The following is a 115,343-nucleotide window of genomic DNA, read 5'->3' on the forward strand; positions in this document are numbered from 1 at the left end:
ATAAATATTATTAATAAATTTAAAGAAAATTTGAATAAAAAATGTACTTTGAATTCTTCTAAAAATTATATTAGAGATATTGAAGACGCTTTGGAAGAGAAATTATCGAAGATTATACCAATAATTATTTCAATTAAAGGAAAAGATCAAAAAAGACAAGATTATCTTATGGAAGAGTACATAAAAAGTGATTTGATTCAATTAAGATTGAAAAAAGAAGGATATATACAGAAAGATTCAACTTTAGTAAAAAAATATATAGATAATTGTTCAGGAGAGTTAGAAAATAATAGCGAGAATGCAAGTGAAAAAATATTATCATACAATAAGATTATTCTAAAAATTATTTTAACTACTAACTTTGGAAGTGAATTTTATAAATTTTTAAGTGAACGTGGACAAGTAGTGATTTTAAATAATGAAGAGAAGTTAATAGGGGAAGAATTAGAATATGAAAATATAAATAATTATTTAATCAAGAATGAATATAAAAATCTTGATTTTTTAAACCTGTTATTATTTCTAGAAACTTGGCAGAAAAAATATTTTGAATGGGATGGAAATTATACAAGCTTAATGTTTTCAATAAATAGGAACGGGAAAAGATATCATGGTCCTAAGTCTGAAATAAAAGACTATGTAATAGCTTTTTTGAAAGAAAAGCGATATCTATATTTTCCTTTTGGAAGATATGATATAAATAATATGTTTATTACATTGAATGATGAAAGATATTGCAATAGTAAAGAAAGTGAGAGTAGTAAAAGAAATTGCGTAGTTTTAGAAAAAAAAGAATCTAAGCTGTATCAAATCACTGTTTCTGATTTTAAGCGAATTGATTTAGAAAAAGATATGGAGTTAGGATATTTGCTATCATATAAAAATGATGAGGTATATATATCTTTAGTAATGTATGATAAAAAAAATGGACAAGTATTAAATATAAGTGATTTTGAAAATTTTAGAGAGGAAATGATTTGCGCGTTAGAAAAACATTTCATAGTAGAAGGGTGAAATTTCAATAGACAATTGCCAATCATCAATGCTCAATCATTTCATGAACATTGATAATTGGCAATTATTAATTACTATCTTTTTTTCTTTTTCTTCTTTACTGAATATCCAAAAGTACCCAAAGGTTTTGCATTTAAACCATAATATTCTCCATGGCTATAGCAGATAAGATTTGCTCTATTAAAGCATATCTTACCATTTGGATCTAGTAAATCTTCATCTACTTTAATGTTTAATACTTCAAATAAGAATAAATCATGAGTCCCTAAAGGGGTAATTGATTTTAATTTACATTCTAAAGCTATTGGAGATTTTTGTAGTGAAGGTGTAGAAATGGAATCTCCTTTATTAAGCTGTAGACCAAAATGTTTGATTTTATCTTCTTTTTTACCAGAACGCACACCACAGTAATCAACTATTTTAACCATTTCTCTGGTTGGTAAATTAATAACACATTCGCCACTTTCTTTGATATATTCATGTGATAATCTTTCAGGCCTTATTCCCATAGCAATAATAGGTTCTTTAGTACAGACTGTGCTAACCCATCCTACTGTAAATACATTAACTTTATCAGCATTGTTTTTAGAGGTAACTAATACTACAGGGGTAGGATTAAGCATTACACTTCCTTTAAAATTGATTTTATTCATATGTAATTACTCCTTCAAAAAAGGCATCCTCAAAATAGCTAGGAGCTTAAATATCAACCTATATATTAAGAGATGCCTAAATAAATTCTATAAATAATTTTAATATCTTCTTCTACGTGATCTATTTGAATAACTTCTTTTTCTACGTTTTGCATTTGAAGCCATAGCTTTAATAAGAAGAATTAAGGTAATAATAATAATTAATACTACTAGTGATGCAATATATATTATAAGGTTATCCTTAAGTATTGCACTAAGTGTAATATCGACTGAGCCAGTAACTTCTTCAGAATAGTGTCTTGTACTATAAGTTAACTTTATGTTTTTATTAGAAAGTAAACTCCATGCACTAGAATTAGTTCCATCAAAAGTTATTTTAGATTCAGCATCATTAATTGCATTTTTATAGTAATTTACATCTTGAGTTAATTTAACAGGTACAGAAATAGTTTTTGTAGGTCCAAATAAAATAAATGGTTTATAACTTACATCAGCTGTTCCAACATCATCACCTTTAGTTTTATAAACTGATTTAGTAGCTGCGTAGCTATAATTCATTATAGCATCCATATCATTAAATTTTGTCATATCAGCATTGTCAATTTGTCTACTCTTTAATACAACACCTACGATTTTTCTGCCATCTCTTTCATAAACTGTAGCTAAACATCCGCCAGCGGGAACAGTAGTACCAGTTTTTCCGGCAAGATTACCATTTTTTCCAAGAGTTAGATTTCTGTTTTCTAAAATAATTTTAGAATTTTTTAAAGTAATAGGAGCTTTATCAAGTTCCATTGTACTTTTTACCCAGTCATTTTCAAAGGCTGCCTTTAATATTAATGATAAGTCATAAGCAGTTGTATAGTGATTATCATTGTGTAAGCCATTAGGTGTAATAAAATTACTGTTATTAGCTCCAAGATCCTTTGCCTTTTTATTCATCATATCAGCAAAAGCAGTAGAATCACCTGCAACATTATCTGCAATTACATAAGCTGTGTCATTACCTGAAAACAGTAATAGCCCTTTCATGATATCATCAGCAGTTACTGTATCACCAGGTTGCATGGTGTTGTGCATATAATTAAGATTTAAAGAATATTCAGGCTGCTTTTTTGCCGATTCAGTATATTCAAGCTGATCAGTAGGTTTTTTATTTTCAGATAGTAATAAAGCTGTTAAAAGTTTTGTAGTACTAGCTGGATATCTTTTACTGTCAGCATCTTTACAATAAATTATTTCACCTGTGTCATAGTCAAAGGTTAAAGCTGCTTCTCCTTTTATTTCAGGTAAGCCATCTGCGTTAGTTTCAGTTTTTGCTTCTGAAGTAGTATTAGTTGAAGCCTCGGTTTTTGCTTTTGGGGCAGTTTTTGAGGTGGCTTCAGTTTTCTGTTTTGAATTGTTGTTCACAGCATAACTTGCTATAGCAAAGGGACTAAACAAAGAAAGTGAAACAGTCAATATAAGTGTTTTTAAAATTAAATTTTTTTTCAAGTATAATCTCTCCAATTCCATTTAGGCACAATTAAAGATAATCTCTTTAAACATGCCATTGTTTATTAAAACATTTTTAGTATAACATTTATGTAATGTTATAACAATGAAAGTAACACTAAATATTAAGTGTAAAATTTAACTATATAGTATAAAATTTGATTTATTTTAATTTTTCTATAATGGATTTTTTTGCCATAATCTCAAATTCGTCATTCAAGGAATCTAATTGTATATCTTGACCATACTTATTTTTTAAAGCTAACATTAATAGCCTGTCAGCAAATTCTGGATTTTTAGATAAGAAAGAGCCGTGAAAATATGATCCAAAAGTGTTTTTATAGATGCAGCCTTCCTGTCCATCTTCTCCATTATTACCATAACCATGGATGCATTTCCCAAGTGGTGTATGGTTATTTATATAAGTCCGCCCTGAATGATTTTCAAAACCTACATAGGTTTCATTGAAGTTTTCATTATATATTTCAGTATTTCCAATGAATCTAGTATCTCCACCTTCAGTATAAAGATCTAAAATTCCAAGTCCATCTATCTTTTCACCATTTGGAGCCGTGTAGTATTTACCTAATAATTGATATCCACCGCAGATAGCAAGAAGAACCTTTCCTTCTTCAATATAATCTATCATAGCTTCCTTTTTTACTTCATTTAAATCTTTTGATACGATAGATTGTTCATAATCTTGGCCTCCACCAAAGAAAATAATATCTACAGTTTCTTTATCAATATTTTCACCTAGCGAGGAGTTTATTATATTCACATCAATTCCTCTAAGAGCCGCTCTATGCTTTAAAATGAGTACATTACCCAAATCACCATATACGTTCAATAAATCAGGATATAAATGACAAATAGTCAATTCCATATTTTTAACCTCCGTAGTTTACCATAACTTATTAATATAACCTTTTGAATGAAGGTATTTTCTATAATTAATCATCGCAGTATAAGTTGCAAGAATATATATTTTTTTAGAAGCCGATTCTTTTATTTTTTCAGTTAGTTCTTCATAATCTTCCTTTAAAATAAACTTATCAACATTTAAACCTGCAACTTTTAGTCTTACAGCCATGTCGTACATTCTAAGGCCAGAAACAAAAATATCTTCTAGTTTTAATGTGGAAATTTTTTCGAAGTCCACATCCCATATCCAAGATACATCTCGTCCATCAGCATAATTATCATTTAGCATAAATACTGCAGAAAATTCACTTTGATTAAGTGCAAGTGTATCCAATGCCTGATTATATCCAGCAGGATTTTTTACTAATATAATTTGAATATCTTTATTGTCAATTTTTATTTGTTCTTGTCTTCCAAAACTTGAGCTTTGTTTTTGAAGAGAATTTTTAATTATTGAATCATCAATACCAAGCTCTTTAGAAATTGAATAAGCACATAAGGCATTATAAATATTATAAGCTCCTGATTGACTTATAAAAATTTCTGTATCATTTATTAAGACTGATGAATTCTCAGTAGTTAAATCAAAAATTTTATTTACAGCATAGCTAAGTTCAGGACGCTTATATCCACATTCAGGACAATAAAAATCGCCTAGATGGTTATATGTAACTAAATTATAGGAATAGGGTGTTTTGCAAAATTTGCAAAATTTAGCATCCGCATTAATATCTAAAGAAGTATCTTCTTTAATTGGAGTATTAAATCCATAATATACAGATGGATTTTTAACATCTAATTTGCCAAGCAAAGATTCATCACCGTTTAAAACAAGCTTAGTTTCTGGAATATTAGTTATACCTTCTAAAATTTTAACTAGAGTTGTGTACACTTCACCATATCTATCTAATTGATCTCTAAATAAATTGGTTACAGTTATTATTTCAGGAGTTAAATGCTTTGTAATAAACTTTACATTGGCTTCATCAACTTCTATTATAGCGTAAGGATTACTTTTCTTTTTAAAAAATGAATAATTTGAAACAAAACATGCTACAATACCAGGATATAAGTTAGCACCAGTATTATTAGTAATAACATTAAAGTTGTTTTCCTTTAAGATATTATAAATCATACTAGTAGTTGTTGTTTTACCATTTGTTCCAGTTACCAAAATAACCTTATATCCTTTACTAACAGTCTTCAAAATCGATTTATCAATTTTTAATGCAATTTTTCCAGGAAAGTTACTTCCACCTTTTACAATATGCTTTGCAGCAAAAGCAGTAATTTTAGATAATAATATGCTTAAAATAGATTTAATATTTATCGTACTCACCGTCCAATTCTAGTCATATAGTAAAAATGATTAACATAATATGAAAAAGTTAATCATTTTTATATCATTAAACAATAAAATAATCACAATAAGTATAGCACAAAATTTGATAACTACGAGAGTTTTTTTAAAATTCAATAAATAATACTTGGATATAATTGGAATTTATCCAGGAAATTATAACAATTGGCTTACAGTTAGGTCTAGACAATTGTTTTATTAGTAATTATGCCATATAATTAAGGTAATAAAGAATTTTACGAGGTGTTATTATGATCAAGGTAACAGTTAACATAAATGGCATGAATTATATTTTAACAGGGGAAAAAGATGAAAAATATTTGCTAGGGGTAGCAAATTATGTTGATACAAGAATTAAAGAAATAATTTCTAAAAAGGCTGGCTTTAGTTCGACAGCAGCAGCAGTCTTGGCTGCTGTAAATATTGCAGATGAGCTTTATGATTGTGATTTAGAATTAGATAATTCAGTAAAAGTTAAAGAAAATTTAGAAGCAGAAATTAAAGAAATTAAGCAAGAACTTGAACAAGTAAGGCTCAATATAGAGACAATTGATAAAGAAAAGTCGAGTATTCAAAGTGAGTTTGACAAGAAAGAGCAAGAATTAAACACTAGATATAAAGACCAAGAGGCAACTTATAAGTCATTAAAGGATATAATAGATAATTTAAAAGTAGAAAATGACAAACTTAAAAATCAAAATAAATTGGTAAATGAGGAATTAAAAAAGAACAGAAATATAAATGAAGCATTAAGTAAAGAACTTGCTGAAATCAAAGAAAAAAATAAGTTTATTTATAAAAAAGCAGATGATGCAAAGAATAAAGAACATAGATTAGAGAAACAACTACAGCAAGCAAATGAACAAGTGAGAAATTTAACAAATCAAATTGCCAATGTAAATGCTGAAAAAGAGAAAATCAATAAAGAGTTAATAGAAACAAGTGATAATAACTTACACTTAACTAAAGAAATAGAAAGATTCACTTCAATTAATAGTAATTTAGATAGTGAAGTTTTAGAATTAAAGAAAAGTAAGGAAACTCTTGAAGTTGATTATAACAATACTTATGAAGAGTTGAAAAAAGTTAAAGCAAATTTACAAGCAGAAATTGCTAGTAAGGAATTAGTAAATAAGGATTATGGTTTATGTAAAATAAACTTAGATAAACTAAATGGAGAGTATACTAAATGTATCAATGAATTAACTGAATGTAAGAAAAATTTAGATAATAAAATTAATGAATACACTATGTTAAAGAATAGGGCTAGGGAAGAACGAGAAATATTAAATAATAAGGTGGCAGAATTATTATTAAGTGAAGAAGAATTGAAGAATGATTTAAAAAGCGAAAAAGAAAATATTATTGAATTAAATAATAAAATAGAAATAAGTAAAATTGAAAATGATAAAATTAAAAAAGAATTAAATGATTTGATTGAAGAATCAGATAGGGAAATAAAAGAAGGTAAAAATAAAATAAATAATATTACAAAAGAAAATGAAGATTTAGTTAACCAAATTAATTTATTAAGTGAAGAAAAGGATGTATTGGCAACAGAAATTAATAAATTAAAAGTAGAGCAAGAAGACTTACATATTGAGATAAAAAACATGAGAGATGTTAATGATGGATTATCACAAGAAATAGAAAAAACTGACAAACAAAAACAAATTTTAGAGGAAGAACTTGAAGTTACAAGAAGCAATAATGAAAAATTAAAATATGAATTAAAAGTAACTCAAGAAGAAAGTGAAAAGCAGCTTAATACAAAAATTCAAGAAATAGAAGACTTGCGAAAAGTGATAGAGGCTGCAGAGCATGAATTAAGAAGAATTAAAGAAGAATTAGGAGGAAAGGAAAGATTAGTAGAGCGTTTAGAAAAAGAGCTTGAAGATAAAGAATGGATTTTCTTAAAATTAAAGAGAGAAATAGAAGCTAAGCAAAAGGAATTAGATAATAGTAAGAACAATATTGAAGAGTTACAAGAAAAAGTTTCAAATTTGGCTAGTGAAAAAGAAACGTTAGCTAATGAAAATGAAAAATTTACACAAGAGTCTAGAGGTTTTCAACATAGACTATTTGAATTACAATCTGAAATAATAAATAAAGATATAGAAATTGCTAAAATTAAAAAAATGCAAGTAGGACCTGTTGTTAACAAGAAAAGATAGTGCAAAGGAGAAATATGAACAAGATTGAATTATTAGCTCCAGCGGGAAGTATGGAGAGTTTAATTGCAGCCATTAACAATGGTGCTGATGCAATATATTTAGGGGGGAATAAGTTCTCTGCGAGAGCTTATGCCTCTAATTTTGATAATGAAACTATGCAAAAAGCAGTGGATTATGCGCATAGTTATAATGTTAAAGTGTATGTTACTATGAACACGCTTTTAAAACAAAATGAATTAAGGGAAGCTCTAAAATATGTAGGATACCTATATGAAATTGGAGTAGATGCATTAATAATTCAGGATGTAGGCTTAATTAGTTTAATTAGAGATGTGTATCCTGAATTTGAACTTCACGCGTCAACTCAAATGACAATTCACAATGCTGAAGGTGCCTTATATTTTATAGAAAAAGGCATGCAGAGAATTGTTTTATCTAGAGAATTAACTTTAGATGAAATTAAGTACATATCGAAGGATTTAAATATTGAAACTGAAATATTTGTGCATGGCGCTTTATGCGTATGTTATTCAGGTCAGTGCTTAATGAGTTCTATGATAGGTGGCAGAAGCGGAAATAGAGGAAGATGTGCTCAGCCATGTAGAATGCAATATACACTTCAAGGTGAAACTTTAGGAGAAAGAAAGGGCTATCTCTTAAGTCCTAAAGATACATGTTTAGTTGAAGATATAGATTCAATTATTAAAAGTGGTACTGCATCTTTAAAGGTTGAAGGAAGAATGAAAAAACCAGAATATGTAGCTGGTGTAACTAGAAATTATAGAAGAGCAATTGATAAGGTAATAGTAAATACAAAATTTGATTTACATAAAGGCAGAAATGAATTAGCTCAATTATTTAATAGAGAAGGATTTGCTAAAGCATATTTATATAAAAATGTAGGTAAGGATATGATGAGCTATAATTATCCTAAAAATACTGGAGTTTTTATAGGACAGGTTACAAATAGTGGAGAAGTAATATTGGAAGAAAATGTTGGATTAGGCGATGGAATTCGTTTTTTAGATGATGGGTTTACCTTAAGTAAAATCTTAAAAAATAATCAAGAAGTAAAAGAAGCTTTTATAGGCGATAAGGTTAAGTTGTTTCCGACTGGCGGCTACAAAAAAGGCTATAAATTATATAAAATGTCTGATAAAAGATTATATGATGAGTTAAAAGAAGATTTAAAGCCTTACAAGAAAAAAATAAATCTAGTAGGAGAAATTGAATTTAAGGTTAATGCACCACTTTGCATTAAAACAAAATTTAATAATAAGGAATACAAGGTTTATGGAGAGATAGTAGAACCCGCTGAAAATAAGCCTTTAACAAGAGAAAGAGTTGAGGAAGCTTTAAAGAAATCTGGAGATATTCCTTACAAGTTTGATAAAGTGTTCTTTGATGTTTTCGATGATGGATTTATAAGAATTGCTTCAATTAATAATTTAAGAAGAGATTTATTTGATAAAATCTTAAAAGAAGTTAGTGGATATAGGAGAAGAAGAAATGAAGAAGTTCCTAAAGCTAAGAATATAAAATCTGCTGAGGAATTAGGATATATTTATAGCTGCATTACAAAAGAGCAGTTGAGGGCGTTAGTAGAAGAAGAAACAGTTAAAAATATAGCCTTAAATGTATTTTTTAGTAGAAAAAATACAGCTTTGAATAAAGAAGATTTAAAGAATTTATATGAGCAAGGAATCGAAAATAAAAACATATATTTAAATGTACCTAATATAATCAAAGGTGAGTTTAATTATATTGTTAAGATAATTGATGAATTAACACCTTATATAAAAGGAATAATAACTTCTAATGCAGGAATAATTAAACTTTTTAAAGATAAACTATTTATAATAGGCGATTATAAACTAAATATATTCAATAAGGAAGCAGCTGAATTTTATGCTGAAGATGTAGATATTTCTTCTGTAAGCTTAGAATTAAATAGAAAAGAAATAAAAGAACTAATGAAAGATATTAATTGTAAGGTTGCTGTGAATATTTATGGGAAAACAGAGCTTATGGTTAGTGAATATTGCCCAATAGGCAGTACTTTTGGTAATAAATCTGCTAAAAAGGAATGCAGTAAATCATGTATGAAAGATACCTTTACATTAATAGATAGAATGAACGAAAGTTTTAGTGTTTTAGCAGATAATAGCTGTAGAAGTTATATTTTAAATTCATTAGCTACAAATTTAATTGAAGAAGTAGAAGAACTTAAATCTTTTAATATTTCAAGTTTTAGAGTAGATTTTAAGGATGAATGTTATGAAGAAGTTAAGGAAATTTTAAATCAAATTTCTAATAAGAAGAAAAATGAAAATGTAAAATATACAAAAGGCCACTATAGAAGAGGCGTTGAATAACAGTTTACAATTTACAGTGTACAGTTTGCAGTTGGGGAGTAAAATATTTTGAATAACTGTGAACTGTAAACTGACAACTGTAAACTGACATAAGGGTGTGTTGTAAATGAATGAAAGATCTCTAAGAGTATTAGAGTTTAATAAAATAAAAGAAAAAATAAAAAAATATGCAAGAACAAATGCTGGAAAAGACTTGGTAGACAAACTTGAACCGTATAATAATTTGTATGAAATAAATAATAAGTTAGAAGATACAAATGAAGCTTTGGAAATTTTGATTTCTAAAGGGAATCCACCTTTAGAAGGACTTGCTGATACTCATGAAGGAATTGAAAGAGCTAAAAAAGGTGGAACTTTAAGCCCAGAGCAATTATTAAGAATTGGTGGAATGCTTAGAGCTTCTAGAACTATGAAGGAATTCTTTAAGAGAGATGAAGTAGAAAGGTCATATCCAAGACTTGAAGATTTAGCATATATTTTAGTGCCAGTAAAAACGTTGGAAGAAGAGATTGAAAGAGCTATAGTTTCAGAAGATGAGATTAGTGATAAGGCAAGTCAAACTTTATACAACATAAGAAGAAGTCTTAAAGAAAAGAATTCTTCTGTGAGGGAGAAAATAAGCTCTATAGTAAAAAGTAATTCAAAATATTTGCAGGATGACTTATACACTATGAGAGGTGACAGGTATGTAATACCTGTAAAATCGGAATATAAAAGCCAAGTTCCCGGACTTGTTCATGATCAGAGTTCAACAGGGGCGACTTTTTTTATTGAACCTATGAGCTTAGTAAATTTGAATAATGAAATAAGAGAATTAGTTCTTAAAGAAAAAGCTGAAATTGAAAGAATACTTTCAGAACTTTCTTCAAAGGTCAAACTTAATGGGGAACAATGTTTAAGCAATTTAAAGGTATTAATTGAATTTGACTTCATATTTGCAAAAGCAAAATATGCATCGGCGTTAAATGCTATAAAGCCAATAGTTACTGAGGATGGAACTTTTAGCATCTTATCAGGAAGACATCCATTAATTGCTGGGGATAAAGTGGTACCATCGGATGTTTATCTAGGAAAAGAATTTACAACTTTAATGATAACAGGACCAAACACGGGTGGTAAAACTGTTACTATAAAGACTGTTGGATTACTTCATATAATGGGATTAAGTGGACTTTTAATTCCAGCTAGAGATAATTCATCAATAGCATTTTTTACAGAGGTTTTTGCTGATATAGGAGATGAACAAAGTATTGAGCAAAGTTTATCTACATTCTCATCTCATATGACTAATATAGTTGAAATTATGAAGCATGTTGATGATAAATCGTTAGTATTATTCGATGAACTTGGTGCTGGTACAGATCCAACTGAAGGGGCTGCATTAGCTGTATCAATATTGGAGACCTTGAAAAATAGAGGGGCAAAACTGATAGCAACTACTCACTATAGCGAACTTAAGGCATATGCAATAAAAACTGAAGGTGTAGAAAATGCTTCAGTGGAATTTGATATAGAAACCTTAAGACCAACCTATAGACTTTTAATTGGAGTGCCTGGAAAGTCTAATGCTTTTGAAATATCCAAGAGATTAGGTCTTGTTGAAGGTGTAATAAAAAGAGCAAAAGAATATATTTCAGAAGAAAATCTTCAATTTGAAAATTTGATTAGAGAACTTCAGGAAAAAAGTATTGTTGCTAAACAAGAAGCAAGAGAAGCAAAGATAATTAAAAAAGAAGCAGAAGAACTTAAGAAAAAGTATGAGGAAAAGCTTGAAAAACTTGATAATACAAGAGAAAAAGCTTATATGGATGCAAGACGTGAAGCAAAAGAAATAATTTCAGAAGCTAAAGATGAAGCTGATGAAATTTTAAAAGCCATGAGAGAGCTTGAAAAGCTTGGAATATCAGGTGGTGGAAGACATAGACTTGAAGAAGAACGTAAAAAACTTAAGGCGAATTTAGAAGAAAGAGAAAAAGGCATTCACAATACAAAGGAAAATGAAGGTGAAGCTATAACTAAGGTTACTTTGGGAATGGAAGCTTTGCTGCCATCATTAAATCAAAAAGTAATTATTATTTCTATGCCAGATAATAAGGGTGAAGTTCAAGTTGAAGCTGGAATTATGAAAATTAATGTTAAACTTAGTGATTTAAGAAAAACAAAAGCTACTAAAGAAGAAAAAGTCAGAAGGAAAAGAGAAGTAAAATTAAATTTAAGTAGTGTTGAGTCAAGAGTAGATTTAAGAGGACTAGATGCAGAAGAAGCTTGTTATAAGGCAGATAAATATTTAGACGATGCCTACATGGCTAATTTAGGAGAAGTAACAATAGTTCATGGTAAAGGTACAGGAATTTTGAGAAAAGCCATAAATGATATGCTAAAAAGACATCCTCATGTGAAAGCTTATAGACTTGGTGCATATGGTGAAGGCGGAGATGGAGTAACAATGGTAGAGCTAAAAGCCTAATCCAATTAACAGTTAATAGTATGCAATTAGAAACATAAACGTTTATGTGAAATTTTGTTTTTAACTGCAAACTGTAAACTGTAAACTGTAAACTGAATTAGAGGTGGTTTTATGTATATAATAAGTGCATGCTTATGCGGTGTGAATTGTAGATATAATGGAAAAAGTGGATCAAATGAAAGATGCTTAAAGTTATTTAGAGAAGGTAAAGCTGTTCTAGTATGCCCAGAGCAGTTAGGTGGATTACCTACGCCTAGAAATCCTGTTGAATTAGATAATACAGCAAGTCAAATAATAGAAGGCAACGGAAAAGCTATTAGTAATAAGGGTGAAGATGTAACTGAAAAGTTTCTAAATGGAGCATATGAAACCTTAAAAATAGCAAAAGAACTTGGAGCTACTAAGGCTATATTGAAGGAAGGAAGTCCTTCTTGTGGAGCTAATTTTGTACATGATGGTACATTTACTGGAAATAGAATTAATGGCAAAGGTATAACTGCTAAAATACTTGAAAATGAAGGTATAACAGTATTTTCAGACGAAGATTTAGAGATTAATAATAGTAAATTGGTATATCTTAATGAATTTGATAGAGAAAAGGCTAAGAAAAGACGTCTTTTTGAATTAGAGGAAGAAGATGATGAGGAGGAAGAATATTTTGATTTAACTGAAAACCTAACAGATATGTCAGAATTACCTCCAAAGGTTGAAGAAAATGTGAAGAAGCTTATGATTTCATTGGCCCGTGATTTAATGGGCTTTGAAGAACTGGATGAAATTGCTGAAGCAACAGGATTGAGTATCGAAGAAGTAGAAGAAATACTTAATGAAGAAGAATAATACAATAGACTTAGAATAGTATTTGCATAATAAAAGAGAAATATAAAAGTGAAAGCTTGTAAATTATAATGAGTTAATAATCTACAAGCTTTCATTTTGTTTGAAGAATAACTAACTAATCATCGTCATCATCATCATTAACGTCAATAGTTTCTGGAGATATTGACGACCTTGAAATATTTGAATTATTAGTTTCAAGCATGTCTTCAGTGTCAGAAGCAGGTGATTTTGAAGAAGAAATATCAATTAAGAGTTCTTCACTATTATTCCCAGTATTTGCATTATTACGGTTCTTTTCATTGTGCATATAATCACTCCTTAGATAATTTCTAGAAATATTAAAGCAGTTAAGTAATTAATTATTAGTATTTGAAGTTAAAGCCATATTAATGCATGGAATATAAGGTTAATTTTCAAATAAGCATTCTCCATTTGATTTAATTACATTTTTATACCAGTAAAATGATTTTTTAGGTATACGCTTGAAAGTTCCATTTCCATAATCATCACAATCAACATAAATAAAACCATAGCGCTTAGACATTTGTTTAGTTGATTCTGAGACAATATCTATGCATCCCCAAGAGGTATAACCTAAACATTCAACCCCATCATATTCAATGGCATCTAGCATGCTTTTAAAGTGAGAATTAAAATAATCAATACGGTATTGATCATCAATAGTTCCATCTGTGTTAACCTCGTCTCTGGCACCAAGTCCGTTTTCTACAATAAATAAAGGCTTACGGTAACGATCATATAAATCTACCATAGAGATCCTAAGTCCAATTGGGTCTATCTGCCATCCCCAGGCGCTAGATGGTAAATAAGGATTTTTTATTGCCGTAATTGTATTTCCAGCAGATATATCTAAACCTTCTGTTGATGCAGCTGTGCAAGAAGACATATAGTATGAAAATGAAACAAAATCTACAGGATAATTCCTCATAATTTCATCATCACCAGGTTCTTTTTTTATTATAATCCCATTATTTTTAAATCTCGCAAGCAGATATGAAGGGTATTCTCCAAATACTTGAGTATCACTATAGCAATAAGTAGCACGCATATCCTGTTGTGCCTTTAAAACATCTTCAGGTTTGCAGGTATATGGATAATAAGTTAATTTTGTAAGCATACAACCCACTTTTGCTTCTGGAATTATTTCATGACATATTTTTGTTGCTAATGCACTAGCTATAAATTGATGATGCATTGCTTGAAAGATTACCTGTTCCCAGTTCATTCCTGGAAACCTATCTTCAATTAATCCCCCAGTAGTATAAGGATGTCTTATCATTGAATCAATTTCATTAAAAGTTAGCCAATATTTAACTTTATCTTTATATCTCGTGCAAATAGTTGTTACATATTTTTCGAAAAACCCTACCAATTCTCTTGAATACCATCCATTATAGTTCAAAACTAAATTTATTGGTGGTTCATAATGGGACATAGTAACTAGTGGCTCTATTCCATACTTTAAACATTCATCAAAGACATTATCATAGAATTGAAGTCCTTCCTCATTTGGTTCTATATCGTCACCATTTGGGAAAATTCTAGACCAAGCAATGGACATTCGATATACTTTAAAGCCCATTTCTGCAAAAAGCTTAATATCTTCTTTATAGTGATGATAGAAATCTGAGCCATGGCGCTTAGGGTATAAAGATTCATCATCTGTTTTTAAAGCTTCTTCTATATCTTTACTTGTAACAGTATTATGTTTTTTGTAATTGGTTACATCAACATCTAAATGGTGACGTGCGCAATCTGAAACACTGATACCTTTTCCACCATCTTTCCAGCCACCTTCAACTTGATTGGCAGCAGTAGCACCACCCCATAAAAATCCTTCGGGAAATCTTCTTATCGTCATAGTTATGCCTCCGTTGTTTTAATATATTATTAGATTTTTTTATATTTTGCTTATTTGTTTAATGTAAAGTTTTACCTATGTATATATTAATTATATACAGTCTTTAGTTTCATAAGCAATAAATATTTCTATTAGGTTGTATAAATAGTTTATTAAATATATAATAATAAAATCTAAATAATAGATTTGACTAAAGCATTAAAAGGACGTGAGATGAGGAATGGATTCTAGAAAAATAAACATAATGATAGCATTATTGGTTGCAATGTTTTTAGGAGCAATTGAGGGAACTGTTGTTACAACAGCTATTCCAACAATCGTGAAGGAATTACAAGGGTTTGAAATTATTAGTTCAGTTTTCTCAGTATACTTATTAACTTCTGCAATTTCAACGCCTATATATGGAAAATTATCAGATTTATATGGAAGAAAGAATATACTTTCAATTGGAATAATAATATTTTTAATAGGTAGTTTTCTATGTGGATTATCACAAAATATGTATATGCTAATCATATGTCGTGCAATTCAAGGAATTGGTGCAGGGGCAATATTCACAGTAACCTATACAATTATTGGAGATGTGTTTACAATAGAAGAAAGGCCTAAAATTCAGGGGATAATAAGTGCTGTTTGGGGAATAGCGAGTCTTGCAGGTCCATTTATAGGTGGAATTCTAATAGACATACTATCTTGGCATTGGATATTCTTTATCAACATTCCCTTTGGAATAGTATCGGTGATATTAATTCAAAGAAATTTAAATGAATCTTTTGAAAAGAAAAAACACAAAATAGATTTTGCAGGAATAATAACTTTATCAGCTGCAATGCTTGTTTTTCTTAATATTTTTATGTCAACTGAAAACACAAATACTACTTCAAACAAATTTATAGTAATATCATTGGTAATAACAATAGTTTTATTAATGTTATTTTATAAAATAGAAGAAAAAGCAGAGGAACCAATTGTTCCTTTTGATATTTTTACAAAATCGAGTACAATTGTTAATTTAGTAAGCCTTTTAGATTCAACTATTTTAATAGGCGCTAATGTATATATGCCGATATATATACAAAATGTACTTGGATTTAGTCCTGAGATATCGGGATTAGCTCTTGCTCCAATGTCAGCATCATGGCTTATTGCTTCAGTATTTTTAGGAAAAATGATAATGAAGCATGGCGGGAAAGCTGTAATAGTAATGTCAAATATAATTCTATTTATTAGTACCGTTTTACTTATTACATTGGATATAAAATCTTCATTAGTAATAGTGTTAGTATATGTATTTATAATGGGCTTTGGATTTGGAGGTGCCTTCACTACGTTAACTATAATAGTACAAGAGTCTGTAGAGTTTAATCAAAGAGGAGTAGCAATGTCTACTAATTCACTACTTAGAACATTGGGGCAAACAATAGGCGTAAGTATTTTTGGAAGTATATTTAATTTATATATAGTTAAATACTTTGTTAAATTGGGAATAAATGGAGTAGAACCAAGTGATTTATATAAAGCTTCTTCAGGAAATGCTATTTTAACAAGTGAACAGATTAGTCTTTCTTTGAATAGTTCACTTCATGTACTTTTTATAATATTTGTAGTTATATGTATAGTAGCTTCAGCTTTATCAGTATTAATGCCTAAAATGATAGAAAGTTATGAAAAAAGGTAAATTTAATTTATTAGTAAATAATATAAAATGAAATCATAATAAATTACATAAAAGAAAAGCTTAACTAAAAAAATAGTTGAGCTTTTCTTTTTGATTAAAGTTGATATTAGTATTTGTAATTAAAATGACATCTGATTTTTAAAATTCATAGCAAAGATAACTTAAATTTCCTAATTGATAGTCCCTATAAATAATTTTAGGAGACAGATTAGGACTGCTACCTAAAGTTATAAATAATGGTACAAGATGGTCTTGAGTTGGAGCTGCTAAATTGGCGTGAGGTGCTGAATTTCTGTAATCATAAAGAGCTTTAAAATCGTTAGTTTCAATTTTATTAATTAACCAATCATCAAATTCTTGTGCCCATGGGTCAGTATCTGAACTATCCCAGTTTACAAGTCTTAAATTGTGTACAGTATTTCCACTGCCAATAATTAAAATATCTTCTTGACTAAGGTCTTTGAGAGCAGCACCAATTCTAATTTGCTCCTCAACAGATAACGTACAGTTTATTGAAACTTGGATAACAGGTATATCAGCATTAGGATAAAGGTGTTGCAAAACTGTCCAAGTACCGTGATCTAATCCTCTTGCTGAATCTAGTTTTGTTTGAATTCCGGAAGCTATTAACTTATTCTGAATAGTCAAGGCAAGTGAACTAGAACCTTTAGCAGGATATTTAATTTGATATAACTCTTTTGGAAATCCGTAAAAATCATACATAGTGTCATATATAGAATCAATGGAAGAAATAGTGATTTTTTCGGTAGTCCAATGAGAAGTAAAGACAACTATAGCTTTTGGATTAATAGAATGTCCAAGATTATTTAGAAACTTTGTATATACACTTTTTTCAATTGCCATCATAGGTGATCCATGAGCTAAGAATAAAGGTTTAATCATATAAACTCCTCCTTTTATTGTATGTTAATAAATAATTTTTTGAATCAATAATACTTATCAAAGGATAACTATTATTTGTATGATAACATAAAATATTTATAAATGTAATACCTTTAAAGTAAAAAAATAATAATATTAATAGAAAATATTTTTATAAAAAATTATATTATATGGTTGACAAAACAATTAATTTTAAATATAATTAATTTGACTCAATTAAATTTGTAAAAATTAAAAGGGGGAGTGAGTATGGATAAATATAATAGCATAAAATTAGAAAATCAATTATGTTTCCCAATTTACGCACTATCAAGGGAAATAATAAAATTATATAAACCGTTTCTTGATAAATTTAATCTTACCTATACGCAATATGTTACTATGCTTGTTATGTGGGAAGATGAAAAAATAACATTTAAGAATCTAGGGAAAAAGCTTCATTTAGACTCAGGAACACTTACTCCAGTTTTAAAAAAGTTAGAGTCTGCTAATTTAATAATAAAGTATAGAACAAAAGAAGATGATAGAGTTGTTGTAGTTGAACTGACTGAGGAAGGAAGAAAACTTAAAGATGATATACTTGAAGTTCCTCAAAATATGTTTTGTAAGTTACAAATGAGTGGAGCAGATGCATTAGAACTTAAAAATAGATTAAATGATGTTCTTAAAATATTTGATAATTAAATGATTTTAAGAACATTTAATTAAAATAAATGATTGAGTAAAATTTAATTTTGCAAAACTGTAGACTGATAAATTAAAATAGAAGAGAGGAATAAGGTATGAATTTTTATGATTTTGCTGCTAATAAGATGAATGGAAAAGAAATAAAGATGGAGGAGTACAAAGGGAAAGTTATTTTAATAGTAAATACAGCAAGTAAATGTGGCCTAACCCCACAATTAGAAGGACTTGAAAATCTATATAAAGAGTATAAAGATAAAAATTTTGAAATACTTGGATTCCCATGCAATCAATTTGCTAATCAAGACCCAGGAACAAACAAAGAAATTAGTGAATTTTGCTTAATAAATTATGGTGTAACTTTTATGATGTTTGAGAAAATAGATGTAAATGGCCAAAAAGCACATCCAATATATAAGTTTTTAAAGGAAAATGCAAAAGGAACTTTTGGAAGTGAAATTAAATGGAATTTTACTAAATTCTTAATAGATAAAGAAGGAAATGTTATAAAAAGATATGCACCTATAACTACACCAGAGAAGATAAAAAGTGATATAGAAAAATTATTATAGATTTAATTTAATAAAATAATTGAATTTGTTGGAGGGATATTTTGTGAGTGAAAGATATGATTTGGCGATAATTGGAAGCGGACCAGCAGGTTTGTCAGCTGCGTTAAATGCAAAAATTAGAAAGAAAAAGTTTATTATTTTTGGAACTAATGAATTAAGTGCTAAATTGACTAAAGCAGAGAAAATAAATAATTATCTAGGTTTCTATGGTAAAAGTGGAGCAGAAATAAGGGATGAATTTGTTAAGCATTTAGATTTCATGGATATAAGTATAAAAGAAGAAAAGATAAACAATATTTATGCCATGGGTGATTATTTTGCACTAATGGTAAATGAAAAAATGTATGAAGCAACTTCTATAATATTAGCTACTGGAGTTAATTTCGGAAAACCATTTAAAGGTGAAGAAGAATTTTTAGGTAAAGGAGTAGGATATTGTGCAACTTGTGATGCTCCATTATATAAAGATAAAGTTGTTACAATAATAGCTTATAACAAACATGAAGAAGCAGAAGTGAATTTCTTATCAACAATTGCTTCAAAAGTATACTATCTTCCAATGTATAAAGAAAAGGTTGATGTTAATGAGTCAGTTGAAATAATTAAAGATATACCTTTAGAAATAATTGGTGATAAAAAAGTTAATAAACTTATACTAAAAAACTCAGAAATTGAGACAGATGGAATTTTTATTTTAAGAGATAGTGTGGCACCTGGGCAATTGGTTCCAGGATTAAAAATGGATGGAAGCCATATTGAAGTTGATAAAAAGATGAAAACTAATTTGAAAGGATGTTTTGCAGCTGGAGATATAGTTGGAGTACCATATCAATACATAAAAGCTGCAGGAGAAGGAAATATAGCAGCACTTTCAGCTGTTTCATATATAGACGAAGTTAGTAAAAAATAGAGAGAAGGAAATTAATATGGTAAAAGTAATTGAAGAAAATGTATTCAAAAGTGAAATAAGTGAAGGAATTGTGGTAGTTGACTTTTTTGCCACATGGTGTGGACCATGCAAGATGCTATCACCTATATTGGATGATTTATCTGCAGAAATGGAAGGGAAAGTTAAATTTATAAAAGTAGATGTAGATAGTTGTACAGAAATTGTTAATGAATATGATGTTTCTAATATACCTGCTGTTTTCATATTTAAGAATGGTGAAAAAAAGGATGTATTAGTTGGATTTTCCCCAAAGGAAAATATTAAAGAAAAAATAGATCTTTATTTATAAGGCAAAAGGTATATATTGCAATGATAGATGGTTGTAGATTTCTTTTAGAAATCGTTAAGTTTTGAACAATTATTTTTTGCAACATATATAATTAGCCTCAAAATTAAAATATAGATAATAAGTAAAAAATAAAAATTTATATATAAAGGAGAAATGAAAAATGATTTATGATTTTAATGTAAAAGCAGTTAGAGGAAGAGAAGTTTCAATGGAGGATTATAAGGGAAAAGTATTACTAATTGTTAATACTGCTACTGGATGTGGATTTACACCACAATATGAAGGTTTGCAAAAATTATATGACAAATATAAACACAATGGATTTGAAATTTTAGATTTCCCATGTAATCAATTCTTAGAACAAGCACCAGGAAGTGATGAAGAAATAGTTAGTTTCTGTCAATTGAAGTATAGAACAACTTTTAAGACATTTTCAAAAATTGATGTAAATGGAGAAAATGCAAGTGATTTATATAAATATTTGAGAGAACAAGCTCCAAAGGCTGCAGAAGATGAAGCATCAGAAGGTCTTTATGATAAGTTGAAAGGATATGGTTTTTCTACAGATGGAGATGAAATAAAGTGGAATTTCACTAAATTCCTTATTGATAAAGAAGGAAACGTAATTGAAAGATTTGCACCAACATATGAACCAGAAAAAATTGCAGAAAAGATTGAAGAATTACTTAAAAAGTAGCTCACCTTATTTTCTGAGATTATCATAATTATAGAAAAGAAGAAGCTCTTTGTAGGAAGCTTCTTCTTTTTTTTATAGTTATTTGTAATAAGAATGTAATAAAAATAGGACTGAAATATTTAATACCTTATTGTATTAAATATAAGAGAGGAATTTATTTGGTAATTAAATATAAAATTAATATATATATTCAGATTATTATTTATTCTATTGATAATGAGAATTAATAATTGAAATATATTAAAAAGGTACCAAAAACAATAAAAATATTTGTATTATATATCGAGAGGGTAGGAAATATGATGAAAAAAATGTTATTTTATCATATTTTACAATAATAAGGAAGTTTGATCAAACGGATTTTAGATTTAAGGCACATACACAATATTTTGATAATAATTTTAGTTAATATAATTAAAAAATGGAGGGATAATTATGATAAGAAGAGCAAATAAAATAACATCTTTAGTATTAGCAGCGGCGGCAGTGGTATCAATGGTGCCAGCATATGCAGCTGATGTAAAAAAAGTTGAATCAAAGGATGGCACGATATATGGTGCAGTAGCATATAAAAATGGAACAGCTGTAATTGATGCAGAAGTAAATGATAATGATGGAGTTTACTTATATAAAGATGGAAAATACAATAAATTAAATGATATAGATTCTGGTTCAGATTTAGCTGCATATGGAACAAAATATGCAAAAGTTGACGATGGTTCAGATTATAACGTAGATTTAGAAACTGGTAAAGTTTTAGATGATAATATAGTCTCAGATGATGAAGATGATGCAGCATCAGCATTAAGAAAGAGAATTAAAAACGAAGATAGATATAGTGATACTAAAATAGGTAGTGCTTATGGAGATAATGACATTGCAGATTTAACTTTAATCGATGGAAATAAATTTGGTGGTAATTGGTATGAAACAGCGTATGCAGTAGATTCATCTCATAAGACAAGCAATCCAGTTGGAGTACCTCTAAATGCTTATACTATATTTACTGATGCAAAAGGAAATTATATTGATGCAGATTACAATATAGGAAAAATAAAGGTATCAACAACTAGTGCTGGAATAGTAGGTGTAAATCAAGTGACAACATCAGCAGCTGTAACAATTGAAAATACAAAAGATGGTTATAAATTGAGAAATAGCAATGATACCTATGCAGCAATTACTCAATCAAGAGTATTAGGTCAGGATAAAGATAATATTTATAGATATGCTAAAATAAATGTATATTCAGTAGCTGATTCAAATGGATACTTCAATATAAATGGTAAGCCAATGGCTAAAACTGGTGTAGCTACATTTGGAACTAGTACTGTTGATTATATAACATTAGATGTTATACAAAAAATATCTAAGAAGCAAGATTCAAGTGATATTAATGGCGGGAAATATGCTAACAGTGTAACTAATTATATACTAACAAATGATGATGGTGGAGCAGCAACAAGTGACAATCTAAGCTTCAGAAACTTTGTATTGAATTTTGATAATTATTCAAAACAATCTAATACTGTTGTAGGAGCAAGGGTTATTAGTGGTAAATTAGTTCTATTTAAAGTTGATAATTCTTCAAATTTAAGTGGCGATAATGTTATGATTCAAGCTGCTACTTTGAAAAATAAGAATGGATATTACTATGCTGATTCTGAAAACCAAAATACAATTCAAGCAGAATATAGTAAATATTTAGATAAGGTAGCGTTTGATACAGATGTAGATGGAAATATCTATATAATAGATGGTGGATATATTAAAAAGTTTGATGGAACTGATGATTGGAATAAACTTTATAAGGTAGATGGATCTCTAGATGCATTATCTGTTTATGATAAAGATGACATGGTTGCTTGGAGCCAAAATGATGAAGTGTATTCAATAATAGGTGAAAAGAAATCAGATGATAATAAACCAGATGTGGATACTCCGGTAGTAACTGTTGGATGGGTACAAGCTAGTGATGGGTCTTGGTCATACAATAATGCTGATGGAAGTAAGGCTATTGGATGGGTTCAAGATGGTTCAAACTGGTATTACACTAATGGCGCAGGTGTAATGCAAACTGGCTGGTTGAATTTATATGGTACATGGTACTATTTAAATCCAACATCAGATGGTACTAGAGGTGCAATGAAAACTGGATGGCAATATATTGGAGGTACATGGTACTACTTAAATCCAATATCAGATGGTACTAAAGGTGCAATGAAGACAGGATGGCAATATATTGGTGGAGCATGGTACTATTTCAATTGGTCAGGTGCTATGTTAGCTAATACAACAGTTGATGGATATGTATTAGGAAGCAGCGGAGCGTGGATTAGATAACTAATACATTGTAGATATATTATTTGCACAAAAAACTAATACAAATATATTTAATTTATGCCTGCTCTTAGCAAAAATTAAATAAGTTATTTATTAATATTACGTTCCTATAATTTTAATAATTCAGAATATTGCTGGAAACTTCGGTTTCCAGCATTTTTTTTGATTTATAATAATATTGGAAAGAATACATTTAACTAGGCTATAATATAGATAAATAAATTTTGCAATGAAATAACTTAAGTAAGGAAGGATGTTTATTTTGAGGATATTGCATACAGGAGATTGGCATTTGGGTAAAAATTTAGAAGGTATAAGCAGAATGGATGAGCAGGAAGAATTTTTAAATGATTTTGTCGAGATTGTAGAAGAAAATAATATAGATTTAATAATGATTGCAGGGGACGTTTACGATAGTTCTAATCCTCCAGCAAGAGCTGAAAAAATGTTTTATGATACCTTAAAGAGATTATCTAAAAATGGAGAGAGACTTACTTTAGTTATAGCAGGTAATCATGATAACCCTGACAGATTAGTTGCAGCAGGACCTCTAGCAAGAGAACATGGAATAATTATGGTTGGAACGCCTAAAACGGTAGTTCCCTGTGGTGACTATGGAAAACATAAAATATTGGACTCGGGAGAAGGGTTTATTGAAATTGAGATAAATAATGAAAAGACTGTTATATTAACAGTTCCTTATCCAAGTGAAAAGAGATTAAATGAGGTAATTTATAATTATATGGAAGACGAAGAGGAAAAGGCCCAATCATATAGTGAAAAAATATTCTCTTTATTTGATTCATTAAAAAGTCATTATAGAGAAGATACTATTAATTTAGTGATATCACATTTATTTGCTATGGGGAGTGAGGAAAGTGGTTCAGAAAGAAGTATTCAATTAGGAGGAACTTATATTGTTGATGGAAATTGTTTTCCGAAGGAAGCTCAGTATATAGCTTTAGGCCATGTACATAAGCCCCAAGTAGTTCCAGGGACAAATAAAAGAGCTAGATATTGTGGTTCACCAATTCATTACAATAAGAAAGAAATTAATTTTGAGAAAAAATGCTATATTGTCGAGGTTAAGGCCAAGGAAGAAGGTAAAATAGAAGAATTAAATTTAAAAGTATATAAGCCTATAGAAATTTGGAAATGTGCAGATATAGACGATGCCATAGCCAAATGTGAGGAAAATAAGGCTCGCAAGTGTTTTGTTTATTTAGAAATAGAAACTGATAGATATATTAGAGAAGATGAAATAAAACAAATGAAAGAATTAAAAAAGGATATTTTAGAAATAATGCCTAAGATTAAAGGAACAACTGAAGAAGAAGTTGATTTCAATTTAAATGAAAAATCGTTCGAAGAAATATTTATAGATTTCTATACAAAAGAAAGAGGAACAGCACCAGAGGAAGATGTGGTAAGTTTGCTTTTATCAATTATTAATGAAGAAGAAGGGGAAATAAATGAGACCAGTAAGATTGAAGATTAGAGGATTAAACAGTTTTATAGATGAGCAGACTATAGACTTTGATAAATTAACTGATAGAGGTTTTTTTGGCATTTTTGGACCAACAGGTAGTGGGAAATCAACAATTTTAGATGGAATAACTTTAGCGTTATATGGAAACTTGGCTAGAAAAAGTTCTAACTTTATAAATACAAATTGTGATAGGTTAAATGTTAATTTTGAATTTCAAATATCAGGGAGTGAAACTAGAAAATATATTATTGATAGAGAATTTAGAAGGAAAAAAGATGGAAGTATAAATTCTGGAAAATGTAAAATTGTTGATATAACAGATTCAGAAGAAGTTTTGGCAGATAGCGTTAAGAATATGAATAAGAAAGTTGAAGAAATAATAGGTCTTAATTTAGAGGATTTTACAAGAACGGTTGTATTGCCACAAGGTAAATTTAGTGAGTTTTTAAAACTTGAAGGTAAAGACAGACGGGATATGTTAGAAAGGCTATTTAATTTAGAACAATTTGGAGATAATTTAACAAGAAAATTAAACACTAAAATAAGTAAAGAAAGAACAGAAAACAGTGTTTTAATTGGTCAGCTAAGTGTTTATAGTGACATAAGTGATGAAAAGTTAAAGGAAAAACAAGCTGAGTTACAGTTGACTATACTTAATTTAGAAAATTTAAAAAAGGAATTAGATAACATTGAGAAGAATTACAAAGAAAATGAAGAATTATGGAAATTACAATTAGAATTGTTGGAATATAAGAATAAGGAAAAACTTCTAAAGGAAAAAGAAGAAGAAATAAATAAGGATATAGAAAAAATAAGACTAGGAGAAGCTGGAGAAAAAGTTATACCCTATATAAAAGCCTACGAAAATACTAAAAAGGAATTTACCAAAAATGAAGTAGAATTTCAGGACCTAAAGGTAAAGATTGAAAAGATTAAAGAAGAACAAGAAAATATAGAAAAATCATGGAATGAAATAAAAGATAAGAAGGAAAATAAACTCCCACAACTAATGATACAAGAAGAAAAAATTAAAAATGCAATTGAAGAAAAAAAGTTATTAGAAAAAATATTAGCTGAAATAAATATGTTAATGACACATATTGAAGAAGTTAAAATCAAATTGGAAAAAGGACAGAAAGATCTTATTGAAATAGAAAATGAAATTAAAATAAAGGATAAGGAAATCAAAGAGGATGAAAAGAGATATGATGAAATAAAAATTGATGAACTTATCAAGGAAAAGGTACAAGAAGGAATACTTTGTGAAGAAAAAATCAGCAGTTTAAAAAATAATATTAGTAAGGATACAGAAAAGAAAGCTAAAATTGAGAAAGAAAATGATGATATTATAGCAAGTGGTAAAGCCTTAAAAGAAACAATTGAGGAAGCTACAAAAGAATTAGAAGAAAAATTAAATCAACATGAATATTTACTTAATAATCCGCCAGGAGAACAAAAAGATTTATTAAATTTAAAACAGGTCATACTTGAAAATGAACAAAATTGGTCAAATTTTAATAAATTCACTAATGAAATAGCTGCGTCAAAGAAAGAAATAGTAAAATTAAATACTGAAATTGAAAAGATTCAAATGGAAGAGGCAAAGAATAATCAAGAATTAGAAGAGTTAAAAGCAAAAGAAAAGGAGATTATGACAGAAAATATTGCTCATACTCTTAGAATGGAACTGAAAGATGGAGAAGCATGCCCAGTATGTGGAGCTATTCATCATATTAAAGAAAACATAAAAGTTTTGTCAGCAACAGATATCAGTTTAATTGAAAATAAAATTAAAGAAAAAGAAGAGTTTATTAAAGTTGTTAATAATAATATTATCGAAAATCAAACAAAGGTTATTACTTTAAATGAGAAAATTTCTAATAATGAAAGTGAAATAATTAATATTGGAAGTGAATTTAAAGAAAAAACTTTAGAAAAGCTTCAAGAAGAATTTATAAATCTGGAAAAAGCTTTGGAGAATTATAATAAGGATAAAGAAGGTTTAGATAAAATTATTAATGAACTTAAAAATAATATTAATATTAAGAATGGAGAAATAAATGAACTTAGAGCTGTGGTAAGAACTAATATGAAACAGCTTAAGGAATTAGAGGAAAATATTAAAGTTAATACTCAAGAGTTTAACGAATTAAATAATAATGTGAATTTGTTAAAGTCTGAAACTTTAATAACGAATTTTATTGAAAAAAATGAAGAAATTAAGGCGGTTGAGAAAGAAAGAGAAAGATTAGCAAAAAAGATTAAGGAAAATAGAGTAGCAATTGAAAATTTAGAAAATAGAAAAGAAAAATTAAATAATGAGGTTATTTCTATAAAAGAACTATTGGTTAAATATAATGCTGACTTAGCAGCATACGAAAAAAATAGAGATGAAAAACTTTTGGCTATAAGAAGTAAAGTCAGTGAAGAAAGTAACTTAGATAACATGCTTAGTGAAGTACAAGAAAATATAAAAAATATAAATGAAGAATTTTTTAGTGCTCAAAAAAACAAAGATAGAATACAGAAGGAATTTACGGATAATAATGAAAAGCTTATTGATGTAGGCAGCAAATATAAAGAATTAATCAAGAGAAAGAAAGATGAAGAAGCACAATTGGAAGTTTCAATAGATAGTGAGGGTTTTAAGTCTTTAGAAGAGGTAAAAGCAAATCTGATAGAAAAGGAAGAAATTAATAAGTATAAAGAAAAAATAGATGATTATAGAGAAAATTTATCAAAGGTAAAGGGAACAATTGAAAGTTTACTTAATAAGATTGATGGTAAGACGTTGAATGAAGAAGACTATACAAAAGTTAAATTATTAAAAGAACAAAAGGAAATAGAGTTTAGTTCAGTTAATGAAAATAAGATAAAAGTTGACGAAGAACTAAAAAAAATAAAAATTAAACTTAATGAGCAAAGGGAACTTTTTGAAAAAAAGAATAAGTTGGAACACAAATTAGCTTTACTCGGAGATTTAGAAAAGTTATTTAAAGGAAAGAAATTTGTTGAATTTGTAGCTATCAATAAGTTGAAATATATTTCAATTGAAGCTTCTAAAAGGTTGAGAGAAATTACCCATGGAAATTATGGATTAGAAGTAGATGAGAATGGTAAGTTTATGATTAGGGATTATAAGAATGGTGGAGCAGAAAGGGATTCATCTACTTTATCAGGTGGAGAAACTTTCATAGCATCACTATCTTTAGCACTTGCTTTGTCGGCACAGATCCAATTAAAGGGAACAGCACCATTAGAATTGTTTTTCCTTGATGAAGGCTTTGGAACTTTGGATGATGAATTGCTTGAAGTTGTTATGGGTTCATTAGAAAGGATTCATAATGAAAAATTAAAGGTTGGAATAATAAGTCATGTAGAAGCTATAAAAAATAGAGTACCAATTAAGCTTATGATTACACCGGCAGAATGTGGAATGGGTGGAAGTAAAGTTAGAATTGAAAGAAGTTAGAAATGGAAAATGAGCATTAGAATATTTGAAAATCTAATGCTCATTTTATATGGATTTAAATAAATTTATGTTTTAACCTAATATTTGTTTTAAATCTTCATCAGGAGTACTGATTGGTTTTATATCAAAATTATCAATTAAGAATTGTAGTACATTTGGTGTTAAGAATGCAGGGAGGCTTGGCCCAAGATACATTCCTTTGACACCTAATGAAAGTAATGCTAAAAGATCAGCAACAGCTTTTTGTTCATACCAAGAAAGTATTATTGATAAAGGTAAATCATTAACTCCGCAATTAAATGCATCAGCCAAAGCTAAAGCAATTCTAACTGCTGAGTAGGCATCGTTACATTGTCCAACATCTAGTAAACGAGGAAGTCCAGCAACTTCACCAAATTCTAATTTGTTGAAACGATATTTTCCACATGCCAATGTAAGAATAATAGAATCCTTTGGAACTTTTTCAGCAAATTCAGTATAATAATTTCTGCCTGGCTTAGCTCCATCACAACCTCCGATTAAGAAGAAATGCTTAACCTTTCCATCTTTAACTGCATTTATTATTGTTTCAGCATGGCTTAAGGTTGCTTTGTGGCCAAAACCAACAAGAATTTCTTTAACTTCTTCGTCCTCTTTGAATCCACCTAATTCTAAAGCCTTATTTATAACTTCTGAAAAATCCTTATGTCCATTTTCATCTTTTTCTATATGTTTAATTCTATCCCAGCCAACTACACTTGTTGAGAAAAGTCTGTCTTGGTATGAATCTTTTGGTTTCATCAAGCAATTAGTAGTCATTAAAATGCATCCAGGAATGTTATCAAATTCTTTTTGTTGATTTTGCCATGCACTTCCAAAATTACCTACTAAGTGCGGATATTTGTTTAATTCAGGATATCCATGAGAAGGTAACATTTCACCATGAGTATAAATGTTTATACCTTTACCTTCAGTTTGCTGTAATAACATCTCTAAATCCTTTAAATCGTGTCCGGAAACTATTATAAATGGTCCTTTCTTTATGTTTACATTAACCTTTGTAGGTGTTGGTGAACTATAAAGACCATTATTAGCAGTGTCCAGAGTTTCCATGATTTTAACGCTCTTTTCTCCAGTTTCAACTAATAACTTAATTAAATCATCAAGAGTTAAATCGTTATCAGTTAAAGCAGCTAAAGCTTTGAAATAAAAATTATCTACTTCATCACTACTATGTTTTATAAATCTTGCTTGATGTGAATATGCTGAAATTCCTTTTAAACCATATTTGATAGTTTCTCTAACTGAACGGATATCAGGATTTAAATTCTCATCATACATGATTCCAGCTTTTTTAGCATCTTCAAGCATAGCTTCAGTGGAAGCAGCTAGATCATATAAAGCTTCAGGAGCTTTTATGCCGTCAGTACTTACTTTTTTTCTTAGAGCTTCTTTAATTTCTTGAGATTTTTTTAGTTTAGTCAAATGAGCAGCAGGGTCAAAATTAACATTAGTTAATGTCATAAATAATGAATCCTCGACAAAAGAAACTATTGTTTTATCAATTACTTCACCCTTTTTTATAAGTTCATTAGCGTAAATACTAATTCCCTTTAATTGATAAATTAATAGATCTTGCATAGCTGCAATTTCAGGCGTTTTTCCACATACTCCTACTTTTGTACATCCTTTACCGCCAGCAGTTTGTTCACATTGAAAACAAAACATTTCTTGAACCATAATATCAATCCCCTCACTTATGATTTTTTTGAATATTCTCACTATTATTTTACACTAAAGATGTTAATAAATACAATAAGATATCAAAAAAAAGGAATAATTTTGTATGTTGAGGGAATTTTATAGTATTATTGCTTGAAAAAACTATTAAACATTAAGGTTTTCTAATTAATAATACTTTAATTAAAGTTATAAACTAAAAAGCTTCTTTATTTCTTCATATTTTTCATGAGTAAGTAAAGCATCTTTTTCTGTATTTTTTAGTTTAACTATATAGGTCCATCTGCCGTAAGGATAGATTTTTGTTATTAAAGATAAATTTATGATGTATGATTTGTGACTCCTAAAGAATTGAGAATGATCCAATTTTTCTTCTATTTCTGATAAAGAAATAGAAGTAGTGAAACTATCACTTTGTGTATATATAACGGTAGAACTATCCTCTCTTTGAATTAAGACTATTTCCTTTGTATCTACAAAGCTTATACCTTCCTTATTTTTTATCATAAGCTTATCGAGACCTTTTTCATGTTTTATTATTTTATCTATACCATCTTCATAGTTTGGTTTATTTAATGTTTTAATTCTATCTAAAGTATGAAGCACTCTTTCTATTTTAAAGGGCTTTACCAAATAATCGAAAGCATATAGCTGGAAAGCATCTGACATATATTCTTGATGAGCCGTTGCAAAGATGATTATAGTTTTTGGATCTATATCTGTTAGTATTTTAGCACAATCAATTCCGTTACAACCAGGCATTTCAATATCAAAGAACACCACTTCAGGGCGATGCTCTTTGAATATTTTTATAGCCTCTTCACCGTTATCTGTATCACCAACAACCTCGAAGCCACTAGATTTATCTAATATTTTTTTTATTATGGTTCTCATTCCTTGTTCGTCATCAACTATAAGCACTTTTATATTCATATAAAATTCTCCTAATATTTAAAATCTTCGTCTTTGCCTTCTGGTTTTACTTCTTGGTTTACCAACTATTTCAGAAAGGATAATAGCTTGTTGAAGCTTAACCGATGTAAGTTCTTGAGTAATAGAATCAATAACACCTTGTGGATTTGAAGAAGCAGATTGCTGTTTATTATAGCTAGAGTTAGCTTCAGTATAGTCTTTATTATCACCTACTGGAATACTAACATCTGATGCTCCGTTATCATCTTCAGGCCTTAAGGAAGTGCTAATGGTAAATTCGTTTTTTGGAAGAGTGCCAAAAGGGTATTGAAAATTAACGCGTAGTCCTATTTTATCATTTGTAATAAAAGAATCTTTAAGGGCAGTTAAGGTACTCTTGAATATTTCATTAGATTTCATCTTTTTAACCTCCTAGGAGAAGAGTTTTTATTTCATTTTTTTATTATCATTATTAGAAATCTGAGTTTTATTGCCAGCGCTGGATATTGAACTTCTCATACTTGTATCTGCAATAACATTTTGCATGTCATAATAATCCATTATTCCAAGCTTTCCTTCTCTAAGAGCATAAGCCATTGCCTTAGGTACTTCAGATTCAGCTTCTACAACAGCAGCTCTCATTTCATGTTCTTTAGCTACTGCCATTGCTCTTCTTTCTTCAGCTTTAGCTTGTGCTATATTCTTATCAGCTTCTGCTTGTAAGGTTTGAAGCTGTGCACCTATATTTCTTCCTACATCCACATCAGCAATATCTATAGATAGAATTTCGAAGGCAGTACCAGCATCTAAGCCTTTACTTAATACAGTTTTTGAAATTGCATCTGGATTTTCTAATACTATTTTATGACTAGTAGAAGATCCCACTGTAGTTACTATACCTTCACCAACCCTTGCTAAAATAGTTGCTTCACCAGCACCACCAACTAGTCTTTCAAGGTTAGCTCTAACAGTAACTCTTGCTTTAACTAATAGTTCAATACCATCTTTTGCAACTGCTGAAACATTTGGAGTTTCAATTACTTTAGGATTAACACTCATTTTAACAGCTTCTAAAACATCTCTACCAGCTAAATCAATTGCAGCTGCTTTTTCAAATTGCAAGTCTATATCGGCTCTATGGGCTGCAATTAATGCATTTACAACATTATCAACATTACCACCTGCTAGATAGTGAGCTTCTAATTGATTAACAGTTAATCCCATGCCAGCTTTTGTAGATTTAATAAGTGGGATTACAATTTTTGAAGGTACAACTCTCCTTAACCTCATACCGATTAAGTTAAAGATACTTACTTGGACATTTGCTGCTAAAGACGATATCCATAATCCTATTGGTATAAATGTTATAAATAAAAATACTAAACATACGACTGCTATTGCTACAATAATTAAATTAATCATTAATAATCTCTCCTTTAAATTAATATTTTTTAACTAGTAATTGGTCAATTTTGATTAAAATTGACAAGTTAATTAATCTTTAGTTTTTTTCACCAATAGCTTTACACCACTAACTTTAAATATTTCAACCTTAGTGCCAGAAGAAATATACTCTCCATCAGAAATTACATCAAATTTTACTCCATCTATATCGATCGAACCAGATGGTCTTAAATCAGTAAGTGCAATTCCTTTTTTACCAAGTAAATAGTCTAAATCAGAAGAGCTAATATATCCATGTTCCTTTCTTTGTACATCTGGTAATATTAACGGTTTGAAAAATTTACCTTTAGTGAAAAAAGTCAGAACTACACCGAGCATAATTCCGAGGATGGCTAAGATTCCTAATGTCATAACTAAACCTTCTGCGAAATTTTGAGCTGTTAGTGCGACTGCTAAGATTAAACAAATGGCACCTAGAATGCCTGGAATTCCAAAGCCAGGAATGTGCATTTCTAAAAATACAAGACCAAAGCCTATTATTAACAATAATAAGGTTAAAAGCGTTATATCAGGTAAAAATGTGCTCATGTTTTTGTACCACCTTTCATTTCAGATTTAGTGTATGATTAACAATAAACTGTTATGCTTCTATATGTTTATATTAACTCTATTAAAAAAGAATGATAAGATAAATTTTCTGAATTATACACTTTTAATTCTAAAATGTCATTTGATATAGATTAAAGAAGAAATTGAAGAGCATAATTTAAATTAATTTCAAGATTAATTATTTTTTTGGAATAACTACTTCAAAGGAAGTTCTTTGAATTGTCGATATAACAGAAATTGTACCAGAAAAGTTTTCAATAATTTCTTTAACTATAGCGAGTCCCATACCATCTCCTTTGTTACCTTTAGTGGTAAAACCTGCATCATATATTTTATCTATAATATCTTTAGGTATCATATTTCCATTATTTGAGATGTTAATTCTAATATTTTCTAAGTCTTCTGAAAATTCCACTAGGATGTATTTATTATCAGGCTTTTCTTTTAAAGAAAATATAGCATTGTCTATTATATTTCCAATAATTCTACAAAACTCCCAAGGTTCAATATTAAGGTATTGTAAATCACTTTTTATTTCCAGTTCCATGTCTATATTATTTTTTTCAGCCACTTGTAATTTTGCTTGGAGTAGTGCATTTACAGCAGGTTTTGAGGTCTTCAAAGCTTTACTAACTCTTATTATGTCTTTATAAACTGGCTCTATATATCTTCGTGCTTCATCATATTCTTCAAGTTCCATCAATGAATAAATAACTTGAATATGATTTAAATAATCATGTCTTTGAGTTCTTAATGTTTTGTTAAGTGCTTCAAGATAATTTAATGTATCGATTAAATTATTATTCCCTTTTTTAAACAAAAGATTATAAAATATTATGCCAGTAATTATGCTATTAACACCTATGCTTATAGCGATAACATTAAGAATAAAATTACCTTCAATCATATAAGGATTCTTGTATTTGTAATATATAAATAATGTAATAGAAATTATTTGTATTAAATTTAAGAATATAGATACCAATACTATCTTAGATATGTTATACACTTGTTTTTTTATTGCCATGAATTTTCACCCCCTAATATATAAATGAAAAATATATATTAAAATATTTTGTTTATATTAACATTGTAACTTATTAAAAAAAGTTTGGATAATTTTTGAAGTAAAAAAAATAAATTTATTTATACACTAGTACTTTTATGAAGTGTTATAATAAAGTGAACTTAACAAAACATTATGATAAAATTTTATATATTATAACGATAAAAGTATTTTTAAACACCGGTAAATATTGTATACTATATAAGAGAACAAAACAGAGAGGGGATTAAAAATGAATTATAAAGAAAAATACAATTTATGGATTGAATCTGATGTTATTAATGAGGAAACAAAAAATGAATTAAAGAGTATATCTGATGAAAAAGAAATTGAAGATAGATTTTATCAAGACCTTGATTTTGGAACTGGTGGATTAAGAGGAATTATTGGTGCTGGAAGTAACAGAATGAATATATATACTGTTGCTAAAGCTACACAAGGATTTGCTGATTATTTAAATGCAAATTTTAAGGAGCCTTCACTAGCAATAGCTTATGATTCAAGAAATATGTCTAAAGAGTTTGCTAAAGCAGCTGCCTTAACTTTATGTGCAAATAATGTGAAAGTATTTCTATATGAAAGTTTAAGACCAACTCCAGTATTATCATTTACAGTTAGAGAGTTAAAATGCGCTGGTGGTATAGTAGTAACAGCCTCTCATAATCCAAAAATATATAATGGGTATAAAGTATATGATGAATTTGGTGGTCAAGTTACTGATGAAAAAGCTAACATAATAATTAATTGTGTTAATGCTGTAGATGATTTTTCAAAAATTAAAAGTATAGATGAAAAAGAAGCTTTAGAAAAAGGCTTATTAAAATATATTGGTGAAGATGTTGATAGAGCTTACTATGATAGAGTTAAAGGTTTAACTATAAGAACTGATTTAGTTAAGGAAAAAGCTGATAATTTAAATGTAATTTATACTCCAATTCATGGCTCAGGGAATGTTCCAGTAAGAGCTGTGTTAAAGGAATTAGGATATAGTAATGTAAAAGTAGTCAAGGAACAAGAAGCTCCAGATGGAAACTTCCCAACAGCGTCGTATCCTAATCCAGAAAATCCAGATGTATTTAAGTTAGCTTTGGATATGGCTAAAGATGAAAATCCAGATATAATATTTGGTACAGATCCAGATTGCGACAGAATTGGTGTTGTAGTTAAAGACAGTTCAGGAGAATACAAAGTTTTAACTGGTAATCAAACAGGTTTACTTTTAACTCACTATGTATTAAGTTCGTTAAAAGAAACTAATAAATTGCCTCAAAATGGTGTTGTTATTAAAACAATAGTAACGACAGAAGGTGCTAGAAGCATTGCAGAAGATTTTGATATTGAACTTATGGATGTATTAACTGGTTTTAAATATATCGGTGAAAAAATAAGAGAATTTGAAGATGCCGGAAACAAAACTTATTTATTTGGTTTTGAAGAAAGTTATGGATATCTTGCAGGTAACTTTGTTCGTGATAAGGATGCTGTAATAGCTTCGATGTTAATATGTGAAATGTGTCTTTATTATAAACAACAAGGAAAGAGTCTTTATGATGCATTAATTGATTTATATGAAAAGTATGGTTATTTTACAGAAAATCTTGTTTCTATAGAATTAAAAGGAAAAGAAGGTCAAGAAAAAATAGCTAGTTGTATTGAAGCAATGAGAAATGACCCACTAAATGAAGTAGATGGGGTTAAAATTGTTAAAAGATTAGACTATAAACTAAGCACAGAGGAAGATACAGTAAATAATACAAAAACTACTATTGACTTACCTAAGTCTAATGTATTAAAGTACATCTTAGAGAATGGTTCATATTTTGTTGTAAGACCATCAGGAACTGAACCAAAGATGAAGGTTTATTTAGCAGTAAAGAGCAATAGTTTAGATAATGCAGGTAAAGATATTGCAGAATTTAAAGAAAAAGTAATGGAAAAAATTAATGCAAAATTAAGCTAATATCTCTAAGTAAATTGCTATCATCTTATAGGTGATAGCAATTTTTACTCAGTTAAGAGTTAACAATTATGAGTTAAGAGTTAAACCTTGAAATAAAATTTCAACACTAACTCCTAACTCCTAACTCTTAACTAATAACTGAATTAACGGGGTGGAAAATGAGTAATTATAAAACACTATATAAAGACAAACTAAGTAAATTATTATTTTTAGAAATGAAAAAGGAAGGGTTTAAGAAAAATCTTAATATACCGCAAGAAGTAAAATTTAAAAATGATGATTTATATATGCCTATAAGTGCTGAGTATGTTGCAGCAAATGCTAATAATGAAATTAAGCTGAATAATTTACCAATATATTATTTTGTTGAAGGTATGTTTATTGTTTTTGGAGCAGATAAAAATGTTAAGTATATTGATGATTATGGGACAATTTTAGGATATATTCCTGATAGTGAGGAATGTGTGAAAAGTCTTATTGCAGATAGAATAAAAAAAGATAGACTAGAAGATGCTTATATTTTATTAAAGGGCTTATATAGGTATACAAAAGAAGAAGAAATATTAACTAAGCTTTTAGCAGTGGGAGAAACTATTAGGGAAAAAGATTCGAGTTTTGGGGAATTACTACTTGAAGATATAGATGAGTGTAAAGATAATTTTGAAAAATCTCCAGAACCATATCTTTATAAAGCTTTAATTCTCAAAGATAAAGGTGATTATAAAGGCGCTCAAGTGGAAATAAATGAATATATGAATAAAGGTGGGAAGCAGACATCAGAAATTAAGCAGATAATAACTGACATCAATAATATAGGTGGTTTTGAAAAAGCTGTTGAATATTTAAAGGATGAGCCTAAAAAAGCAATTGATTTATTACTTCCGTTAAGTGAAGAATTTAAGGAAAATCCATTAATTTATTATTATCTTGGTGTTGGTTATAGAAGAATTGATAATTATAACAAAGCAATTCATTATTTAACTCAAAGTCTTTCTATTGAATCAGGAAGTCTTGAAACTGTTAATGAACTTGGAATGAATTATGCTTGCTTAGGAGATTACGAAGAAGCAGTCAAATATTTTAGAAAAGCCTTTGAAGCATCTAAAGAAGTAGAAATATGCACAAATATAGTAATGTGTTACATAAACTTAGGGGATAAGGAACAGGCGAAACTTAATTTGGACATTGCTAAAAAGTTGGCACCAGAAGACCCTATAGTTATAGAAATAGATCAAATGTTAAATAGAACAGTAAAATAGTTTTAGGAGATAATATGTTTACGAATATACTTGATTTTAAAATTTTTAAAGAAGATATGAAATCTCTAATGGATTATGTAAATACATTTGATAAAGTGAATATTGTATCAGGAAATCCTGAAATATTGTTTAATGGTTTGGATGATCCTATACTTACAAATTTTTTTAAACATAAGAATTCTGTAATAATTCCAGATGGAGTTGGAACCGTAATAGCATCAAAATTAATTGGAGATCCAGTCAAGGAAAAGATTGCAGGAATAGATTTAGTTAAAGAGGTACTTATTAAAGCAAATAAAGAAAAAAAATCAATTTATTTATTAGGGGCAAAGGAAGAAATAATAAATAAATGTGTAGAAAACATAAAGTTGGAATTTCCTGATTTGAAAATAGCAGGTTTTCATAATGGTTTTTTTGATATAAATAATTGCAATGATATTGTTGAGGAGATAAGTAATTCTAATCCTTGGGCAATTTTTGTGGCTATGGGGTCTCCAAGGCAGGAGATTTTTATTGAAAAAGTCATGGATAAAACAAATACTCACATATTTATGGGAGTTGGAGGAGTCTTTGATATATTTGCTGGAGAGCTTAAAAGAGCACCGAAATGGATGATAACATTAGGCCTAGAATGGCTATATAGAGTTGCAAAAGAACCAGTTAGAATAAAAAGATTAGTAGCTATACCTAAGTTTTTATTATTAGTGTTAAAGCATAGAAAGAAATAGGAAAAATAAATGTTCAATTATGAATTATCAACCAATTGAACATTGACAATTGATTGATGAGGAAATGGTGATAGGATGAAACATAAAAGTACCTTGATTAAATCTACTTTTATAATAATGTTAGTAACCTTAGTTAGTAGATTATTAGGTTTAGTTAGAGAATTACTTATTGGAAAAGGGTTTGGGGCTGGAGTATATACAGATGCGTACAATATTGCTGTACCAATACCAGAAACAATATTTGCTTTAGTTGGACTTGCAATATCAACAGCTTTTTTACCAACACTTAGTAAAATTAAAGCTAAGAAGGGTAAGGAGGAAATGTATGCCTTTGCAAACAACGTAATAAGTATACTTTTGGTTGTTTCAATTATTATTTTTATTATATCAAGTTTTTTTGCTAAGGAAATTGTATATTCATTTAAGCCTTCAGAAGCAACAGCAACTATTGCTATAGGGTTGTTAAAAATAACACTTTTAAATATATTATTTTTATCAATAAATGCTTGCTTTACAGCATTATTACAAGTAAATGAAGATTTTGTCATTCCATCCATATTAGGTTTGTTTTTTAACTTACCTATGATATTATATTTATTGTTATGTAGAAATTATGATATTTTAGGATTAACAATAGCCAATGTATTAGGAAATTTCTTTAGGGTAGCGGTTCAAGTACCATCACTTATTACTCATGGATACAAATATAGATTTTGTATAAATTTAAAAGATGAAAGATTAAAGGCAATTATAATTTTAATTATACCAGTTGTTATTGGGGCTGGAGCAAACTCTTTAAATATGTTGGTTGATAAATATATGGCTTTTGGTTTGCATCAGGATGGAGCAGTTTCAGAATTGGAATATGCCCAAAAATTAATTGTTTTTATTAATACAATTATAGTGACTTCTGTTAATAGTATAGTATATCCACTTATGGCAAATATGCAAAGTAATGAAGACAAAGCAGGATTTGTAGATATTCTTAAAAAATCTATTGTATATTTAGCCATATTATTAATTCCTATAACAATCGGGATTATAATATATAATAAGGAAATCATAAGCCTCGCATATGAAAGAGGAGCCTTTGATGCAAAAGTTGTGGAGGCCACAAGCCCTGCTTTATTTGGATATGGTTTTGGTGTATTCTTTACTGGAATGAGAGATATTTTAAATTCAACATTGTTTACAATGGGAAAGACAAAGGTTACTACAATAAATGGTATCATAGGAGTAATTATTAATATTATTTTTTGTGTAATATTATCAAAGTATATGGGTATAATGGGAATTGCATTAGCTTCAGTTATAGCAATGGCAGTGACTGCAATACTATTATTTAGAAGTATAGTTAAACTAGAAAAGAGTTTGAGTATAAAGGGTATAGTAAAAAAGATTGGATTAATAACAATAAATTCCTTGATTATGGGCCTTATAATTATAACGTTAGTAGTTTACTTGAAAAATAAATTAAGTTCATTAACACTTTTATTACTTGGGGTTATTGTTGGAAGTATAGTATATTTTATTTTATGTTATTTGTTTAGAATAGAAGAAGTAATTGAAATAAAAGATTTTATTTTAAAGAAGATAAATAGATAGGAGGGTATATGAAAATATTATTTATTGCCTGCTATTCGCCATTAATAAATAATTCAGCTGCTATTGAGACACTGCAGTATTTAAATAAATTAAGTGAAATTGACAATAATGAAGTTCATTTATTAACTGTGAATTTTCCAAAGGATTCAATATATTATGATGAAGCATTATATTCAATGATGGATAAAAAAATAAAAGTTCACCTTGTGGATGGAGGCATTGTTTTTAAAAAATTAATGCCTACAAATGACAGTTCAAATAAAGTTTCGTTAAATAATAAAAACGGAAGTGTGAAAAAAATACTGCGTAAGGTTAAAAATTCTGTGGTTATACCAGACATGTACTATGGATGGTCAAGAAAAGCAGGAGAATATGGAATAGGATTAATGGAAAAAGAAAAGTTTGATGTTATATTTTCAATGCATGAACCTCCATCTTCGCATCTATGCGCATATTACATAAAAAAGCATTATAAAAAGGTTCCTTGGATTACTTATTGGAGTGACCCTTGGCTTAAGGATTCAACAAGAGAAAATTCTTTTATAGTTAAGAAAATTATTGAAAAGAATATGGAAAAAAATATTGTTAATTTAGCAGATAAATTTATATTTGTCACTGAAGCAAATAGGAATGAATATATAAAGGATTATGAATTTTTGAAAGATGTTAATAAAACCTTTATATTAAATAGAGGTTTTGATACTAAATTATATGAAAAATTGCTTGAGGAAGAACGTCCAAAATTTATTGAAAAACATAAGATTAACATAATTTACACTGGAGAAATATTCTCAAAACTTAGGGATATTAAACCTTTTATCAAAGCTCTAGAAGATATTAAGGAAGAAAATGAAGATTATTATAATTTATTAAATGTTTTATTTTTTGGAAATATAGATGATATAGAAGGAAAAAAAAGACTGCAAAATTTAGAAATAGCTAAGGTATCACCTAGAATTCCTTTTAACGAGGCACTTAAATATATGTTAAATGGTGATGTTTTGCTTTTATTTGGAAATAAGAACTCGAAGCAGATTCCAGCAAAAATATATGATTACTTTGGAGCAAAGGGTAGGATATTGGTTATCTATGGAGATCAAGATGATCCAATAAAGGGGATAGTAGAAAATAATCCAAAGTGTTTCACAAGTGAAAATGAATCTGAAGAAATAAAGCAAAAAATATACCAATTAATAGAAATGTATAAAGATAATAAAATAAAAAGTGATCCAGATTTAAATTATGAGTGGAATTCAATAGTAGAGAAGCTTAACAGTATATTAGAAGGAAGTGATTAAATGCATATAATGGTCATTCCATCTTGGTATGCATCTTCAAGAAATAAAGTTCATGGGAGTTTTTTTAAAGAACAGTTTATAGCTCTTTCGAATAGTGGAGAAAAGATTACTGTAGCATATAATGAAATTTGGCCAATTACTATGTTTGGAAAAATAGATGAGAAGAGAGGGCTAAAATTTAATATAGAAGAGAATTTAAGAACTTATAGATATAAAGATTATAACTATTTTCCAAAGATGGCGCTTATGTTTAGGAGTTTTAATAAAAGAATGGATAAACTTTATCAAGAAATAATTAAGCGAGAGGGTAAGGTCGATATTATTCATGCACATTCTGCTTTTTGGGGAGCTATAGCTGGGGCATATATCAGCAAGAAATATAATATTCCATTAGTTATAACAGAACATTCATCCTTGAAATATGCCAAGTATGCAAGAGAAAGTTATAAAAAGTATATCTTTGAGTCATATGAAATGGCTGATTGTTTAATAGCAGTTGGAAATGGCTTAAAGAAAGAAATGCAGGAATATGTTAACAAACCTATTGAAGTTATCCACAATATGGTGGATTTGAAATTATTTGATGTTGATAAAAATAATAATAGAAATGTATCTGACAAAGAGAAATTTAATATTTTTTCATGTTCTTTTCTTGAAGAGGGAAAAGGTATGGAATGTTTAATTAAAGCATTTGCACAGGCCTTTAGAGGTAAGAACGTAAGCTTGAAAATAGGTGGAGATGGATCTATTAAATCACTGTTAGAAAAACTTGTTGAGGATTTGAAAATGGACAATCAGATTGAACTTTTAGGAGCCTTATCAAGAGAAGAAGTGGCCAGAGAAATGAAAAGTTGTGATGCATTTGCATTAGCATCAGAACATGAAACCTTTGGGGTAGTATATATTGAAGCTCTTGCATGTGGAAAGCCAGTTATTGGAACAAACAATGGTGGAGCAGAAGATATAATTAATGATGGAAATGGAATAATGGCTAAAAAGAATAGTGTGGAGGATTTAACCAAAGCATTAAAGAAAATTAAAGAAAATTATATAAGGTATGATAAAGATAAAATAAGGCAAGAAACAATTTTTAGCTACTCTGAAAAAGTACTAGTTGAAAAGCTAAAAGGAGTGTATAAAAAAGTATATGAAGGAAATAATTAAAAATGTATATGAATATGTAGATAATAAATTTTATTTTAAACTATTGTATTTGTTTATAACGTTAACTTATGTAACTATTCTAAAATACATACCAGGAACTAATATTGTAAAGAACATTGTATTTGCATGGGGAATGCTATTATTATTACTTTTGATAATTGAAGATTATAAAAGGAGAAAAATTTATAAGTTTGATATCCCTTTAGGTATATTTATGATATTAACTCTAATTTTTAATCTTTTTGTATATAGGGATATGGATAATATAAAGGTTTGGATGGTTAACCTAATAGTATTTACTATAATATTTACTGTAGATGTCTTTAGAAATAAAAAAGAACTAATTAAAGAAATGAATACAATTTCTTGTTTTTATGTTGTTTTTATGCTTTTAGCATCAGGAGCTTCGTTAATTATGTATCTTTTTAATATGAAGTTAACTATTAAAAATGTTGTCTTTGAATTGAATGGTGTTAATGGAGGAGTGTTTGAAAATAAAAATGCTCTTTCTATAGCAGCAGCATTAGCTATAGTTTTGTGTATTTATTTAAATTATGTGACTCAAAGCCACAGACTTAAGCTGTTTTGGTTGGCTAATATAGTATTGCAGGTAGCAGTAATGATGGTAGGATCTCATGGAAGAAGCGCAGATTTAATTGTGATTGCTGTAGTATATACGTTTGTTTTTGTATACAATAAAAATAAATATCTCAGAACCGTACTTGTATTAATACCAATATTGGCTTGCATAGGTGTATGGCAAGTTAACAAAGAAAATATAAGACTTTACACAAGTGGAAGAAGTAATTTATGGGAGTCAGCAGCTGTTGTAGTAGAACAGCATCCTTTAGCAGGAGTTGGATATAATGATATGATAGGAGAAGTTAAAGCAGCTAGACCAATAAGTGATTTGCCAGGTTTGGATGTTGGGCGTCTTCATAATATTTATGTTGAAACAGCTACAGTAAATGGTATAATTTCGTTATTATTATTTATCAGCTTTTTAGGTATTATACTTGCATTTATTGTTGAACAATTAGATAAGCTTCAGCGTAAAGAAAAAATTCAAATGACAACATTAACTTCACTTATAGTAGGAATTATTGCTGTTAATTTATTTGAAAGTAATTTAATTAATTCGGCAAATTTTATATCAATGATTTTTTGGATATACTTGGGATATTTAGTATCTATTTTAGATAATAAGAATGTAGAATAGTGAGGGGCAATGATTGATTGTAAATGCTTGATTTTTAATAATCAGTGGGCAATAATTCAAATTGACAATTGATCATTGATAACTGGCAAGCACTAATTGAGCATTGAAAAATGAAAGTGGGGCAAGACGAAGTATGAAATTTTGTGAAGAAAGTATTAATCAATTTTTGGAAGAATTGGGCTCAGATTTATCAGCGCCTGGTGGAGGGAGTGTAGCTGGACTTATAGCTGCATTAGCATCAGCGTTAAATTCTATGGTTTATTCATTAACTGTAGGTAAAAAGTCATATATAGCTTTGGATGATAATGAAAAAGGAATAATAAACAAATTTCAAATTGAATGTAGAGAATTTACTACTAGAAGTTTAGAACTTATGGAAGAAGATAGAGATAATTTTTTAAAGTTAATGGATTCTTATAAGTTACCTAAGGAAACTAAGGAAGAGAAAGAAAAGAGAGCATTATCTATAAAAGAAAATACCATAAAGTCTATGGAAGCTCCATTAGTTTTAGCTAGAGAAAGTTTAGAATTTTATAAAAATCTAAATGTTATGGCTAAGTATGGAAATAAGATGCTATTGTCAGATTTGGGGATTTCAGCAATCTTGCTTCATTCTGCAATAGAAAGCTCTATTGTAAATGTTAAAGTAAACTTAAATGGACTTAGAAATGAAGAATTTTTTGAGAAGATTGATAATGAATTGCATACAATTATGGAAAAGTCTTTTAGTGAAAAAAATAATATTATGGGATTAGTAAATAATATTATTTACCCCAATTAATATATAATAAGTAATAAAGAGATACTTAGAATTTGTTTTAATCTAAGTATCTCTTTATTATTATTTTATTGGCTCGCCATCAAAATTCTCATATTGTGGTATGTTTTTGGAGTCTCCAACGTTATTTTGAGAAGAGTGAAGTTTTTGTCTTCTTAATCCTTTTTGTTCTGGATTAGATGATCCAGGCTTATGTATTCCATCTTTAGTAGACATATAGACACCTCCTTTAATTGTTAGTTTGTGTTTAAAAGAAATTTTGATACGCTTAAATTAAAAGAAGATTGTTATAAAAATTATCTGTTAAATCAGTAATTATTTTTTGTTTTATCATAATTACATAGTTATAGATATCCAAACCAAGAATTAGACTTATGCAACAATTGCCGAAATATGATACATTTATCTTCCACAGGACTAGTGAAATTTTCGCTAGAAGGTTCTAAATGTGGGCTTGTCGTCATTTCAGCGTGTTCCAGATGTAAAATCTCCAAGGAGAAAGTTCATGTTTCCAAATATAAAAGCTCCAGGGAGAAAGTTCGTGTTTCCAAATATAAAATTTGGACACTTACTTTTTGGACATTCACTTTTGGACAAGCTAAAAATGAAACAAGCCCACATTAATACCCTTCAACAGCTCAATTTCACATGCCTGCTCCAGAAAAAATGTACCATATTTCTAGTGTAATTTAGTAATTTTAATTTCTCAAGAGTGTATACATATTCCATTTATAAGTTTGATTATTCATTTGGATATCTATAAAGGGAAGGAAATAATTTTAACTAGAAGAATTATAAGTTATGTGTTATTATTAAAAAATAATGTATTGTTTTTAGAAAAGTAATTATATAACTAATTTAAAAATAATATGTTTGTTTATAAAAGATTAGAAAGTCATTACCTTGAAGAATATGGTATGAATAGTGTATAATGTTTTAGTATAAGAATATATTTAACATATAGAGTCTTAACTTTTTGAAATAAAAGTAAACGATGTAATAGATATAGGAGGAATTCATAATGGAAAATACGCAATTTCCTATTGTTATAAAAAAGAGAAATGGGTTTATGATTGGAGTTTCAATTTTAGAAATTTTTGTTGGATTAGTTACAGGTATGACAACTGATGGAATTAAAAGTCCTATATTGTGGATATTTGTGTTTGTAGGGATAATTACTGCGCTATCTGTTTTGGTTGAATATAATCAAGATATATACTTAAAAGAAAATAAAGTTGAATTTTATAAAAATAATGATTTGATTAAAGAAATAAAATATAGTAACATAAATACTCTTTCAATTAGCAAAGGCAAGGACGCAAAAAGCAAGAAAAAGGATTTTTTTACGATTTCCTATAGTGAGGGAAAAAAGAGTAGCAAAGATGATAATTATTTAATTAATCCAATGAATTATGGAGCTGAGGATTTAAAAACTATTAAAAATACGATTTTGAAGAAAAATCCGTCTGTGAAAGTTCAAGAAGAAGTTGATAATTTTATAAAATAAAATTCAAGAGGAAACCATCTGAGAATAGTTGTAGGTCAGATGGTTTTCTTTTAAACGAGTCTGTCAAGATTTTTGTGTAAACTTCAAAAAATAACATGTTTATTTAATAAGGTTGGAGGTAGAATTATAACTTCCAACCTTTATTTTGTGATTATTGAATATTATTACATTAATTATTTAAAACATAGGTGATTTAATTGTTCTAAATTTTAAAACAAGACTTCGTCGAGACGACCTTCGAAGAAGATTGATAGTTGAGCTAAAATTTGAGCCCAGCTCTTAATTCCTTGTGTCCATTTTTTTGTGATATCAACAGTTGCAAGATAAAGTATTTTTAACAATGCTTCATCATTAGGGAAAATAGACTTACTCTTAGTAACTTTTCTAAGTTGGCGATTATAGCTTTCCATTGCATTTGTTGTATATATTATTTTTCTTATTTCAGGAGGATATTTAAAAAAAGTTGCAAGTTCATCCCAATTATTTCGCCAACTTTTTATTGCAATTAGATATTTATCTCCCCACTTTTCTTCTAATTTATCCAATTCGGCTAACGCTACGTCTTCTGAAGGTGCTTTATATACAAGTTTTAAATCGGCATTAAAAGCCTTCAAATCTTTATACGATAAGTACTTACTTGAGTTTCGTATTTGATGAATAATGCATCTTTGTATTTCAGTATTAGGGAACACTGCATGGATAGCTTCTTTGAAACCATTAAGACCATCAACGCAAGCTATTAAAATATCATTTACACCACGATTTTTCAGTTCATTTAAGACTAATAACCAGTATTTTGATGATTCAGCTGATCCAATCCAAATGCCCAGCACATCTTTTTTACCTTCAAGATTAACTCCGATAACAGCGTAAGCTGCCTTTGATACAATTGTATTATCTTTTCTTACTTTAAAGTGAATCGCATCCATAAAGATTATTGGATAAATTGATTCCAACGGTCTACTTTGCCATTCTTTAAGCATTGGGATAACCTTATCTGTTATATTTGAAATAAGAGTTGGTGAAGCATCCATTCCATAAATATCATTAATTTGAGTTGCTATATCTCTTGTAGTCATGCCTTTTGCATACATTCCAATAACAGCACTCTCTAAGTGTGATACATCTGTTTGATGCTTCTTTACTATAGCTGGCTCAAATGAGCCTTCCCGGTCTCTTGGAACATCTAAATCAAACAATCCCAGATTGGATTTCATAGTTTTTGAACTCTTACCATTTCGGCTATTTGATGTATTCTTATTTCCATAATCATGTTTAGCATATCCTAAGTGTTGTTCCATTTCCGCTTCTAGCGCCTGCTGAAGCAAACCTCCAAATAAATCTTTAAGTGTATTTTGTATATCTTCAGCAGTTTTGATGTCAGAGTTATTTAAAATTAATTTTACTAATTCATCTCTAGATAAAGACATAGTCTGTGCTCCCTTCATTTGATAATTTATTATATCATCTTCATGAAGTTTACACAGACTATTTTACACTCTCTTTTAAACTTTTATTCAGGTAATTCAGCCAATGACTTAAACTCATAGCCGTCTTCTTGAAGTGTTTTAAGAATTGTTGGAAGCACCCTTGTATTAGTGTCAGAAACAGCATGCAAAAGCATTATTGACCCTGGATGACAGCCTTTACGTATTTTTTCAATAGCATATGAATCTGAAGGTTGATTATGTACTAACCAATCCTTGTAAGCAAAACTCCAAAATATAGTTTTATAGCCTAAACCTTTAGTCATTTCTAACGACTTTTTAGAGTATTTTCCCATTGGGGGTCTAAAAAATTTAGGAATATCCTGTCCAGTAAGTTCTTTAAAAGCATTCTCTACTCCTGTAAATTCCCCATTAAACTTTTCCTTATCATGTATTTGAGCAATTGAAGGATGATGAACAGTATGATTTCCAACTATATGTCCTTCAGTAACCATTCTTTTTACTAATTCTGGTTGAGTATCTATGTAAGGTTTTACAACAAAAAATGCAGCTGGAACCTTATATTCTTTTAATATATCGAGAATTTTACCTGTATTTCCATTTTCATAGCCTTCATCAAAAGTGAGGTATAAAACTTTTTTTGAAGTATCACCTAAATAATAAGAAGAAGTTTCTTTTAAAAAGCCAGCTGATTCTTTTGGGCATTCAGCAATTTGATCTTTACCTTTGCCTACATAATACCAATTTAATTCATCTTCATCGCTAAATGCTGAAAATATATCTAGAACATTATCAATGTCTGAAATATCTCCAAATACACCATCTTCCTGGAAACATTCATTAGCATAAATATCTTCTTCGTTATCTATAGCTTTCACAGTTTTATAAGGAGAGATTCCTATAAAATTTAGAGTCAAAGTAAATGCAATTATAGATTTTATAGATTTATTCATTTTAGACTTCACCACCTTCAATATTAAAATAATCTACGAGCATATTGATAATTGCAACACATAAAATTATGTTATTATATATTACAGTGAAATTAGAATTTTGATATTTAAACATTAATATTATTTGAAATTTATAAAGTAATACACATGGTAATTTATATCTATAATTCAAGGATCTGCAGGTAAAGTATTTCACATGCCTGCTTCCAGAAAAATGTATCTGATTTCTAGTATAGTGTTACGATTATAATCTCTCAATAATACATATATATTACATTTATAAGTTGAATTATTAATTTGGATATCTATAAAGTTATTAGAAAATATAAAATCCTAAACTTAAGTTGAAATAAAAAATGTTCTAGAGTATAATTTTTAAAGGTATATAAATAGTTAGAAGTTAGAAAGGAATGTACATAGATGAAATTAGGTATGGTAGGTTTACCAAATGTAGGTAAAAGTACGTTGTTTAATGCAATAACAAAAGCTGGGGCTGAATCAGCAAATTATCCATTTTGTACAATAGAACCAAATGTTGGTGTTGTTAGTGTTCCAGATAAAAGATTAGATGTTTTAGAAAAAATGTATAATACTAAAAAGAAAGTATATACAGCAATAGAGTTTTATGATATAGCAGGATTAGTAAAAGGTGCTTCAAAGGGTGAAGGGTTAGGAAATAAGTTCTTATCGCATATAAGAGAAGTAGCAGCAATAGTTCATGTTGTAAGATGTTTTGATGATGGGAATGTTGTCCATGTTGAAGGATCAGTTGATCCTATTAGAGATATTGAAACTATAAATTTAGAATTAATATTTTCAGATTTAGAAGTTTTAGAAAGAAGAATGGAAAAATCGATTAAGCTTGCAAGATCAGGAGATAAGACTGCTAAATTTGAATATGGTGTTATGGAGAGAATAAAAGAACATTTAGAAGCAAGTAAGCCAGTTAGAACTTTAGAAGTTTCTGATGAAGAAGAAGACTTCATAAAGGGATTATTTTTAATAACTTCGAAGCCAGTTTTATATGCTTGCAATATTTCAGAAGATGATGTTATGGAAGGTAACTTTGATAATGATTATGTTAAAAAAGTTAAAGAATATGCAGCTAGTGAAAATTCTGAAGTTATGGTTGTTAGTGCTAAGATTGAAGAAGAATTATCAGGTCTTGAGGATGAAGAAAAGGCAGAGATGTTAGGAGAATATGGATTAGATGAATCAGGCTTAGATAAATTAATTGAAGCAAGTTACAAATTACTTGGGCTTATGAGTTTCTTAACAGCAGGTGTTCAAGAGGTTAGAGCTTGGACAATTAAAAGAGGAACTAAAGCACCAGCAGCAGCTGGTAAGATTCATTCTGATATTGAAAGAGGTTTTATCAGAGCTGAAGTTGTTGGATACGAAGATTTAGTTGAATGTGGTTCTGAAGCTGCTGCAAAGGAAAAAGGTAAGTTTAGACTTGAAGGAAAAGACTACATAATGAAAGATGGAGATGTAGTTAATTTTAGATTTAACGTATAAATAATGAAAAATCTTCAATAAATACTTTCGTATTTATTGAAGATTTTTTATTATTAGGTGAAACTATTTCTATTTAACTATTAATAGAATTAATTCTAGGAAAATGTAATTATAATTATGATTAAAAAGTGAATTTTATGTAACTAGGTAGATTTTTATAGTAGAGTTTGTTAAAATGAAATTTAGTATGAGTCTGAATAAAATAAGCAAGGTGTGATTCAAAAGTGAAAAAGCTGGATGTAGAGTTAATAAAAAATATAATGAAGAACATACGAAAGAATAAACATATAGATAATGCAAAAAAATTTATTAGAGAAAATGAACATATCAACAAAATTAAAATGAAGATACGAGAAAATAAGCACATAAATAGTATAAAAAATAGAATAAAATCTAATAAGTACATAAATTCAATAAAAGAATATATAGACAAAAATGAGCAGCTAAGAAAAATAGTAAAAAATAAATATTTTACACCTACTATTTCAATTGTCATTTGCTTTAGCATAATTGCAGGACTAGTTTCAATAACTAAATCATTTAAAACAGCTAAGACTGTTGAGACTATGTCAATAGGAGCAAATGCGGCGGAAATAGACTTTTATGATGGTAAATTTGATGAAGCAATTGATGAATATACAAAAATGCAGGAAAAGGATCAATGGCCAATATGGACTGTAAAAATTGCTGAAATTTATTCTATTAAAGGTGAGTTTGTAAAATCTAATGAAGCTCTTAGAAAGGCTTATCAAGCTAGAAATAAGATAATAGATACTAAGGTAAAGATAGAAAACTTTGAAGAGAAGGATACAGAGTTAGTAAATTCCATAACATTTACATCTCTTATGAATGGTGAATACAAAAGCGCATTAGAATATGGTGAATTGTTCTCATTAGATTACCCTAATGATAAAGCACTTTTAAAAACTATGTTTACTACTTATGTAGCTAATGGAGATAAAGAGAAAGCTAAGACTATAATTGGCAAATATAAGAGTGATGAGGCAACAGCAAGTGATTTGGCTGATTTGGCTAGGATGAATATATTAATTGACAATATGGATGAAGGTCTTTCTTTGTTAAAAGATGCATGGAATAAAGATAAAAATGAAATGAAAGTATTTGATGTTATAGAACAAATTACTGATTATAATAAAACTGATGCTTTGGATAGAATATCAAAATTACAAAAGAAAGAACCTAGTGAACTTGCATATAAAGTATGGACAGCTAAAATTTATTCAACTAGTAAAGATTCAGTTGAAAATGCAAAGAAATTAATTACTGAATTAGAAGATAAAGATGTCGGAAAGGTAAGTTTGAATTTTATAAAGGCAAATGTCTATGATACTTTAGGTGATACAGAAAAGCTAAATGAAGTTTTAGAGGAAATTATTAAAAATGATGAAAAATCTTTAAGTGGATTACATGCAGCTGCTTGGCTAGCATACAATAAAGGAAATTATGATGATGCATTTACAGATTGTGAAAAGAGCATAAAAATAAATAGAGATTATTCGGATAGTTATACATTTTTAATACCTGAAATTGCAGCTAAACAAGATAAGTGTGAAGAAGCAGAAGCATATTTTAGAACTGCTTTATATAAAGATCCATTTAATTATGAAGTATTGCTTAGAACTGCAGAGTATTATGGAAATACATTAAAAAATAGCAATAAATCACTTAAATATTATGATACTGCTTCTAAACTAAGTCCAAATGATGCAGAGATATATTATAATATGTCGTTAGTAAAGATAAGTAATCAAAGGGAAGATGAAGCAATTGAATTATTAAAGAAAAGTATATCAATAAATAGCAAGATTCCTAAGTATCATAGAGCTCTAGGAACTGTATATATTAATAAAGAAAAGAATGAATATGGAATTAAAGAAATAAGAAATGCATATAATCTTGATAAAAATGACATTAAGACACTAAATAATGCAGGAATTTATTATTGCTCGGTCGAAGGTGATATAAGCAGGGGAGTAACAAACTTAAAAGCTGCATATGATGGAATAAATGCTAATACAAGCACTGAGGATAAAACAACTATTACTGAAAATTATAATAGGGTTAAGAATTTATCTGATGCGTATAATAAAAGAAATGGAGCAGCTTTAAAAATACCGGATCTTAAATTATTTTATTAATAAGTTAGCAAAATAATAAACTAAAATCATAATGTAATATTATAATTTTGGTAACAGGAGGAAGGATTATGTATCCAATTAAATTTGAAAACTTGTATTATGAAAGAATATGGGGAGGAAAGCATTTAGAAAAGTTCAGAAATAATATTCCTCAAGGTGTAATTGGAGAAAGTTGGGATATTGCTTGTCATAAAAATGGTACAGGTATAGTAGCAAACGGCGAATTAAGAGGAAAAACTTTTGAGGAAATAATAAAAATTTATGGTGAAAAACTTTTAGGTAAGAAAATTGATATAAAAAAATTTCCACTTTTGATTAAACTGATTACCGCAGAGGATAAACTTTCAGTTCAGGTTCATCCAAATGATGAATATGCAAATAAAGTGGAAAAAGATTCTGGGAAAACAGAGGCATGGTATGTAGTAGATGCAGAAGAAAATGCTTCATTAATAATAGGCACAAAAGACTGTGACAAAGAAACATTTAAAAAAGCTATAGAAGAAGGAAATTTAGATAAATATTTAAATAAAATTCCTGTAAAGAAAGGCGATTTCTTTTATGTTCAAAGTGGATTGGTTCATGCAATATGTGAAGGTGTATTAATTGCAGAAATTCAGCAAAGCAGTGATACTACATATAGAGTTTATGATTACAATAGAGGCAGGGAAATTCATGTTGAAAAAGCATTGGAAGTTATTGATTTTTCTCTTAAGGGAGAAAATTCAACAGGAATTTTTGTGCAAAAAGATGGATATGACAAGACATATCTTTGTTTAGGTGAATATTTTACAATACAAAAATATAAAATTAATTTATTTGCAAAAGAAGCAAGTGATAAAGATAGATTTTTCTTATTTACATGTGTTGAAGGGAATGGTCTAATAAAATATGATGGCGGAGAAGAAAAAATCTATATGGGAGATAGTATTCTTATTCCAGCGACTCTTGGAGAATATGAGCTAAAAGGAAACTTTACTTTGTTAAAAAGCTATGTTCCAAGTTTAAAAAATGAGGAAAAGGAAATAATAGGTATAATAAAAAAATAATGAAATAAAATTAAGGAGGAACATACAGTTGCTCCTTAATTGTTAAAAAATACAATTAAAAAATAGAAAGAGAGTGGCAAGAGAGTGGGATTAGATATTTTATTTATAATTAAAGCTATTATTATGGGTATAGTGGAAGGAATTACTGAATTTATACCAGTATCGTCAACAGGACATTTAATTCTAACAGGAAGCATTATTAATTTTAGAGGCGATTTTGCTGATATGTTTGAAGTAGTAATTCAATTAGGTGCTATACTTGCAGTAGTGGTACTGTATTGGGAAAAAATAAGGGATAGTGTAGTAGATTTTTTCCAATATATATTTACAAAAGGAAAAGAAGGAGAAGTCGGTTTTAGATTTGGAATTAATGTTATTGTAGGAACAATTCCAGCTGTTATATTTGGTGGGATTCTTCATGATAAAATTAAAAAAATACTATTTGGTCCAGAACCAGTTGTAATTGCATTTCTTGTAGGTGGTATTCTTTTAATAATTATTGAAAATAAATTTAGAAAAAACAAACATGCAATCAGGGATATAGATAAAATAACTCCAATGCAATCATTGAAAATTGGTTTATTTCAATGTCTTGCTATGTGGCCAGGAATGTCAAGAAGTGCATCAACAATAATGGGAGGATGGGTTGCAGGATTATCAACTTCTATTGCTGCTGAATATTCATTTTTCTTAGCTATACCTGCAATGGTAGGTTCATCAGGATTAGACCTAATTAAATTTGATTATTCTCAAATGAATCTTACAAATGCTTTGGCATTAGCAATTGGATTTATAGTTTCATTTATAGTTGCATTAATAGTTATGAGAAGATTCATAAATTATTTGAAGAAGAGACCAATGCGTGTTTTTGCAGTATACAGAATAGGTGCTGGTATAGTATTTGGGATTCTAATATTCCTAAAGGTAATATCAGTTTAGTCTATTGTTAATTAACAATTGTCAATGCTCATTTATTAATGCTCATTGACAATTGAATATTGATAATTATCAGGTGATACTATATATTTTTACAAATTCTTTTTAGAGAAAGAATATATTGTAAATTAATACTTTTCATAAATTAAACTTTGTGATATTATTTAATTAAATAGTCAGAAAATAATGATAATTTACTTTTGATAGTAGTAGACAAAATAAGATTATGGTATAGGGGGATTAAGAATATGTCCAAAGAAATAAAAAAAATAGCATTATTGACTGGAGGAGGAGACTGTCCTGGATTAAATGCAGTAATAAGTGCTGTAACTAAATCAGCAATATTAAATTATGGATATGAAGTTATTGGATATAAATTCGGATATAGAGGATTATATAATAACGATTTTATTCAACTAGATATGACAACTGTATCAGGCTTAATATCAAGAGGAGGAACAATACTTTATAGTTCTAATAAAGATAACTTATTTGATTATGCAGTAGAAGAAGAAGGTAAGGTTATAAAAAGAGATGTATCAGATGTGGCTGTTGAAAATTTGCGTAAGGAAGGTGTAGACGTTTTAATAGTTATTGGAGGAGATGGAACTTTAACGTCCGCAAGAGATTTTTCCAGAAAAGGAGTAAAAGTTATTGGAGTTCCAAAAACTATTGATAATGATTTAGGTTCAACAGATATAACATTTGGATTTAATACATCAATAGCTATTGCGACAGAAGCACTAGATAGATTGCATACTACAGCAGAATCACATCATAGAATAATGATTTTAGAGGTTATGGGTAGAAATGCAGGATTTATAGCATTAGAATCAGGAATAGCAGGTTCAGCTGATGTAATTTTATTACCCGAAATTCCATATGATATAAATAAGATTGTAGAAAAAATTGAAGATAGAAAGAAACATGGAAAGTTATTTACTATAATAGTAGTTGCAGAAGGTGCAAAACCAAAAGATGGGGAAGTAAGTGTTGCTAAAATAGTAGCTGATAGTCCAGATCCAATTAGACTTGGAGGAATTGGCAATAAGTTAGCAAACGATTTAGAGAAGATAGTTAAAGAAAGAGAAGTTAGATGCACAGTTCTTGGCCATATTCAAAGAGGAGGTACTACAGGTACATTTGATAGAATATTATCAACAAGATATGGTGTTGCAGCTGTAGATCTTATTAACCGTGGTAAATTCGGAAGTATGGTATGTTTAAAAGGTAAAGAAATTACTTATGATAGTTTAGAAAATGTCATTGGAAATAACAAACAAGTTGATCCAAATGGAGAATTAGTAAGTGTGGCAAAGAAAATAGGTATATCCTTTGCAGATTAAATTATTAAATATAGGCACTGGTTTTAACAATTAGTGCTTATAGGATACCTAATGACATTAGAAGTATTTTAGAAAGCGGTGGGTATTTATGAAAGAAGTTAAAAGATATTTAGAATCAAGAATTGGAACTTATGCATTTTTCTTTGAAGATTTGGAAAGCGGATTTAGTTATGGATATAATGAAAATGTACAAATGACAGCTGCTGGATGCATGAAATTACCAATTTCAGTATCAGTATTAAAGTATGTTGAGGATGGTAAAATTGATTTTTTAGATAAAATAAAGATTGAGGAAGCAGATAAGGTTTATGGAACTGGAATTCTGCATGAATTTGATAATAGAGAATACACTGTATTTGAGTTGTTAGTTGCTATGTTAATTCAAAGTGATAATACAGCAGCTAATAAACTTATTGATATAGTTGGAATAGATAGAATAAATGATGATATAGAAGCTCAAGGTTTAAAAAATACTAAATTAAATAGAAGGACTTCAGATGAAAGGGCAGCTAGTAATGGAATAGAAAACATAACAAGTGCTTTAGACTTGGCAAAAATATGGAAGCATTTATTTAATTCGAGTTTCTTAAATGAGAAAAATAGCATAATGCTTATGGATATATTACGAAGACAGCAAATGAAAAATAAGTTAGCTCTTTATATTCCAGATGATTTGAAATACGAAATTTCAAGTAAAACAGGTGATAAGGCTAATGTTGAAAATGATACAGCATTAATTCATACTCATAAAGGATCATTTACATTTACAGTTCTTTCAATGGGAATTCCTAATAGTGTATATGGAACAGTAACTCTTGCAAAGTGTGGAAAGATGATGTGGGATAGTATAATGAATAATTTTTAGAAAAATTAACATAATAACTCCTAGGATGCTAGGAGTTATTTTTTCAATATATAGCATAATTTTTATTGACACGGCCTCTAAGAAATGTTATTCTTACACAAAGAATAACCTTTAATTTGATTCAGAGAAATCAATAAGGAAGTTATATAATGCCATGAGTTTAGGATTATTGTGCCTTCCTTTTTTTAAAGGAAGCTTTTTTTATATAATTTCCTACCTTTAAATTAACACAGAGAGGTTAAGAAGGAGTGATGATAAATGATAACAGAAATTAAACATTTAATTGAACCTATGGATTTTACTATAGAGGAATTAGATGAATTATTCAAACTTGCACATCAAATAATAGCATGTCCTAAGGAATTTTCTCATATATGTGATGGGAAGATTTTAGCCACTTTATTTTATGAACCAAGCACACGAACTAGATTGAGCTTTGAGGCTGCAATGATGAGACTTGGCGGAAAAATTCTTGGGTTTTCAGAACCTAATTCAACTTCAATTTCTAAAGGAGAAACTTTAGCAGATACGATAAAAATGGTATCAATTTATTCAGATATTATAGCTATGAGACATCCAAAAGAAGGAGCAGCAAAAGTTGCAAGCCTTTATTCAAATGTGCCTATAATTAATGCAGGTGATGGTGGACATCAACATCCAACTCAAACTTTAGCAGACCTACTTACAATTACAAGTTTAAAGAATGGATTAAATAATCATGCAATTGGGATTTGCGGAGATTTAAAATTTGGTAGAACTGTTCACTCTCTTATTAAAGCTATGTCACGATACAAAAATAATAAGTTTGTTTTGATATCACCAAAAGAACTTTCAATACCGCAATACATAAGAGAAGAAATACTGCAAAAAAATAATATTGAATACCTAGAAGTAGAAAAATTAGAAGATGTAATAGAAAATCTTGATATTTTATATATGACAAGAGTTCAAAAAGAGAGATTTTTTAATGAAGAAGAATATTTAAGATTGAAAGATAGTTACATATTAGATAAAGAAAAAATGAATCTTGCTAAGAGCGATATGATTGTAATGCATCCACTTCCAAGGGTTAACGAAATTGCCCATGAAGTAGATAATGATGAAAGAGCTTCATATTTTAAGCAAGCTGAATACGGAATGTATGTAAGAATGGCATTAATGATCAAACTTTTGGGGGTGATGTAGAATGCTTGAAATTACAAGTATTAAAAATGGAATAGTAATAGACCACATACAAGCAGGAGTTGGTGTCAAAATATTTAATTATTTAGGCTTAGATACTAGTAGTTATAGTGTTGCGCTAATAATTAATGCTGACAGCAAAAAGCTTGGAAAGAAAGATATAATAAAAATAGAAAATTGTGATAATATTGATTATACTGTGTTGGCATTACTTTCTCCAACAGTTACTATATGTGAAGTTAAGGATGAACGAATTGTTGATAAAATTAGGCCACAGCTTCCTAGTAAAGTAGAAAATATAATTAAATGTAAAAATCCAAGTTGCATAACTAGCACTGAAGAATATGTACCTCATTCATTTGTCTTAGTAGATAAAGAAAATGGAAGATATAGATGTGAATATTGTGACGAAATAACAAAACTCTCAGACCTATAATCTATACCTACTAACTGTAAATTGAATAACCAACTGTAAATTGTAAACTATAAACTGAATTACCGGGGTGTTTATATGGAACTATTAATTAAGAATGCAAGGATAATAGATGTAACTCAAGATTTTCATGGAGACATATATATTAAGGACGGAATAATAAACGAAGTTGGTAAGAGTATAACAAAAGATAATGTGCAGATACTTGACTGTGAAGGGAAAATTGTAATGCCAGCTTTTATTGATACTCACGCTCATTTTAGAGATCCAGGTCTTACTTGGAAAGAAGATATTGAAACAGGTTCCAAAGCAGCTTTAAAAGGTGGATATACTGGTGTTTGTTTAATGGCAAATACTAGACCTATATGTTCATCTAAAGAGACTTTAGAATTTGTAAGAAATAGATCGAAGGAGCTTAATTTGATAGAGGTTCATCAATGCTTATCTATCACAAAGAACTTCGATGGAATTACATTAGACCACCTAAAAGATCTTGAAGATGATAAGGAAATAAAGGCAATTTCAGATGATGGAGTTGGTGTAGCTAATTCAAATACAATGCTTGAAGCTATGAAAATTGCAAAAAAGAATAACTGGGTTATAATGTCTCATGCAGAAAGTCCAGAGTTTTCAAAAGTCGATATGAGAATAGCTGAGAACATGATGACATTAAGAGATATTGAACTAGCCAAGTTAAGTGGGGCTAGACTACATATGTGTCATGTTAGTACAGAGGAAGCAGTAAAATACATAATTGAAGGAAAAATGAGTGGTGCAAATATCACTATGGAAATAACACCACATCATATAGGTCTTACAAGAGATATAAATGACTATAGAGTTAATCCGCCAATACGAGAAAAAGAAGATGTAGAAGCTATAATAAAGGCAATAAAATTGGGAATGGTTGATACTATAGGAACAGATCATGCACCTCATACAGCTGAAGAAAAGAAAAATGGTTCTCCAGGAATGGTTGGTCTTGAAACTGCATTTTCAATTTGCTACACAAAATTAGTTAAGGATAATAATGTTTCTTTAAATAAATTAAGCGAACTTATGTCTTATAATTCAGCTAAGCTTCTTGGAATGAATAAAGGAAAAATAAGTGTTGGCGCAGATGGAGATTTAGTTGTTATAGATACTGAAAATAAGATAAAAATTAATCCAGAAGAGTTTGAATCAAAAGGCAAAAATACTCCATTTGTTGGGATGGAATTTTATGGGCAAGTACTTACAACAATAAAAGGTGGAGAAATTAAATTTAATTCAGTTAATAAGTAACAGTTAAAAATTCTTGTAGAATTTTATTCTGGGAAGTTTCTTTTAAACTCATAACTGATAACTGTTAACTCATAACTGAACGAAAGGGTGTTTTAAATGACAAGTTACATAATTGATAAGTTATATGATAGAGTTGAAAAAAGAGGAGTAGTTTGTGTAGGCTTAGATACTGCCTTAGACTATTTGCCAGAACATATAAAAGAAGGAAGAACTCCAAGTGAAGCTATTTTTGAATTTAATAAACAAATTATAGATGCAACTTTTGATGTGGCAGCATGCTTTAAGGTTCAAATTGCATATTACGAAGCTTTAGGCTTAGAAGGATTAATTGCATATAAGAAAACCTTAGCTTATTTACGAGAAAAAGATGAAATAATAATAGCTGATATAAAAAGGGGAGATATAGCAGCAACTGCAACGATGTATGCAAAAGCTCATTTTGAAGGAGAGTTTGAAGCTGATTTCATAACATTAAGTCCTTATATGGGAATGGATAGCATCGAACCATATCTACCTTATTTAGAAAGAGGAAATAAAGGTGTTTTCAGTTTGGTAAGAACATCAAATCCAGGAGCAGAAGACATTGAATATTTGGATACCATAGGAAATAAGAAGGTTTATGAGGTAGTAGCAGATAAGATAACTGAAATGAGTAAAAATATAAAAGGAAAGTGTGGGTATTCAGCAATTGGGGGAGTTATTGGTTGTACTTATGTTGAAGAGGGACAGAAGATAAGAGCTAATTATAATAATATGTTTTTCTTAATACCAGGATATGGTGCACAAGGAGGAACTGCAGAGGATGTTGCATTATATTTAAATAATGGAAATGGTGGAGTCGTTAATTCGTCAAGAGGAATATTGCTTGCTTACAAGAAGGAAAATAGAGAAAAAGAATTTGCGTTATGTGCAAGAGAAGAAGCGATAAAAATGAGAGACGCAATAAAGAAGGCAGTTAATAATTAGGAGGTTAGTATGGCTATAACTTATAGAAATGCAAAAGTAATTTCAAATGAGGAAATTTCAAAGGATATATATAAATTAGTAGTGGAAGATGATTCAGAAATAAAAGCAGGACAATTTTATATGCTTAAAATTAATGGGGTAACTTTCCTTCCAAGACCAATAAGTATTTGTGAAAAAACAGAAAATAGATTGACATTTTTATATGCTGTAGTTGGAGAAGGTACTAAGGAATATAAAATGCTTAAAAAAGATGATTTCATTAATATTACAGGACCACTTGGAAACGGATTTGATATAGAAAAAAATTATAATAGAGTTGCATTAGTTGCAGGAGGAATAGGAACTGCACCTATGTTAGAACTTGCAAAAAAATTAAGAAAAAAAGATAAAAATCAAAAAATAGATTTATATGCAGGGTTTAGAGATGAAATTTATTTAATAGATGAGTTAAAAGAATATGTAGATGAAATTAGCATATCTACAAATACAGGAAAGCATGGACACAAAGGGTTTATTACTGAACTTTTAAAACCTGAAAATTATGATACGGTGCTATGCTGCGGACCAGAAATAATGATGAAAAAAGTTGTAGATATGTGCAAAGAAAAAAATGTAAGTGTATATGTTTCTATGGAAAAGCATATGGCCTGTGGAGTTGGAGCTTGTTTAGTATGCACATGCAAAACAAAGGATGGCCACAAGAGAACTTGTAAAGATGGGCCAGTTTTTGACGGATACTATGTGGAATTATAAGAGCAAAGGGGAAAATCTATATGATGAAAGTTACTATTAATAATGTAGAATTTAAAAATCCTGTAATTGCCGCATCAGGAACTTTTGGCTTCGGAGCTGAATATAACAATTTTTATGATGTTGGAATTCTTGGAGGCATATCATCTAAAGGACTTACTATAAATCCGAAACAAGGAAATGAAGGAATAAGGGTATTTGAAACACCATCTGGAATGATGAATTCAGTAGGGTTACAAAATCCAGGAATAGATGCATTTATAAAATATGAACTTCCTAATATGAGAAAGTTAGGTACTAATGTTATAGCAAATATTGGCGGAGGTTGCTTTGAAGATTATGAAGCAGCTGTAACTAAGATTAATGATACAGATGTTGATATGATTGAACTTAATATTTCATGCCCTAATGTTAAACATGGTGGTATGGCCTTTGGTATTAAGTCAGATGTTGCTTATGATGTGGTGAAAAAAATTAAGGCTATAAGTAAAAAGCCATTAATGGTAAAATTATCACCAAATGCAGAAAATATAGTTGACATGGCTGTAAAATGTCAAGAAGCAGGAGCAGATTCACTTTCGCTTATAAATACATTAAATGCAATGGCAGTTGATATATATAATAGGAAACCAATATTTAACAATGTTACAGCAGGTCTATCAGGTCCAGCAGTAAAACCAGTAGCACTTAGAATGGTTCATCAAGTGGCTAAGGCTGTTGAGATACCAGTAATAGGTCTTGGTGGAATTTGCAGTGGAAAAGATGCAATTGAATTTATGATGGCAGGTGCAAGTGCAATTCAAATAGGAACAGTTAATTTTGTGAATCCAATGGCTGGGAAAGAAATCATTGAAGAAATGGAAAGTTTCTTAAAAGATCAAGGGATTAAAGATATCAATGAAATAATTGGAATAATTTAGGTGGTTAACAGTTTACAACTTACAGTCTACAGTTAGATCTGAGAAGCCTACGGCTTTTCAGAAATCCAGTTATGAAGTTCCTCCTTAACTGTAAACTATGCACTGTGAACTGTAAACTAATATAGGAGGTAGTTTTATGAAAGCTTATAAAAGAGAATTTATTGAATTTATGATTGAATGTGGTGTTTTAACTTTTGGAGATTTTGTTACTAAGAGTGGAAGAAAAACTCCGTTCTTTGTTAATACAGGTAATTATCAAACAGGAAGTCAATTAAAAAGGCTTGGAGAATTTTATGCAGAAGCTATACATGAAAATTTTGGCGATGACTACGATGTATTATTTGGGCCAGCATATAAAGGAATTCCATTAGGGGTGACGACTGCAATAGCACTTTCAAATTCTTTTGATGTTGAGGTAAAATACTGTTCAAATAGAAAAGAAGTTAAGGATCATGGTGATACTGGAATCCTATTAGGAAGTAAATTAAAAGATGGTGATAGAGTTTTGATTGTTGAAGATGTTACAACAGCAGGAACTTCAATATATGAAACTATGCCTATCTTAAAAAGTCAAGCAAATGTGAATGTAAAAGGGCTTATAATATCAGTAGATAGAATGGAAAGAGGCCAAGGAGAACAATCAGCTTTAACTGAAATCAGAGAAAAATTTGGATTTAAGACTTGTGCTATAGTTACTATGGCTGAAGTTATAGAATATCTATATAATAAAGAAATTAACGGAAATATACTTATTACTGATGAAATTAAAGTGAGAATAGATGAGTATTATAAACAATATGGTGCTAAATAACAAGATAAGTTATTCCTATATAGGTTCTAATAAAAATTGAATCCATTCAATATAAATATATATATACAATGCAAGAATATTATACTTATGTAAAACTTACCGAAATCAGATACATATTTATTACAGCAGACTAATGAAATTTTCGCTGGATGGGTTCTAAGTGGAAGGATGCCCCATTTCTGCATGTTCCTAAAGTAAATTTATGACAAGCAGAAAATGGAACAACCTTCCACTAATAACCATCACGGCTTAATTTCATATGCCGCTTGCACAAATATGTATCAAATTTCTAGTGTAGTGTTACGATTATAATTTCTTAATGCTGCATGTATATTCCATTTATAAGTGTGATTATTAATTTGGATATCTATATTGAATGATTTAGCAATTAATTGAGAATTGAAAAATAATAAAAATAGCTTTATGTATGCAATGAAGAAACTTTCATAGTTCTTAAAAGCACACATAAGGCTATTTTAAATTTTTCTCACATTATTTATCTAAAAGGTCATCAATATGAATAGTTGTATATTCATCTTCTTTAAGGGCCTTTGTAATTCTTTGAAGTGGTGAATTCTCATCATAAGTCACATTTAATTTATTTCCATCTGTATTAAATTTAATATAATCTATTTCTATAGATGGATGATAGAAAAAGCTGCTAAGGACATCAGGGTCATTTTTCTTCAATTTGTCAATTATAGAATCTGTATCAGCTAATATATCTGATACATAACCTAATGGGGTAGGAACAAATAAATTATAGTCATTAGGTCTATAAATATTCTTTTTAGAATTATCATAAGGTTCAAATACAAATTGAAAATACTCGCTAATAATTTTCTTTTGCATTTCAGTATCCCTATAATGAGGGCTTTCGTAGAAGGATATAGGAATGTTTAATGCACTAGCAGTATCAATTCCTTTTTCAATTACAGCTCTAGTTTCAGAAACTGTACTGTTTGTGTTTTTTGACATTTCTTCACCTACAGCACTTGATTCTTTACCAGATTGATGAGTATATCCATGCAAACCAATCTCTCCACCCTTGTTTATCATATAATCTAATAAATTAACAAAGCCTACATTTACAATGTTATCATTTGTTAATAAGTCATTATCAAAATTAGCATCAGGTACTATAAATCTTGGTATCCAAGCTATATGGAATTTTATACCATTTGAGTAAAGTAAATTAGACATAAGTTTTACTTTTACTTGGTTTTTATCTTCGAGATTGGAATATCCGCAGCCAAAGTCCTCAAATCGAATTAATGCAATTTTGTCACTATAGATCACTGAAGATTCTTCAGGAGTTTTGATTTTATTATTTAATAAGTTGATTTTTTTATTTTTAAAATCAAATACGGCAATTAAGTCAAAAAGTTCTTCAATATCAGATATTGAAATATAATCAGTTCCATTATAATTTAATACATTACCCCTAAGAGATCCCTTTTTAGAATTTCTTTCATAGGAATTTTCTGTTAAGGTAATAGTATTATCAGTATTATTAATTGAAAAAGAACCATTGGTTTTATTTAATGTATAATTTAGTTTAGTACAAATAAAACTAAGTGGAATATAATAGCGTTGCGCTTTAAGAATAACAGGAACATTACTAATATTGTTTTCCTTTAAAATATTAAAGCTTATACTATCAATTTTAGTTATAGGCTTGTCCACAAATTTAAGTTTGGGAGTATATGTACTTTTGAAATTGTCTTCTGGAAGTAAGTTTGAATATAGTGTCTTATTAACAATGGTTAGATTTTTTTTAAAAAAATTGAAATAAGAAAGGATATTATAGAAAGTAAATAGAAATAAAATTAATGCTAAAAACGAAAATAAAAGTGGTTTAAATTTTCTGTGCATTGTTTTTTCGCTCCTTTTAAGTATGTGTAAATTACGCTTGTAAGAAAATTATACCATCAATTTAGATCAATTAAACGTTTAGAATGTTAAATTTAAGTTAAAAATAACTCAAAACGTTGACAAAATTATGGAAGTGGTATATTGGAGATTAGGATTGTAATATACTATGGAATAGTTCTAAACTCATTTAGTGCTAAAATGTAATATAATTCTTATTGACAAAATAAATACTTTAGTATTATTCTTATAGTAAGATATTTAGTCATATGACTGACGGAAGTGGGTTTACCACATGAAGTATGACTATTAATAAGCCGACCGTCTGGGCAAAAAAGCCTGGATTGTAGGCTTTTTTTATATAAAAATGGGGAAAAGTTAATCATATTAAAATATATGAAAAGTGTTATTGATTGAGAATTATTTTCATTGACAGAAAGGAGAGGCTAAGTATACAATATTAGTATGAATTAAAAATATGATTAGATAGATTAGTATTTTTTATTATATTAGGAGGAGATAATTATGTTTAAACAATGGGAAGGCTTTAAAGAAGGAACTTGGCAAGAAGGAATAGATGTAAGGAACTTTATACAAAAAAATTATAAATTATACGAAGGTGATTCAAGCTTCTTAGAAGATAAAACTGAAAAGACAAGTAAAGTGTGGGAAAAAGCCTATGCTCTTATAGTTGAAGAAGTTAAAAAAGGAATAATTGATGTTGCGACAGATAGAGTATCAGGAATTGATAACTACGAAGCAGGATATATTGATAAAGATAATGAAGTTATAGTTGGACTTCAAACAGATGCACCACTAAAGAGAATAGTAAATCCATTTGGTGGACTTAGAATGGTTCAAAGTTCCTTAAAGGAATATGGCTATGAATTAGATCCAGAAATAGAAAAGCATTTTTCTAAGTACAGAAAAACTCATAATGAAGGAGTTTTTGATGGATATACAAAAGAAATCAGAGCAGCAAGAAGTGCAGGTCTTTTAACAGGACTTCCAGATGCTTATGGAAGAGGAAGAATAATAGGAGATTATAGAAGAGTAGCTCTTTATGGAATTGATTATTTAATAGAAGAAAAGAAAAGAGATTTAGATAATTTAAATGGAGATATGCTTGATGAATTGGTAAGAAAAAGAGAAGAAGTGTCAATGCAAATCAGAGCTTTAAGTGAAATTAAATCTATGGCAACTAAATATGGGATAGATATATCAAAACCAGCTGCAAATGCAAAAGAAGCAGCTCAACATTTATATTTTGGATATTTAGCAGGAATTAAAGAAAACAATGGAGCAGCAACTTCTTTTGGAAGAACTTCAACCTTCTTAGATATATATCTTGAAAGAGATCTAGAAGCGGGAGTTATAACAGAAAAAGAAGCTCAAGAAATTGTAGATCAATTAATTATAAAATTAAGATTGGTTAGACACTTAAGAACTCCAGAATACAATGAATTATTTGGTGGGGATCCTACATGGGTAACAGAATCAATTGGCGGAATGGGAATAAGTGGTAAGTCACTTGTAACTAAGAACTCTTTTAGATATCTTCATACTTTAATTAATCTTGGAACTTCAGCAGAACCAAACTTAACAGTTTTATGGTCAGATAAGTTACCAGAAAACTTTAAGAAGTATTGTGCAGAAATTTCAATAAAAACAGATTCTATTCAATATGAAAATGATGAAGTTATGAGACCAGTTTATGGTGATGATTATGCCATAGCATGTTGTGTATCAGCTATGAAGGTAGGCATACAAATGCAATTCTTTGGAGCTAGAGCGAATATTGCTAAATCACTTTTATATGCAATTAATGGTGGAGTAGATGAATTAAAGGGAATTAAGGTTATACCAGGAATTGAACCAATAAAAGATGAGATTTTAGACTTTAAGAAGGTTAAAGAAAATTATAATAAAGTATTAGAATATGTTGCAAAGGTTTATGTAGATACAATGAACGTAATTCACTTTATGCATGATAAATATGCTTATGAAGCAGGGCAAATGGCACTTCATGATACAGCAGTAGAAAGATTAATGGCTTTTGGAATAGCAGGTCTTTCAGTAGCTATAGATTCCTTGTCAGCAATAAAATTTGCAAAGGTTAAGCCAATCAGAAATGAAGCAGGTATAACAGTAGACTTTGAAGTTGAAGGTGATTTCCCTAAGTACGGAAATGATGATGATAGAGCAGATGATTTAGGTGTTGAATTAGTTACTAGATTCTCAAATGAACTTAAGAAACATCCTTTATACAGAAATGCAAAACACACATTATCAGCATTAACAATAACTTCAAATGTTATGTATGGAAAGAAAACAGGAACAACTCCGGATGGAAGAAAGAAAGGTGAACCATTAGCACCAGGAGCAAATCCAATGCATGGAAGAGATATAAATGGAGCATTAGCATCATTAAATTCAGTGGCTAAGATACCATATAATGAAATCTGTCAGGATGGAGTGTCAAATACTTTTTCAATAGTACCAGATGCCTTGGGAAAAGATGAAAATCAAAAAATTACTAACCTAGTAGCAATACTAGATGGATATTTTGTACAAGGAGCACATCACTTAAATGTTAATGTTCTTAATAGACAAACCTTGATTGATGCAATGGAAAATCCAGATAAATATCCAACTTTAACAATAAGAGTTTCAGGATATGCTGTTAACTTTAGCAGATTATCTAAGGAACAACAATTAGAAGTTATAAGTAGAACTTTCCATGAAAGCATTTAAGACAGTTATCAGTTAACAGTGCAGTAGTTTACAGTTGAGGAGGAAATCCATTAAGGGATTTCTGAAATATATGTGTATGAAGAAAAGCTTAGGGCTTTTCTTCATGTACTTTACATAAGTAATTGTAAATTGTAACTTGTAAACTGTGAACTGAAAAAGACTATAGGAACATAATATTTATGTTCCTATAGTCTTTCTCTTTAGGATTTAGTTAGATAGAATAATTAGAATTGCAATTGGGTTTTATTAATAACTAAGTAAAACATTTACAATAGAAATCATTCAAGCATAGAAAAATTATCTTTGTTAAAAGAACAAATAGGACACACCCAACAATCAGGCAAATCATTAAAATCTACATAAGGTTCAATGCCACCATCAGGGTCACCAAGTTTTGGGTCATAAATATATCCGCATACTTCACAAACATATTTTTCCATATAATCACCTCATTAATATTTTAAACAAGACTAACATAGATTAAAATTGCCTAATTTAAAGTCAATAAAATAGAAAATCATGGATAGTCAATAAATTATAATATATTATATGCTTTTATTAATGAGGTGTTAACAATAAAAATATAGATTTAAATTTTATCTTAGTTATTTTCTATCAGAAGCTTTTAGAAGATTTGAAAAATAGCCTTTTGGGAAATGGCCTTTTTTTAAGCCTTCTATTACAGTTAAATAAGTTGCAGCTGTATCAAATCTAGCATCATGATAATTTCCACTACCTTCAAACAATTTTTCAGAGGTTTCGGCAATTTGAGTGCTTGAAATATTGAGCCATTCAATCACTTCTGATAGTTTAGGATTTTTAATTTCACCATTAGCTTTTGGAATTCTGCATATGTCTCTATAATAAGCCATTGTACAGAAAACATTTTTAGGAATAAAATCTTCACCTAATAATGATAACTCATGTTTTAAAAATCTAATATCAAAATTAACATTATGTCCAATTATGAAATCAGAATTTATAAAATCATCAATAAATTCTGGAACTAAATCTTCAAAATATCGCCCATTTGATAAATCGTATAGTTTTTCAAGGGAAAAACCATGTATTTCTTCAGCAGAAGGATCCATTTCTTCTACTGTAAAGAAAAAGTTTCTGCCAGTTGTCACTTGAGGTTTTACACTAGCATCAACAGTTATATAGCTTAGTTGGCAGATGCTTCCTGGCTTTATGCTAGTAGTTTCTGTATCAAAAAATAGTAATTTCATTAAAGTGTACCTCCATCTTTGCAAGAAGGATATTTAAAAATATAAACATCCAAGTTATAAATTAATTATTATATGGTTAAATTTAATTATATAGTATTTACGAAAAAATTCAATTGAGTTATAATTGATAATAACTATTAATTAATAAAAAGTTTTATATATTGTTTAAATATATTCAGCCATAAATTTAATTGGGAAAGGTTTAGTCTAATTATAATTGACAAGAAATGATCGATAATTTAATATTTGTAATTGCAATATATAATTGCATAACTTAAGGAGGAATTAATAATGATTGATAGAAAACGTAAAATATCTGTAATAGGAGCTGGATTTGTAGGAGCAACAGCAGCTTATGCTTTGATGAATAGTGGAGTGGCAACAGAAATATGTTTATTTGATATAAATATGGATAAAGCTATGGGAGAAGTAATGGATTTAGTTCATGGTACATCCTTTGTAAAGCCAGTAAGTATTTATGCAGGAAGTATTGAAGAAACTAAGGATTCAGATATTGTAATAATTACAGCAGGCGCAGCTCAAAAGGAAGGGGAAACAAGATTAGACTTAATTGAAAAAAACTATAAAATATTTAAAAGTTTTGTTCCACAAATAGCAGCGGCAAGTCCAAATGCAATTTTATTAGTTGTATCTAACCCTTGTGATGTATTAGCATATATAACATATAAATTATCTGGGTTCCCTAGGGAAAGAGTTATTGCATCAGGTACAGTGTTAGATTCATCAAGATTAAAATATGTCGTAGGAAAGTATTTTAATGTAAATAACAATGATATTCATGCATATGTTTTAGGGGAGCATGGGGATAGTGAAGTTGTTAGCTGGAGTACAGCAAGTATAGCAGGTGGAACATTAGATGAGTATGCTGATAAATTTGACTTAGAATGGGATGAACAAGTGAAGGCAGTAATTGAAAATGATGTTAAAAATGCTGCTTATGAAATAATATCTAGAAAGAATGCAACTTATTTTGCAGTGGCATTAGCTGTAAACAGAATAGTTGAAGCTATTTTAAGAGATGAAAATGCAATTTTAACTGTATCATGTTTAATGCAAGGTGAGTATGGAATTGATGATGTATATCTTGCGGTACCAACAATTGTTAATAGCACAGGAGTTGTAGGAATTGTAAATCCAGTGATAAAAGATGCTGAAGAGTTAGGAAAATTACAAGAATCAGCAAAGGTATTAAAGGAACACATAAAGAAAGTTATTCCTAATTAATGATATATATTGCAATTATATTAATGTTAAATGCTCAATGATAAACCAAGGTTAATTTCCATTGGAAATCTTTAAGTGCTGAACTGCAATATATATAATAAAAATTAGTAAAGTGTGATAAGTGACAAGGCGATGATAATTTTCTGAAAATATGTTTAGGAATATTCACTCAATCTCACAACTTATCTCATATATATTCAATTAAAGATGTAGTCTTTACATTTAATAATGTAAAGAGTAAGAAGAAAAGCTTAAGGCTTTTCTTCTTAGACATATATATTTTAGAAATCCCCTAATGGATTTCTACCTCAACTGTAAACTTAATTACATTCCTTTAAAGCTTATTTCCCCAGTAAGTACTGCTTTTTCATTTCCTTGACTATCCTTCACAATAAGATCTCCAGCATCAGATAGAGAAACACAAGTGACTATTTCTTCTTTATTATATGTAATTAATTTTGCTTGCTTTCCCAATATATTAGAATTATTTCTGCAAATTGAAATTGTCTCAGAAAGATCAAGATGATTCACAAATCTTAAATACAATTTTTCAAAATGGTTTAAAAAACTAGACAGTATTTCTGTTCTACTAAATTGTTTATTAAATTCAATTTTTAAAGATGTAGCAATAGAATTTGTATCATCATTAAAATCATCTCTATTTATATTAATGTTCATGCCAATGCCCAATACTAAATAATGAACGCTATCCATATCACATTTCATTTCTGCTAATATGCCACATAGCTTTTTGCCATTTAAATGTATATCATTAGGCCATTTTATATTTACATCAATGTTAAGGTCTTTCAAGGTCTTATATACAGAAGCAGCAGCTATTTGAGTTATTTTAGGTGCTTCCATAGGAGAAATATTCGGCCTTAATACTAAAGTGAACCAAAGACCACCATTTGGAGAAACCCACTCACGATTGAATCGTCCACTTCCAAGTGTTTGTTTCTCAGCAACTATCAAGCTTCCAGTCTCAACATTTTGCTGTGCAAGCTCTTTAGCTTTAATATTTGTAGAATCTATTTCAGTAAAATATACTATATTTTTACCAATTTGTGATGTTTCAAGTAATGATATTACTTTACTTTTATCTATCAAATCTGGAGATGATAATAATTTATAGCCTTTCTTAGATACTCCTTCTATAATATAACCTTTAGCTTTTAAATTATTAATATGCTTCCAAATAGCAGTTCTTGATACCTGCAAAGTTGAACTTAAAATCTCACCAGAAATATAGTCATCAGCATTTTTTAGTTCATTTAATATTTTTTCTTCCATAAAGTAATACCTCCTAAAATTGATTATAACATAATAATATTTGATTATATGTAAAAATTAAGTCTGAAGGAGAATAAATTGCAGGAAAAATCACCTTATTGTAATATAAATAAAAATAATATATAATAGGGTTTGGTATAATTTAAATAAACGTCAGTATTTAAGGCGTTTTTTAGAGAGGATAGCAAAATGAATAAAAATAAGAATATAAATAAAAATGTGAATAGAAAACCGAAATTAAAAGTAAAAAAATCAAAGAAATCCAAAAAAAAGATATCAATTAAGACAATAGTTATGTTTTTGGTTTTTGAATTGATTTTTTCAGCATGTACATTTCCATTTATGATTTTATATGGCCCTTTTGATGTTGCAAAATCTACTTATGTTGGTGCAGCTATGACTTCAACAAGTTATCAATTTATGGCTAGATGGTTTATGTCAGATGCAAAAATAGCAGAAATTCAAGGACAAAATTCAGTTGAGGATAATGGTGAGAAAACTGATTTAGATCAAATAAATATTCCTAAGGTTAAGGATGATACAATAGAAATACAGACAATTGAAGGTAATTCAAAATATAGTGGTTATTATATGATTGTAAAAGATCCAACAAGGGTTAAGATTGGAGTAACTTCTAAGATAGGCGTAGAAGGAGAAACTACTTCTCAAATTGCAGAAGAAAATGGAGCAATTGCGGCAATTAATGGAGGAGGATTTGTTGACCAATCATCAACACAGGCATGGACAGGAAATGGTGGTGTACCAACTGGTATTGTTATGACTGGTGGAAAAGTTAAAAATGATGATACTGGTGGAAAAGAAGTATCATGTCTTGGTATAACTAAAGAAGGAAAAATGATGGTAGGTAATTATACTTTAGATGAGCTTGTGAAACAAGGCGTTCAAGAAGCAGTAAGTTTTTACCCAGCATTAATTATTAGTGGTAAAAAGTTAACAATTAATGGAGATGGTGGATTTGGTATAAGACCAAAGACTGCAATAGGACAAAAAAAAGATGGCTCAATAATTCTTATGGTTATTGATGGAAATGACCTTGGAAGCTTAGGTGCGACAGTAAAGGAAGTACAAGATATTATGTATCAATTGGGTGCCTATAATGCTATTAATTTAGATGGTGGAAAATCAACGACTATGTATTATGATGGTGATATAATAAACAAACCATCAAACAGCATGGGAGAGAGAACTATTGCAACAGCAATTATTGTTAAATAAACAGAAGGTGGGAGCAGGTTATGAAGATATTTAAAAAGATAATTGCATGGGCAATGCTATCTATAATACTTCAAATTGGTGTTTTATATTTTTTAAATAATCATGCATTTAAGCAGAACTCAGAATTTAAAAGTAATGCATTAAATATTAAAAAAGATAATACTAAAGATATAAAAGCAACAATAGCAGATAAGGCTGAAAATGTTAATATTTCATACAATGGTAAATATTTAAGTTATAAAGAAGCTGAAAATTTATTTTTGCAGGATACTAAAACAGGAACAAGTACTCAGGTTAAAACAGAAAATGGAGGAACTATACTTTATTATGATTGGGTTCCAGATAGAAATGTTTTAATGATAGTAGAGAAAGTCAATAAAAATGGTAAAGCTAAAATCCAACTTATAACATATGATGCAGTTAATGCTTCAGAATCACCTGTTAAAGAGATATGTGCATATCAGGAAAATATGAAAATTAAAAAAATAAGTGCATCAGTTTTTACAGGGGTATTCTATGTTGATATTGATAAGGGTGGAGCTAAGGATACTGTTTATAGAATAGATAGAAATAATGATATGAGTGAGGTTAAGCTTAACACTTATATTTTAGGTAATATACAAGTTATTCCTCATGCTGACAGGTTAATATATGCAGATAAAATAAAAGGAACCTTTTATGTTACAGCACCTAATAAACAGCTTAATTTTAATTCTAATAAGAAGTTGATTCTTTTGGGAATAGATAAAAATGATGTTGTATATATGGGAGAACTTAATGGAGATAAAATTGCAACTATAACATATGGTAAGGTTGATGAAGATACCTCTACATGGAAGAAGATTACTCTTGATTCAGTTGCTAATGCTGATGATATATATTTAAGTAATAGCAGTGAGATATTGATTAATGATAATCTTAAAGGAAGCGTTAAAAATCTAACTACCGGAAAAGAAATTGAGTACGAAGGTAAGCTTGTTCAAATAAAGGAAGATTTTATTGCTACAAAAGATAATAGTGGAAAATTATCGTATAAGAGTTTAAAAGATAAATAATTTTAAAGAAGAGTATTCAAATTTGATGTGAAATTGGATACTCTTTCTGATTAATTAACCTTTTGTGTGATTAAGTTAGTTATGTAGGATAAAAAAAGTGTGAGTTAAAAATCCAAAGTTGTGACAATTTATTTTTTATGATATCATTATTGGAATAAACAGTTAATAGTAAACCCAAAAATGTATTGGGGGAGGATAAGTTGATGCATTTTAAAGAAATATTGCAAATAATTTTGTGAAAAAAATTAAAATAGAAGGAGAATTATATGGATTTACTTAATTTAAACACATCAATTTATGACAAGATTGTCATAATACCAGCACTTATTGTTGCATTTACAGTTCATGAATTTGCACATGCTTTTGTTGCAGATAAGTTAGGAGATAAAACACCAAGATTTCAAGGAAGAGTAACTTTGAATCCAGCAGCACATCTTGATCCTATTGGATTTATTTTGGCAGTATTCTTTATATTTGGGTGGGCAAAACCAGTGCAAACAAATCCATCAGCATATAAAAACCCTAGTAAAGATAGTTTGAAAGTGAGTTTAGCTGGACCAATTTCAAATTTTATTGTTGCTATTATAGCAACTGTAATATATGCATTGTTCATTAAAGTTTTTTATTTTAAGTTATCAGAAGGTGTGGCACAAGTTTTGCATGATATGATATTTTATATACTTTCTGTTAATATTAGTATAGGATTATTTAATTTAATTCCGGTTCCACCATTAGATGGATTCAAGATTATTAAATATTTTAAGCCAAGAATTTTTTATGAATTTCAAGATAAGTTTTATCAATATCAGCCACTAATTCTTATAGCATTAATTCTATTTGGAGGAAGAATAATAGGTATTTTTTCAACAGCAATATTGAATTTTTTATTAAGATTAGTATCGGTAGTATTACATGTTTTTTAAATTATAGTAAATATACAATCAATAGTGTGCTAAGGATAATCCGTCTCTTAAGAAGAGACGGATTATTTAATAAGTTATTTCTTTGTTATAGTTTCTTTTTTAGTATCATTATTTGTTTGTTTATTGGTTTTAGTATCAATTGATGAATTAGATTTGTCAGTTACATTATGCGTATCGTTTGAGGTTGTAGTATTATTATTAGTAGTGCTACTTGAAACATTATTATTATTATTATTATTATTAGGAATTGGAGCTTTTTCTTTGCTTCCATCATAATCATAGTTTAAGGAAGCATCTGGATTTTGTAGCAATCCGTCATGCCCTAATACATATTCTTCATGGTTTTCTCCAATAACTATTGCATCCTTTTGCATGGTTCCATCTTTGTAAAAATAATACCAGCCTTTTTCTGTCTTTAACCATCCTATTACTTTTTCATCATTATTTTTATAATAATACCAATCGCCATTTCCTTTTCTCCAGGATGAATCATATTCTCTATAATCCTTTTGTTCAGAAGCAGTTTTATTGCTTGCTTTATCTTTTGATATTGTATTTTCATTTAGTGGCGATTTGGCTTGTGTATTTTCTATAGGATTCTTATTTTCTTCACTTAACTTATTTTTAATATTAGAATCATAATTATTAAAGTCATTAATATTTTTATAAGTATTTTTCAAGGTTAATTTATCATAGTCACCATTTAATTTATTTGTGTTATCTTGAAAATATTCAGCTAGATCATATACAATATACCTATTTTTAATTTTTTTATTTTCCTTATCATGAAATTCTTCTTTTACTAGTACATTTTCTGAATCAACCATATGAATAGTAATATTACTATCATCACTATAAGTCTTAGGTATTTCTATAAGCATATCAAAGCCGTTTTTTTCAAGTTTAGCTAAATATATTTTGTTAGAATTATTATTATCGTCTTTTTTTATCAATATATATTCCTTATAAAAATTATCATATCCATATAGAGTTATGTTGCTTAATGGTTCTATAAATTTGCCAGCTATGTCATATTGATTAAGATTAATAGTGTCTTTGTTTTTATCATTATAATCTAAACCTATGTATGCTTGACCTTCTGAACAAAATGTATATTTTAAGTAGTTCCCAGTATGGTTATTAGTAACTTCGCTTTGAGAATTATTGATTTTTATATCATCATATTTTACAAGCGTAAAATTACTGCCATCAAAGTTTATTTTTTTTACTACATTGTTTTGACAAATAGCATAGAAATTTTTTGCCGTGTTATCATAAAATATTCCACCAATAATATCTTCACTATCAAAACTACATTCAAATTTATATTGATCGTTGGTGCTAATATTATATAAGATGTAATCTATTTTCTGAGATAGGTTTTTTGAGCATAAAAAATAATCACTGTTCCCAGAAATGGAATACCAGCTAGTAGGTGATTGATCATCTTTATTGGAAAGTAGGGGATATTCTTTTCCAGATTTCCAATTAAAGTAGCTATTCTTTCCAAAGATCTTATCACCATAAATATTTAAGTTAAAGTTTAAATAATCATCTGGTAACTTTATACCAGATGTATTTGTATTTCCAGCTTTGTCTAAAATAAATATATTAGTATCATATAATTTTTTATTAATGTTATCATATTTTATTAAATATATATTTCCATTAATATAACCTAACGGAATTTCTTCAAAATCATCATTGGTTTCATTTTCAATATTAATAATACTTTTTATATTATTTATACTTACATCTGCGTTTAATACTTCTATTTCTTCATTTCCTTTAAGTATGTATACTTTGTAAAATATACAGGATAATATAATTATTATTAATAATATAAAACTAAGTGTTTTTTTCATTTTTCCTCCCGATATAATAAGCATACATAATAAACTAATAATGTAAATAAATCATGAATTTATTATATATTTTTTTATTTGATATAGATATCCAAATGAATAATCAAACTTATAAATTGAATATACATGAATCATTGAAAAATTATAATCGTAACACTACACTAGAAATTAGATACATTTTTCTGGAAGCAGGCATGTGAAATTAAGCTGATGATGGTTATTAGTGGAAGGTTGTTCCATTTTCTGCTTGTCATAAATTTACTTTAGGAACATGCAGATATGGGTGCAACCTTCCACTTAGAACCCATCCAGCGAAAATTTCACTAGTCCTGTGGAAGATAAATGTATCTGATTTCGGTAATTGTTGCATAAGTCTAATTCTCGCTTTGGATATCTTTATTAATCTAAACAATTATAAACTAAACTTATTACATAATTGTTAAATAATTCGTTTGATAAGGAATTTTATCAAAGTTATGGCATTTTATTTGGAAATCTTGAGTTTTATACAAATTTAAAAAATTGCCAACATTTAATCAGTTTCTTTGAAACTGTATTAAGTTGACAACTTTTCATAGACTTTTAATAATTTAATTTGTAGAGTTTTTTTACAATAATTTATTTTTGTTAATTTAATGTTGATTAGTTACATTTGTTGATTTTTAGATATATTGGATAGCATTAAGTACATATATAATGCACTATATTTAGTAGATAATTAATTGCGAGGTACAATAATTTAATTGATATATATATTATCGAATCCATACCCCGTCTGAACCTAAAACATATTTGTTTTCGCCTTCTATTATAGCTGTATCTTTTTGCATTACACCATCCTTGTTTGTATAATACCATTTGCCATTATATATAACCCATCCTATCTTTTTCACTCCGTTATCATCTACAAAATATGTTTTCCCATCGATAACTTTTTGGCTATAACCCTTTGTTTTTTCTAGATCTTCTTCAGGCTTAGTTCTATTAGTTAATGCACCATCTGCATTTAATACGCAGTCATTACCTTTTCCATCTTTAATAGTTGTATTATTTTGCATTATTCCATTATCATTAAAATAGAACCATACTCCATTAATTTGTTCCCAACCTTTAGCTAAGTGTTCTTTCTTTTGATTTCCATCATTATAAGTCCAGTCAGTTCCCACTTGTTTCCACTCTTTTTGACTCTTTTTATATGCTTCTGAACTATCATAAGTAACTTCAACTCCATCGATGATATCATATCCATGCTCACCAACAAGTACTCCATCTTTATTTAACTTAACTTCTTTTCCAAATTGATTTTTAACAGTTGTGTCTTTGAGCATTTCTCCCTTTTCATTGTAATAATATATTTTACCTTGATCTTCAACCCAGCCTGTTTTTTGCCCTGATGCATTTAAATAATAGCACTTACCATTATCAAAATTGCAATTTACTCCATATTCCCAGTTAACTTCTCCTACTCCATTTTCATCAATTTTAACTTCAGTTTTATTGTTAGGACCTAGAATAGTTTTATTTTTTACCATTTCACCATTCTCATCAAAATAATGCCATACTGAACCCTTATCATCTCCAAACAAGATCCATTGATTTGTATCTTTTACACCATTGTTATAAGAATAAGTATGTCCATTTTCTGTTTTAAGTCCGTTTAATGTTGTTTCTGCATTGGCAGATAAATTTCCTACTGTTAAAAGACTTCCGCAAACTAAAGCAGCTGCAATTAATTGATTTAATATCTTTTTTTTCATTTCTATTCCTCCTAAATAAAAGTAATTTAATAAATATTTGATTTGTACCCTTAGTACATTACCCATAATAAACCTATTTCAAATACTTTCAATGCTTTTTACATTTTTGTAATGTTCTTGTAGGATTTGGATATTAGTTGTTACTTATTTAATATTTTTGTAACATTCTTGTAATATCGCTCGTTAAAGAAAACTATAATTTAGAATTAATGAAAAAAAGCCTAGTGGCTTTTTTCATAACTAATTTAAGCTTGATAAATAGAATGATATTTCATCATTTTCTATATTATATTTTAAAGTCAGCATATTCTTTTGTGCTAATTCATTACATAAATATAATCCTAAGCCAGAACTTGAGATGCTTTCTTCCATATTGCAATCAAACTCATTATATTTAATAAAAGGTTCTAATAAATTTTCGGAAATATTTTTGGGGATTGAAGAAATTTTATTTTTTGTTTCAAATATAAAAGTATCAGCATCAGATTTTTTCAGTGAAATATATATTTCTTTACCTTTTGAGTATTTTAATGCATTATCTATTAAATTTAAAATTATATGTTCAATATCTTCTTTTACGGCTAAAATACTAATTTCATCTATATTAGCAATGAACTTTTTATTAAGTCGTCGGCTCCTGTCAATCAATCTATCACAAATGTCTAAAATTAATGTGTTTAGTTTCACTTCTTGTTTGATATCCTTTTTTCTAACTCCACATCTTGAAATTTCAAGAAGCTTTTGAATAAGTTCTTTTAACTTTCCACATTCAAGCATTATGCGGTTAACAGCTCTTTTTTTAAATTCTTCATCCATACTGTTTAGATCTTCTTCTTCTAATATTTGGACATAACCATATATTGAAGTAACTGGTGTTTTGAGTTCATGGGTGGCATTGTTAAAAAAGTCTTTTGATATATTTTCTAATTTTTTCTTTTCTTCAATCATTTCATTAAAAGAATTAGTTACTTGTCCAATTTCATCTTTAGATCGTACTGAAATTTTATCAACATCTTTTCCTTCTCCATATTTTTTCATTTCCATGCTGAGCTTTTTTAAAGGACTGATTATTCTGTTTATAAAGTAATTTAATGATCCTATTATGACCACAAAAAGGATAATTTGTGCACTTATTATATTTGTCATTGTGTTCTTAATGCTATTGTAATACTCATCGTAGTTTTTTTGTATGATTAAACTTGAATCATATTTTCCATTAAGATAAACAGGGTATATGTATGTAGAAATTAATCCATTTTTTATATTGAAGATTATTACTGAACTTTTTCCTTTTGAACTTTCTAATATATTATCAATACTATTTTCAAGTAATACATTTCCTTTACAATCTATTAATTTATTATTTGAATCATATAACCCAACATAGCAATCATAATTATTGTTAATTTCATAGACGGTTTTATTTTTTACTTTAGAGTCATCCTCAATAACCATAGAACTGTATTTTAAAGTGCTTGTACTGAATTTACTGATATTCTCCATATCATCCTTGATATTGTTCTTAATACTTTTATAGAAAGTATTATAAATTAAAATACTTAATCCAAGATTAAATATAATAAGAGCAAAAATAATAGCAGTCATTATTTTTCCTTTTAGTGTTCTTAGCATATTTTTCACTTCCTAACTGTATGCCTTTATCTTATTACATATCCTACACCAAAAACTGTTTCTATTATAGAATTTTCTTTATCATCCCCAAGGTTTGCCCTTAATCGTCTTATGTGAACATCTACAGTTCTTGTATCACCATAATAGTCATATCCCCATACTTCATTTAAAAGTTGCTGTCTTGTGAAAACAATTCCTTTGTTTTTATATAAATAACTTAATAAATCAAATTCTTTTCTTTTTAGCAAAAGTTCCCGACCGTCTCTTATTACTGTTCGTGTATCAAAATTAATTGTAATTTCATCTTTTTCAACCTTATCAACAATAGCGTTGCTTTTATTATTTTCAAAAGGCGAAGAAGTAGTACTTTCGCTAGCAATAATATTTTTGTTTGCCCGTCTAAAAATAGCATTAATTCTAGCTATAACTTCTCTTATTTCAAATGGTTTTGTTATGTAGTCATCTGCGCCTATTTCCATACCCAATATTCTGTCAATAACATCATCTCTAGCAGTAAGCATAACAACATAACTTGTTTGATTTAGGATTTTACATAATTCAAAACCACTTATGTCTGGAAGCATTAGATCCAATAAAACTAAATGAGGTTCAAATTCTTTGAAAAGTTGCAAAGCAGTTTCTCCATTATAAGCTCCTTTTACTTCGAAGTTTTCCTTTGAAAGAGCAAATTTTAAAGTATCATTAATAGAAAATTCATCTTCAACAACTAATATTTTCTTCTTTTCCATATTAACCCTCCAAATACTAATTATACATTATTTAATTTTATACAATTTCCTATATATTGCAACATTAGTTTGTTTTATACTGAGTATAGAATATAAAAAAATTGGGGAAATATTGAGTTTATATGAAGGATTAGACCTTAGTTTTGATTTTTTTATTTTAATATACTTGGAGGAACCTTTATGGATTATAAAAGTGAGATTGTTGAATTAATAAAATCTTATGTTGATTTGAATTTTGATAATATAAAAAGTTTAATTGAAGTACCACCAAAACCAGAAATGGGAGATTATGCATTTCCATGCTTCCAATTATCAAAGGTTATGAAAAAGGTACCTAATATAATAGCAGAAGATCTAAAAAACAATATTGTGACAGAAGTTTTTGAGAAAATTGAAAATCTAGGATCATATCTAAATTTTTTTGTGGATAAGGGAGTATTTGCAGAAAATATAATTGAGAAGGTTTTAGAAGAAGGAGATGAATATGGGATATCAAATAGTGGAAATGAAAAAACAATATGTATCGAGTATTCTCAACTGTGCATAAAAAATTCTTTTCAGATAAGCAGCTTTTATACTAAAGTTATAGGTAATGCTTTAACTAGAATGTATAAGAAGCAAGGATATAATGTCATTGAAATATCTAATTCTGAGGCTTTTGGGACGGAATTTGATAAGTCTTTAGTAACTGAATTTCTAGTTGAAGAGGCAGTTAATAATAATAATATTAATCAGGTGATAAATGAATTAAGTGAAAACGGAATTTTGGTAGAAAGTAATGGAGTTAAGGTTGTTAATCTTAAGAAATATAATATGCCACCATGTATAATTTTAAAAGATGATGGTACATTTACATATGCGCTTAGGGATATTGCAGCTGTAATTTATAGAAAGAAATATTATAATTTCGATAAATATATTTATGTAGTTGATAGTACGCAAGAATTATATTATAAACAAATATTTAAGGTGTTAGAGCTTGTAGGGTATGAATGGGCAAAAGATTGCATTTGTATTGGACTGGGATTAATTAAGTTTTCAGAGAGAAACCTATTTATGAGAGATTGGACAACTGTTTTGATGAAGGATATGTTTAAAGCTGAAGCATTAGTGTTTGCTTGTCTCAAAAATTTAAAAGAAAATAATGTTATTCTTGATTGGAATGAAATATTAGGATTTGATGGAGAAAATGGCCCGTATGTTCAAGCATCTTACGCTAGTTGGGGTAGTATTCTAATTAAAGGGGTTAAATGTACAGGGAAGGCTGATTATAAGAAATTATCGTCGAGTGAAGAATTTGAATTAGTGAAAAGAATAGGTAACTTTAATGAAATTATAACTTTAACAATAGAAAAATTAGAACCTTCAATTTTAACTAAATATATAATTGAAGTCGCTAAAAGATTAGAGAAATTTTATGATCCGTATTTTATGATGAATCTAGAAGATGAGACATTAAAAGTAGCTAGATTAAACCTAGTTAAAGCAGCTTTACAGGTTATAAAAAATGGATTAGAATTACTTGGAATTGGTACTTTAGAAAAAATATTATGAAATTTTTATGAAATGATGAAATAAATATATCGTTATATAAAGAAAAATTTTCTTTTATAAAGCATTTTAATATATAATTATTGGATATAATTTAGAAAGATATAATTTTGCAAATAATTATATGATATAATTTAGGTACAACTAACGAATTATTTGAAGGGATTTGAAAGGAATTGTTTTTTAATAATAATATTAAGTATAGAGATATTTTAATATTTGCACTAATAGGTGTAATAGGATATAAGCTTATAGATAATTATGATTATTTTTTTAGCTTGTTAAAAAAGATAGTAACAATTATGACACCTTTTATATATGCTTTGATTTGTGCGTATATATTAAATCCAGTAATAAGTTTTTTTGAGCGAAAATTAAAAGTTAAGAGAGCAATTTCAATAGCAATTACTTATTTGATGATTGTTACTTTAGTTTTTATTATTTTATTTTTTACTATTCCAAGTATAATTGACAGCATACTCAATATAACAAAGGAAGTACCTAAGTATGTAGAAATCATACAGAAATGGATTAATACAGCCTTACAAAATGAAAGAATAAAAATACTAATTGAGCAAGCAGGATTATTAGGAAAGTTACAGGAAATGTCTGGTCAAATAGGAAATATTGCAATTGTATTATTGCAAGGATTAGTTATGTATTTACTTTCTTTTACCTCTAATTTAGTGATTGTAATTTTTGGTTTTTTAATTTCAATTTATGTTATAGTTGATAAAGAAAGGCTTTTAAAGAATACTAGAAGAATTACATATATGATTTTTAAAGAAGAAAATGGGAATAGGATAATAAATTTTGTTAGAACATATAATAAAATGGTCGGGTTTTATATTGGAATAAAAGCCGTAGATTCTTCAATTGTTGGTATTATAGCATTATTTGGATTATTAATTGTTGGGGAACCATATGCACCTTTGATTGCGCTTATTGTAGGGATAACCAATATGATTCCTTATTTTGGTCCGCTTATGGGTGTTATTGTTGCGATGACGGTTGCTATATTTGTTTCACCTATGAAGGCGTTTGTTGTTTTTGTTCTTTTGCTTTGTATTCAACAATTTGATGCATGGTTTCTTGAACCAAAACTTGTTGGGAAAAAGGTTGGGATTAGCCCTCTTGGAATTATTCTAGGAGTTACTATAGGTGGCGGTTTTTTAGGCCCTATAGGAATGTTATTAGGTTCTCCTACAATGGCAACTATAAAAATATATTACGAAAAATTATTTTCTAAATTTAAAGATAGCAATCCTCGCCTTGTTAAAGAAGAAAATCTTGATGATACTAAAATTGGAAAATAGATATTTATTAAAAAATAATAAGGGAGATTTTTATGGAAAATTTTTTTGAACTAGTTAGTAAACGGCAAAGTTGTAGAAAGTATTTAGATATAGCTGTTGAAAAAGAAAAGCTATTAAAATGCATTGAAGCAGCTCAAGCAGCACCATCAGCATGCAATAGTCAGCCATGGCACTTTATTGTTGTGAACAATAAAGAATTAGCGGCTAAAGTTGCACCTTGTCTTCAAGATAAGATTATGAATAAATTCACTACCCAATGTCAAGCATTTATTATTGTTATAGAAGAAAATGGAAATTTAACTTCACGTGCAGGTGCCTTAATGAAGCATCAAGATTATAGATCTATTGATTTGGGTATTGCAACGGAACACATATGCCTCGCAGCAACAGAGCAAGGACTTGGGACATGTATTTTAGGTTGGTTCAATGAAAAGGAGCTTAAAAAGCTTTTAAATGTTAATGCATTTAAAAGAATTAGATTAGTTATAGCTATAGGATATCCAGAAGATGGTAGTGTACGGAAGAAAGTAAGAAAGAATATAGATGAAATTTCAACTTTTATAGAATAAGTAAATAAATTTTAAAGAACACTATCAATAAAAAAGTAATTTGATAGTGTTTTAATTATGTTATTTAAATTATTATAATATATTTTAACAAAAAAATATTTTTTATGGTTATTGTAAGCTTTTCCAGTAGAAAAAAATAAAGTATAATAGATAAGTAAAAAAGGATGTGAGATTATGGCTAATGTAGGTGCTTTTTTTGATTTAGATGGAACCTTATACAGAGAAGGCTTAATAACAGAAGTATTCAAAAAGATGGTAAAGTATGAGATTATAGGTGAAGAAAGATGGTATAATGATGTAAGACCATACTTCACCAAATGGGATAAAAGACAAGGGGATTATGATAATTATCTTTTAAAAATGATAGATATATATATTGAATCCGTTAAAGGCTTACAAAAATATCAAATGGATTATATAGCAAAAAAAGTTGTAGAACAAAAGGGTGATAGGGTATATACTTTTACAAGGGACAGAATTAAATGGCACCAGGCCAATGGTCACATTTTAATTATAATTTCTGGATCACCATCAGAACTTGTTAGTGAGATGGCTAAGAAATATGGATTTACGGATTATATTGGTGCAAAATATATTATAGATAAAGATAGTATATATACTGGAGAAGTAATTCCAATGTGGGATAGTAGAAGTAAAAAAAAGGCGATTAATGATTTTGCAATAAAATATGATATAGATTTAAATGAAAGTTATGCATATGGTGATACGGCAGGAGATTATACAATGTTTAAAAATGTAAAGCATCCTTATTGTATGAATCCAACTAAAGAACTTTTACAAAAGGTTATTAAAGATAGAGAATTAATTAAAAAGATTAATGTTGTTGTTGAAAGGAAAGATGTAATATATAACTTAGACATCGAAGATATACAATTCTTATAGGAAAGAGTGATACTGTGATTATTCGTGAAAATAGAGTCAAGGTGGAAGAATATATAGATGAATATATTATGAAGTCTCAAAATAAGGAATATGGTCCTGAAGATGTTATATTCTTTGACCTTGAACATTATGTTTATAAAAAACCAAAGTGTATTGGGGTATTTGGAGCGTGTGAATATGATAAAAAAGCTAATAATATTCTAGTTACTCAATATATGATTGAAGATAGAGATGAGGCAAAAGATATATTATATCTTGCTAAAGAATACTTTATGAAAATGAAAGAGAAAGGGAAAAAAGCGATAATCACTTTTTCAGGAAATAATGATTTTACAGTTATAAATTATCTTTTTAAAGAAAATGGCATATATTACAACTTTGATGAAGAATTTGATTCTGTTGATATTCAAAAAGAATATGAAAAGTTTAACAATTTATCTATCGGTCTTAAAAAATTAGAAAAGGTTTTTGGTATTTTTAGAGAAGGAGAAGTTATAAGTGGATCTAATTTAGCTAAAACCTTTCATAAAGTCATGAAGGATAAAGGGTATTTTAAAAGAATGCCAGAAGAGAAAATAGAAAAAATCCTTTTATACAATGAACAAGATGTTATAAATTTATATTATATATATGTTAATTGGAAAAAATATATCTTTAATAATAGTAATATTAAAGATACTCAATTTGAAGATGATCTTATGGACGTTGAAGTATTAGAAGATGATTCTAATTTATAAAAAATTTATTATGTGAGAGCACTGGAAAATATAATTAATAATTTTTCAGTGCTTTTTTGTTATTTTATAACCATCAGAGTAAAGAAGTATATTTCCATCTATATCCGTTCTATAGATTGTAATTTTATTCATATTTAAAAGGTTGATAGTACCTTCATATGGATGATTATAGATATTGTCTTTACCTACTGAAATAACAGAAATCATCGGATTTACTTTCTTAAGAAAATTAGTACTGGTTGAAGTTGACGAACCGTGATGACCAATTTTAAGTACATTAGCAGTGATATTTTCATTATTATCAAGTATTTCTTTTTCAACTTCTTTTTGAGCGTCACCTGTAAAGAGAAATGATGTATTGCCATATTCGATTTTTATAACTGGAGAATAATTATTTAAGTCTTCATAAAAATCTTTAATAGGTGAAAAGACTGTAACTTTTGTATTGTGCCCCAAATCAATGGAATTTGTACCTTTTTTTATTACATTAATCTTCAAATGTTTACTTTTTAATGTATCTAACATTTTTTCAAAGGTTTTTGTTGTAGATTGAATCTTAGGAGCATAAAATTCTAAAACACTGTAATCTTTTATTATCTTAGCCATATTTCCAATATGATCCTCATGAGGATGGGTTGCAATCACATAATCAAATTTATCTATATATAAACTTGATAAATAATTAAAAAGTTTTTTTTCATCACTATTTGGACCAGAATCTATTAAAAGATTTTTGTTATTAACTTGAATAAGTATGCTATCTCCTTGTCCTACATCTATATAATGAACTAACATAATATTTGGATCTGGCTTAAAAGGTTCATTTTCTTTAACTATAAAATAATTGTAGCCTAATTTAAAAGAGAAAAAGATTAAAATTATTAAAATAACTAATAAACTTTTATTTTTCAAATTAAAAATTTTGTTCATAGGTAATATTTTACTCCTTAGAATAATATTATATTAATTGATTGTGTCATAAATAGAATGATTTTATACATGATAATTGCTTAATCTTAAGTTAATGCCAATTGATTAATAGAAAGAAGAATATAAAAGACGAATGAGTAGGATACTTTTTTTAATAAATATTCATAAAATGTTGATGGAATGTTTATAATTAGTAAAATATCAATATAATTGGGAAGAAGGCTTATTATGGCCAATTAAAATATAATTAATCTAAAAAATTCATATAAAGTAATCAGCATATATATGATAATTGCAAAAAAGTTAAGTTGAATATTGCAAATAATATGTTATAATTAATTAAATATGCATTAAATAAAATAAAAATGCAATATTTGAGTTGGTAAAATTTCATATGGGGGCGAGGAAATGAAAAAAGAATTTTCTATGAGTAATGATAAAGTAATGATAAATTTTACAGCAAAATACTGTAATAGTTTTGAATCTATATTGGAAAGTGATGGATTCAGACGAATTTTAGAAGTTTATTTAAGAAGAACAAAAAAGAAAAATTCTTTAGTATATAGATATTTAAATCAGGCATTAGAAACTGATAGCCTTATAGATATTAGACGAGATTTAATAATGATAATAAAATATTTAACTGTTATGACAGTTGAAGAAGTTGTGGAAATAAGTATAGCCTATTACAAGTTATTAGAAGACAGAGACAAATTCATAACATTTATAGAAGATTTATATTTATTTTGGAGGAGACTTGAAAGATATACTATAGTTCATAGATATAAGATACAACAAGGTCTTGCAGCGGTCAGCTTTACAGAAGCAAATGCTATTTTTTCTAATCTTATATTAAAGTTATATAGAAAAATTGAAATGCATGTTGTTGGATATCAACCTAAAGTATATAGACAAATACCAGCAGGTGGGAATGCGTGTATTATGATTCATGAAATGGAATGGGTAAGGCCCGATGGTTATGAAGCATTAGAAGAAATTCCATTCATTGATCATATTTTACTCGAAACGCCATTTATTACTTATCCTAAAAAGAATACTAGAGATGGAATGTTTACTGAGATAAATTATAATCCATTAAAATATGCACAAATAAACAAAGAGCATTGGTTTTGTTATCCAGCTAAGATTGGTGGATTACTTACTTTTATTTATTTTCATAGGGATTTTATGGAACATGGAATAACGTTGTGTAATTTATTTGAGATGGCAAGAAGTGAAGAAACAAGAGGAAGAAAACCAGACATTATTTATGTTTTTGGAGCTAAAGATGATGATGATGAACTAAAAACTGTATTTTTTGATGATGCTCAAAATGATATAATGCTAGGATATGTTAATCATTCAGAGAAAATTGATTATTTTGGATATATTAAAAAGATGACATTAACTCTTTATAATTTAATTATGATAAAACGTGGATACCTACCAATACATGGTTCAATGGTAAACATTGTATTAAAAAGTGGTGATGAAGCAAATGTCGTTATAATGGGAGATAGTGGAGCAGGAAAATCTGAAAGCTTGGAAGCTTTTAGAGGATTGAGTGAAGATTATATATCTGATATGACCATTATATTTGATGATATGGGTACCTTTAAACTAGAAGGGGATGTTATAGTAGGCTATGGGACTGAAATAGGGGCATTTGTTAGATTAGATGATTTAGATCAAGGATACGCTTTTAAAGAAATGGATAGAAGTATATTTATGAATCCTGATAAGGTTAATGCAAGACTGGTTGTGCCAGTAGCTTCTTATAAAGATATCACGAAAGGACATCCTGTTGACTTTTTCTTTTATGCAAATAATTATGATGAAGTTACAACTGGAGAAAAATATTTAAATTATTTTACAACACCTGAAGAAGCAATAAAAGTGTTTAAGGCTGGAGCAAGAATGGCAAAAGGAACAACTACAGAGAAGGGCTTAGTTGAATCATTTTTTGCAAATCCTTTTGGACCAGCTCAAAAACAAGCAGAAACTAATATAATAATAGAAAAATATTTTAATGCAATGTTTGAACAAGACAAAGTTAAAGTTGGTCAGATTAAAACTTGTTTAGGAGTAAAAGGACAAGAAAAAGATGGACCAAGAAATGCAGCTATTGAGCTATTTGATGAAATAAGAAAAATGAAGAAATAAAATATAAAAAAAGATTAAGGATAAAAATTACCTTAATCTTTTCTTATTTTATCTTTTAAGACTTTTAAAAGATGATTTAGTGGCTTTGGTGAAAAATTTGAAAAGTTATGTCTTAAGTTCTTATTATTTAAATTAAATTTAAATTTGTTAATAATAGATTCAAAAGTTCTAATTTTATCTATAGTTCGACCTTTTGATAAACCAAATAAGAATGGTGGTTTATCAAATAAAAAATTTACTGGTACAAATTGAAAACTATAAAATAATTTATCAAATTGCACTAAAGAAGCTATTGTTAAAGTAAAATCAATAATTAAATAAATAATAACGACTGAAATAAATATTTCACCTGATGATTTTGGTATAAGATCAATAATATTTTCAACAATAGGATGGATTATATAAATTATTAAAAGTTCTCCTATACCCCATAGTAATGAATATGGTAAACAAACTCTTCCATGGAGATTAAGAGGATCATCAGTATAATCCCACCATTTTGTCTTGAAAGTTTTTTCTAAAAACATTCCGGTAAAATATTCTAAAACAGTTGTAAAAACAGATGCTAATAAAAATAATAAGATTATATTATCTTTATAGCCATCAAAAAAAGTCACAAGTGATACAACACCAAATCCATATATTGGACAAAAAGGGCCGTATAAAAATCCTCTATTAACAAATCTTCGTTCATTTTTAAAATAATATAAAACCTCAAGGCACCAGCCAGCAAAAGAATAAACTACAAAATAATATATTAGATTGTAGAGGTTAAAATTTAACATTGTGTGCAAGGATATACTTCCCTCCCATAAATATAATCTGCGTTATTAATTTATTATATTATATATCAAAAATTAATGGAATAACATTAATTTTACATTAAAAATTTCTTATTAAATAATTAAAGAATTCTTAATGTAAAAAAATTGATATATTAATAAACTCTCTCTTTAGCAAAAAAGGAAATAGAATATATACTAGCAAGACCAACTAAACAATAAATAATTCTTGATAATGCTGAAAAGCTTCCAAAAAGAAAGTCAACTAAATTAAATTGAAAAAAGCCAATTAGTCCCCAATTTATGCCACCAATAATAATTAAAATAAGTGAAATAGCATTTAATATTTTCATAAAAACACACTCCTTTATGTAGTACTAATATTAGTATCCATAAAAAATATATTTTTATTCATAAATTACGCAATTTCTATAAAGAAATATTTCTATCAATAGGTTGAGATAATGAAAGGAATGTGTCGGTTCTTTGTACACCATCAATGTTATTTATTTTGTTAAGTAGTACATCTTGCAAATCAGTAATGTTAGTACATACTATTTTAGCAAACATCGAATAGTTACCTGTAGTCAGATGTAATTCAACAACTTCATTTATTTTTGACATTTTGTCAAATACTGAATTAAAAGAAGACGTTTTATCGACATATATTCCAACAAGACAACATACATCGTATCCTAATTTAGGTAAATCTAATATTATTCTAGAACCTTTTATAATACCCATGTCTTCCATCTTTTTCATTCTGACATGAATAGTACCTCCACTAACATGGCATATACGTGCTATCTCTAAATATGGAGTTCTGCAATCTTTAATTAATAAATCAAGTATTTGTAAATCTAATTCATCTAAATTGTTATTTGGGACTAAAGTCATAATATCACCTCATATTATTTATATACTATACTTTTTTATATTTTATCAAATTTATTAGAGAATTTAAAGATAAAACTATAAAACTGTAAAAATAAATTTTATTATATTGCTATTTTAATAAAATTTGATGGGATTAAGTATTATTATATATAAAAAAAATAATTTGGTGTAAAAATAAATAACATAAGTGCTTGATAATAATTTATATATAAATTATTATAACCATATAGACTATATTTAGGAGGATATGTTACGAGATGAATACTTTAACAACCATTCTTATGTTTGCAGCAATATTATTAGTAATACTAGCTGTTAATGCATTATGTAAAAAATATATATTTACTAAAATACGCGTAAATAAGTGGATTCCATTAGGGATAGCAATAGTTTTTTTTGTAATCCAAATGTTTGTAGGTAATTCCAATTTGTATATTTCAAGTGCATTATCAATTTTTACAGTATTATTTTTCTTATGGTTTATGGATATAATTCAAACTGGTGGACCTAGAAAGAAAGAAAAGCAAATTGCGATTAGACCAAAAGCTAAGCCAAATAGAGTTAAAAAAAATAAGTAAAATTATGTGTATTATTATGATAGTCAATAACTTTAAGATAGTGAATTTTAAAGTTATTGACTATTTTATAGTATAAAAAATTATAGAATTACGAGGGTATAGATTGAATTATTCATAGATAAGAGTGATTTTATTTTCTAAAAATTGGAGAACTGATAGCAATCTTATGGTTATCTAGTGTTATTCTTATAAGATACCAAGTCTCATTTGGGAGAGCATCATGATAATATAAATACCTTACTTTGTTTAAATTTAAATCTGTTATCTTTTTTATTATACTTCCTCCAACAGTGATAATATCTATTTCTAATATTTTATGGAGATAATCTTGAGCAAAAATTAAGAAATGTAAGTTATGATCTTCTATTGGAATTATATCACCCATAAAATTATTATTTATTGTAAAATACATAGTCAAGGTTCTAGATTCGGTTGAATATGTATGGCGATTCCTAAATGCATTAACTAATGAAGGAAGTGTTAGTTCTTTGGCAATTAAGCAAGTTAAATTTTCTTCATCACCGAAATTTAATTGGTGATTGTCTTGCCCGTTTATGGCGCCTAATTTCCAATTGTTATCAAGCAAATGATAGTAGTATTTTTCGTATCTTATATACTTGTTTGGTGCTGATCCATTTCCAACTTCAATTGAGGTTATTATTTTATTTACAACTTCATTATATTCTAAATTCTCTATGGTTTTATGGGGATGGTTAATTGAAATGAAGGCATTCGGATTGTTAAGCATCCAAAGTACTAATAATTGTATATTATTAACTGTACCTGTAAAAAATCTATTTGAATTTATTATATTAATGTCTCCGAAAGGGTTGGTTTTACTTTCAAATCCAATTACTGCTAAAAAGTTTTCATGTTTTTTATTATAACGTGTTGCTAAATAATTAGCTGCATCCCATTTACTTATTTCATGGTCTCTTAATCGTACATTTTTGGTTAAATAATTATTATGGTCAGTTAGTATTAAAAAATGGAGGCCATTATTTCGAGCGTAGTTAAAAGCTTCAATAGGGGTTCCGTGACCTGTTGAAAAACCACAATGAGCATGAGGAATTCCATAATAAAAGTTAAATTCATCTATATTAAAATTATTTTCAGATGATTTCTTTCTACCCAATATCATAACTCCTAAAAATTATTTATAATATATATATATTGCAAATATCAAATAACAATTCATAAATATAAATCATGGAATAAAATAGTTATTTGATTATAATGGAAAAATTAAATAAGGTTAATGATCAGTGACAAATGAAAATTGATATAATGACAATAACTTAATGAAATGTTAAAATAGCTTTAGGAATTGATGAGGTGGTAACAATGATAAAAAAATTTAAAGGAAAAAAGCCTAATTTAGCTAGTGAAGTTTATGTTGCAGAAACAGCGGTAATTATTGGAGATGTAACTCTTGAAAGAAATGTAAACATTTGGTTTGGGGCTGTACTTAGAGGTGATGCAGCTTCAATAACTATAGGAGAAAACACTAATATTCAGGATAATTGTGTAGTACATGTTGATTTTGACAATAATGTAGTTATAGGAAATGGATGTACTATAGGACATAATGCAATAATACATGGTTGTAGTATAAAAGATAATGTTTTAGTTGGAATGGGAGCTATAATATTAAACGGTGCAAAAATAGGAAATGATACTATCATAGGAGCGGGAACTTTGATAACTCAAAATAAAGAATTTGAAGATGGAGTTTTAATTTTGGGTAATCCTGGAAAGGTGATAAGAAAATTAACAGAAGAAGAAATTGAGGAAAACAGAAAGTCGTGTAAAAATTACATCGATGCTAGTAAAGAATATAAATTAGATTAATGGAGGAAACAAAGATGATAGCAGTAGGACAATATTGCAATTTAAAAGTTAGTAAAAAAGTAGATTTCGGGTATTATCTTGAAGATAAATTTGGAGACGAAGTACTGCTCCCTAATAGTGCTGCAAAAGGGCATGAAATAAAAGAAGGCGATAAGTTAGAAGTGTTTGTTTATAGAGATTCACAGGATAGATTAATTTCTACTTTAAAAAAGCCACTTTTAACAGTAGGGGAAATTGCTTACTTAGAAGTTGTTAGCCAAAATAATATCGGAGCTTTTGTAAATTTTGGACTTGAGAGAGATTTGTTTGTTCCATTAAAAGAACAAGGTTTTAAGCTTAAAGAAGGAAAAAAATATTTATTCTATATGTATGTAGATAAAACTGATAGATTGGCAGCAACTACAAGAATAGATCAATATCTAGCTCTTGCAGAAGAAGGAAAATACAAGGTTTCAGATGAGGTAAATGCTATTGTTTATGATACATGTGAAAATGGAACTTTAAATGTTGCAATAGATGGTGAATATAGAGGGTTGATACTGGCTAATGAACATTTTGATTATATATATCCAGGTCAAGAAATTAAGGCAAGAATTAAAAAGATTTATGAAGATGGTACTATTGGAGTAACAACTAGAAAGAAGAGATTAGAGGCAAGAAGTGAATTAAGTGAGGAAATCCTTAAATATTTAAGAGAAAATGGAGGCTTTATGCCATTTAATGACAAGTCCTCTCCTGAAGACATAAAAAAGCAATTTAATACAAGCAAGAATTACTTTAAGATGACTTTAGGCGGATTAATGAAGGAGAAATTAATTACTCAAGATAAAGAAGGAACAAAACTTTTATAAAATAAGAGTTAGAAATAGAAAGTGACGAGTTTCGGAATTTAACTCGTCACTTTCTATTTTCAATATTATAATTATTATTGTACATCTTTTGATATTCGCGTTCTGAATAATAAGTTTTTTAGCGCTTTCCAATTGAAAGGTATTAATGGATAAAAATATTTATCACCAGCTATTGTTTTAGTACTACCCATTACAAATAATATTAATGCTATACCGGCGATAAAGCCCCAGAAGCCGAAAAAGCCACTAAGGACCAATAAAATCATTCTTGCAAACTTTAAAGCAAAGTTCATTTCAATACTAGGTTGTGTGAAGTCTCCCAGTGTTACTATAGACATATATAATATTGATTGTGGAATAAACCAGCCTGTTTTTATTGCGTATTCACCAAGAATCAAACCTCCAATTAAAGACATTGCACTGCCAAGAGGACTTGGTGTGTTCAATCCTGCTAATTTTAAAACATCTACAGCAAATTCTAAGAGTATAAATTGATATAATATAGGTATAGCAAAGTAATCTTGAGGTTTTAGAAAATCAAAAAAAGATGGAAGAAATATATTTCCATTGACAAAAAGTAAATAAGATGGAGTTATTAATATAGTTGCAAGCATTACTAAATTACGTATAATTCTTAAATAGTTTCCGGTAAATAATGGAAAATAATAATCGTTTATATCTTGTAAAAAATCAAAAATTCCAGTTGGAAGAATTATAATATTTGGAGAATTATCTACAATAATTATAATTTTACCTTCAACTATATGTGCTGAGGCAACATCAGGCCGTTCCGTATATCTTACCTTTGGAAGAGGATTTAACCAATTTTTTCTGCACATAACATCAATTAAACTTTGATCGGAAAGTGTTAAGGCTTTTATATCCACTTTTGATAAACTATTAACTATTAAATCATGTACCCTAGGATCTGCAACTCCATCTATGTATGCAAGACAAACGTCTGTCTTTGATACATCACCTATTTGATGTATTTCAAAAACTAATCTAGGATCTCTAATCCTTCTTCTTATAAAACCAGCATTAAACACTAATTTTTCAATAAAGCCGTCTCTTCCACCGCGTAAAGTTTTTTCTTTTTCTGGTTTTGATGAATCAGAACCTGGATAAGTACGCAAATCTAGAAGTATAAAGGCATCATAACCATCTATGCACATTATAGTTTGGCCGGTTAATAATGCTAAAATAATTTTGTCCAAATTACTTTCACTTTTAACAGATACATGATGAACTTGATTATTTATAAAATCATTTATAGTCTTATAAGAGTTCATAGTTTCAGGAGGGATTTTAAAAAAAGATTTTAGTATATCTTGCATGATAGCATCTTTAATAAATCCATTTAAAAAATACAAAACAGCATTCTTTCCACCCACTACAAATGGACGTTCAACAATATCAAAAGTTTTATCAATTGCCAAATGTGAATGGATTAACTGTATATTATCTTGGTAATTGGCTGTGACATTCAATTTATCTTACCTTCTCTCTTTTATGAAATTATCATATTCGTAGTATGTGATATATAAAGAATTGTATTCATATTTCTTTTGGAATTTAAATAAGAGTTTTGCACAAGATACATATTGGGTCATATTTTATAAGTATGAATACTTTTGGAAGGTGAAATAAATGTGTGGTATAGCTGGATTAGTAAATTTTAAAGAAAATATAATTAATGAGACAGATATATTGAAAAGTATGGTAAAAACATTAGAGAAGAGAGGACCAGATGCAAAAGGCTATTATATTTCTCCTAATGTTTTGTTGGGGCATAGAAGATTGATTGTAGTTGATCCTGAAGGTGGAACACAACCGATGACTAAAATATTTGAAGGAAGAAAATATACAGTAATTTATAATGGTGAGTTATACAATACTGAAGATTTGCGAAAAGAATTGAAAGTACAGGGGTTTAGTTTTAATTCTTATTCTGATACAGAAGTACTTCTTACTGCCTACATTTGTTGGGGAAAAGACTGTATTAATAAGTTAATTGGCATTTTTGCCTTTGGAATTTTTGACGAGGATAAAAATGAAGTTTTTTTAGCTAGAGATCAAATGGGAGTTAAACCGTTGTTTTATACTATGCATAATAATACTCTTGTTTTTGGTTCAGAAATAAAAACAATTTTAGCAAATCCAAGAATTAAAAGAGAAATTGATATGCAAGGATTGACAGAAATTTTTGGCCTTGGACCAGCTACTATTCCTGGAAGTGCAGTATATAAAAATATTAAAGAAATAGCTCCTGCAAATTGTCTTTTGATTACTAGAGATAATAATGTTAAGGTTTGGGAGTATTGGAGTGTTAAGGCAGAAGAGTTTAAAGAAACACCAGAAGAAGCTATAGAGCATACAAGAGAATTATTAATTGATGCAATAAATAGACAATTGGTAGGAGATGTACCACTTTGTACATTTTTATCAGGTGGTTTAGATTCATCTGCAATTTCAGCAATTGCAGCTAAAGAGTTTGAAAAGAAGGGTAAAAAGCTAACAACTTATTCAATTGATTATGAAGATAATGATAAGTATTTTAAGGCATCATTATTTCAACCTACCTCGGATGAATTTTATGCAGAAATGATGGCAAAATTTATTAACAGTGATCATAGAAAAGTGGTTTTAAATCATTCAGATCTAGCTTCAGCGCTTAGGGATGCAGTTATAGCAAGAGATTTGCCTGGTATGGCAGATATTGATTCTTCACTATTATTATTTTGCAGGGAAATACGTAAAGATTTTGTAGTAGGTCTCTCAGGGGAATGTGCAGATGAAATTTTTGGTGGATATCCATGGTTTACTAGAGATGAAATGTTTTACTTAGATACTTTTCCTTGGGCAAGATTTGTAAATGATAGGAAAGCTATAGTAAATAAAGAATTAAAAAATATGAAGCTTGAAGAATTAGTAAGAGCTCAATATGAAAAATCATTGAGCAAAGTACCTCATCTTGATAATGAAAGTAAAAGAGATTATAGGATGAAGGAGATATCATATTTAAATTTAAAATGGTTTATGGTAAATCTTCTTAATAGAAAAGATAGGGTAAGTATGGGAAATAGTTTAGAAGTAAGAGTACCTTTTGCAGATATAAGATTAGTTCAATATGCTTTTAATTTACCAGCGGAAATAAAATTGTATAAAGGCAGAGAGAAAGGATTACTACGTGCTGCTCTTGAAGGAATACTACCAGAGGAAATTATATATAGAAAGAAGAGTCCGTATCCAAAGACTCATAATCCAATATATACTGATATAGTATGCAAAATGATGACTGAAATTTTAAATAAAAAATCATCACCAATTCATGCTATCATCGATGAAAAAGTAGTGAGAGAAATAATAGAAACGCGTGGGGCGTCTTATAAAGTACCATGGTATGGACAGTTAATGACAGGACCACAATTACTTGCATATTTAATTCAAGTAAATATATGGCTTGAGGAATATAAGGTTAATTTGTTGATTTAAGTATACAAATTAATGATAAAACAAAAAATTAGAGAATTTGTGCTTCATAATTACTTGAAATACAAATTCTCTAATTAAAATTACTAAACTAATTGTATTTGAATTTTATTGATATTTCTTTGATTTCACCTTGAGAATTCTTTCTAATTGTGAATTGTCTAACATCTTTAAGATCATTTTCCAATTGGTAATTTAGTTCTGTAATAGTAGCTTTAGCTTTTTTAGTTAAACCACCATCTTCGATAATTTCAAATCTAGTCTTTCTACAAGTTGTTTCTTCATTCTTATCATCAAGAATTACATAATATTCAGGTGCTTCCTCTATTACAATATACTCTTTGCTTAGAGTAAGTGTTGAACAAAGATTATTATCTATACATTTTACTATCATGTTTATACCTCCTATAATCCCTTTTATAGATTGATTATAGTATAGTTATGTATTCGTTTCAACTATAAAATTCTTTATAAAAAAACTTTGGCAATATTCATAAAATTTCATAATTAAAATAGTACAATATTGTAATATAACTAGAGAAAAAAGTAGAATTTTGATATAATTAATTACATAATATTATGTATGTTGCAATTATTAATGTTTATGCTCAATTATAAATGAATGTTTATTTTATTTGGAAATCTTTGTATTTTGAAAGAAATACTATTTAATGGTGAAATCATTTCAGGATTTCTTGATTTGAGAAATATAATCTTAATTTATATTAATAATTAACAAAAGTCTAATTATGTTCGAAATTTGATATATGTTGTAAAATACCTTAGTTAAGAAAGAGGTGAAGATATGGAAATTGGAAGAGTAAGAAGAGGTACGGTTACATCTGAAAGAAAAGTTGTTTCAGAAAAGAAGGATTTTTCAAGAAGTTTTAATCAAGAAAGACAAAAGAAATCTGAAGAACAGCTTAATAAAATGATAGATGATATCAAAAAAAGAGGGAATAAACTTATTACGACTAAAACGTATGTCGATGTAGTTATGTATAAGAAGATGATAAAAGAGTATTTAGAATCAATATTAAAATTTATGTACGAAACTAAAAAAGATATTAGTTTTTGGCAAACACAGTATTTTGTAACTGTTGATACGATTGATGGTAAGTTAGAAGAACTAACTCAAGGTCTTCTTTCAGATGAAAGAGAAAATATAAATATAGCTGCAACGATAGATGAAATACAGGGCATGATTGTGGATATATATAGATAGATATTTTTTTTAGAAAAGTAGAGTATACAAAGACATGTTTTTAAGAAAAAATGATTAACATGTCTTTATTTGTGTTGGAATAGATTTTAATTGATAAGATATTATAAAAGTGAAATTTGTATTTTTGGTCTATTATGATATTATAAATAATAGTAACTATTATTTAGTATAATTGCTATATAATAATTTTATTACTTACTTTTAAGGTAAATTAATATCAAGGGGGAATAATAAATGAAAAAGAGATTATCATTAATGCTAGTTATGATATTATCTATATTAACATTTGCAGGTTGTGGAAACGGTAATTCTGGTCAAAATGAAACTAAAAAAGTGGCAACAGAAACGAAAGATATAAAATTTATCACACCAGATGGACTTACAGCTATGGCCGTAGCAAAACTTATAAAGGATAAACCGGAAATTAAATCAGGATATAACATTAATTATACAATAGAACAAAGTTCTGATAATTTAGTTACAAGTGTCATGAAGAGTGAGCCAGATGTGGCAATAGTACCTTCTAATGTTGCAGCTACAGTTTATAATAAAAATCAAGGATATAAAATAGCAGGAACTATAGGTTTTGGATCATTCTATATAGGAACAACTAACGAAAATCAAACTATAAATGATTTAAAAGGAAAAGAAGTTTACAATATAGGTAAAGGCTTAACACCAGATATAATTACAAGAACAATTCTTAAGGATAAAGGGATAGATGCTGACAAAGATGTTAATTTCAGTTATGTAAATTCGGTTAATGAGCTTGCACCAATAATTTTAGCTGGAAAGACTCAATATGCTGTAATTCCAGAACCAGCATTATCTACAGTTCAAGCTAAAAATGATAAGTTTAAAGTATTTATAGATTTAAATGAAGAATGGAAAAAAGTAAATAATTCACAATATGGATATCCTCAATCTACAATTATAGTTAAAAAGGAATTATGTGAAAAGGATAAGGATTTCGTGAAGGAACTTTTAAAAAATGTTAAAGAAGCAGAGGAATGGGCAAATAAAGATAAAGAGACTCTAGGAGCTTACTGTGAAGAAATTGGTGTTTCAGCTAAAAAGCCAGTAGTAATTAAAGCAGTGGATAGAGCAAATTTAAAATATGCAGATATTAAGGATTCTATAAAAGAATACAAAACATATTTTGAAAAATTAAATGGTTTTGATCCTAAGACTATAGGAGGAAAAGTGCCAGATGACGAAATATTCATGGAAAAGTAAACTTTATACTTTTTTATCATGTGTATTTTTCATAGGAATGTGGCAGTTAATAGCTATAGAAGTAAATAATGATATATATATACCAAGGATAGAACAAGTAGTTGAAGCTACTAAGGAAATTGTTAATAATAAAAACTTTTGGTTAATTGTTTCAAGTAGTTTTTATAGAACTGTATTTAGCTATGTGGCAGCTTTGCTTTTGTCTATGCTTTTAGGGGTACTCTCAATAGTGTATCCCTTTTTTAAATATTTAATGGAGCCTATAAATTCCTTTGGAAAAACAATTCCTACGATGGTTTTAGTTGTTCTTTCATTAGTGTGGTTTGATAAGGAAAAAACTCCTTATGTAGTTGGTTTTGCTATTATATTACCAATATTATATGAAGGAATAAGAAATAATTTAATGCAAATAGATAAGAAAATAATTGATATGACTAAGATATATGAAGTTAGCTTAATTGATAAAATAAGAAAAATATATTTTCCAGTAATGAAATTTTATTTTATGAGTATTTTTGTATCAACTTTTTCTTTAACCTTTAAAGTAGTTATAGCAGGAGAAGTTCATGGACAGCCTAAATTTGGAATAGGATCTCAGATACAACTAGAAAAAGTCAATTTTAATACACCAGGAATTTTTGCATGGATTGTAATTATTGTTATTATATCTCTGGTCTTAGAAATAATAAATAAATTCTTGAAGAAGAAGATATATAGGTGGAATAAATGAATATAAATATTAGAAATTTAAATAAAGCTTATGGAAGCGAACAGATTTTAAAAAATTTTAATATAGAATTTTCTGATGATAATATAAATTGCATAGTAGGAAAATCAGGCTGTGGAAAAAGTACACTTTTAAATATAATAGCAGGACTTATTGATATACAAGGTGGAGAAATAAATGGAGCAGCCTTAAGTGACATAAGTTATATATTTCAAGAAGATAGATTGATAGAATGGCTTAATGTTAAAGAAAATTTAGAACTGACATTAAAAAAGTATTTTGATAGTTCTATTTTGGATGCTAAAATAGATGAGGTTTTAGAATTAGTTGGAATTTATGATATTAAAAATAAGTATCCGAATGAGTTAAGTGGTGGGATGAGACAAAGGATTAATATCGCAAGGGCCTTTGGAAAACCATCAAAAATAATTTTAATGGATGAACCATTTAAATCTCTAGACTATAAATTAAAATATACTATAATTGATGAGTTTAAAAATCTATTAAATAAAGAAAAGAGAATGGTTATATTAGTAACTCATGATTTAGATGAAGCTATATATTTCCAAGGAAATATATTTGTTTTTAGCAACAAACCTGTCATAATAGCAGGACGGTTTAGTAGTGATTTAGAAAATTGTAAAGAAGAAATACTAAAAATAATCTAATTAGTTGTATAGATATAATTTGCTTCCAACTAAAATAAATAAAAAGCTGGCTAATATAAAATTAGAAAAGCTTAAAACTTTTTTGTTTGCATTTAGTAATTGTATACCAATTGTGGTATTGCAAAGACCTAGGCATATAAAAATTAAAGGGAAAAAATCATTAGGGTCAGATTTATTTATTATTAGATTAATTGAAATTAAGGGTAAGACAATTGCTAGAATAAAATTACTTATATAATATAGTTTTTTCATAAAATACGCATACCACCTTTTTTTGAAATTATGTATTATGGTAAATTATATACAAGCTATTAAGATTTTATTCAGAAAGAAAGGTGAAAATTATTGATTAAAAAATTTATTTCGTTTTATAAACCTTATAAGGTGTTATTTACCTTAGATTTAATAGTTGCATTTATAGCATCTCTATGTGATTTGGTTTATCCAATAATGACGAGAGATCTTATTAATGAGTCAATTCCAAATAGAGATGTTAGAATGATTGAAACATTTGCAGTAACGCTTTTAATTATTTTTTTAATTAAAGCAGCCTGCGGATATTTTATGCAATATTGGGGACATGTTGTTGGTGTAAGGATGCAAGGGGATATGAGAAGACATATCTTTAAACATCTTCAAAAACTTCCAAATAGTTTTTTTGATAATAATAAAACTGGAGATATAATGTCTAGGATTATAAATGATCTAATGGATATTTCAGAGTTAGCTCATCATGGTCCAGAGGATTTATTTATATCTATTGTCATGCTTATTGGATCATTTGCAATATTATGTACAATAAATATTCCTCTTACATTATTGATTTTTGCATTTATACCACTTATTGTTTGGTTCACATTATATGAGAGAAAGAAAATGAATAAAGCATTCCTCGATACAAAAGTTAAAACTGGAGCTGTAAATGCAAATTTGCAAAATAGTATTTCAGGGATAAAAATATCAAAAGCTTTTGTAAGTCATGAATCAGAAGAAGAAAAATTTGAAGCAGGTAATGCTAAATTTATTAAGGCAAGAGAAATAGCATATAAGGTTATGGCTGAATATTCTTCAGGCGCTGGTTTTGGAATGGATATACTAAGTTATGTTGGTTTAATTGGTGGAGGAATATTTACGTTTATTGGGATTATAAATGTTGGGGATTTTATGGCTTATATGCTGTTTATAAAGATATTTATAACTCCTATAAAGAAACTTATTGATTTTATGGAACAATTTCAAAATGGAATAACTGGTTTTCAAAGATATATGGAGATTATGGATGCTGAGAGGGAAAAAGATAAGGACAATGCAGTTGAACTTGAAAATGTAAAAGGAGAAATAGAATTTAAAAATGTTGATTTTAGCTATGAAGGTAAGAAAGTCTTAGAGAATATTTCTGTTAAGATAGAGAAAGGAAAAATGTTAGCATTAGTTGGGGCATCAGGCGGAGGAAAAACAACTTTATGCAATCTTATTCCTAGATTTTATGAAATAGATAATGGTGATATCCTAATTGATAATAAGAGTATTTATGATGTTAAATTAGATTCGCTTAGAGAAAATATTGGTATAGTGCAACAAGAAGTATTTTTGTTTACAGGGACTATAAGAGACAATATTTTATATGGAAAATTTGATGCAACAGAAGAGGAACTAATAAGAGCTGCTGAAATGGCTAATATACATGAGTTTATAAATACTTTACCGGAAGGTTACGATACGTATATTGGTGAAAGAGGGGTTAAGCTATCTGGTGGACAGAAACAACGTATTTCAATTGCAAGAGTTTTTCTTAAAAACCCTCCAATATTAATATTGGATGAAGCAACTTCGGCATTAGATAATGCAACAGAACATATAATTCAAGAATCTTTAGAAAAACTATGTTCAGGAAGAACAACAATAGTTGTAGCGCATAGACTATCAACAATTAGAAATGCAGATGAAATAATTGTACTTGGTAATACTGGAATAATGGAAAAAGGAACTCATGAAGAACTTATTAAGAAACAAGGTGAATATAGCAAATTGCATGAATTTGCAGCAGTGTAACTTGAAAAATATAATATATTGGTAAATATAAAGAAGGCTGTTTTATGGACAGCCTTCTTTAATCATTAGAGTCATTTTTAATTGAGTTTAGTAATTGAAGTTTTTTATATATTTCAGAAGTATCAACTTTTACTGTCATTGCAGCTCTAAGCTTTGCTTGTTTTTCAGGTGAAATAGTATCTGAAGTAGAAGTATTTTTAATTTCAGATGTGTGGTCGTGATGTACATTAATAATTCTTGAAGTTTCTCTACTATCTAAAATTGATCTATCATTTAATTCACTACTTAGTAAGTTAGTAAAATCATGAGTTTCTTCAGTAGAAGGATCTTTTTTAGTTGATGATTTTAAAGTACGCTTAAAGGATTTTGAGTTATCATTGCCTTTTCCTGAAGAAAATGAAGTACCATCATAAGGTCTTTTAGTTATGGAAGTATTGGTGGAAATTTTAGAAACACTACTTACAGAATATTTATTAATAGAACTAATTTTATTATCAGACATATTATCACTTCCTTAACACATTAGTAATTATATTAAAAATATTATTTGTAATTATATTATCGTATGTCAGTTATAAAAATTTAGAATTATAATGGGTGTTAAATAAATAAAAATAGAGAAAAATCACTTAAAAAATGATTTTTCTCTATTTCCATTTTCAATAATTATTTTACTTCAAATATCCAGCCTTTAGGGGCTTCAACATCGCCAAGTTGAATTCCTAAAAGTAGATCATATAATTTTTGAGTTATAGGACCAACCTCAGTTTCACTGTGGAACACATGTAAATTATCTTTATAATGTATTCCACCAATTGGAGTAATTACTGCAGCTGTTCCACAAGCACCAGCTTCTTTAAATTGATCTATTTCATCTATTAATACTTCTTTTTCATAAACAGGCATTTTTAAATAATGTTCTGCAATATAAAGAAGTGAGCGCTTAGTTATACTAGGCAAAATAGATGGTGATTTAGGTGTTATAAATTCATCATTTTTAGTTATTCCAAAGAAGTTTGCAGCTCCAATTTCTTCTATTTTAGTATGAGTTGCTGGATCTAAGTAGATACAATCAGCAAATCCTTTTTCAGCAGCTACAGCATGTGCTTGTAAAGAGGCTGCATAATTTCCACCAACTTTATTACCTCCAGTACCGTGAGGTGCAGCTCTATCATAATCGTCTAGAACTATGTAGTTACAAGGTGATACTCCATCTTTAAAATATGGTCCAACTGGTATACAAAATACACCAAAAATATATTCTGGAGCTGGTTTAACACCAATATTGTGACCAACACCCATTAAATATGGTCTGATATATAAAGTTGCACCACTTCCGTAAGGTGGTACATATTTTTCGTTTGCTTTAACAACTTGCATAACAGCATCGATGAATTTTTCTTCAGGCACGTGCGGCATAAGGAGCTTATCACAGCTTTCATTCATACGCTCCGCATTTAAATCTGGTCTGAATAATTGTATTTTTCCTTCTTTTGTTGTATAGGCCTTAAGACCTTCAAAACAACTTTGACCATAATGAATAACAGTTGAAGCTTCGCTTATTGAAACCATATTGTCTTCAGTAAGTTTACCTTCATCCCATTTTCCATCTTTCCAAACTGAAATATAACGAAGATCCGTTTTCATGTATTCGAATCCTAATTTACCCCAGTCTATATCAGCTTTTTTCCCCATTTTGTATTCCTCCAAATCTATATAGGCTTATTGCCATTGTTATTTAATAACCTCTATTTTAGCACTACTCAAAAAAAATTTCCACCCCTATAAAAAGAGCGCGAAGCGCAATTCGGAACTTTACCCTATAAAAAGAGCGCGAAGCGTAATTCGGAACTTTACCCTATAAAAAGAGCGCGAAGCGTAATTCGGAACTTTCTCCTCTAAAAGGAATGCGAAATGCAACTTACTTCCATGGAGCAGCATCAGATGGCATACGCCAATCACCTCTTGGACTTAAAGAAATGCTACCAACTTTTGGTCCATCAGGAAGTGCACTTCTCTTAAATTGCTGTGTGAAAAATCTGAACATAAATTTCTCAAGCCATTTATGTATTTCTTCCTCAGAGTAATCATTTTTAAATGCAGCTTTAGCTAGGAAGAATATTCTTTCTTTTGTAGAGCCGTGCTTAATAAAATGATATAGGAAGAAATCATGAAGTTCATAAGGACCAACAATATCTTCTGTTTTTTGAACTATCTCACCATTTTGATCTTTTGGCAATAATTCTGGACTTACAGGAGTATCTAATATATCCATAAGGGTATTGCATATGATGTCAGTAGACTCATTTTGAGCTACATATTGTACTAAATATCTGACAAGAGTTTTAGGGATAGAAGGATTTACTGAATACATTGACATATGATCACCATTATAAGTGCACCAGCCAAGAGCAAGTTCAGATAAATCACCAGTACCTATTAAAAGACCTCTTTCCTTATTTGCAACATCCATTAAGATTTGAGTTCTTTCTCTTGCTTGAACATTTTCATAAGTAACATCATGAATATCTTTATCATGTCCGATATCTTCAAAATGTTGAAGAGATGCTTTAACTATATTTATTTCTCTAAGATCTGTGCCTAATTCTTTGCATAAATTAACTGCATTGTTATAAGTTCTATCAGTAGTACCAAAGCCAGGCATAGTAATTGTTACAATATTCTTTTTATCTAAGTTAAGCAATTCAAAAGTCTTAACTATTACGAGCAGTGCTAGAGTTGAATCTAAGCCTCCAGAAATTCCAATTACTGCTTTTTTAGAACCAGTATGTTCTAATCTTTTAGCTAAACTAGCAGCTTGAATATTGAATATTTCCTTACATCTTACTTCTCTTTCTTTTTCATAAGAAGGTACGAAAGGATGCTTATCTACAAATCTATCAAAAGTATTAACCGATACATCAGTAAATTCAAATTTAATCTTATTAGGCTTTTTATTTAAGAATCTAGATGAATCTCTATAACTAAGATTTTTCATTCTTTCTGCCTTTAATCTAAATACATCAACAATTGAAGAGATTACTTCATTTTCTCTTTGGAATCTATTATTTTCCCTTAATAATGAACCATTTTCACTTATTAATAAATGCCCGCTGAATAATACATCTGTAGTAGATTCGTGAACGCCAGCAGAGGAATATATGTAACTGCTAATTGTTCTAGCACTTTGATTAGATATAAGACTTTTTCTATAATCCATTTTACTTACAAGTTCATTTGAGGCAGAAAGATTTCCAATTATATGTGCACCCATAAGTGAAAGATATGAGCTAGGTGGAATTGCTACCCATAAGTCTTCACAAATTTCAATTCCAAAATCAGCAATATTTGATGAGAAAATTAAATTGGTGCTAAATGGAATATCTTTTTGGAAAGGCAAGTCTACTTTTTCATTTTCTATGTTAAAGCCTTCAGTAAACCATCGTTTTTCATAAAATTCACTGTAATTTGGAAGATATGATTTTGGGACTATTCCTAAAATCTGTCCTTTGAATAATAAAAATCCACAATTGTATAGTGTGCAATCATAAAGTAATGGAGCACCAACAGCAATTAAGATGTCCATATTACTAGTTTTATCTATGATTTGTTTAAGACCATCTAAAGCTTTGTTGATTAAGTATTCTTGCAAAAATAAATCTCCACAAGTATATGAAGTAATACAAAGTTCAGGAAATACTATAAATTTATTTCCATCTTTAACTGCATCATTTATGCATAATAAAATATTTTCAACATTATAACCAACGTCTGCAACTTTTGTTTTAGGACAAGCAGCAGCAACTTTTATAAAATCCATGTAATCACTCCTTGAAAAATAACTTTATATAGCAATTATCAAGGTTCAAGGTTTAATTGTCAAATGAAACAATATCATCAAAAGAAAATCAAATTTATTCATATACATAATTATAGATATCACATTAGTATATGTGATATCTATAATGTAAAGGTGAACTTGGATCTAAGAACACCCCTAGAAATTTACTAGCTGTAAAAGTGCAAAAAGAGAAGGCTATAATTATTGCAATTAGAATAAAACTTATAAAGTCATATCTTAAAGGAATATTATTTTTCAACGCTTTATTACTTAGAACTAATACCTCAACCCCAAGAGATATAAAAATCAAGGGCCAAAAATCTAATATCATTTTTTCAAAAGGTATATTAAAAATTGTAAATAAAAAATAAAGAATTCCTAAAATTATTAATAGAAGGCCTAAGGTAAGAGTTCCTACTCTTCTGGATTGCATACTTTATCACCTGACTTTAATTTAAGTTTTTTATTTTTAATCATGTAGATTCCTGTAGATATAAGTAAAATAGAGATAACTAAGGATTTACCATATCTTATATAATAATAATCAATATATTTACTTAATATAGGAATTAAAAAATTATTTATCATTGAAAAAACTCCCATTAGTATTAGAATATAAGCTATATATTTTTCAACTAAATTTTCGTTTGAAAAATATTTCATGGATGCCACATCTGCAAAAAGAGGTAAATCAGCGTCTACTAAAGGATCTTCTTTTTTACTCTTTGATCTCACATCAAAAATGCTATAAAACCATATTATTGGAAGGAAAATTTCAAGAAAATCCATATCGAAAGAACGTGACATAAACATAATAGCAAAAAATAATAGCATTAACTGAATCCCCTGTCTAATAAGTCCTAAATACATGTGCCCGGCTCCAGGCATGAGTGAAAAAAATAATGCGAGTTTTTTTGAAGGTTTCAAAATACAACCACTCCTTTAATTGTTAATAAATTTGTTATTTTAAGTTTACTAATAAAATCTTAAGATAAAAATGTGAGAAATCTTAATTTTTTCTTAATTATAACAAATGTATTTATTTATTTTGATATAATTTATAAGAATATAAGGTTTATGAAAATTAATAATATAAAGCAATTGGAGAGTAAGAAAATGATAAAAGAAACGATTCTTATTGTAGATGATGAAAAAGAAATACGAGATTTAATAAGTATATATTTAGAAAATGAAGGATTCAAAGTTATTAAAGCAGGTAATGGTATAGAAGCTTTGAAGATTTTAGAAACAGAAGAAATAGATTTAATAGTGCTTGATATAATGATGCCAGAAATGGATGGAATAAAGGTATGCTTAAAAATAAGAGAAGATAAAAATATGCCAATTATCATGCTTTCTGCTAAAGGTGAAGATATGGATAAGATACTTGGACTCACTACGGGAGCAGATGATTATTTAACGAAACCTTTTAATCCATTAGAACTTATCGCAAGAATAAAGTCACAAATTAGAAGATATACAAAATTAAACAATACTCAAATTATAGAAACAGAAGAAGTAATAGAAGTTGATGACTTGATTATAAACAAAGCTAGTCATGAAGTGAAAATAGGAAATAAAATTATAAATTTAACTAAAAGAGAATTTGAGATATTGGAACTTCTTGCAAGTAATAAAGGAATGGTATTTAGTGCTGAAAAGATATATGAAAGTGTCTGGAAGGATAAATTTTATGAATCTGAAAATACAGTTATGGTACATATAAGAAAAATAAGAGAAAAAATTGAAGAGAATACTAGAAAACCAAAGTATATAAAAACAGTATGGGGAGTTGGATATAAAATTGAAAAATAGAAGGAGGTTTAATAGGTTATTTAGTTTTTATTATTTCGTTAGGGAAAAGATAAGTAAAAGCATACGTCTTGAATTGATGGTAGCCTTTGGAATGTGCTTGCTTGCAGCTACTATTGTATCCAGTTTTTATGATGGTTATTATAAAGAAAAAAATGTTATGGAAGAAATAGATTATAGCAGTGGTATACAAAGTATAGCGGATGCCAGTGAATATATGAAACAAAAATTCAAAGATAAGTCTTTAAATGTAACGAATAATCAAGATATAGATAAGATTATGAAATCTGCTGAAGCGATAAATGCAAATAATGATACAGTTAAGTTATATCTGACAGATATTGATGGAAAGATATTATATAAATCATCCAATGCAAAAGAAAATGAACTAAATATACATGAGATAATAAAAAGAGCTTCAGAATATAGAAAGAATTATAATAATTCAACTGTAATTGATACAGATAATGGTATAACTAAAAAGAGAGTTGTATTAAATAAGGTACAGGAATATGTGGAGATTGATGGAGCAAATTTTTCTGATAAAGATACCTACTTAATAGTAACTGGTATGCCTTTAGCAAAAACTTCATATGTAAGACCTAGTGGTTCGCCTATATCTATAATTCAAGGATTGATTGCTTTTATAGCGTTATTTTATTTCTTGACTATGAAGAAAATGAGATATATCGAAAAAATTTCTGATGGACTTATGCAAATAGCTAAAAACAATTTAGATTATAATATAGAAATACAAGGGCAAGATGAGCTAGCAAAGCTTGCTGATAATATAAATTCTATGGCAAAAGAACTGAAAAGAAGTATTGAAGGAGAAAGAAACGCAGAGAAAACAAAGGGAGAACTTATTACAAATGTATCTCATGATTTAAGAACTCCTCTTACTTCTATTAAAGGATACTTATTGTTAGTAAGAGAAGGAAAATACAAAAATGAAAAAGAGCTTTGTGAGTTTATTAATATAGCATATAATAAGTCGGAAAAATTGGAAGTGCTTATTAACAATCTTTTTGAGTATACAAAATTAAATAACAAAGGAATAAGTTTAAATTTGGAACTGGTTTCTTTAAATGATTTGTTAGAACAACTTATAGAGGAACTTTATGTAATATGTGAAGAAAATAATGTAGTAATAAAAAAACAATCCTGGAGTAAAAAAATATCAGCTAAGGTAGACGGTGATAAGATTGCCAGGGTATTTGAAAATCTTTTAATGAATGCTATTCGCTATGTGCCTAAACCGGGAGAAGTAAGAGTTAGCCTATGGAGTGAAGAAAAATATATAATGGTATCAGTGGAAAACAGATGTTTAAATGTAAATGATGAGCAGCTTAAAAAAATATTTGATAGATTCTATAGAACTGATGAATCTAGATCAGAAGCTACAGGAGGAAGTGGATTAGGTCTTGCAATATCTAAAAGTATAATCGAGTTACATGGAGGAGAAATATGGGCTGAAGTAAAGGATGAAAATATAATTTTTTATGTGAAACTTATAATTAGTGAATGAGGAATTTTTAAGGAGTAGTTGCAGTAGAATATTATTAATTTGACAACATAATATTGGTATAATAGCTGCAATTATCCAGTATAAAATTGGGAAGAGTTATAAAATACTTTATTTAATAGAGAAAAATACCTTGAATAAAAAGGCATTTAGAGGTATAATTAGTTTAATACATTTCACTAAATTATCATATTTAGTTATTATATATTTAGTGAGTGTAAGTATTTATTATTAGGGGGGAGAAGGTATGGACGGTTTAATTGCATTTTGGTTAATTGTTGCTGTTTGCGCATTTGCAATAGATATATTAACCAGTAATTTTTGCTTTATGCTATTTTCAGTAGGAGCTGTTGCAGCCGCAATATGTGAAGTTTTAGGAATTTCCTTTATGGCGCAGGTAATTGTTTTTGCAATATTGAACATAATTTCATTATCAGTAGGCTATCCATTGCTGAAGAAAAAATTTAAAGTTGCACATATGAACTTACCACGTATGGAAGAAACCTATATTGGTAAGGTCATGAAAAGTGAAAAGGAAATTAGTGATAAAGCTCAAGTGAAAGTAAACGGAGAATATTGGACTGTTGTTAATGAAGGAGAAAAAATCCATGAAGGTGATGAGTTTATCATTACAGGAATAGAAGGAATTAAATTAAAAATCAGAAAGACTCAGGAGGATTAGAGTTATGGGTGCTATTATAGTTTTTGGAGTTATTTTATTGCTAGTTTTAGCAGTAGTGCTATCATCAATTAAAGTTGTAAATACAGGATATTTATATGTTGTGGAAAGATTTGGACAATTTCATAGAGTATTAGAGCCAGGGTTACATTTTATTGTTCCATTCGTAGATTTTGTAAGAAAAAGAATTTCTACTAAACAACAAATTTTAGATGTAGAACCACAATCAGTTATTACTAAAGATAATGTTAAAATATTAGTTGATAATGTTATCTTCTATAAAGTTTTAAATGCAAGAGATGCAGTTTATAATATTGAAAGCTTCCAATCAGGTATAGTATATTCTGCTACAACTAATATGAGAAATATATTAGGTAACATGTCATTAGATGAAATTTTATCAGGAAGAGATGCTATAAATCAAGAACTTTTAAGTATTATTGACGAAGTAACAGATGCATATGGAATAAAAATTCTTTCTGTTGAAATTAAAAACATAGTGCCACCAGCAGAGATTCAACAAGCAATGGAAAAGCAAATGAAAGCTGAAAGAGATAAGAGAGCTATGATTCTTCAAGCTGAAGGTTTAAGACAATCTCAAATTGAAAAAGCAGAAGGTGAAAAACAAGCAAAAATATTATCTGCAGAAGCTGAAAAACAAGCTAATATAAGAAGATCAGAAGGTTTGAAAGAATCTCAATTACTAGAAGCAGAAGGTAAGGCAAAGGCTATAGAACAAATTGCTAGAGCAGAATCGGAAGCTATAAGAAAAGTAAATCAAGCTATTATTGAATCTGGAACTAATGAAACTGTTATTGCCTTAAAGCAAGTTGAAGCACTTAAGGAAATGGCTAATAATCCAGCTAATAAGCTTATATTACCAAATGAAACATTATCATCTCTTGGAAGCATAGCTGCAATTGGAGAAATGCTTAAGGGAAATAAATAATATATTAAATGCAAGTTGCTTATAATTAATATAAAATTAAACATGCATAATAGAGAAATACTATTATATGCATGTTTTTTTATAATAATTTTAAGAAGAAGTATAACCAGGATTTCTATTATAGATACACAATGCAAGAATTAGGCTTACGCGAAAATTACCGAAATCTAATACATTTATCTTCCACAGGACTAGTGAAATTTTCGCTGGAAGGTTCTAAATGGCGGCTTGCCATCATTTCAGCGTGTTCCAGATGTAAAATTTGGACAAGCTAAAATGAAACAAGCCCCCATTAATAAACTTCATCAGCTCGATTTCACATGCCTGCTTCCAGAAAAATGTATCTGATTTCTAGTGTAGTGTTATGATTATAATTTCTCAATGATGCATGTATATTCCATTTATAAGTTTGATTATTAATTTGGATATCTATAACATGATATTTAAAAATTAATAGAATTATATACTATATAACATAGAATAATAGAAAACAATAATTTTATGAAGTGGAGATAATAAAGTATATGAATTACAATGATTTAAGAAAAGAAAAAACCTTAAGTAATCAAAAGAAAAAGTTATTGAAAAGAGAAGAAAAATTTTTGAATAAAAAAGAAAATGAATATATTAAAAATAAGATATCTCCCATAAAAGAAAAATTAGAAGAAAGAATTCCTGAAAAAATGATAAATACGTTCGAAAAAGCTTTTGAAAAAGGATTTTATTACGTATTTCAAAAAGGAACTGTTATAATAGAAAAAAGTTATAATTGTGAAAGGTTAAAGGATGAAGCTGATATAAATGAGTATATTTTAGCTAAAAGAATAAATAATAAAAATTTAAATCAGATTGATAAAAAAGTAAAGAAGAGCGTTATTATAAATAAGGGGATCACAACAGCAGAAGGGACAGTACTTGGAATATTCGGTATAGGACTTCCTGATATACCTGTTTTTATAGGAGTAGTATTAAAAACAGTGTATGAAATTTGTTTGAATTATGGTTTTAGATATGATTCGGAAGAAGAACGGATATTTATACTAAATATAATTTCAGCAAGTGCAAATAAGGGCTCAGATAGAATTTTATATTCTAAGGAAGCTGATAAAATTGCTTATAATATTGATAACAAAATTAATTCAAATATAGCTCTTGATGAAATGATAAAAGTTACTTCGAAGAATTTATCTGAGAATATAATTTTATCAAAAGTAATTCAAGGAATACCTTTAGTTGGTGTATATGGGGGATTGTCTAACTATAAACTTATAAGAGATATAAGTGAACTAGCAAGTATTAAGTATAAAAAAAGATTATTATCAAGACTATAACTTATTTTTTATATAAAATGATAAATTATAATAGTATTAAATATTGAAATAATAATAAAAAAATATTAATATTATACTAGGTAGTACAAAATAAGTAGAGGTGAAATAATGAAAAAGAAATCTATGATGAGTTTGATTCTAGCAATATTACTTTCTTTTTCTTTAATAGGATGTAATCTTAAAGATGATTATATACTTGAAACAAAAGAAAATACTGATGAAAAACCAACTAGTGATAAGGTAAATGAAGTGTTCGATTCACAAAAAATGAAGGATTTAATGGATAAGTTAAAAACTAAACCTAAAGAAATTTCAGATAAAGTAGATGAGGTTGATAGTGATACAACAAGAACAATGAAAGAATTAAATCAAAAAGCAGATGAATTAACTAATGCATTGAATAGTGCAGATCTTCAAGGGAAAAGTGAAGACATCAAAAACAAGCTTGATGAAATATCAGATAAATTAGATGAAGTTAAAGTTAATGCAGACGATGCAAAAGATAGAGTTGATACATATAAAAATCCTGTTGACAAAAAACAAGTTACAAATGCTGTAGATGAGTTCACAACGCATATGGATAACTTACAAAGAGCTATGGATAGAGTATCTTCAACTAGATAAAAAAGAATGGTTACCATGTTAAATTTGAATGGTAACCATTCTTTTTTGAAAATTGATAAGAAAAACCACTTGAATTTTTCACTTTAGTGTGATAAAGTGTTAAATAACAAGAATGTTAATGGGGGTAAAAGTTATGAAGATTAATAATTTAATGAAGAAATTAGCTATTATGGCTGTTATAGTTACTCTAGGAGTTAGTTTAGTTGCATGTGGAGGAAGTGCTCAAAATAAGGCATCAGAAGCTAAAGCAGGAAAAAGTGCATTAGATAAAGATGAAATAGTGGTGGGTCTAGATGATACCTTTGTTCCAATGGGATTTAAAAATGAAAGTGGAGATATAGTTGGTTTTGATGTTGATTTAGCAAATGCAGTTGGGAAGAAACTTAATAAAAAAATAAAATTTCAACCAATTGACTGGAGTATGAAAGAAACAGAACTGGACAATGGAAACATAGATTTAATTTGGAATGGATATTCAATTACTGATGAAAGAAAACAAAAAGTTGAATTCTCAAAACCTTATTTAAATAATACACAAGTAATTGTAACGTTAGCAGATTCAAATATAAAAACTAAAAGTGATTTAAAAGGTAAAAAGGTAGGAGCTCAAAATGGATCTACAGCTGTGGATGCTGTTGAAAAAGAAGCAGACTTAATGAAGAGTTTTAATGGTGGTAAATTAGTTACTTTTGAAGATAATAATGCTGCATTAATGGATTTAGAAGCTAAGAGATTAGATGCTATTGTAGTAGATGAGATTTTAGCAAGATACTATATGAAAGCTAGAGGTCAAGAAAAGTATAAAATTTTAACTGAGAATTTTGGAAGTGAACAATATGGTGTCGGAATTAAAAAAGGTGATACTAAGTTTGTTGAAGCCTTTAATAAAGCTTTAAATGAAGTAATAGCAGATGGGACTGCAGGAGAAATATCAAAGAAATGGTTTGAACAAGATATAGTTATTAAATAAGGAACAAACAATAAAGAGGAGGAAATAACTTTGAGTTATATTTTAGAAATAATGCCTCAAGTACTAGAGGGGCTTAAAGTCACATTAGAGATTTTTGCACTGACATTAATATTATCAATTCCACTTGGTGTAGTAATTGCTGTAATGCGAACCTCTAAAGCTTTAATAGTTAATAAAATAAGTGAAGTATATATTCTTATAATGAGAGGAACTCCTCTATTATTGCAGATTATTGTGATATTTTTTGGATTGCCAATGGTAGGAATTACATTCGATAGGTTTCCAGCTGCAATTTTGGCATTTGTATTAAATTATGGAGCTTATTTTGGTGAAATATTTAGAGCTGGAATAGCGTCAATAGATGATGGACAAGTTGAAGGTGCGAAGGTTTTAGGTTTAAGTTCAAAAGACACGTTTTTTAGAATCATACTACCACAAGCATTTAAGAGAGTGATTCCACCAGTTGCAAATGAAATAACAACATTAGTAAAGGATACATCTTTAGTTTATGTTCTTGGAATGGATGAATTGTTAAAGATAGGAAAAACAGCTGCTAACCGTGATGTTTCTTTGGTTCCACTATTAATAGTTGGAGTTGTTTATTTAATAGTAATAGCGATTTTAAGCCAAGTATTAAAGAAAGTTGAAGAGAAGTACGACTACTATAGTTAAGTGGAGGAATTATCATGTTGAAAATAAGAAATTTGAAAAAGAGTTTTGGAAATACACAAGTTCTTAAAGGAATTAACCTTGAGATAAAAAAAGGTGAAATATTAGTGGTTGTTGGTAATTCAGGCGGTGGAAAAACTACATTGCTTAGATGTGTGAATGAATTAGAACACTGTGACGAAGGCGATATAGAGATCAATGGTAAAGTATTATGTAAAAATGGTAAATATGTAGGCAAAAAAGAATTAAAAGAAATAAGGAAAGATATAGGATTAGTGTTTCAAAATTTTAATTTATTTCCTCATATGACTGTATTAGAGAATTTAATAGAAGCACCGCAAAAAGTATTGGGATGGAAAAAAGAAGATGCAATAAAAAAAGCAGAAGAAACACTTGGATTTTTAAATCTGATTGAAAAGAAAAATAATTATCCATTTGAATTATCAGGAGGACAAAAACAGAGAGTAGCTATAGGAAGAGCATTAGTGCTAGAACCTAAAATTATGTGTTTTGATGAGCCTACATCTGCATTAGATCCAGGTTTAACTGGAGAAGTTGCTAATTTAATTAAAAGTTTAAGTACTAAAGGTATGAGTATGATGATTATTACTCATGACATGGAGTTTGCAAAGGACGTCTCAGATAGGATAGTATCAATGGATAAAGGACAGTTACAAGAAGGCCTAATGTTTGAAAGAAAC

At 28.5% G+C, this 115,343-nt stretch carries 102 protein-coding genes and 1 riboswitch (2 of these 103 cut by a window edge); of the genes, 66 read left to right on the plus strand and 36 right to left on the minus strand.

Annotated elements, in window-relative coordinates; translation table 11 throughout:
* Positions 1 to 1,014: the 3' portion of a hypothetical protein gene (locus tag CSPA_RS05095; protein WP_015391142.1), read on the plus strand. Its footprint begins 129 nt before the window's first position; the window shows 1,014 of its 1,143 coding nt (coding positions 130–1,143); the start codon falls outside the window, past its left edge; its stop codon occupies positions 1,012 to 1,014.
* Between the two features lie 74 nt (positions 1,015 to 1,088).
* On the opposite strand, the gene CSPA_RS05100 is transcribed toward CSPA_RS05095, so the two are convergent.
* The 4 genes from CSPA_RS05100 to CSPA_RS05115 all read right to left on the minus strand — a co-directional run bounded on the left by CSPA_RS05100 (position 1,089) and on the right by CSPA_RS05115 (position 5,424).
* Positions 1,089 to 1,667 (minus strand): flavin reductase family protein, encoded by a 579-nt coding sequence (locus CSPA_RS05100; RefSeq protein WP_015391143.1) that lies wholly within the window; start codon positions 1,665 to 1,667, stop codon positions 1,089 to 1,091.
* A 99-nt stretch (positions 1,668 to 1,766) separates the two neighbouring features.
* Entirely contained in the window at positions 1,767 to 3,161 is a 1,395-nt protein-coding gene (locus CSPA_RS05105) for a D-alanyl-D-alanine carboxypeptidase family protein (protein ID WP_015391144.1), read from the minus strand.
* 163 nt (positions 3,162 to 3,324) lie between these two features.
* On the minus strand, positions 3,325 to 4,047 hold the full coding sequence (locus tag CSPA_RS05110; protein WP_015391145.1) for a type 1 glutamine amidotransferase: 723 nt from the start codon (positions 4,045 to 4,047) through the stop codon (positions 3,325 to 3,327).
* 18 nt (positions 4,048 to 4,065) lie between these two features.
* Positions 4,066 to 5,424 carry a Mur ligase family protein gene (locus CSPA_RS05115; protein ID WP_015391146.1) on the minus strand — a complete coding sequence of 453 codons (1,359 nt, stop codon included), beginning with the start codon at positions 5,422 to 5,424 and terminating at the stop codon, positions 4,066 to 4,068.
* A 272-nt stretch (positions 5,425 to 5,696) separates the two neighbouring features.
* Here CSPA_RS05115 and zapA point away from each other — a divergent pair, with 272 nt between their 5' ends.
* From zapA to CSPA_RS05135, 4 genes are all read left to right on the plus strand, one after another.
* Positions 5,697 to 7,619: a cell division protein ZapA gene (gene zapA, locus CSPA_RS05120; RefSeq protein ID WP_015391147.1), complete on the plus strand. Its 1,923-nt coding sequence runs from the start codon at positions 5,697 to 5,699 to the stop codon at positions 7,617 to 7,619.
* Between the two features lie 14 nt (positions 7,620 to 7,633).
* Complete coding sequence (locus CSPA_RS05125) at positions 7,634 to 9,994, plus strand: U32 family peptidase (protein ID WP_015391148.1); 2,361 nt, start codon at positions 7,634 to 7,636, stop codon at positions 9,992 to 9,994.
* Between the two features lie 106 nt (positions 9,995 to 10,100).
* Positions 10,101 to 12,461 carry an endonuclease MutS2 gene (locus tag CSPA_RS05130; RefSeq protein ID WP_015391149.1) on the plus strand — a complete coding sequence of 787 codons (2,361 nt, stop codon included), beginning with the start codon at positions 10,101 to 10,103 and terminating at the stop codon, positions 12,459 to 12,461.
* A 111-nt stretch (positions 12,462 to 12,572) separates the two neighbouring features.
* The gene (locus CSPA_RS05135; protein WP_015391150.1) at positions 12,573 to 13,301 is read left to right on the plus strand and encodes a 2-thiouracil desulfurase family protein; all 729 of its coding nucleotides are present in this window, start codon (positions 12,573 to 12,575) and stop codon (positions 13,299 to 13,301) included.
* A 115-nt stretch (positions 13,302 to 13,416) separates the two neighbouring features.
* Here the strand turns inward: CSPA_RS05135 and CSPA_RS05140 are convergent, their stop codons facing one another.
* Complete coding sequence (locus tag CSPA_RS05140; protein ID WP_015391151.1) at positions 13,417 to 13,608, minus strand: hypothetical protein; 192 nt, start codon at positions 13,606 to 13,608, stop codon at positions 13,417 to 13,419.
* 99 nt (positions 13,609 to 13,707) lie between these two features.
* Positions 13,708 to 15,183: a glycoside hydrolase family 1 protein gene (locus CSPA_RS05145; RefSeq protein ID WP_015391152.1), complete on the minus strand. Its 1,476-nt coding sequence runs from the start codon at positions 15,181 to 15,183 to the stop codon at positions 13,708 to 13,710.
* 220 nt (positions 15,184 to 15,403) lie between these two features.
* On the opposite strand from CSPA_RS05145, the gene CSPA_RS05150 reads away from it, so the two are divergent.
* Positions 15,404 to 16,861, plus strand: a complete 1,458-nt coding sequence (locus CSPA_RS05150) for an MDR family MFS transporter (RefSeq protein WP_015391153.1) — start codon at positions 15,404 to 15,406, stop codon at positions 16,859 to 16,861.
* A 138-nt stretch (positions 16,862 to 16,999) separates the two neighbouring features.
* Here the strand turns inward: CSPA_RS05150 and CSPA_RS05155 are convergent, their stop codons facing one another.
* Entirely contained in the window at positions 17,000 to 17,764 is a 765-nt protein-coding gene (locus CSPA_RS05155; RefSeq protein ID WP_015391154.1) for a DODA-type extradiol aromatic ring-opening family dioxygenase, read from the minus strand.
* A 249-nt stretch (positions 17,765 to 18,013) separates the two neighbouring features.
* Between CSPA_RS05155 and CSPA_RS05160 the strand changes: the two genes are divergently transcribed.
* The 8 genes from CSPA_RS05160 (at position 18,014) to CSPA_RS05195 (ending at position 28,259) form a co-directional block, all read left to right on the plus strand.
* Positions 18,014 to 18,448 carry a MarR family winged helix-turn-helix transcriptional regulator gene (locus CSPA_RS05160; protein ID WP_015391155.1) on the plus strand — a complete coding sequence of 145 codons (435 nt, stop codon included), beginning with the start codon at positions 18,014 to 18,016 and terminating at the stop codon, positions 18,446 to 18,448.
* A gap of 98 nt (positions 18,449 to 18,546) precedes the next feature.
* Positions 18,547 to 19,020 (plus strand): glutathione peroxidase, encoded by a 474-nt coding sequence (locus CSPA_RS05165; RefSeq protein WP_015391156.1) that lies wholly within the window; start codon positions 18,547 to 18,549, stop codon positions 19,018 to 19,020.
* A 43-nt stretch (positions 19,021 to 19,063) separates the two neighbouring features.
* A complete protein-coding gene (locus CSPA_RS05170) occupies positions 19,064 to 19,930 on the plus strand; it encodes an NAD(P)/FAD-dependent oxidoreductase (protein ID WP_015391157.1) in 867 nt (288 codons plus the stop codon).
* A gap of 16 nt (positions 19,931 to 19,946) precedes the next feature.
* Positions 19,947 to 20,258 (plus strand): thioredoxin, encoded by a 312-nt coding sequence (trxA, locus tag CSPA_RS05175; protein WP_015391158.1) that lies wholly within the window; start codon positions 19,947 to 19,949, stop codon positions 20,256 to 20,258.
* Between the two features lie 160 nt (positions 20,259 to 20,418).
* Positions 20,419 to 20,955, plus strand: coding sequence for a glutathione peroxidase (locus tag CSPA_RS05180; protein WP_015391159.1), 537 nt, complete (start codon positions 20,419 to 20,421; stop codon positions 20,953 to 20,955).
* A 435-nt stretch (positions 20,956 to 21,390) separates the two neighbouring features.
* The gene (locus tag CSPA_RS05185) at positions 21,391 to 23,298 is read left to right on the plus strand and encodes an N-acetylmuramoyl-L-alanine amidase family protein (protein ID WP_015391160.1); all 1,908 of its coding nucleotides are present in this window, start codon (positions 21,391 to 21,393) and stop codon (positions 23,296 to 23,298) included.
* Between the two features lie 262 nt (positions 23,299 to 23,560).
* Positions 23,561 to 24,796: an exonuclease SbcCD subunit D gene (locus tag CSPA_RS05190; RefSeq protein WP_026106441.1), complete on the plus strand. Its 1,236-nt coding sequence runs from the start codon at positions 23,561 to 23,563 to the stop codon at positions 24,794 to 24,796.
* Positions 24,771 to 28,259 carry an AAA family ATPase gene (locus CSPA_RS05195; RefSeq protein WP_015391162.1) on the plus strand — a complete coding sequence of 1,163 codons (3,489 nt, stop codon included), beginning with the start codon at positions 24,771 to 24,773 and terminating at the stop codon, positions 28,257 to 28,259. The genes CSPA_RS05190 and CSPA_RS05195 overlap by 26 nt, the downstream gene beginning before the upstream one ends.
* A 72-nt stretch (positions 28,260 to 28,331) precedes the next feature.
* Here the strand turns inward: CSPA_RS05195 and hcp are convergent, their stop codons facing one another.
* From hcp to CSPA_RS05225, 6 genes are all read right to left on the minus strand, one after another.
* Positions 28,332 to 29,978, minus strand: a complete 1,647-nt coding sequence (gene hcp, locus CSPA_RS05200) for a hydroxylamine reductase (RefSeq protein WP_015391163.1) — start codon at positions 29,976 to 29,978, stop codon at positions 28,332 to 28,334.
* Between the two features lie 189 nt (positions 29,979 to 30,167).
* Entirely contained in the window at positions 30,168 to 30,911 is a 744-nt protein-coding gene (locus CSPA_RS05205; protein ID WP_015391164.1) for a LytR/AlgR family response regulator transcription factor, read from the minus strand.
* An 18-nt stretch (positions 30,912 to 30,929) separates the two neighbouring features.
* On the minus strand, positions 30,930 to 31,310 hold the full coding sequence (locus CSPA_RS05210; RefSeq protein ID WP_015391165.1) for a hypothetical protein: 381 nt from the start codon (positions 31,308 to 31,310) through the stop codon (positions 30,930 to 30,932).
* A 27-nt stretch (positions 31,311 to 31,337) separates the two neighbouring features.
* Complete coding sequence (gene floA, locus CSPA_RS05215; protein WP_015391166.1) at positions 31,338 to 32,312, minus strand: flotillin-like protein FloA; 975 nt, start codon at positions 32,310 to 32,312, stop codon at positions 31,338 to 31,340.
* Between the two features lie 72 nt (positions 32,313 to 32,384).
* Positions 32,385 to 32,882: an NfeD family protein gene (locus tag CSPA_RS05220; RefSeq protein ID WP_015391167.1), complete on the minus strand. Its 498-nt coding sequence runs from the start codon at positions 32,880 to 32,882 to the stop codon at positions 32,385 to 32,387.
* A gap of 199 nt (positions 32,883 to 33,081) precedes the next feature.
* Positions 33,082 to 33,930 carry a sensor histidine kinase gene (locus tag CSPA_RS05225; RefSeq protein WP_015391168.1) on the minus strand — a complete coding sequence of 283 codons (849 nt, stop codon included), beginning with the start codon at positions 33,928 to 33,930 and terminating at the stop codon, positions 33,082 to 33,084.
* A gap of 271 nt (positions 33,931 to 34,201) precedes the next feature.
* Between CSPA_RS05225 and CSPA_RS05230 the strand changes: the two genes are divergently transcribed.
* From CSPA_RS05230 to CSPA_RS05265, 8 genes are all read left to right on the plus strand, one after another.
* The gene (locus CSPA_RS05230; RefSeq protein ID WP_015391169.1) at positions 34,202 to 35,929 is read left to right on the plus strand and encodes a phospho-sugar mutase; all 1,728 of its coding nucleotides are present in this window, start codon (positions 34,202 to 34,204) and stop codon (positions 35,927 to 35,929) included.
* Positions 35,930 to 36,087: 158 nt separating this feature from the next.
* The gene (locus tag CSPA_RS05235; protein WP_015391170.1) at positions 36,088 to 37,188 is read left to right on the plus strand and encodes a tetratricopeptide repeat protein; all 1,101 of its coding nucleotides are present in this window, start codon (positions 36,088 to 36,090) and stop codon (positions 37,186 to 37,188) included.
* Between the two features lie 14 nt (positions 37,189 to 37,202).
* Positions 37,203 to 37,916 carry a WecB/TagA/CpsF family glycosyltransferase gene (locus tag CSPA_RS05240; protein ID WP_015391171.1) on the plus strand — a complete coding sequence of 238 codons (714 nt, stop codon included), beginning with the start codon at positions 37,203 to 37,205 and terminating at the stop codon, positions 37,914 to 37,916.
* A 75-nt stretch (positions 37,917 to 37,991) separates the two neighbouring features.
* Positions 37,992 to 39,521 carry a murein biosynthesis integral membrane protein MurJ gene (gene murJ, locus CSPA_RS05245; protein ID WP_015391172.1) on the plus strand — a complete coding sequence of 510 codons (1,530 nt, stop codon included), beginning with the start codon at positions 37,992 to 37,994 and terminating at the stop codon, positions 39,519 to 39,521.
* Between the two features lie 8 nt (positions 39,522 to 39,529).
* A complete protein-coding gene (locus CSPA_RS05250) occupies positions 39,530 to 40,819 on the plus strand; it encodes a glycosyltransferase family protein (protein WP_015391173.1) in 1,290 nt (429 codons plus the stop codon).
* Complete coding sequence (locus CSPA_RS05255) at positions 40,820 to 41,983, plus strand: glycosyltransferase (RefSeq protein ID WP_015391174.1); 1,164 nt, start codon at positions 40,820 to 40,822, stop codon at positions 41,981 to 41,983.
* Positions 41,967 to 43,202, plus strand: a complete 1,236-nt coding sequence (locus CSPA_RS05260; RefSeq protein ID WP_015391175.1) for an O-antigen ligase family protein — start codon at positions 41,967 to 41,969, stop codon at positions 43,200 to 43,202. The genes CSPA_RS05255 and CSPA_RS05260 overlap by 17 nt, the downstream gene beginning before the upstream one ends.
* Before the next feature lie 133 nt (positions 43,203 to 43,335).
* Complete coding sequence (locus CSPA_RS05265) at positions 43,336 to 43,983, plus strand: cyclodeaminase/cyclohydrolase family protein (protein ID WP_017810803.1); 648 nt, start codon at positions 43,336 to 43,338, stop codon at positions 43,981 to 43,983.
* A gap of 60 nt (positions 43,984 to 44,043) precedes the next feature.
* Here the strand turns inward: CSPA_RS05265 and CSPA_RS29980 are convergent, their stop codons facing one another.
* Positions 44,044 to 44,196 carry a clostri-philic family protein gene (locus CSPA_RS29980; protein WP_015391177.1) on the minus strand — a complete coding sequence of 51 codons (153 nt, stop codon included), beginning with the start codon at positions 44,194 to 44,196 and terminating at the stop codon, positions 44,044 to 44,046.
* A gap of 805 nt (positions 44,197 to 45,001) precedes the next feature.
* Here CSPA_RS29980 and CSPA_RS05275 point away from each other — a divergent pair.
* Positions 45,002 to 45,487: a hypothetical protein gene (locus CSPA_RS05275; RefSeq protein ID WP_015391178.1), complete on the plus strand. Its 486-nt coding sequence runs from the start codon at positions 45,002 to 45,004 to the stop codon at positions 45,485 to 45,487.
* A 209-nt stretch (positions 45,488 to 45,696) separates the two neighbouring features.
* On the opposite strand, the gene CSPA_RS05280 is transcribed toward CSPA_RS05275, so the two are convergent.
* Both CSPA_RS05280 and pdaA read right to left on the minus strand, forming a co-directional pair.
* Entirely contained in the window at positions 45,697 to 46,917 is a 1,221-nt protein-coding gene (locus CSPA_RS05280) for an IS256 family transposase (RefSeq protein WP_015391179.1), read from the minus strand.
* Between the two features lie 83 nt (positions 46,918 to 47,000).
* Positions 47,001 to 47,888: a delta-lactam-biosynthetic de-N-acetylase gene (gene pdaA / locus CSPA_RS05285; RefSeq protein ID WP_015391180.1), complete on the minus strand. Its 888-nt coding sequence runs from the start codon at positions 47,886 to 47,888 to the stop codon at positions 47,001 to 47,003.
* A gap of 420 nt (positions 47,889 to 48,308) precedes the next feature.
* Here pdaA and ychF point away from each other — a divergent pair, with 420 nt between their 5' ends.
* From ychF to pyrE, 13 genes are all read left to right on the plus strand, one after another.
* Positions 48,309 to 49,406 (plus strand): redox-regulated ATPase YchF, encoded by a 1,098-nt coding sequence (gene ychF / locus CSPA_RS05290; protein WP_015391181.1) that lies wholly within the window; start codon positions 48,309 to 48,311, stop codon positions 49,404 to 49,406.
* A 224-nt stretch (positions 49,407 to 49,630) separates the two neighbouring features.
* Complete coding sequence (locus tag CSPA_RS05295) at positions 49,631 to 51,565, plus strand: tetratricopeptide repeat protein (RefSeq protein ID WP_015391182.1); 1,935 nt, start codon at positions 49,631 to 49,633, stop codon at positions 51,563 to 51,565.
* 68 nt (positions 51,566 to 51,633) lie between these two features.
* A complete protein-coding gene (locus CSPA_RS05300) occupies positions 51,634 to 52,611 on the plus strand; it encodes a type I phosphomannose isomerase catalytic subunit (protein ID WP_015391183.1) in 978 nt (325 codons plus the stop codon).
* An 84-nt stretch (positions 52,612 to 52,695) separates the two neighbouring features.
* Entirely contained in the window at positions 52,696 to 53,550 is an 855-nt protein-coding gene (locus CSPA_RS05305; protein WP_015391184.1) for an undecaprenyl-diphosphate phosphatase, read from the plus strand.
* A gap of 245 nt (positions 53,551 to 53,795) precedes the next feature.
* The gene (locus CSPA_RS05310; protein ID WP_015391185.1) at positions 53,796 to 54,893 is read left to right on the plus strand and encodes a 6-phosphofructokinase; all 1,098 of its coding nucleotides are present in this window, start codon (positions 53,796 to 53,798) and stop codon (positions 54,891 to 54,893) included.
* An 88-nt stretch (positions 54,894 to 54,981) separates the two neighbouring features.
* Positions 54,982 to 55,758, plus strand: coding sequence for a serine hydrolase (locus tag CSPA_RS05315; protein ID WP_015391186.1), 777 nt, complete (start codon positions 54,982 to 54,984; stop codon positions 55,756 to 55,758).
* Between the two features lie 258 nt (positions 55,759 to 56,016).
* Positions 56,017 to 56,943 (plus strand): aspartate carbamoyltransferase, encoded by a 927-nt coding sequence (gene pyrB / locus CSPA_RS05320; RefSeq protein ID WP_015391187.1) that lies wholly within the window; start codon positions 56,017 to 56,019, stop codon positions 56,941 to 56,943.
* A gap of 1 nt (position 56,944) precedes the next feature.
* On the plus strand, positions 56,945 to 57,376 hold the full coding sequence (locus CSPA_RS05325; RefSeq protein ID WP_015391188.1) for an aspartate carbamoyltransferase regulatory subunit: 432 nt from the start codon (positions 56,945 to 56,947) through the stop codon (positions 57,374 to 57,376).
* Positions 57,377 to 57,451: 75 nt separating this feature from the next.
* Positions 57,452 to 58,657: a dihydroorotase gene (locus CSPA_RS05330; protein ID WP_015391189.1), complete on the plus strand. Its 1,206-nt coding sequence runs from the start codon at positions 57,452 to 57,454 to the stop codon at positions 58,655 to 58,657.
* A gap of 96 nt (positions 58,658 to 58,753) precedes the next feature.
* The gene (pyrF, locus tag CSPA_RS05335) at positions 58,754 to 59,623 is read left to right on the plus strand and encodes an orotidine-5'-phosphate decarboxylase (RefSeq protein WP_015391190.1); all 870 of its coding nucleotides are present in this window, start codon (positions 58,754 to 58,756) and stop codon (positions 59,621 to 59,623) included.
* A 9-nt stretch (positions 59,624 to 59,632) separates the two neighbouring features.
* Positions 59,633 to 60,376 (plus strand): dihydroorotate dehydrogenase electron transfer subunit, encoded by a 744-nt coding sequence (locus CSPA_RS05340; RefSeq protein ID WP_015391191.1) that lies wholly within the window; start codon positions 59,633 to 59,635, stop codon positions 60,374 to 60,376.
* A gap of 20 nt (positions 60,377 to 60,396) precedes the next feature.
* Positions 60,397 to 61,293 (plus strand): dihydroorotate dehydrogenase, encoded by an 897-nt coding sequence (locus CSPA_RS05345; RefSeq protein ID WP_015391192.1) that lies wholly within the window; start codon positions 60,397 to 60,399, stop codon positions 61,291 to 61,293.
* Between the two features lie 136 nt (positions 61,294 to 61,429).
* Positions 61,430 to 62,104 (plus strand): orotate phosphoribosyltransferase, encoded by a 675-nt coding sequence (pyrE, locus tag CSPA_RS05350; RefSeq protein ID WP_015391193.1) that lies wholly within the window; start codon positions 61,430 to 61,432, stop codon positions 62,102 to 62,104.
* Between the two features lie 492 nt (positions 62,105 to 62,596).
* On the opposite strand, the gene CSPA_RS05355 is transcribed toward pyrE, so the two are convergent.
* Positions 62,597 to 63,979, minus strand: coding sequence for a DUF2334 domain-containing protein (locus CSPA_RS05355; protein ID WP_015391194.1), 1,383 nt, complete (start codon positions 63,977 to 63,979; stop codon positions 62,597 to 62,599).
* A gap of 256 nt (positions 63,980 to 64,235) precedes the next feature.
* Positions 64,236 to 64,314, plus strand: a riboswitch (ZMP/ZTP riboswitch).
* Between the two features lie 187 nt (positions 64,315 to 64,501).
* Between CSPA_RS05355 and pflB the strand changes: the two genes are divergently transcribed.
* A complete protein-coding gene (gene pflB, locus CSPA_RS05360) occupies positions 64,502 to 66,730 on the plus strand; it encodes a formate C-acetyltransferase (protein WP_015391195.1) in 2,229 nt (742 codons plus the stop codon).
* 278 nt (positions 66,731 to 67,008) lie between these two features.
* Here pflB and CSPA_RS05365 read toward each other — a convergent pair whose 3' ends face one another.
* Positions 67,009 to 67,170, minus strand: coding sequence for a rubredoxin (locus CSPA_RS05365; RefSeq protein WP_015391196.1), 162 nt, complete (start codon positions 67,168 to 67,170; stop codon positions 67,009 to 67,011).
* Between the two features lie 165 nt (positions 67,171 to 67,335).
* The gene (locus CSPA_RS05370; RefSeq protein ID WP_015391197.1) at positions 67,336 to 67,959 is read right to left on the minus strand and encodes a 3'-5' exonuclease; all 624 of its coding nucleotides are present in this window, start codon (positions 67,957 to 67,959) and stop codon (positions 67,336 to 67,338) included.
* 291 nt (positions 67,960 to 68,250) lie between these two features.
* Here CSPA_RS05370 and CSPA_RS05375 point away from each other — a divergent pair, with 291 nt between their 5' ends.
* A complete protein-coding gene (locus tag CSPA_RS05375) occupies positions 68,251 to 69,204 on the plus strand; it encodes an L-lactate dehydrogenase (RefSeq protein ID WP_015391198.1) in 954 nt (317 codons plus the stop codon).
* Positions 69,205 to 69,528: 324 nt separating this feature from the next.
* Here CSPA_RS05375 and CSPA_RS05380 read toward each other — a convergent pair whose 3' ends face one another.
* A complete protein-coding gene (locus CSPA_RS05380) occupies positions 69,529 to 70,497 on the minus strand; it encodes a biotin--[acetyl-CoA-carboxylase] ligase (RefSeq protein WP_015391199.1) in 969 nt (322 codons plus the stop codon).
* A gap of 189 nt (positions 70,498 to 70,686) precedes the next feature.
* Here CSPA_RS05380 and CSPA_RS05385 point away from each other — a divergent pair, with 189 nt between their 5' ends.
* From CSPA_RS05385 to CSPA_RS05395, 3 genes are all read left to right on the plus strand, one after another.
* The gene (locus CSPA_RS05385) at positions 70,687 to 71,733 is read left to right on the plus strand and encodes a phosphodiester glycosidase family protein (protein ID WP_015391200.1); all 1,047 of its coding nucleotides are present in this window, start codon (positions 70,687 to 70,689) and stop codon (positions 71,731 to 71,733) included.
* 20 nt (positions 71,734 to 71,753) lie between these two features.
* Positions 71,754 to 72,788, plus strand: a complete 1,035-nt coding sequence (locus tag CSPA_RS05390; protein WP_015391201.1) for a hypothetical protein — start codon at positions 71,754 to 71,756, stop codon at positions 72,786 to 72,788.
* A gap of 266 nt (positions 72,789 to 73,054) precedes the next feature.
* On the plus strand, positions 73,055 to 73,711 hold the full coding sequence (locus tag CSPA_RS05395; RefSeq protein ID WP_015391202.1) for a site-2 protease family protein: 657 nt from the start codon (positions 73,055 to 73,057) through the stop codon (positions 73,709 to 73,711).
* 74 nt (positions 73,712 to 73,785) lie between these two features.
* Here CSPA_RS05395 and CSPA_RS05400 read toward each other — a convergent pair whose 3' ends face one another.
* From CSPA_RS05400 to CSPA_RS05415, 4 genes are all read right to left on the minus strand, one after another.
* Positions 73,786 to 75,576 (minus strand): hypothetical protein, encoded by a 1,791-nt coding sequence (locus CSPA_RS05400; protein WP_015391203.1) that lies wholly within the window; start codon positions 75,574 to 75,576, stop codon positions 73,786 to 73,788.
* Positions 75,577 to 76,331: 755 nt separating this feature from the next.
* Complete coding sequence (locus CSPA_RS05405; RefSeq protein ID WP_017810801.1) at positions 76,332 to 77,333, minus strand: N-acetylmuramoyl-L-alanine amidase family protein; 1,002 nt, start codon at positions 77,331 to 77,333, stop codon at positions 76,332 to 76,334.
* A gap of 240 nt (positions 77,334 to 77,573) precedes the next feature.
* On the minus strand, positions 77,574 to 78,965 hold the full coding sequence (locus CSPA_RS05410; protein WP_015391205.1) for a sensor histidine kinase: 1,392 nt from the start codon (positions 78,963 to 78,965) through the stop codon (positions 77,574 to 77,576).
* 26 nt (positions 78,966 to 78,991) lie between these two features.
* A complete protein-coding gene (locus CSPA_RS05415; protein WP_015391206.1) occupies positions 78,992 to 79,714 on the minus strand; it encodes a response regulator transcription factor in 723 nt (240 codons plus the stop codon).
* 180 nt (positions 79,715 to 79,894) lie between these two features.
* Between CSPA_RS05415 and argS the strand changes: the two genes are divergently transcribed.
* The 5 genes from argS (at position 79,895) to CSPA_RS05440 (ending at position 84,790) form a co-directional block, all read left to right on the plus strand.
* Positions 79,895 to 81,268 carry an arginine--tRNA ligase domain-containing protein gene (gene argS / locus CSPA_RS05420; RefSeq protein WP_015391207.1) on the plus strand — a complete coding sequence of 458 codons (1,374 nt, stop codon included), beginning with the start codon at positions 79,895 to 79,897 and terminating at the stop codon, positions 81,266 to 81,268.
* Positions 81,269 to 81,441: 173 nt separating this feature from the next.
* Positions 81,442 to 82,581 (plus strand): AI-2E family transporter, encoded by a 1,140-nt coding sequence (locus CSPA_RS05425; RefSeq protein ID WP_015391208.1) that lies wholly within the window; start codon positions 81,442 to 81,444, stop codon positions 82,579 to 82,581.
* Between the two features lie 32 nt (positions 82,582 to 82,613).
* Complete coding sequence (locus CSPA_RS05430; RefSeq protein ID WP_015391209.1) at positions 82,614 to 83,150, plus strand: nitroreductase family protein; 537 nt, start codon at positions 82,614 to 82,616, stop codon at positions 83,148 to 83,150.
* Between the two features lie 174 nt (positions 83,151 to 83,324).
* Positions 83,325 to 84,053 (plus strand): HAD-IB family hydrolase, encoded by a 729-nt coding sequence (locus tag CSPA_RS05435; RefSeq protein ID WP_015391210.1) that lies wholly within the window; start codon positions 83,325 to 83,327, stop codon positions 84,051 to 84,053.
* Positions 84,054 to 84,067: 14 nt separating this feature from the next.
* Entirely contained in the window at positions 84,068 to 84,790 is a 723-nt protein-coding gene (locus CSPA_RS05440) for a ribonuclease H-like domain-containing protein (protein WP_015391211.1), read from the plus strand.
* 45 nt (positions 84,791 to 84,835) lie between these two features.
* On the opposite strand, the gene CSPA_RS05445 is transcribed toward CSPA_RS05440, so the two are convergent.
* Positions 84,836 to 85,720: a ComEC/Rec2 family competence protein gene (locus CSPA_RS05445; RefSeq protein WP_015391212.1), complete on the minus strand. Its 885-nt coding sequence runs from the start codon at positions 85,718 to 85,720 to the stop codon at positions 84,836 to 84,838.
* 408 nt (positions 85,721 to 86,128) lie between these two features.
* On the opposite strand from CSPA_RS05445, the gene CSPA_RS05450 reads away from it, so the two are divergent.
* Positions 86,129 to 87,883 (plus strand): phosphoenolpyruvate carboxykinase (ATP), encoded by a 1,755-nt coding sequence (locus tag CSPA_RS05450; protein ID WP_015391213.1) that lies wholly within the window; start codon positions 86,129 to 86,131, stop codon positions 87,881 to 87,883.
* A gap of 32 nt (positions 87,884 to 87,915) precedes the next feature.
* On the opposite strand, the gene CSPA_RS05455 is transcribed toward CSPA_RS05450, so the two are convergent.
* The 3 genes from CSPA_RS05455 to CSPA_RS05465 form a co-directional block, all read right to left on the minus strand.
* The gene (locus CSPA_RS05455; RefSeq protein ID WP_238915640.1) at positions 87,916 to 88,668 is read right to left on the minus strand and encodes a putative ABC transporter permease; all 753 of its coding nucleotides are present in this window, start codon (positions 88,666 to 88,668) and stop codon (positions 87,916 to 87,918) included.
* Positions 88,669 to 88,820: 152 nt separating this feature from the next.
* The gene (locus CSPA_RS05460) at positions 88,821 to 89,018 is read right to left on the minus strand and encodes a DUF378 domain-containing protein (RefSeq protein ID WP_015391215.1); all 198 of its coding nucleotides are present in this window, start codon (positions 89,016 to 89,018) and stop codon (positions 88,821 to 88,823) included.
* A gap of 76 nt (positions 89,019 to 89,094) precedes the next feature.
* Positions 89,095 to 89,562, minus strand: a complete 468-nt coding sequence (locus CSPA_RS05465; protein WP_015391216.1) for an Lrp/AsnC ligand binding domain-containing protein — start codon at positions 89,560 to 89,562, stop codon at positions 89,095 to 89,097.
* A 257-nt stretch (positions 89,563 to 89,819) separates the two neighbouring features.
* On the opposite strand from CSPA_RS05465, the gene CSPA_RS05470 reads away from it, so the two are divergent.
* Positions 89,820 to 90,140: a hypothetical protein gene (locus CSPA_RS05470; protein ID WP_015391217.1), complete on the plus strand. Its 321-nt coding sequence runs from the start codon at positions 89,820 to 89,822 to the stop codon at positions 90,138 to 90,140.
* Between the two features lie 130 nt (positions 90,141 to 90,270).
* On the opposite strand, the gene CSPA_RS05475 is transcribed toward CSPA_RS05470, so the two are convergent.
* Positions 90,271 to 91,275 carry a CehA/McbA family metallohydrolase domain-containing protein gene (locus CSPA_RS05475; RefSeq protein ID WP_015391218.1) on the minus strand — a complete coding sequence of 335 codons (1,005 nt, stop codon included), beginning with the start codon at positions 91,273 to 91,275 and terminating at the stop codon, positions 90,271 to 90,273.
* A 209-nt stretch (positions 91,276 to 91,484) separates the two neighbouring features.
* Between CSPA_RS05475 and CSPA_RS05480 the strand changes: the two genes are divergently transcribed.
* Entirely contained in the window at positions 91,485 to 91,991 is a 507-nt protein-coding gene (locus CSPA_RS05480) for a gamma carbonic anhydrase family protein (RefSeq protein WP_015391219.1), read from the plus strand.
* 14 nt (positions 91,992 to 92,005) lie between these two features.
* Positions 92,006 to 92,842: a CvfB family protein gene (locus CSPA_RS05485; RefSeq protein WP_015391220.1), complete on the plus strand. Its 837-nt coding sequence runs from the start codon at positions 92,006 to 92,008 to the stop codon at positions 92,840 to 92,842.
* 74 nt (positions 92,843 to 92,916) lie between these two features.
* Here the strand turns inward: CSPA_RS05485 and CSPA_RS05490 are convergent, their stop codons facing one another.
* The gene (locus CSPA_RS05490) at positions 92,917 to 94,332 is read right to left on the minus strand and encodes a spore germination protein (protein WP_015391221.1); all 1,416 of its coding nucleotides are present in this window, start codon (positions 94,330 to 94,332) and stop codon (positions 92,917 to 92,919) included.
* 160 nt (positions 94,333 to 94,492) lie between these two features.
* Between CSPA_RS05490 and asnB the strand changes: the two genes are divergently transcribed.
* The gene (asnB, locus tag CSPA_RS05495; RefSeq protein WP_015391222.1) at positions 94,493 to 96,337 is read left to right on the plus strand and encodes an asparagine synthase (glutamine-hydrolyzing); all 1,845 of its coding nucleotides are present in this window, start codon (positions 94,493 to 94,495) and stop codon (positions 96,335 to 96,337) included.
* An 88-nt stretch (positions 96,338 to 96,425) separates the two neighbouring features.
* Here the strand turns inward: asnB and CSPA_RS05500 are convergent, their stop codons facing one another.
* Complete coding sequence (locus CSPA_RS05500) at positions 96,426 to 96,728, minus strand: hypothetical protein (RefSeq protein ID WP_015391223.1); 303 nt, start codon at positions 96,726 to 96,728, stop codon at positions 96,426 to 96,428.
* Between the two features lie 411 nt (positions 96,729 to 97,139).
* On the opposite strand from CSPA_RS05500, the gene CSPA_RS05505 reads away from it, so the two are divergent.
* From CSPA_RS05505 to CSPA_RS05530, 6 genes are all read left to right on the plus strand, one after another.
* Positions 97,140 to 97,559, plus strand: a complete 420-nt coding sequence (locus tag CSPA_RS05505; protein ID WP_015391224.1) for a YaaR family protein — start codon at positions 97,140 to 97,142, stop codon at positions 97,557 to 97,559.
* Positions 97,560 to 97,793: 234 nt separating this feature from the next.
* Positions 97,794 to 98,795, plus strand: coding sequence for an ABC transporter substrate-binding protein (locus tag CSPA_RS05510; protein ID WP_015391225.1), 1,002 nt, complete (start codon positions 97,794 to 97,796; stop codon positions 98,793 to 98,795).
* On the plus strand, positions 98,770 to 99,525 hold the full coding sequence (locus CSPA_RS05515; RefSeq protein ID WP_015391226.1) for an ABC transporter permease: 756 nt from the start codon (positions 98,770 to 98,772) through the stop codon (positions 99,523 to 99,525). Before CSPA_RS05510 ends, CSPA_RS05515 begins: the two co-directional genes overlap by 26 nt.
* Positions 99,522 to 100,190 (plus strand): ATP-binding cassette domain-containing protein, encoded by a 669-nt coding sequence (locus CSPA_RS05520; RefSeq protein WP_015391227.1) that lies wholly within the window; start codon positions 99,522 to 99,524, stop codon positions 100,188 to 100,190. The genes CSPA_RS05515 and CSPA_RS05520 overlap by 4 nt, the downstream gene beginning before the upstream one ends.
* A 4-nt stretch (positions 100,191 to 100,194) precedes the next feature.
* The gene (locus tag CSPA_RS29690) at positions 100,195 to 100,428 is read left to right on the plus strand and encodes a hypothetical protein (protein ID WP_017810800.1); all 234 of its coding nucleotides are present in this window, start codon (positions 100,195 to 100,197) and stop codon (positions 100,426 to 100,428) included.
* A gap of 107 nt (positions 100,429 to 100,535) precedes the next feature.
* On the plus strand, positions 100,536 to 102,242 hold the full coding sequence (locus CSPA_RS05530) for an ABC transporter ATP-binding protein (protein WP_015391229.1): 1,707 nt from the start codon (positions 100,536 to 100,538) through the stop codon (positions 102,240 to 102,242).
* 58 nt (positions 102,243 to 102,300) lie between these two features.
* On the opposite strand, the gene CSPA_RS05535 is transcribed toward CSPA_RS05530, so the two are convergent.
* From CSPA_RS05535 to CSPA_RS05555, 5 genes are all read right to left on the minus strand, one after another.
* A complete protein-coding gene (locus tag CSPA_RS05535) occupies positions 102,301 to 102,744 on the minus strand; it encodes a hypothetical protein (protein WP_015391230.1) in 444 nt (147 codons plus the stop codon).
* Between the two features lie 164 nt (positions 102,745 to 102,908).
* Positions 102,909 to 103,937 (minus strand): branched-chain amino acid aminotransferase, encoded by a 1,029-nt coding sequence (locus CSPA_RS05540; RefSeq protein ID WP_015391231.1) that lies wholly within the window; start codon positions 103,935 to 103,937, stop codon positions 102,909 to 102,911.
* Between the two features lie 226 nt (positions 103,938 to 104,163).
* Positions 104,164 to 106,062: an NAD(+) synthase gene (locus CSPA_RS05545; RefSeq protein WP_015391232.1), complete on the minus strand. Its 1,899-nt coding sequence runs from the start codon at positions 106,060 to 106,062 to the stop codon at positions 104,164 to 104,166.
* 124 nt (positions 106,063 to 106,186) lie between these two features.
* Positions 106,187 to 106,516 (minus strand): LiaI-LiaF-like domain-containing protein, encoded by a 330-nt coding sequence (locus CSPA_RS30460; protein WP_015391233.1) that lies wholly within the window; start codon positions 106,514 to 106,516, stop codon positions 106,187 to 106,189.
* Positions 106,498 to 106,917, minus strand: coding sequence for a hypothetical protein (locus CSPA_RS05555; protein WP_241393472.1), 420 nt, complete (start codon positions 106,915 to 106,917; stop codon positions 106,498 to 106,500). The genes CSPA_RS30460 and CSPA_RS05555 overlap by 19 nt, the downstream gene beginning before the upstream one ends.
* 285 nt (positions 106,918 to 107,202) lie before the next feature.
* Here CSPA_RS05555 and CSPA_RS05560 point away from each other — a divergent pair, with 285 nt between their 5' ends.
* The 9 genes from CSPA_RS05560 to CSPA_RS05600 all read left to right on the plus strand — a co-directional run.
* Complete coding sequence (locus CSPA_RS05560) at positions 107,203 to 107,898, plus strand: response regulator transcription factor (RefSeq protein WP_390624474.1); 696 nt, start codon at positions 107,203 to 107,205, stop codon at positions 107,896 to 107,898.
* On the plus strand, positions 107,888 to 109,423 hold the full coding sequence (locus tag CSPA_RS05565; protein ID WP_015391236.1) for a sensor histidine kinase: 1,536 nt from the start codon (positions 107,888 to 107,890) through the stop codon (positions 109,421 to 109,423). Before CSPA_RS05560 ends, CSPA_RS05565 begins: the two co-directional genes overlap by 11 nt.
* Before the next feature lie 244 nt (positions 109,424 to 109,667).
* Positions 109,668 to 110,102 (plus strand): NfeD family protein, encoded by a 435-nt coding sequence (locus tag CSPA_RS05570; RefSeq protein ID WP_015391237.1) that lies wholly within the window; start codon positions 109,668 to 109,670, stop codon positions 110,100 to 110,102.
* Between the two features lie 4 nt (positions 110,103 to 110,106).
* Positions 110,107 to 111,048, plus strand: coding sequence for an SPFH domain-containing protein (locus CSPA_RS05575; protein ID WP_015391238.1), 942 nt, complete (start codon positions 110,107 to 110,109; stop codon positions 111,046 to 111,048).
* A gap of 524 nt (positions 111,049 to 111,572) precedes the next feature.
* The gene (locus CSPA_RS05580) at positions 111,573 to 112,379 is read left to right on the plus strand and encodes an EcsC family protein (protein WP_015391239.1); all 807 of its coding nucleotides are present in this window, start codon (positions 111,573 to 111,575) and stop codon (positions 112,377 to 112,379) included.
* Positions 112,380 to 112,487: 108 nt separating this feature from the next.
* Positions 112,488 to 113,003 (plus strand): hypothetical protein, encoded by a 516-nt coding sequence (locus tag CSPA_RS05585; RefSeq protein WP_015391240.1) that lies wholly within the window; start codon positions 112,488 to 112,490, stop codon positions 113,001 to 113,003.
* 133 nt (positions 113,004 to 113,136) lie between these two features.
* On the plus strand, positions 113,137 to 113,973 hold the full coding sequence (locus tag CSPA_RS05590) for an amino acid ABC transporter substrate-binding protein (protein ID WP_015391241.1): 837 nt from the start codon (positions 113,137 to 113,139) through the stop codon (positions 113,971 to 113,973).
* Between the two features lie 30 nt (positions 113,974 to 114,003).
* Positions 114,004 to 114,645 carry an amino acid ABC transporter permease gene (locus tag CSPA_RS05595; protein WP_015391242.1) on the plus strand — a complete coding sequence of 214 codons (642 nt, stop codon included), beginning with the start codon at positions 114,004 to 114,006 and terminating at the stop codon, positions 114,643 to 114,645.
* Positions 114,646 to 114,659: 14 nt separating this feature from the next.
* On the plus strand, positions 114,660 to 115,343 hold the 5' portion of the coding sequence (locus CSPA_RS05600; RefSeq protein WP_015391243.1) for an amino acid ABC transporter ATP-binding protein. 3 nt of this gene lie beyond the right edge of the window; the window shows 684 of its 687 coding nt (coding positions 1–684); it begins with the start codon at positions 114,660 to 114,662; its stop codon lies off the right edge, out of view.

The organism is Clostridium saccharoperbutylacetonicum N1-4(HMT) (assembly GCF_000340885.1).
Classification (GTDB): Bacteria; Bacillota; Clostridia; order Clostridiales; family Clostridiaceae; genus Clostridium; species Clostridium saccharoperbutylacetonicum.

What these genes read in the sequence shown, in the direction of transcription:
- CSPA_RS05100 (WP_015391143.1), bottom strand. Translation starts at nt 1,667, where the DNA reads ATGAATAAAATCAATTTTAAAGGAAGTGTAATGCTTAATCCTACCCCT.
- CSPA_RS05110 (WP_015391145.1), bottom strand. Translation starts at nt 4,047, where the DNA reads ATGGAATTGACTATTTGTCATTTATATCCTGATTTATTGAACGTATAT.
- zapA (WP_015391147.1), top strand. Translation starts at nt 5,697, where the DNA reads ATGATCAAGGTAACAGTTAACATAAATGGCATGAATTATATTTTAACA.
- CSPA_RS05125 (WP_015391148.1), top strand. Translation starts at nt 7,634, where the DNA reads ATGAACAAGATTGAATTATTAGCTCCAGCGGGAAGTATGGAGAGTTTA.
- CSPA_RS05130 (WP_015391149.1), top strand. Translation starts at nt 10,101, where the DNA reads ATGAATGAAAGATCTCTAAGAGTATTAGAGTTTAATAAAATAAAAGAA.
- CSPA_RS05135 (WP_015391150.1), top strand. Translation starts at nt 12,573, where the DNA reads ATGTATATAATAAGTGCATGCTTATGCGGTGTGAATTGTAGATATAAT.
- CSPA_RS05140 (WP_015391151.1), bottom strand. Translation starts at nt 13,608, where the DNA reads ATGCACAATGAAAAGAACCGTAATAATGCAAATACTGGGAATAATAGT.
- CSPA_RS05145 (WP_015391152.1), bottom strand. Translation starts at nt 15,183, where the DNA reads ATGACGATAAGAAGATTTCCCGAAGGATTTTTATGGGGTGGTGCTACT.
- CSPA_RS05150 (WP_015391153.1), top strand. Translation starts at nt 15,404, where the DNA reads ATGGATTCTAGAAAAATAAACATAATGATAGCATTATTGGTTGCAATG.
- CSPA_RS05155 (WP_015391154.1), bottom strand. Translation starts at nt 17,764, where the DNA reads ATGATTAAACCTTTATTCTTAGCTCATGGATCACCTATGATGGCAATT.
- CSPA_RS05160 (WP_015391155.1), top strand. Translation starts at nt 18,014, where the DNA reads ATGGATAAATATAATAGCATAAAATTAGAAAATCAATTATGTTTCCCA.
- CSPA_RS05165 (WP_015391156.1), top strand. Translation starts at nt 18,547, where the DNA reads ATGAATTTTTATGATTTTGCTGCTAATAAGATGAATGGAAAAGAAATA.
- trxA (WP_015391158.1), top strand. Translation starts at nt 19,947, where the DNA reads ATGGTAAAAGTAATTGAAGAAAATGTATTCAAAAGTGAAATAAGTGAA.
- CSPA_RS05180 (WP_015391159.1), top strand. Translation starts at nt 20,419, where the DNA reads ATGATTTATGATTTTAATGTAAAAGCAGTTAGAGGAAGAGAAGTTTCA.
- CSPA_RS05185 (WP_015391160.1), top strand. Translation starts at nt 21,391, where the DNA reads ATGATAAGAAGAGCAAATAAAATAACATCTTTAGTATTAGCAGCGGCG.
- CSPA_RS05195 (WP_015391162.1), top strand. Translation starts at nt 24,771, where the DNA reads ATGAGACCAGTAAGATTGAAGATTAGAGGATTAAACAGTTTTATAGAT.
- hcp (WP_015391163.1), bottom strand. Translation starts at nt 29,978, where the DNA reads ATGGTTCAAGAAATGTTTTGTTTTCAATGTGAACAAACTGCTGGCGGT.
- CSPA_RS05205 (WP_015391164.1), bottom strand. Translation starts at nt 30,911, where the DNA reads ATGAATATAAAAGTGCTTATAGTTGATGACGAACAAGGAATGAGAACC.
- CSPA_RS05210 (WP_015391165.1), bottom strand. Translation starts at nt 31,310, where the DNA reads ATGAAATCTAATGAAATATTCAAGAGTACCTTAACTGCCCTTAAAGAT.
- floA (WP_015391166.1), bottom strand. Translation starts at nt 32,312, where the DNA reads ATGATTAATTTAATTATTGTAGCAATAGCAGTCGTATGTTTAGTATTT.
- CSPA_RS05220 (WP_015391167.1), bottom strand. Translation starts at nt 32,882, where the DNA reads ATGAGCACATTTTTACCTGATATAACGCTTTTAACCTTATTATTGTTA.
- CSPA_RS05225 (WP_015391168.1), bottom strand. Translation starts at nt 33,930, where the DNA reads ATGGCAATAAAAAAACAAGTGTATAACATATCTAAGATAGTATTGGTA.
- CSPA_RS05230 (WP_015391169.1), top strand. Translation starts at nt 34,202, where the DNA reads ATGAATTATAAAGAAAAATACAATTTATGGATTGAATCTGATGTTATT.
- CSPA_RS05235 (WP_015391170.1), top strand. Translation starts at nt 36,088, where the DNA reads ATGAGTAATTATAAAACACTATATAAAGACAAACTAAGTAAATTATTA.
- CSPA_RS05240 (WP_015391171.1), top strand. Translation starts at nt 37,203, where the DNA reads ATGTTTACGAATATACTTGATTTTAAAATTTTTAAAGAAGATATGAAA.
- murJ (WP_015391172.1), top strand. Translation starts at nt 37,992, where the DNA reads ATGAAACATAAAAGTACCTTGATTAAATCTACTTTTATAATAATGTTA.
- CSPA_RS05250 (WP_015391173.1), top strand. Translation starts at nt 39,530, where the DNA reads ATGAAAATATTATTTATTGCCTGCTATTCGCCATTAATAAATAATTCA.
- CSPA_RS05255 (WP_015391174.1), top strand. Translation starts at nt 40,820, where the DNA reads ATGCATATAATGGTCATTCCATCTTGGTATGCATCTTCAAGAAATAAA.
- CSPA_RS05260 (WP_015391175.1), top strand. Translation starts at nt 41,967, where the DNA reads ATGAAGGAAATAATTAAAAATGTATATGAATATGTAGATAATAAATTT.
- CSPA_RS05265 (WP_017810803.1), top strand. Translation starts at nt 43,336, where the DNA reads ATGAAATTTTGTGAAGAAAGTATTAATCAATTTTTGGAAGAATTGGGC.
- CSPA_RS29980 (WP_015391177.1), bottom strand. Translation starts at nt 44,196, where the DNA reads ATGTCTACTAAAGATGGAATACATAAGCCTGGATCATCTAATCCAGAA.
- CSPA_RS05275 (WP_015391178.1), top strand. Translation starts at nt 45,002, where the DNA reads ATGGAAAATACGCAATTTCCTATTGTTATAAAAAAGAGAAATGGGTTT.
- CSPA_RS05280 (WP_015391179.1), bottom strand. Translation starts at nt 46,917, where the DNA reads ATGTCTTTATCTAGAGATGAATTAGTAAAATTAATTTTAAATAACTCT.
- pdaA (WP_015391180.1), bottom strand. Translation starts at nt 47,888, where the DNA reads ATGAATAAATCTATAAAATCTATAATTGCATTTACTTTGACTCTAAAT.
- ychF (WP_015391181.1), top strand. Translation starts at nt 48,309, where the DNA reads ATGAAATTAGGTATGGTAGGTTTACCAAATGTAGGTAAAAGTACGTTG.
- CSPA_RS05300 (WP_015391183.1), top strand. Translation starts at nt 51,634, where the DNA reads ATGTATCCAATTAAATTTGAAAACTTGTATTATGAAAGAATATGGGGA.
- CSPA_RS05310 (WP_015391185.1), top strand. Translation starts at nt 53,796, where the DNA reads ATGTCCAAAGAAATAAAAAAAATAGCATTATTGACTGGAGGAGGAGAC.
- CSPA_RS05315 (WP_015391186.1), top strand. Translation starts at nt 54,982, where the DNA reads ATGAAAGAAGTTAAAAGATATTTAGAATCAAGAATTGGAACTTATGCA.
- pyrB (WP_015391187.1), top strand. Translation starts at nt 56,017, where the DNA reads ATGATAACAGAAATTAAACATTTAATTGAACCTATGGATTTTACTATA.
- CSPA_RS05325 (WP_015391188.1), top strand. Translation starts at nt 56,945, where the DNA reads ATGCTTGAAATTACAAGTATTAAAAATGGAATAGTAATAGACCACATA.
- CSPA_RS05330 (WP_015391189.1), top strand. Translation starts at nt 57,452, where the DNA reads ATGGAACTATTAATTAAGAATGCAAGGATAATAGATGTAACTCAAGAT.
- pyrF (WP_015391190.1), top strand. Translation starts at nt 58,754, where the DNA reads ATGACAAGTTACATAATTGATAAGTTATATGATAGAGTTGAAAAAAGA.
- CSPA_RS05340 (WP_015391191.1), top strand. Translation starts at nt 59,633, where the DNA reads ATGGCTATAACTTATAGAAATGCAAAAGTAATTTCAAATGAGGAAATT.
- CSPA_RS05345 (WP_015391192.1), top strand. Translation starts at nt 60,397, where the DNA reads ATGATGAAAGTTACTATTAATAATGTAGAATTTAAAAATCCTGTAATT.
- pyrE (WP_015391193.1), top strand. Translation starts at nt 61,430, where the DNA reads ATGAAAGCTTATAAAAGAGAATTTATTGAATTTATGATTGAATGTGGT.
- CSPA_RS05355 (WP_015391194.1), bottom strand. Translation starts at nt 63,979, where the DNA reads ATGCACAGAAAATTTAAACCACTTTTATTTTCGTTTTTAGCATTAATT.
- pflB (WP_015391195.1), top strand. Translation starts at nt 64,502, where the DNA reads ATGTTTAAACAATGGGAAGGCTTTAAAGAAGGAACTTGGCAAGAAGGA.
- CSPA_RS05365 (WP_015391196.1), bottom strand. Translation starts at nt 67,170, where the DNA reads ATGGAAAAATATGTTTGTGAAGTATGCGGATATATTTATGACCCAAAA.
- CSPA_RS05370 (WP_015391197.1), bottom strand. Translation starts at nt 67,959, where the DNA reads ATGAAATTACTATTTTTTGATACAGAAACTACTAGCATAAAGCCAGGA.
- CSPA_RS05375 (WP_015391198.1), top strand. Translation starts at nt 68,251, where the DNA reads ATGATTGATAGAAAACGTAAAATATCTGTAATAGGAGCTGGATTTGTA.
- CSPA_RS05380 (WP_015391199.1), bottom strand. Translation starts at nt 70,497, where the DNA reads ATGGAAGAAAAAATATTAAATGAACTAAAAAATGCTGATGACTATATT.
- CSPA_RS05385 (WP_015391200.1), top strand. Translation starts at nt 70,687, where the DNA reads ATGAATAAAAATAAGAATATAAATAAAAATGTGAATAGAAAACCGAAA.
- CSPA_RS05390 (WP_015391201.1), top strand. Translation starts at nt 71,754, where the DNA reads ATGAAGATATTTAAAAAGATAATTGCATGGGCAATGCTATCTATAATA.
- CSPA_RS05395 (WP_015391202.1), top strand. Translation starts at nt 73,055, where the DNA reads ATGGATTTACTTAATTTAAACACATCAATTTATGACAAGATTGTCATA.
- CSPA_RS05400 (WP_015391203.1), bottom strand. Translation starts at nt 75,576, where the DNA reads ATGAAAAAAACACTTAGTTTTATATTATTAATAATAATTATATTATCC.
- CSPA_RS05405 (WP_017810801.1), bottom strand. Translation starts at nt 77,333, where the DNA reads ATGAAAAAAAAGATATTAAATCAATTAATTGCAGCTGCTTTAGTTTGC.
- CSPA_RS05410 (WP_015391205.1), bottom strand. Translation starts at nt 78,965, where the DNA reads ATGCTAAGAACACTAAAAGGAAAAATAATGACTGCTATTATTTTTGCT.
- CSPA_RS05415 (WP_015391206.1), bottom strand. Translation starts at nt 79,714, where the DNA reads ATGGAAAAGAAGAAAATATTAGTTGTTGAAGATGAATTTTCTATTAAT.
- argS (WP_015391207.1), top strand. Translation starts at nt 79,895, where the DNA reads ATGGATTATAAAAGTGAGATTGTTGAATTAATAAAATCTTATGTTGAT.
- CSPA_RS05430 (WP_015391209.1), top strand. Translation starts at nt 82,614, where the DNA reads ATGGAAAATTTTTTTGAACTAGTTAGTAAACGGCAAAGTTGTAGAAAG.
- CSPA_RS05435 (WP_015391210.1), top strand. Translation starts at nt 83,325, where the DNA reads ATGGCTAATGTAGGTGCTTTTTTTGATTTAGATGGAACCTTATACAGA.
- CSPA_RS05445 (WP_015391212.1), bottom strand. Translation starts at nt 85,720, where the DNA reads ATGAACAAAATTTTTAATTTGAAAAATAAAAGTTTATTAGTTATTTTA.
- CSPA_RS05450 (WP_015391213.1), top strand. Translation starts at nt 86,129, where the DNA reads ATGAAAAAAGAATTTTCTATGAGTAATGATAAAGTAATGATAAATTTT.
- CSPA_RS05455 (WP_238915640.1), bottom strand. Translation starts at nt 88,668, where the DNA reads ATGTTAAATTTTAACCTCTACAATCTAATATATTATTTTGTAGTTTAT.
- CSPA_RS05460 (WP_015391215.1), bottom strand. Translation starts at nt 89,018, where the DNA reads ATGAAAATATTAAATGCTATTTCACTTATTTTAATTATTATTGGTGGC.
- CSPA_RS05465 (WP_015391216.1), bottom strand. Translation starts at nt 89,562, where the DNA reads ATGACTTTAGTCCCAAATAACAATTTAGATGAATTAGATTTACAAATA.
- CSPA_RS05470 (WP_015391217.1), top strand. Translation starts at nt 89,820, where the DNA reads ATGAATACTTTAACAACCATTCTTATGTTTGCAGCAATATTATTAGTA.
- CSPA_RS05480 (WP_015391219.1), top strand. Translation starts at nt 91,485, where the DNA reads ATGATAAAAAAATTTAAAGGAAAAAAGCCTAATTTAGCTAGTGAAGTT.
- CSPA_RS05485 (WP_015391220.1), top strand. Translation starts at nt 92,006, where the DNA reads ATGATAGCAGTAGGACAATATTGCAATTTAAAAGTTAGTAAAAAAGTA.
- asnB (WP_015391222.1), top strand. Translation starts at nt 94,493, where the DNA reads ATGTGTGGTATAGCTGGATTAGTAAATTTTAAAGAAAATATAATTAAT.
- CSPA_RS05500 (WP_015391223.1), bottom strand. Translation starts at nt 96,728, where the DNA reads ATGATAGTAAAATGTATAGATAATAATCTTTGTTCAACACTTACTCTA.
- CSPA_RS05505 (WP_015391224.1), top strand. Translation starts at nt 97,140, where the DNA reads ATGGAAATTGGAAGAGTAAGAAGAGGTACGGTTACATCTGAAAGAAAA.
- CSPA_RS05510 (WP_015391225.1), top strand. Translation starts at nt 97,794, where the DNA reads ATGAAAAAGAGATTATCATTAATGCTAGTTATGATATTATCTATATTA.
- CSPA_RS05515 (WP_015391226.1), top strand. Translation starts at nt 98,770, where the DNA reads ATGACGAAATATTCATGGAAAAGTAAACTTTATACTTTTTTATCATGT.
- CSPA_RS05520 (WP_015391227.1), top strand. Translation starts at nt 99,522, where the DNA reads ATGAATATAAATATTAGAAATTTAAATAAAGCTTATGGAAGCGAACAG.
- CSPA_RS05535 (WP_015391230.1), bottom strand. Translation starts at nt 102,744, where the DNA reads ATGTCTGATAATAAAATTAGTTCTATTAATAAATATTCTGTAAGTAGT.
- CSPA_RS05540 (WP_015391231.1), bottom strand. Translation starts at nt 103,937, where the DNA reads ATGGGGAAAAAAGCTGATATAGACTGGGGTAAATTAGGATTCGAATAC.
- CSPA_RS05545 (WP_015391232.1), bottom strand. Translation starts at nt 106,062, where the DNA reads ATGGATTTTATAAAAGTTGCTGCTGCTTGTCCTAAAACAAAAGTTGCA.
- CSPA_RS30460 (WP_015391233.1), bottom strand. Translation starts at nt 106,516, where the DNA reads ATGCAATCCAGAAGAGTAGGAACTCTTACCTTAGGCCTTCTATTAATA.
- CSPA_RS05555 (WP_241393472.1), bottom strand. Translation starts at nt 106,917, where the DNA reads ATGCTATTATTTTTTGCTATTATGTTTATGTCACGTTCTTTCGATATG.
- CSPA_RS05570 (WP_015391237.1), top strand. Translation starts at nt 109,668, where the DNA reads ATGGACGGTTTAATTGCATTTTGGTTAATTGTTGCTGTTTGCGCATTT.
- CSPA_RS05575 (WP_015391238.1), top strand. Translation starts at nt 110,107, where the DNA reads ATGGGTGCTATTATAGTTTTTGGAGTTATTTTATTGCTAGTTTTAGCA.
- CSPA_RS05580 (WP_015391239.1), top strand. Translation starts at nt 111,573, where the DNA reads ATGAATTACAATGATTTAAGAAAAGAAAAAACCTTAAGTAATCAAAAG.
- CSPA_RS05585 (WP_015391240.1), top strand. Translation starts at nt 112,488, where the DNA reads ATGAAAAAGAAATCTATGATGAGTTTGATTCTAGCAATATTACTTTCT.
- CSPA_RS05590 (WP_015391241.1), top strand. Translation starts at nt 113,137, where the DNA reads ATGAAGATTAATAATTTAATGAAGAAATTAGCTATTATGGCTGTTATA.